The organism is Flavobacterium cerinum, assembly GCF_024496085.1.
GTDB classification, from domain to species: Bacteria; Bacteroidota; Bacteroidia; order Flavobacteriales; family Flavobacteriaceae; genus Flavobacterium; species Flavobacterium cerinum_A.
Genome location: NZ_CP101751.1, coordinates 173,014 through 288,356 on the forward strand (window position 1 = coordinate 173,014; position 115,343 = coordinate 288,356).

At 37.4% G+C, this 115,343-nt stretch carries 102 protein-coding genes and 4 tRNA genes (1 of these 106 running past the window's edge); 54 read left to right on the forward strand and 52 right to left on the reverse strand.

The window, feature by feature from the left end; translation table 11 throughout:
* Positions 1–13: 13 nt before the first annotated feature.
* From NOX80_RS00695 to rpe, 10 genes are all read left to right on the forward strand, one after another.
* Complete coding sequence (locus NOX80_RS00695) at positions 14–658, forward strand: hypothetical protein (RefSeq protein WP_256551431.1); 645 nt, start codon at positions 14–16, stop codon at positions 656–658.
* Positions 658–3,438: a TonB-dependent receptor gene (locus tag NOX80_RS00700; protein WP_256551432.1), complete on the forward strand. Its 2,781-nt coding sequence runs from the start codon at positions 658–660 to the stop codon at positions 3,436–3,438. Before NOX80_RS00695 ends, NOX80_RS00700 begins: the two co-directional genes overlap by 1 nt.
* 14 nt (positions 3,439–3,452) lie before the next feature.
* Positions 3,453–4,643, forward strand: coding sequence for a DUF4249 domain-containing protein (locus tag NOX80_RS00705; RefSeq protein WP_256551433.1), 1,191 nt, complete (start codon positions 3,453–3,455; stop codon positions 4,641–4,643).
* Complete coding sequence (locus tag NOX80_RS00710) at positions 4,640–6,358, forward strand: hypothetical protein (protein ID WP_256551434.1); 1,719 nt, start codon at positions 4,640–4,642, stop codon at positions 6,356–6,358. Before NOX80_RS00705 ends, NOX80_RS00710 begins: the two co-directional genes overlap by 4 nt.
* 245 nt (positions 6,359–6,603) lie before the next feature.
* On the forward strand, positions 6,604–7,794 hold the full coding sequence (locus NOX80_RS00715) for a DUF4249 domain-containing protein (RefSeq protein WP_256551435.1): 1,191 nt from the start codon (positions 6,604–6,606) through the stop codon (positions 7,792–7,794).
* 12 nt (positions 7,795–7,806) lie between these two features.
* Positions 7,807–9,006, forward strand: coding sequence for a DUF4249 domain-containing protein (locus NOX80_RS00720; protein ID WP_256551436.1), 1,200 nt, complete (start codon positions 7,807–7,809; stop codon positions 9,004–9,006).
* 12 nt (positions 9,007–9,018) lie between these two features.
* Positions 9,019–10,218: a DUF4249 domain-containing protein gene (locus NOX80_RS00725; RefSeq protein WP_256551437.1), complete on the forward strand. Its 1,200-nt coding sequence runs from the start codon at positions 9,019–9,021 to the stop codon at positions 10,216–10,218.
* Between the two features lie 12 nt (positions 10,219–10,230).
* Positions 10,231–11,415, forward strand: coding sequence for a DUF4249 domain-containing protein (locus NOX80_RS00730; RefSeq protein ID WP_256551438.1), 1,185 nt, complete (start codon positions 10,231–10,233; stop codon positions 11,413–11,415).
* 304 nt (positions 11,416–11,719) lie between these two features.
* Positions 11,720–12,583, forward strand: coding sequence for a sigma-70 family RNA polymerase sigma factor (locus NOX80_RS00735; protein WP_020212501.1), 864 nt, complete (start codon positions 11,720–11,722; stop codon positions 12,581–12,583).
* Positions 12,584–12,814: 231 nt separating this feature from the next.
* A complete protein-coding gene (rpe, locus tag NOX80_RS00740; RefSeq protein WP_256551439.1) occupies positions 12,815–13,477 on the forward strand; it encodes a ribulose-phosphate 3-epimerase in 663 nt (220 codons plus the stop codon).
* A 51-nt stretch (positions 13,478–13,528) separates the two neighbouring features.
* Here the strand turns inward: rpe and NOX80_RS00745 are convergent, their stop codons facing one another.
* The 6 genes from NOX80_RS00745 to NOX80_RS00770 all read right to left on the reverse strand — a co-directional run bounded on the left by NOX80_RS00745 (position 13,529) and on the right by NOX80_RS00770 (position 21,620).
* Positions 13,529–14,548 (reverse strand): T9SS type A sorting domain-containing protein, encoded by a 1,020-nt coding sequence (locus NOX80_RS00745; RefSeq protein WP_256551440.1) that lies wholly within the window; start codon positions 14,546–14,548, stop codon positions 13,529–13,531.
* Between the two features lie 71 nt (positions 14,549–14,619).
* On the reverse strand, positions 14,620–15,039 hold the full coding sequence (locus NOX80_RS00750; protein ID WP_256551441.1) for a CBS domain-containing protein: 420 nt from the start codon (positions 15,037–15,039) through the stop codon (positions 14,620–14,622).
* A 90-nt stretch (positions 15,040–15,129) separates the two neighbouring features.
* Complete coding sequence (locus tag NOX80_RS00755) at positions 15,130–16,431, reverse strand: TolC family protein (protein WP_256551442.1); 1,302 nt, start codon at positions 16,429–16,431, stop codon at positions 15,130–15,132.
* 2 nt (positions 16,432–16,433) lie between these two features.
* Complete coding sequence (locus NOX80_RS00760; protein WP_256551443.1) at positions 16,434–19,511, reverse strand: efflux RND transporter permease subunit; 3,078 nt, start codon at positions 19,509–19,511, stop codon at positions 16,434–16,436.
* Positions 19,512–19,543: 32 nt separating this feature from the next.
* Positions 19,544–20,602, reverse strand: a complete 1,059-nt coding sequence (locus NOX80_RS00765; protein ID WP_256551444.1) for an efflux RND transporter periplasmic adaptor subunit — start codon at positions 20,600–20,602, stop codon at positions 19,544–19,546.
* Positions 20,603–20,777: 175 nt separating this feature from the next.
* Positions 20,778–21,620, reverse strand: a complete 843-nt coding sequence (locus NOX80_RS00770) for a zinc-dependent peptidase (protein WP_256551445.1) — start codon at positions 21,618–21,620, stop codon at positions 20,778–20,780.
* Positions 21,621–21,807: 187 nt separating this feature from the next.
* Between NOX80_RS00770 and NOX80_RS00775 the strand changes: the two genes are divergently transcribed.
* The gene (locus NOX80_RS00775; protein WP_256551446.1) at positions 21,808–22,596 is read left to right on the forward strand and encodes a hypothetical protein; all 789 of its coding nucleotides are present in this window, start codon (positions 21,808–21,810) and stop codon (positions 22,594–22,596) included.
* Between the two features lie 113 nt (positions 22,597–22,709).
* Here the strand turns inward: NOX80_RS00775 and NOX80_RS00780 are convergent, their stop codons facing one another.
* Positions 22,710–23,300 carry a hypothetical protein gene (locus tag NOX80_RS00780; protein WP_256551447.1) on the reverse strand — a complete coding sequence of 197 codons (591 nt, stop codon included), beginning with the start codon at positions 23,298–23,300 and terminating at the stop codon, positions 22,710–22,712.
* 649 nt (positions 23,301–23,949) lie between these two features.
* Here NOX80_RS00780 and NOX80_RS00785 point away from each other — a divergent pair.
* Genes NOX80_RS00785 through NOX80_RS00800 form a run of 4 tightly spaced genes read left to right on the forward strand, consistent with a single transcriptional unit; the run spans position 23,950 to position 29,372 of the window.
* A complete protein-coding gene (locus tag NOX80_RS00785) occupies positions 23,950–25,047 on the forward strand; it encodes a hypothetical protein (protein WP_256551448.1) in 1,098 nt (365 codons plus the stop codon).
* Positions 25,048–25,052: 5 nt separating this feature from the next.
* Positions 25,053–26,591: a hypothetical protein gene (locus tag NOX80_RS00790; RefSeq protein ID WP_256551449.1), complete on the forward strand. Its 1,539-nt coding sequence runs from the start codon at positions 25,053–25,055 to the stop codon at positions 26,589–26,591.
* Position 26,592: 1 nt separating this feature from the next.
* The gene (locus NOX80_RS00795; RefSeq protein ID WP_256551450.1) at positions 26,593–28,323 is read left to right on the forward strand and encodes a hypothetical protein; all 1,731 of its coding nucleotides are present in this window, start codon (positions 26,593–26,595) and stop codon (positions 28,321–28,323) included.
* Positions 28,311–29,372, forward strand: a complete 1,062-nt coding sequence (locus tag NOX80_RS00800; protein ID WP_256551451.1) for a DNA adenine methylase — start codon at positions 28,311–28,313, stop codon at positions 29,370–29,372. The genes NOX80_RS00795 and NOX80_RS00800 overlap by 13 nt, the downstream gene beginning before the upstream one ends.
* A 668-nt stretch (positions 29,373–30,040) precedes the next feature.
* On the opposite strand, the gene NOX80_RS00805 is transcribed toward NOX80_RS00800, so the two are convergent.
* Positions 30,041–30,649, reverse strand: coding sequence for a DUF6705 family protein (locus NOX80_RS00805; protein WP_248755403.1), 609 nt, complete (start codon positions 30,647–30,649; stop codon positions 30,041–30,043).
* Between the two features lie 7 nt (positions 30,650–30,656).
* Positions 30,657–32,108 (reverse strand): hypothetical protein, encoded by a 1,452-nt coding sequence (locus tag NOX80_RS00810; RefSeq protein ID WP_256551452.1) that lies wholly within the window; start codon positions 32,106–32,108, stop codon positions 30,657–30,659.
* Between the two features lie 1,102 nt (positions 32,109–33,210).
* Between NOX80_RS00810 and NOX80_RS00815 the strand changes: the two genes are divergently transcribed.
* Positions 33,211–33,390: a hypothetical protein gene (locus tag NOX80_RS00815; protein ID WP_256551453.1), complete on the forward strand. Its 180-nt coding sequence runs from the start codon at positions 33,211–33,213 to the stop codon at positions 33,388–33,390.
* A gap of 55 nt (positions 33,391–33,445) precedes the next feature.
* Positions 33,446–35,008 (forward strand): recombinase family protein, encoded by a 1,563-nt coding sequence (locus NOX80_RS00820; RefSeq protein WP_256553046.1) that lies wholly within the window; start codon positions 33,446–33,448, stop codon positions 35,006–35,008.
* Here NOX80_RS00820 and NOX80_RS00825 read toward each other — a convergent pair.
* The 15 genes from NOX80_RS00825 to mraZ all read right to left on the reverse strand — a co-directional run bounded on the left by NOX80_RS00825 (position 34,962) and on the right by mraZ (position 51,325).
* Positions 34,962–35,035: transfer RNA gene (locus NOX80_RS00825), tRNA-Arg, on the reverse strand. The genes NOX80_RS00820 and NOX80_RS00825 overlap by 47 nt on opposite strands.
* Before the next feature lie 48 nt (positions 35,036–35,083).
* Positions 35,084–35,530, reverse strand: coding sequence for a GatB/YqeY domain-containing protein (locus tag NOX80_RS00830; RefSeq protein ID WP_256551454.1), 447 nt, complete (start codon positions 35,528–35,530; stop codon positions 35,084–35,086).
* Positions 35,531–35,683: 153 nt separating this feature from the next.
* Positions 35,684–37,642: a cell division protein FtsZ gene (gene ftsZ, locus NOX80_RS00835; RefSeq protein WP_256551455.1), complete on the reverse strand. Its 1,959-nt coding sequence runs from the start codon at positions 37,640–37,642 to the stop codon at positions 35,684–35,686.
* Positions 37,643–37,654: 12 nt separating this feature from the next.
* Complete coding sequence (gene ftsA, locus NOX80_RS00840; protein ID WP_256551456.1) at positions 37,655–39,055, reverse strand: cell division protein FtsA; 1,401 nt, start codon at positions 39,053–39,055, stop codon at positions 37,655–37,657.
* Between the two features lie 6 nt (positions 39,056–39,061).
* Complete coding sequence (locus NOX80_RS00845; RefSeq protein ID WP_256553047.1) at positions 39,062–39,784, reverse strand: cell division protein FtsQ/DivIB; 723 nt, start codon at positions 39,782–39,784, stop codon at positions 39,062–39,064.
* A gap of 15 nt (positions 39,785–39,799) precedes the next feature.
* Positions 39,800–41,146, reverse strand: a complete 1,347-nt coding sequence (murC, locus tag NOX80_RS00850; protein WP_256551457.1) for a UDP-N-acetylmuramate--L-alanine ligase — start codon at positions 41,144–41,146, stop codon at positions 39,800–39,802.
* 24 nt (positions 41,147–41,170) lie between these two features.
* Positions 41,171–42,265, reverse strand: a complete 1,095-nt coding sequence (gene murG / locus NOX80_RS00855) for an undecaprenyldiphospho-muramoylpentapeptide beta-N-acetylglucosaminyltransferase (RefSeq protein ID WP_256551458.1) — start codon at positions 42,263–42,265, stop codon at positions 41,171–41,173.
* Positions 42,266–42,273: 8 nt separating this feature from the next.
* The gene (locus tag NOX80_RS00860) at positions 42,274–43,560 is read right to left on the reverse strand and encodes an FtsW/RodA/SpoVE family cell cycle protein (protein ID WP_256551459.1); all 1,287 of its coding nucleotides are present in this window, start codon (positions 43,558–43,560) and stop codon (positions 42,274–42,276) included.
* Positions 43,561–43,577: 17 nt separating this feature from the next.
* Complete coding sequence (gene murD, locus NOX80_RS00865) at positions 43,578–44,909, reverse strand: UDP-N-acetylmuramoyl-L-alanine--D-glutamate ligase (RefSeq protein WP_256551460.1); 1,332 nt, start codon at positions 44,907–44,909, stop codon at positions 43,578–43,580.
* Position 44,910: 1 nt separating this feature from the next.
* A complete protein-coding gene (gene mraY / locus NOX80_RS00870) occupies positions 44,911–46,143 on the reverse strand; it encodes a phospho-N-acetylmuramoyl-pentapeptide-transferase (protein WP_256551461.1) in 1,233 nt (410 codons plus the stop codon).
* A 6-nt stretch (positions 46,144–46,149) separates the two neighbouring features.
* Positions 46,150–47,613: a UDP-N-acetylmuramoyl-L-alanyl-D-glutamate--2,6-diaminopimelate ligase gene (locus NOX80_RS00875; protein WP_256551462.1), complete on the reverse strand. Its 1,464-nt coding sequence runs from the start codon at positions 47,611–47,613 to the stop codon at positions 46,150–46,152.
* Entirely contained in the window at positions 47,610–49,610 is a 2,001-nt protein-coding gene (locus NOX80_RS00880; protein WP_256551463.1) for a penicillin-binding protein, read from the reverse strand. Before NOX80_RS00880 ends, NOX80_RS00875 begins: the two co-directional genes overlap by 4 nt.
* Entirely contained in the window at positions 49,601–49,945 is a 345-nt protein-coding gene (locus NOX80_RS00885; protein ID WP_256553048.1) for an FtsL-like putative cell division protein, read from the reverse strand. Before NOX80_RS00885 ends, NOX80_RS00880 begins: the two co-directional genes overlap by 10 nt.
* Before the next feature lie 26 nt (positions 49,946–49,971).
* Positions 49,972–50,868, reverse strand: a complete 897-nt coding sequence (gene rsmH / locus NOX80_RS00890; RefSeq protein WP_371926067.1) for a 16S rRNA (cytosine(1402)-N(4))-methyltransferase RsmH — start codon at positions 50,866–50,868, stop codon at positions 49,972–49,974.
* Positions 50,855–51,325: a division/cell wall cluster transcriptional repressor MraZ gene (mraZ, locus tag NOX80_RS00895; protein WP_256551465.1), complete on the reverse strand. Its 471-nt coding sequence runs from the start codon at positions 51,323–51,325 to the stop codon at positions 50,855–50,857. Before mraZ ends, rsmH begins: the two co-directional genes overlap by 14 nt.
* 415 nt (positions 51,326–51,740) lie before the next feature.
* On the opposite strand from mraZ, the gene NOX80_RS00900 reads away from it, so the two are divergent.
* Both NOX80_RS00900 and yihA read left to right on the forward strand, forming a co-directional pair.
* Positions 51,741–52,505: an alpha/beta fold hydrolase gene (locus NOX80_RS00900; RefSeq protein WP_256551466.1), complete on the forward strand. Its 765-nt coding sequence runs from the start codon at positions 51,741–51,743 to the stop codon at positions 52,503–52,505.
* 73 nt (positions 52,506–52,578) lie between these two features.
* Complete coding sequence (gene yihA / locus NOX80_RS00905) at positions 52,579–53,196, forward strand: ribosome biogenesis GTP-binding protein YihA/YsxC (RefSeq protein WP_256551467.1); 618 nt, start codon at positions 52,579–52,581, stop codon at positions 53,194–53,196.
* Between the two features lie 26 nt (positions 53,197–53,222).
* Here the strand turns inward: yihA and gldC are convergent, their stop codons facing one another.
* A complete protein-coding gene (gene gldC / locus NOX80_RS00910; RefSeq protein WP_256551468.1) occupies positions 53,223–53,558 on the reverse strand; it encodes a gliding motility protein GldC in 336 nt (111 codons plus the stop codon).
* A complete protein-coding gene (gene gldB, locus NOX80_RS00915; RefSeq protein ID WP_256551469.1) occupies positions 53,558–54,517 on the reverse strand; it encodes a gliding motility lipoprotein GldB in 960 nt (319 codons plus the stop codon). The genes gldC and gldB overlap by 1 nt, the downstream gene beginning before the upstream one ends.
* A gap of 149 nt (positions 54,518–54,666) precedes the next feature.
* Between gldB and nadE the strand changes: the two genes are divergently transcribed.
* A complete protein-coding gene (gene nadE, locus NOX80_RS00920; protein WP_256551470.1) occupies positions 54,667–55,473 on the forward strand; it encodes an NAD(+) synthase in 807 nt (268 codons plus the stop codon).
* 77 nt (positions 55,474–55,550) lie between these two features.
* Positions 55,551–56,180, forward strand: coding sequence for a LuxR C-terminal-related transcriptional regulator (locus NOX80_RS00925; RefSeq protein ID WP_136402182.1), 630 nt, complete (start codon positions 55,551–55,553; stop codon positions 56,178–56,180).
* On the opposite strand, the gene dnaG is transcribed toward NOX80_RS00925, so the two are convergent.
* The 6 genes from dnaG to rlmN all read right to left on the reverse strand — a co-directional run bounded on the left by dnaG (position 56,177) and on the right by rlmN (position 63,044).
* Entirely contained in the window at positions 56,177–58,156 is a 1,980-nt protein-coding gene (gene dnaG / locus NOX80_RS00930) for a DNA primase (RefSeq protein WP_256551471.1), read from the reverse strand. The two genes, NOX80_RS00925 and dnaG, sit on opposite strands and share 4 nt — an antisense overlap.
* A 116-nt stretch (positions 58,157–58,272) precedes the next feature.
* Complete coding sequence (locus NOX80_RS00935) at positions 58,273–59,316, reverse strand: hypothetical protein (protein ID WP_256551472.1); 1,044 nt, start codon at positions 59,314–59,316, stop codon at positions 58,273–58,275.
* Between the two features lie 35 nt (positions 59,317–59,351).
* Positions 59,352–60,059: a hypothetical protein gene (locus tag NOX80_RS00940; RefSeq protein ID WP_256551473.1), complete on the reverse strand. Its 708-nt coding sequence runs from the start codon at positions 60,057–60,059 to the stop codon at positions 59,352–59,354.
* Positions 60,046–60,606 carry an RNA polymerase sigma factor gene (locus tag NOX80_RS00945; protein ID WP_256551474.1) on the reverse strand — a complete coding sequence of 187 codons (561 nt, stop codon included), beginning with the start codon at positions 60,604–60,606 and terminating at the stop codon, positions 60,046–60,048. The genes NOX80_RS00940 and NOX80_RS00945 overlap by 14 nt, the downstream gene beginning before the upstream one ends.
* A 136-nt stretch (positions 60,607–60,742) precedes the next feature.
* Positions 60,743–61,723 (reverse strand): polyprenyl synthetase family protein, encoded by a 981-nt coding sequence (locus tag NOX80_RS00950; protein WP_256551475.1) that lies wholly within the window; start codon positions 61,721–61,723, stop codon positions 60,743–60,745.
* Between the two features lie 271 nt (positions 61,724–61,994).
* Positions 61,995–63,044 carry a 23S rRNA (adenine(2503)-C(2))-methyltransferase RlmN gene (gene rlmN / locus NOX80_RS00955; RefSeq protein ID WP_256551476.1) on the reverse strand — a complete coding sequence of 350 codons (1,050 nt, stop codon included), beginning with the start codon at positions 63,042–63,044 and terminating at the stop codon, positions 61,995–61,997.
* A 78-nt stretch (positions 63,045–63,122) separates the two neighbouring features.
* Here rlmN and NOX80_RS00960 point away from each other — a divergent pair, with 78 nt between their 5' ends.
* Positions 63,123–63,764, forward strand: coding sequence for an O-methyltransferase (locus NOX80_RS00960; protein WP_256551477.1), 642 nt, complete (start codon positions 63,123–63,125; stop codon positions 63,762–63,764).
* A gap of 89 nt (positions 63,765–63,853) precedes the next feature.
* Here NOX80_RS00960 and NOX80_RS00965 read toward each other — a convergent pair whose 3' ends face one another.
* The 7 genes from NOX80_RS00965 to NOX80_RS00995 form a co-directional block, all read right to left on the reverse strand.
* Complete coding sequence (locus NOX80_RS00965; RefSeq protein ID WP_256553049.1) at positions 63,854–64,423, reverse strand: phosphatase PAP2 family protein; 570 nt, start codon at positions 64,421–64,423, stop codon at positions 63,854–63,856.
* Positions 64,423–64,722, reverse strand: a complete 300-nt coding sequence (locus NOX80_RS00970; RefSeq protein WP_256551478.1) for a Sec-independent protein translocase subunit TatA/TatB — start codon at positions 64,720–64,722, stop codon at positions 64,423–64,425. Before NOX80_RS00970 ends, NOX80_RS00965 begins: the two co-directional genes overlap by 1 nt.
* A 106-nt stretch (positions 64,723–64,828) precedes the next feature.
* On the reverse strand, positions 64,829–67,099 hold the full coding sequence (locus tag NOX80_RS00975) for a M1 family metallopeptidase (protein ID WP_371926068.1): 2,271 nt from the start codon (positions 67,097–67,099) through the stop codon (positions 64,829–64,831).
* 12 nt (positions 67,100–67,111) lie between these two features.
* The gene (locus NOX80_RS00980; protein WP_256551479.1) at positions 67,112–67,615 is read right to left on the reverse strand and encodes a DUF6702 family protein; all 504 of its coding nucleotides are present in this window, start codon (positions 67,613–67,615) and stop codon (positions 67,112–67,114) included.
* A gap of 15 nt (positions 67,616–67,630) precedes the next feature.
* Positions 67,631–68,422 carry a carboxypeptidase-like regulatory domain-containing protein gene (locus tag NOX80_RS00985; protein ID WP_256551480.1) on the reverse strand — a complete coding sequence of 264 codons (792 nt, stop codon included), beginning with the start codon at positions 68,420–68,422 and terminating at the stop codon, positions 67,631–67,633.
* Positions 68,412–69,155 (reverse strand): carboxypeptidase-like regulatory domain-containing protein, encoded by a 744-nt coding sequence (locus NOX80_RS00990; RefSeq protein WP_256551481.1) that lies wholly within the window; start codon positions 69,153–69,155, stop codon positions 68,412–68,414. Before NOX80_RS00990 ends, NOX80_RS00985 begins: the two co-directional genes overlap by 11 nt.
* Before the next feature lie 41 nt (positions 69,156–69,196).
* Complete coding sequence (locus tag NOX80_RS00995; RefSeq protein ID WP_256551482.1) at positions 69,197–69,943, reverse strand: hypothetical protein; 747 nt, start codon at positions 69,941–69,943, stop codon at positions 69,197–69,199.
* A gap of 167 nt (positions 69,944–70,110) precedes the next feature.
* Between NOX80_RS00995 and pepE the strand changes: the two genes are divergently transcribed.
* Positions 70,111–70,818: a dipeptidase PepE gene (pepE, locus tag NOX80_RS01000; RefSeq protein ID WP_256551483.1), complete on the forward strand. Its 708-nt coding sequence runs from the start codon at positions 70,111–70,113 to the stop codon at positions 70,816–70,818.
* A 55-nt stretch (positions 70,819–70,873) separates the two neighbouring features.
* Here pepE and NOX80_RS01005 read toward each other — a convergent pair.
* From NOX80_RS01005 to NOX80_RS01015, 3 genes are all read right to left on the reverse strand, one after another.
* Positions 70,874–70,946: transfer RNA gene (locus tag NOX80_RS01005), tRNA-Gly, on the reverse strand.
* A 35-nt stretch (positions 70,947–70,981) separates the two neighbouring features.
* Positions 70,982–71,054: transfer RNA gene (locus NOX80_RS01010), tRNA-Gly, on the reverse strand.
* A gap of 38 nt (positions 71,055–71,092) precedes the next feature.
* A tRNA-Gly gene (locus NOX80_RS01015) sits at positions 71,093–71,165 on the reverse strand.
* 349 nt (positions 71,166–71,514) lie between these two features.
* On the opposite strand from NOX80_RS01015, the gene NOX80_RS01020 reads away from it, so the two are divergent.
* The 5 genes from NOX80_RS01020 to NOX80_RS01040 all read left to right on the forward strand — a co-directional run bounded on the left by NOX80_RS01020 (position 71,515) and on the right by NOX80_RS01040 (position 76,181).
* Positions 71,515–72,090, forward strand: a complete 576-nt coding sequence (locus tag NOX80_RS01020; protein ID WP_256551484.1) for a Crp/Fnr family transcriptional regulator — start codon at positions 71,515–71,517, stop codon at positions 72,088–72,090.
* A gap of 73 nt (positions 72,091–72,163) precedes the next feature.
* Positions 72,164–73,045, forward strand: a complete 882-nt coding sequence (locus NOX80_RS01025) for a DMT family transporter (RefSeq protein ID WP_256551485.1) — start codon at positions 72,164–72,166, stop codon at positions 73,043–73,045.
* A gap of 6 nt (positions 73,046–73,051) precedes the next feature.
* The gene (locus NOX80_RS01030; protein WP_256551486.1) at positions 73,052–73,900 is read left to right on the forward strand and encodes an alpha/beta hydrolase; all 849 of its coding nucleotides are present in this window, start codon (positions 73,052–73,054) and stop codon (positions 73,898–73,900) included.
* 187 nt (positions 73,901–74,087) lie between these two features.
* Complete coding sequence (locus tag NOX80_RS01035; protein ID WP_256551487.1) at positions 74,088–74,525, forward strand: GNAT family N-acetyltransferase; 438 nt, start codon at positions 74,088–74,090, stop codon at positions 74,523–74,525.
* Positions 74,526–74,618: 93 nt separating this feature from the next.
* Positions 74,619–76,181, forward strand: coding sequence for a L,D-transpeptidase family protein (locus NOX80_RS01040; protein WP_256551488.1), 1,563 nt, complete (start codon positions 74,619–74,621; stop codon positions 76,179–76,181).
* On the opposite strand, the gene NOX80_RS01045 is transcribed toward NOX80_RS01040, so the two are convergent.
* Positions 76,170–76,880, reverse strand: coding sequence for a murein L,D-transpeptidase catalytic domain family protein (locus tag NOX80_RS01045; RefSeq protein WP_256551489.1), 711 nt, complete (start codon positions 76,878–76,880; stop codon positions 76,170–76,172). The genes NOX80_RS01040 and NOX80_RS01045 overlap by 12 nt on opposite strands.
* 200 nt (positions 76,881–77,080) lie before the next feature.
* On the opposite strand from NOX80_RS01045, the gene NOX80_RS01050 reads away from it, so the two are divergent.
* Positions 77,081–79,498, forward strand: a complete 2,418-nt coding sequence (locus NOX80_RS01050; protein ID WP_256551490.1) for a DUF5916 domain-containing protein — start codon at positions 77,081–77,083, stop codon at positions 79,496–79,498.
* Entirely contained in the window at positions 79,495–81,024 is a 1,530-nt protein-coding gene (gene gpmI / locus NOX80_RS01055) for a 2,3-bisphosphoglycerate-independent phosphoglycerate mutase (RefSeq protein ID WP_256551491.1), read from the forward strand. Before NOX80_RS01050 ends, gpmI begins: the two co-directional genes overlap by 4 nt.
* A gap of 27 nt (positions 81,025–81,051) precedes the next feature.
* Here the strand turns inward: gpmI and NOX80_RS01060 are convergent, their stop codons facing one another.
* Entirely contained in the window at positions 81,052–82,326 is a 1,275-nt protein-coding gene (locus tag NOX80_RS01060) for an acetyl-CoA hydrolase/transferase family protein (RefSeq protein ID WP_256551492.1), read from the reverse strand.
* Positions 82,327–82,452: 126 nt separating this feature from the next.
* Here NOX80_RS01060 and map point away from each other — a divergent pair, with 126 nt between their 5' ends.
* The 5 genes from map (at position 82,453) to pruA (ending at position 87,626) form a co-directional block, all read left to right on the forward strand.
* A complete protein-coding gene (map, locus tag NOX80_RS01065; protein WP_256551493.1) occupies positions 82,453–83,271 on the forward strand; it encodes a type I methionyl aminopeptidase in 819 nt (272 codons plus the stop codon).
* Between the two features lie 51 nt (positions 83,272–83,322).
* A complete protein-coding gene (locus NOX80_RS01070) occupies positions 83,323–84,087 on the forward strand; it encodes a class I SAM-dependent methyltransferase (RefSeq protein WP_256551494.1) in 765 nt (254 codons plus the stop codon).
* A 79-nt stretch (positions 84,088–84,166) separates the two neighbouring features.
* Complete coding sequence (locus NOX80_RS01075) at positions 84,167–85,432, forward strand: type IX secretion system plug protein (protein WP_256551495.1); 1,266 nt, start codon at positions 84,167–84,169, stop codon at positions 85,430–85,432.
* Positions 85,433–85,510: 78 nt separating this feature from the next.
* The gene (gene apaG / locus NOX80_RS01080; protein WP_256551496.1) at positions 85,511–85,897 is read left to right on the forward strand and encodes a Co2+/Mg2+ efflux protein ApaG; all 387 of its coding nucleotides are present in this window, start codon (positions 85,511–85,513) and stop codon (positions 85,895–85,897) included.
* 103 nt (positions 85,898–86,000) lie between these two features.
* Positions 86,001–87,626 (forward strand): L-glutamate gamma-semialdehyde dehydrogenase, encoded by a 1,626-nt coding sequence (pruA, locus tag NOX80_RS01085; RefSeq protein ID WP_256551497.1) that lies wholly within the window; start codon positions 86,001–86,003, stop codon positions 87,624–87,626.
* Between the two features lie 95 nt (positions 87,627–87,721).
* Here pruA and rsmG read toward each other — a convergent pair whose 3' ends face one another.
* The gene (rsmG, locus tag NOX80_RS01090) at positions 87,722–88,351 is read right to left on the reverse strand and encodes a 16S rRNA (guanine(527)-N(7))-methyltransferase RsmG (protein WP_256553051.1); all 630 of its coding nucleotides are present in this window, start codon (positions 88,349–88,351) and stop codon (positions 87,722–87,724) included.
* 116 nt (positions 88,352–88,467) lie between these two features.
* On the opposite strand from rsmG, the gene NOX80_RS01095 reads away from it, so the two are divergent.
* From NOX80_RS01095 to fabD, 7 genes are all read left to right on the forward strand, one after another.
* Positions 88,468–89,562, forward strand: coding sequence for a fatty acid desaturase family protein (locus tag NOX80_RS01095; protein WP_256551498.1), 1,095 nt, complete (start codon positions 88,468–88,470; stop codon positions 89,560–89,562).
* 49 nt (positions 89,563–89,611) lie between these two features.
* Positions 89,612–90,814, forward strand: coding sequence for a pyridoxal phosphate-dependent aminotransferase (locus tag NOX80_RS01100; protein ID WP_256551499.1), 1,203 nt, complete (start codon positions 89,612–89,614; stop codon positions 90,812–90,814).
* A gap of 91 nt (positions 90,815–90,905) precedes the next feature.
* Entirely contained in the window at positions 90,906–92,072 is a 1,167-nt protein-coding gene (gene purT / locus NOX80_RS01105; protein WP_256551500.1) for a formate-dependent phosphoribosylglycinamide formyltransferase, read from the forward strand.
* Between the two features lie 3 nt (positions 92,073–92,075).
* A complete protein-coding gene (locus NOX80_RS01110) occupies positions 92,076–92,651 on the forward strand; it encodes a Crp/Fnr family transcriptional regulator (RefSeq protein WP_256551501.1) in 576 nt (191 codons plus the stop codon).
* 254 nt (positions 92,652–92,905) lie between these two features.
* Complete coding sequence (locus tag NOX80_RS01115; RefSeq protein ID WP_256553052.1) at positions 92,906–93,625, forward strand: pirin family protein; 720 nt, start codon at positions 92,906–92,908, stop codon at positions 93,623–93,625.
* Positions 93,626–93,671: 46 nt separating this feature from the next.
* On the forward strand, positions 93,672–94,202 hold the full coding sequence (locus tag NOX80_RS01120) for a YceI family protein (RefSeq protein ID WP_256551502.1): 531 nt from the start codon (positions 93,672–93,674) through the stop codon (positions 94,200–94,202).
* A 158-nt stretch (positions 94,203–94,360) separates the two neighbouring features.
* Positions 94,361–95,236: an ACP S-malonyltransferase gene (fabD, locus tag NOX80_RS01125; RefSeq protein ID WP_256551503.1), complete on the forward strand. Its 876-nt coding sequence runs from the start codon at positions 94,361–94,363 to the stop codon at positions 95,234–95,236.
* A 71-nt stretch (positions 95,237–95,307) separates the two neighbouring features.
* Here fabD and NOX80_RS01130 read toward each other — a convergent pair whose 3' ends face one another.
* Entirely contained in the window at positions 95,308–96,558 is a 1,251-nt protein-coding gene (locus tag NOX80_RS01130) for an ABC transporter permease (RefSeq protein ID WP_256551504.1), read from the reverse strand.
* A 301-nt stretch (positions 96,559–96,859) separates the two neighbouring features.
* Between NOX80_RS01130 and purH the strand changes: the two genes are divergently transcribed.
* The 6 genes from purH to rodA are packed head-to-tail and all read left to right on the forward strand — an operon-like array spanning position 96,860 to position 103,922.
* Positions 96,860–98,386: a bifunctional phosphoribosylaminoimidazolecarboxamide formyltransferase/IMP cyclohydrolase gene (gene purH, locus NOX80_RS01135; RefSeq protein ID WP_256551505.1), complete on the forward strand. Its 1,527-nt coding sequence runs from the start codon at positions 96,860–96,862 to the stop codon at positions 98,384–98,386.
* A 53-nt stretch (positions 98,387–98,439) separates the two neighbouring features.
* Positions 98,440–99,468 carry a rod shape-determining protein gene (locus NOX80_RS01140; protein ID WP_136402146.1) on the forward strand — a complete coding sequence of 343 codons (1,029 nt, stop codon included), beginning with the start codon at positions 98,440–98,442 and terminating at the stop codon, positions 99,466–99,468.
* Positions 99,469–99,480: 12 nt separating this feature from the next.
* Positions 99,481–100,308: a rod shape-determining protein MreC gene (gene mreC, locus NOX80_RS01145; RefSeq protein WP_256551506.1), complete on the forward strand. Its 828-nt coding sequence runs from the start codon at positions 99,481–99,483 to the stop codon at positions 100,306–100,308.
* Positions 100,301–100,807 (forward strand): rod shape-determining protein MreD, encoded by a 507-nt coding sequence (locus NOX80_RS01150; protein WP_256551507.1) that lies wholly within the window; start codon positions 100,301–100,303, stop codon positions 100,805–100,807. Before mreC ends, NOX80_RS01150 begins: the two co-directional genes overlap by 8 nt.
* The gene (gene mrdA, locus NOX80_RS01155) at positions 100,804–102,666 is read left to right on the forward strand and encodes a penicillin-binding protein 2 (RefSeq protein ID WP_256551508.1); all 1,863 of its coding nucleotides are present in this window, start codon (positions 100,804–100,806) and stop codon (positions 102,664–102,666) included. Before NOX80_RS01150 ends, mrdA begins: the two co-directional genes overlap by 4 nt.
* Positions 102,666–103,922, forward strand: a complete 1,257-nt coding sequence (gene rodA, locus NOX80_RS01160) for a rod shape-determining protein RodA (RefSeq protein WP_256551509.1) — start codon at positions 102,666–102,668, stop codon at positions 103,920–103,922. Before mrdA ends, rodA begins: the two co-directional genes overlap by 1 nt.
* A gap of 1 nt (position 103,923) precedes the next feature.
* On the opposite strand, the gene NOX80_RS01165 is transcribed toward rodA, so the two are convergent.
* Complete coding sequence (locus NOX80_RS01165; RefSeq protein ID WP_256551510.1) at positions 103,924–104,781, reverse strand: DNA/RNA non-specific endonuclease; 858 nt, start codon at positions 104,779–104,781, stop codon at positions 103,924–103,926.
* A gap of 73 nt (positions 104,782–104,854) precedes the next feature.
* Here NOX80_RS01165 and NOX80_RS01170 point away from each other — a divergent pair, with 73 nt between their 5' ends.
* A complete protein-coding gene (locus NOX80_RS01170) occupies positions 104,855–105,361 on the forward strand; it encodes a hypothetical protein (protein ID WP_256551511.1) in 507 nt (168 codons plus the stop codon).
* Between the two features lie 38 nt (positions 105,362–105,399).
* Here NOX80_RS01170 and NOX80_RS01175 read toward each other — a convergent pair whose 3' ends face one another.
* Both NOX80_RS01175 and NOX80_RS01180 read right to left on the reverse strand, forming a co-directional pair.
* Positions 105,400–106,509, reverse strand: a complete 1,110-nt coding sequence (locus NOX80_RS01175) for an ABC transporter permease (protein ID WP_256551512.1) — start codon at positions 106,507–106,509, stop codon at positions 105,400–105,402.
* A complete protein-coding gene (locus NOX80_RS01180) occupies positions 106,509–108,722 on the reverse strand; it encodes a carboxy terminal-processing peptidase (protein ID WP_256551513.1) in 2,214 nt (737 codons plus the stop codon). The genes NOX80_RS01175 and NOX80_RS01180 overlap by 1 nt, the downstream gene beginning before the upstream one ends.
* 186 nt (positions 108,723–108,908) lie before the next feature.
* On the opposite strand from NOX80_RS01180, the gene surE reads away from it, so the two are divergent.
* From surE to NOX80_RS01205, 5 genes are read left to right on the forward strand one after another with little or no spacing between them, the layout of a single operon-like run.
* Positions 108,909–109,685: a 5'/3'-nucleotidase SurE gene (gene surE, locus NOX80_RS01185; RefSeq protein WP_256551514.1), complete on the forward strand. Its 777-nt coding sequence runs from the start codon at positions 108,909–108,911 to the stop codon at positions 109,683–109,685.
* 5 nt (positions 109,686–109,690) lie between these two features.
* Positions 109,691–109,963, forward strand: coding sequence for a hypothetical protein (locus tag NOX80_RS01190; protein ID WP_256551515.1), 273 nt, complete (start codon positions 109,691–109,693; stop codon positions 109,961–109,963).
* Positions 109,964–109,973: 10 nt separating this feature from the next.
* Positions 109,974–111,086, forward strand: a complete 1,113-nt coding sequence (gene lpxB, locus NOX80_RS01195) for a lipid-A-disaccharide synthase (protein ID WP_256551516.1) — start codon at positions 109,974–109,976, stop codon at positions 111,084–111,086.
* Between the two features lie 46 nt (positions 111,087–111,132).
* Positions 111,133–111,780, forward strand: coding sequence for a C40 family peptidase (locus tag NOX80_RS01200; protein ID WP_256551517.1), 648 nt, complete (start codon positions 111,133–111,135; stop codon positions 111,778–111,780).
* Between the two features lie 44 nt (positions 111,781–111,824).
* Positions 111,825–113,855, forward strand: coding sequence for a ComEC/Rec2 family competence protein (locus NOX80_RS01205; RefSeq protein ID WP_256551518.1), 2,031 nt, complete (start codon positions 111,825–111,827; stop codon positions 113,853–113,855).
* On the opposite strand, the gene NOX80_RS01210 is transcribed toward NOX80_RS01205, so the two are convergent.
* The 3 genes in view from NOX80_RS01210 to NOX80_RS01220 are tightly spaced (at most 12 nt apart) and all read right to left on the reverse strand, a layout consistent with a single transcriptional unit that may run on beyond the window.
* Positions 113,852–114,310 carry a thioredoxin family protein gene (locus NOX80_RS01210; RefSeq protein WP_256551519.1) on the reverse strand — a complete coding sequence of 153 codons (459 nt, stop codon included), beginning with the start codon at positions 114,308–114,310 and terminating at the stop codon, positions 113,852–113,854. The genes NOX80_RS01205 and NOX80_RS01210 overlap by 4 nt on opposite strands.
* A 6-nt stretch (positions 114,311–114,316) precedes the next feature.
* The gene (locus NOX80_RS01215; protein WP_256551520.1) at positions 114,317–114,787 is read right to left on the reverse strand and encodes a thioredoxin family protein; all 471 of its coding nucleotides are present in this window, start codon (positions 114,785–114,787) and stop codon (positions 114,317–114,319) included.
* A gap of 12 nt (positions 114,788–114,799) precedes the next feature.
* On the reverse strand, positions 114,800–115,343 hold the final stretch of the coding sequence (locus NOX80_RS01220; RefSeq protein WP_256551521.1) for a peptide MFS transporter. 1,226 nt of this gene lie beyond the right edge of the window; only the last 544 of its 1,770 coding nucleotides appear in the window; the start codon falls outside the window, past its right edge; the stop codon is at positions 114,800–114,802.

A 115,343-nucleotide genomic window follows, 5' to 3' on the forward strand; every position in this document is an offset into this window, starting at 1 on the left:
GTATATTACTAAAATGCATGACAGTATCGTTGGCAAACAAAGTCTGGCGATAAACAACGGTTATTTTCACTCAAACCCCTACCCGATTATCAATGGAAAATATCGCTATTATACTTCATCCGATAAATACCTGAAGGGAACTGTCGTATACGAGAACCAAACCTATTACGACTTCGATGTTAAGTATGATTTATTTCAAGACATTCTAGTCTATCAACCTTCGGCAGAATCCGGAAATATAGGGATTGAGCTTGCACAACAGAATGTGGACAACTTCATCATCAACAACAAAAAGTTTGTTAACCTAAGCAAAACCGTATCACCAATGATCACCTTTATCAAAGGGTATTACGAAGAGAACCTGGTTGGAAAAAACTTTATCTTTTACGTCAAACATCATAAAGACAAAAGAGAAATTACAAACGGAACCCGTACTTATTACGAATTTAATGACAACAATGAATATTACATTTTTCAAAACGGCAACTATCACAAAATCGCTTCTAAAAGTGATGTTGTCGCATTATTCCCCGACCACAAAAAGAAAATTAACGATTTGTACAGCATGAACAAATCAACCGAAAAAGAAAATAAATATCTTTTTTATGAAGACCTAATCCACAAAATAAATTCCCTACTTGAAACTAACCATCCGTAATGAAGAAAATTTTACTTGCTCTGTTCATTTTAGCATTCAGCCAGTCTGCATTTTCACAAGAAAAACAGAAATTATCACTGGAACTGAATAACGCTGATGTCCCGACAGCTCTAAGCAAAATAGAAGCCGCTTCCGGTTATAAATTCTATTTTGACAATACCTGGCTGGAAGGCTATAAGACCATTCGTATTAACAAAAACTACAACCAGGCCACGCTTGACGAAATCCTGACTGATGTTTTTAATAATACTGATTTAAATTTTTATGTTAATCAAAATAGTGTGATCCTGACCAACAACAGTATCATCTATTCCAAACTTGCCGACAATTATTTCGGTGAAACCACAACCCGTAAATCAGATGAAATCGTATTTGAAGGCGATCCCGTTTTCTATCAGCAATACGACGACAATACAACTTCCGGCGACAACAGAAGTAGTTCGGTTTCCTTAATCGGAAAAGAATCACAGAAAGTCGGAAAAAGCACTTTTGAGCTTTCAGGATATATTAAGAACACCAAAAACGGTGAACCGATTTCTAACATTATTATTAAAACCCCGGACAATAAAGCAACGGCAATGACCGATGAAAAAGGGTATTACAGTATTCAGCTTCCTTCCGGTTTAAACATCGTGGAAGTAGAGTCGTTTACTCATAAAAAAATTACCCGCAAAATAATGATGTACAACAACGGAAAACTGAACCTTAATGTTACTGAAAACGTAACTTTACTGGAAGAAGTAAACGTTCGCGGTAAAAAAAGGGATGGTGTTAAAGGCGCTATTGCCGGAGTAACTTCTATTAGCATGAAGGATCTAAAAAGTGTTCCGACAGTTTTAGGAGAAAGAGATATCCTTAAAATTGCAACAACTATCCCGGGAATTAAATCGGCCGGTGAAGGTTCTGCCGGTGTAAACGTTCGTGGCGGTAAAGAAGATCAGAATTTATTCTTACTGGACGATGCTACTTTATACAACCCGGCTCACTTTTTCGGATTGTTTTCCGCGATTAACCCTTATACTATCGATAAAGCAGATATCTACAAAGGTAGTATCCCGGCTGAATTCGGTGGTCGATTATCATCTGTTTTTGATATTTCCACTAAAAGCGGAAACGTAACTAAATTATCCGGAGAAGGTGGTCTCGGACCGGTAACCAGTAATTTAATGATCACTACTCCAATTGTAAAAGAGAAATCAAGTTTACTAGTGGGTGCTCGTGCTACTTATTCCGATTGGATTTTAAAATCATTGAAGGAGCCGTCTTTAAAAAACAGTCAGGCGAATTTTTATGATGTTATTGCAAAATACAACCATAAGATTAATGACAACAATAATATAGAAGCTACTTTCTATTATAGCCGTGATGCTTTTAGTATCACATCGGATTCCTTGTACAAATACAGCAACAGACTGGCTACTTTGAAGTGGAATCACAAATTCAGTGAAAAACACAAAGGGGCTTTGGTTCTGACTAATTCAGAATACAAATTCAATATCGATTTTGACAAGGTAAATAACCGAAAAACATTTGAATACGGTTATAAAATCGACGAAACCCAATTACAGTTGAAGTTCAACTATGATTACGACAAAAAACACAATTTTAGCTATGGACTTTCCAGTAAGCTTTATGGTGTAAATCCGGGTTATCTGACACCAACCGGTCCAAATCCTTTGCTTTCTCCGGTAGAACTGGACAAACAAAAAGGACTTGAATCGGCTATTTATGTGGCTGACAATTACAAAATCAGTGACAAACTATCCTTTAATATCGGATTCCGTTATTCTTTATTTGCTGCTTTAGGTGCTTCTAACCAACGCATTTATGCGGATGATCTACCGAAAAGCGATGATACCGTTACCGAAATTCGTACGTTCGGAAACAATGAAGTTGTAAAAACCTACAGTGGATTTGAACCGAGAATTGCCGTTAAATATGCGTTTACCGAAGATTTTTCGATCAAAGCCGGTTACGACAAAACCTATCAGTATATGCACCTTTTGTCGAGCAATACAACACAATCGCCAACAGACGTATGGAAGTTATCGGATATTAATGTAAGACCACAGGATGCACAGCAATTCTCTTTAGGTGCTTATAAAACATTTAAAGATGAAATGTATGAAGTAAGTCTTGAAGGATATTACAAACGCATGAACAATATCCTTGATTACAAAGTAGGTGCCGAAATCATGTTAAACAACAACATGGAAACCGAATTATTACAAGGTGAAGGAAAAGCTTACGGAGTAGAATTATTACTAAAGAAAACCACCGGAAAGCTAAACGGATGGATCGGATATACCTATTCCAGAACGTTGATAAAATTAGACAGTCCGTTTGATCAGGAGAAAGTAAACAACGGTGATTATTTTGCCGCTAATTTTGACAAACCACATGATTTCAGTGCTGTTTTAAATTATAAGTTTACAAAGCGTTACAGCTTGTCCATGAACTTTATTTACCAAACCGGCAGACCGGTTACTTATCCGGTAGGTACCTATCAGTTTGGAAATGCGGAATACACTTTATATAGTGATCGAAATGCGTTCCGGATCCCGGATTATTACCGTCTGGACATCGGACTAAATATAGAAGGAAACCACAAAATCAAAAAACTGGCACATAGCTTCTGGAATATCTCTGTTTACAACGTATTGGGTCGTAACAACCCGTACTCTGTCTACTTCGTAACAGAAAACGGAGAAATTAAAGGTTATAAAACGTCTATTTTCTCAATCCCGGTTCCTACTATTACTTATAACTTTAAGTTTTAACGATACCCAACGTTATGAAAATAAAATTTTTAACCCGACTAACGTTATTATTACTGATCGGTGTCAGCCTGACCAACTGTACCGATCCGTATAAAATGCAAACCGACACCTTTGAAGATGCTTTGGTAGTGGAGGCAACCATAACGGATGTACTTCAGAAACAAACCGTAAAGCTTTCCCGCACTTATCGCTTTGAAGATTTCGGCCCCGTTACGGAAGAAAACGCCGATGTTAGCATCATTGATAGTGACGGAAACCAATACGATTTTATAGAACAGAATAATGTATACACATCCGTTAACGAATTTAAAGCCGTTCCGGGAAAACAGTACCAACTAACGATTATAACCAGTGACGGTAAAAAATATACCTCAACTCAGGAGATTTTACCAACCGCCAGTCCCATACAAGACGTTGTAGCCAATGTAGAAACGGTTAACAATGTAAGAGGTGTTGAAATCCGCGCTAAGAGCTATGATCCAAGCGGAAACTCGCAATATTATCGTTTTGAATATGAAGAAACCTATAAAGTTATTGCCCCGAAATGGGTATCGGTTGAAGCTAAACTTTCCGGTCCGAATCCAATGCAACCGATAATAACAATGCAACCGCGAACAACTGAAGCCAGAGTATGTTACAGTACTGATAAATCAACAGAAATTCTTTTGGTCAATACAAACGAAGGTCCGGAAGATCGTGTCGATTTCCCTGTTCGTTTTTTGAGCAGACAAAATTACAGTATCAGTCATCGCTATAGCATTTTGGTTCGTCAATATGTACAAAATGCTCATGCCTATAATTATTATAAAGCTTTAAAAAGAATGTCCGGTTCCGGAAATATCCTGTCGCCTAATCAGCCCGGATTCCTTAACGGAAATATAAAATCGGTCAACAATCCGACTGAAAAAGTGATTGGTTATTTTGATGTTTCAACCGTTTCAACAAAGCGTATTTTCTTTAATTATACTGATCTTTTCCCCGGTGAACCATTACCGGCTTATAAAGTGAGCTGTAATGAACAAGTGCTCAATTACTGCTTTTCCAGTGATCCGGCTTGCAAAGGAACTTCTATTTTAAGTTATTTAAATACCAACACCATGGCGATGTATCTATTTGATGAAGCACCGATTTACACCATGGTTCCTGAAGCCTGTGCCGACTGCACTTCTTTTTCGTCTAACGTAATACCACCATTCTGGGAATGAGAAAAAATATTATACCCCTGATCCTATTAGGAACCTTTAGTTTCTTTAGTCAAAGTACTATTGCACAAGGTAGTTCTAAAAAAAGTACGCTATCGATTACCGCTAAAGAGCGTGTATACGTACATCCCAACACGAATACGCTATTAACAGGTGAATCCTGCTACTATACTCTTTATTGCCTAAATTCGGGTAATAACGCAGCAAGCAGTATCAGTAAAATTGCTTATATCGAAGTAATCGATACGGATAGAAAAAGCGTACTAAAACAAAAAGTATATTTGGAAAATGGCGTTGCTCAAGGTGATGTTTTTATCCCTACAACACTAAAAACGGGCAACTATAAACTGATTGCCTATACGAATTGGATGCTTAATAATAATGCGACTTCCTTTTTCCAACAGGATCTCGTTATTATTAACCCGTTCCAAGTCACAAAAAATCCCGTTTCTAAAGAAAGCCTTGTCGTAAAAAACACATCCGATAAAGTTGCCAGTAATTATATCACGATCAACAGTGATAAGAAAAGCTACGGAAACCGGGAAAAAATCAACCTAAACATTAATCCTGTTGCCAATGGTTCCAAAGGTGTTTATTCCCTTTCGGTAAGAAAAGTAGATGCTCTTACAAACCCATCCGCATCAACACCTCAGACTTTTATTTCGAATACAGCGAATGATACACCTTTAGCCGGCGGTACCTTACACATACCGGAATTAAGAGGCGAATTGCTTTCCGGAAAAATCGTTTCTAAAAGCAACAAGGAAGTTAATCACAAAAACGTTGCATTATCATTACCGGGTAAATCATTTGAGCTAAAGATGGCGGTAACGGATAATGAAGGTAATTTCTTTTTCACTTTAGATCGTTATCCGAACAGTAACAATGCCGTTATTCAGGTTGTTGATTCCGAGAGTAACGATTATAGCATTGTTTTACAGGAAGCGCAGCAAATCGATTTATCACAATTGCGTTTTCCGGAAGCTTTTAATCTAAATCCGGCTTATCGTACAGCAATCGAAGAACGCTCTACGGCCAATCAGATTGAAAATGCATATTACACCAAAAAAAGAGATAGTCTCGAAGTGGCTCCGCGTACACAACCGTTTTACCATTCGCTTCAAAAAGATTACTTCCTGGATGATTATACGCGTTTCTCTACCTTTAGAGAAACTGTAACCGAAATCATTCCGGAACTTTTCTTCCGTGAAAAAAGCGGTAAGTTTTCAATTCATTTGCGAAATACATCCACAAACGATGGTTCGATAGATATTCCATTGGTTATGGTTGACGGACTTCTGATTCAGAATACTGACGAATTGTTCCAATACAATACGTATAACATCCATAAAATATCGCTAGTTAATAAAGCCTATATCTATGGTCCTATTGTGTATAGCGGTATTGTTAGTATTATCACCAAAAATTTTGACTATCAAACCAAAGCATCCGGTGATTTTATTAAAAAGACGGAAATCATCAGACCTGCGAAGAAGAAAACCTATTATAGTCCGAAATATGACGGAACACAAAATCTGGAACGTATCCCGGATTATCGTTACCAACTGACCTGGTTACCTAATTTACAAATCGATCAGGAAGCTAAAACGGTTTCTTTTTACAGTTCAGATATAAAAGGAACTTTCGAAATTATTCTGGAAGGATTTACAGAAAAAGGAGAACCGGTATACTCGAAAGATTATATCGAAGTACAATAAATAGTTATGTTTTCAATTTTAAGTTTTCAGGTAATCCGCAAAAGGGAACTCGGGATTACCTGATACTTAAAAGAATTATGAAAGGATCGCTATTTTATAATATAGCTATACATACACTCAGCAACCAACTCTACTCTATTTTTTTCTAACAGAAAAGAGTCAGACTAAAATCACACCCGCTGCTCTTCCCGATTTCCGGAACCATTAGGGTTTGCCATTTTAGTATTTAAAAATAAGAACGTGTTATGAAAACAAAATTTTTAACCCAACTCATAGGATTAGTACTGATCTGTTTCGGTCTGACCAACTGTACCGATCCCTATAAGATGAAAACCGATACTTTTGAGGATGCTCTGGTTGTGGAAGCGACTATTACGAACCTGCTTCAAAAACAAACGGTAAAAATTTCCCGTACCTTTCGCTTTGAAGACTTAATACCTTCTTTTGAAGAAAATGCAGTCGTAACCGTAACCGACAGTGACGGAAATGTATATCCTTTCGAACAAGGTAACAACGTTTATACATCTGTAAATGAATTTCAGGCTTTACCGGGCAAACAGTATCACCTGACCATCTTTACCAGCGACGGAAAAAAATATACCTCTACTAAAGAAATTTTACCGACAGACACTCCGTTACAAGAGCTTACTGCCAGCGTACAAACGGTTGATAATATCAGAGGGGTAGAAATCAGAGCGAAAAGTTATGATCCGAGTAGTACCTCCCATTATTATCGCTTTGAATATGATGAAACCTATAAAGTGATCGCTCCGAAATGGCAAACTTTTAAACCTAAAATTATCCAAGCCAATCCTTATAAGATAATAACATTTGTACCGCATACAGAAGAAACAAAAACGTGCTATAGCACGGATAAGTCTACCGATATCCTGTTAGTCAACTCGAATGAAGCCACAGAAGATCGCGTGGATTTTCCGGTGCGGTTTATCAGTACGCAAAATTACATCATCAGCCACCGGTATAGTATACTGGTTCGCCAATATGTACAAAACTTATACGCCTATAATTACTATAAAACATTAAAAAAACTATCCGGTTCCGGGAGCATATTGTCACCGAACCAACCGGGCTATCTTGTCGGAAATATCAAATCGGTTAATAACCCTTCTGAAAAAGTAATCGGTTTCTTCGATGTTTCAACCGTTTCATCCAAGCGTATTTTCTTTAATTATGCTGATCTCTTCCCGGGCGAAGCATTACCGCCTTATAAAGTAATCTGTAATGAACTGGAACTCGATTATTGTTTTACAGATAATCCGGGTTGTAAAGGAGGAGATGTGATCAATTATTTAGAACAAAAAACGATGACTATAATCCGATATGATTTTGTAATACCTACTTACATAATGACACCACTTCCTTGTGCTGAGTGTACCTCTTTTTCTTCTAATATAGTTCCTCCTTTTTGGGAATAAAATAAAAGGTCTATGAAAACAAAATTTTTAACTCAACTCCTAGGATTAGTACTAATCTGTTTCGGCCTGACCAACTGTACCGATCCGTATAAGTTAAAAACCGACACTTTTGAAGATGCGCTGGTTGTCGAAGCAACGATAACCAACCAAATGCAAAAACAAACGGTAAAACTTTCCCGTACCTTCCGCTTTGAAGACTTAATACCGACTTTTGAAGAAAATGCTGATGTAACGGTAACCGACAGTGACGGTAATGTATATCCTTTCGAACAAGGTAACAACGTTTATACATCTGTAAATGAATTTCAGGCCGTACCGGGTAAACTGTATCACCTGACCATCATTACCAGCGACGGTAAAAAATACACCTCTACTAAAGAAGTCTTACCCACAGACACTCCGTTACAAGAACTTACTGCCAGTGTACAAACGATTGATAATATCAGAGGAGTCGAAATCAAAGCGAAAAGTTACGATCCGACCAATACTTCGCATTACTACCGTTTTGAATACGAAGAAACCTATAAAATTATCGCACCGAAATGGCGGACTTTTAAACCGAAAGTTATCCGTGATGCAATGGATAATCCGGTAATCGTATATATACCCCATACTGAAGAGACCAGAACGTGTTATAGCACGGATAAGTCTACGGATATCCTATTGCTCAACACAAATGAAACCCCGGAAGACCGTGTCGACTTTCCGGTGCGCTTTATCAGTACGCAAAATTATATTATGAGTCATCGGTATACCATATTAGTACATCAATATGTACAAAACCTCCATGCCTATAATTACTATAAAGCATTAAAAAAACTATCCGGTTCCGGCAGTGTATTATCCCCGAATCAACCGGGCTATCTTGTCGGAAATATTAAATCGGTTGATAACCCGTCTGAAAAAGTGATCGGTTTCTTCGATGTTTCAAGTGCTTCATCAAAACGACTTTTCTTTAATTATGCCGATCTGTTTCCGGGTGAAGCTTTACCACCTTATAAAATAACCTGCGGTGAAAAGGCTTACAAGTTCTGTTTCAATGTGCTTGATTCGGTTTGTAAAGGCGATCAAGTACTCGACTATATAAAGTACAGAACCAAGACTATAATCGGAACTAATGATGATCCGACACCGATCTACACTATGACGCAGATCGCTTGTGCTGAATGTACCTCTTTTTCTTCTAATATAGTTCCTCCTTTTTGGGAATAAAATAAAAAGTATATGAAAACAAAATTTTTAACCCAACTCCTAGGATTAGTACTAATCTGTTTCGGCCTGACCAACTGTACCGATCCGTATAAATTGAAAACCGATACTTTTGAAGATGCGTTGGTTGTCGAAGCAACGATAACCAACCAAATGCAAAAACAAACAGTAAAACTTTCCCGTACCTTTCGCTTTGAAGACTTAATACCGGCTTTTGAAGAAAATGCAGACGTAACGGTAACCGACAGTGACGGTAATGTATATCCTTTCGAACAAAGTAACAACGTTTATACATCTGTAAATGAATTTCAGGCCGTACCGGGGAAACTGTATCACCTGACAATCATTACAAGCGACGGTAAAAAATATACCTCTTCTAAAGAAGTCTTACCCACAGACACTCCCTTACAAGAGCTTACCGCCAGTGTACAAACGATTGATAATATCAGAGGGGTAGAAATCAAAGCGAAAAGTTACGATCCGAGTAGTACCTCCCATTACTACCGTTTTGAATACGAAGAAACCTATAAAATTATCGCACCGAAATGGCGGACTTTTAAACCGAAAGTTACCCGTGATGCGATGGATAATCCGGTAATCGTATATATACCGCATACTGAAGAAACAAGAACGTGTTATAGTACCGATAAATCTACGGATATCCTATTACTCAACACAAATGAAACCCCGGAAGACCGTGTGGACTTTCCGGTGCGGTTTATCAGTACGCAAAATTATATTATGAGTCATCGGTATACCATATTAGTACATCAATATGTACAAAACCTCCATGCCTATAATTACTATAAAGCATTAAAAAAACTATCCGGTTCCGGCAGTGTATTATCTCCAAATCAACCGGGCTATCTTGTCGGAAACATTAAATCGGTTAATAACCCGTCTGAAAAAGTGATCGGTTTCTTCGATGTTTCAAGTGTTTCATCAAAACGACTTTTCTTTAATTATGCCGATCTGTTTCCGGGTGAAGCATTACCTCCTTATAAAGTAACCTGCGATGAACAGGCTTACAAGTTCTGTTTCAATTTGCTTGATCGGTTTTGTAAAGGCGATCAAGTACTTGACCATATAAAGTACAGAACCAAGACTATAATCGGAACTAATGATGATCCGATACCAATCTACATTATGACGCCGATGGCTTGTGCTGAGTGTACTTCTTTTTCGTCTAATATAGTCCCTCCTTTTTGGGAGTAAAATAAAAGGTCTGTGAAAATAAAATTAGTCCTCAAGCTAACAGCAATAGTACTGATCGGTTTCGGTCTGACCAACTGTACCGATCCGTATAAGTTAAAAACCGATACTTTTGAAGAGGCAATCGTTATAGAAGCAACTATTACCAATGTACTTCAAAAACAAACGGTAAAAGTTTCCCGTACCTTTCGCTTTGAAGATTTGATTCCGACTTTTGAAGAAAATGCAGATGTAACGGTAACCGACAGTGACGGTAATGAATACCCTTTTGTACAGACCAATAATAGTTACACATCGGTAAATGAATTTCAGGCGCTACCGGGGAAAAAATACCAACTAACGGTGATCACCAGCGACGGAAAAAGATATGTCTCTACTAAAGAAGTTTTACCAACCTCCACTCCGTTACAAGAAGTAACCGCCAGTGTACAAACGGTTGATAATATCAGAGGGGTAGAAATCAGAGCGAAAAGTTATGATCCGACCAACACCTCTCATTATTACCGATTCGAATACGAGGAAACCTATAAAGTTGTAGCACCGAAAGCGATTCCGTTTAAAGCGCATCTTTCCGGTCCGAGTTATTATGAACAGGAATTGACGATGGTTCCTCGAACCGAAGAAGCAAAAACGTGTTACAGCACCGATAAATCTACGGATGTTCTATTACTCAACACAAATGAAACCCCGGAAGACCGTGTTGATTTTCCGGTACGTTTTATCAGTACGCAAAATTACATTATCACTCACAGATACAGCATATTGGTACGGCAATACGTTCAAAATATGCATGCTTACAATTATTACAAAACATTAAAAAAACTATCCGGTTCGGAAAGTATATTATCCCCTAACCAACCCGGATATCTTGTCGGAAATATTAAATCGGCAGACAATCCGAAAGAAAAGGTGATCGGTTTTTTTGATGTTTCAAGTGTTTCATCAAAAAGAATTTTCTTTAATTATGACGATTTGTTTCCGGGTGAAGAGAAACCGCCTTATAAAGTAAACTGCCATCTACTGAAACAGATTTTCTGTTTTGGTTTGAATTGCGACGGAGCTGCTATAGTTGACTTTCTAAACAACGATATCATGGTTATTTATGAGTTTATGGCTGCTCCCACATACTTTCTGACACCTGCAGCATGTGGTGATTGCACTACTTTTTCATCGAATGTAGTACCTCCTTTCTGGGAATAACAAAAAAAAGATATCGAAACCCAATAATTGCAATACTTTATCATACTCTAAAACGGCCTGTATTTTTAACAGGCCGTTTTTTTATACTTCAATTTCTTATTTTAGCTATAATTTTCTAGCGCTTTTTATTTTCCCTTACAACCGCTAAAATTTATAAAAAACTAAAAATCAATACATTAAAAAACATCTATTTAAAAAAACAAACTTCCTGAAAAATAAATTAAAAAAAAAATCACAACTCCTGTAACTTTTTGCAACAACGTTACGTATAATTACTGAATACTTAAAAAGAGGAGATTCTTAAATGAGACAACTTAAAATTACCAAGCAGGTTACTAACCGTGAAACTGCTTCCTTAGACAAGTACCTACAAGAAATTGGAAAAGTTGACTTGATTACCGCTGATGAAGAGGTAGAATTAGCACAAAGAATTAAAGCCGGAGACCAAAGAGCCTTAGAGAAACTAACAAAGGCTAACTTACGTTTCGTGGTTTCGGTAGCTAAACAATACCAGAATCAAGGTTTAACTTTACCCGATTTGATTAATGAAGGGAACTTGGGGTTAATTAAAGCGGCACAACGTTTTGATGAAACACGTGGTTTCAAATTCATTTCCTATGCCGTTTGGTGGATTCGTCAGTCTATCTTACAAGCTTTAGCGGAACAATCTCGTATTGTAAGGTTGCCTTTGAACAAAATTGGTTCAATCAATAAAATTAATAAAATGTACGCTTTGTTGGAACAATCCAACGAACGTGCTCCTTCGGCTGAAGAAATCGCCAAAGAATTGGATATGACCGTTAACGACGTTAAGGAAAGTATGAAAAACTCCGGACGTCACCTGTCAATGGATGCACCGTTGGTAGAAGGGGAAGATTCCAACCTTTACGATGTATTGCGCTCCGGTGAATCTCCAAATCCGGATCGTGAATTAATTCACGAATCATTGCGTACAGAAATTGAACGCGCTTTGGAAACTTTAACACCACGTGAAGCAGATGTTGTCCGTTTGTACTTCGGTTTAGGCGACCAACATCCGATGACATTGGAAGAAATCGGTGAAACTTTTGACTTAACGCGCGAACGTGTTCGTCAGATTAAAGAAAAAGCAATCCGAAGATTAAAACACACTTCCAGAAGTAAAATCCTGAAAACATATTTAGGATAAAAATTAGGAAAAGATCAAATGTTTATTATATCTTTATAAAATTGAACATTTGTACTAAAAATATTAAACGCAACAACAGTTTCAATAACTGTTCGTTTTTTGATTGATGATTGAAACTCCGGCTGATTACCGGAGTTTTGTTTTTTCCCCCCTACCCTTTAACAATTCTTATCTTTTTCCGACCACCATAATCATAAGATTATAATTATCTTTGCAAACAAACACAACACAATGAAAAATAGTATAATTGCTCCTTCTGTCCTTGCAGCTGATTTTGCCAATCTGCAACGCGACATTGAAATGATTAACAACAGTGAAGCCGACTGGTTTCATATTGATATTATGGATGGTGTATTCGTACCCAACATTTCTTTTGGAATGCCGGTTTTGGAAGCGATCACCAAACATGCTAAAAAAACAATTGATGTACACCTGATGATTGTTGATCCGGATCGATACATCAAAACATTTAAAAGTCTGGGTGCCGATATTCTTACCGTTCATTATGAAGCCTGCACTCATTTACATCGTTCCCTTCAAGCAATAAAAGCGGAAGGCATGAAAGCCGGTGTTGCTTTAAATCCGCATACTAATGTAGCCTTATTAGAAGATGTTATCAACGATATCGACATGGTTTGCCTGATGAGCGTTAATCCCGGATTCGGCGGACAATCATTTATTGAAAATACTTATAAAAAAATAAAGCAGTTAAAGGAAATGATCAACCGCAACAATGCTGCAACGCTTATCGAAATTGACGGTGGTGTAACCAATCAGAATGCGCTTCAGTTAATCGAAGCCGGAGCCGATGTATTAGTTGCCGGAAGCTATGTTTTTAAAGCCAGCGACCCTATTGCAACTATAGCCGACTTAAAGAAGATCACCACAATATAATAAAACAAAAAAGCAGCCTTTCGGCTGCTTTTTTTATCATCTTAAAAGAGGTTATTCTTTAACCAATTTCGTTTTTACGATTTCGTTATTATCCACATCAAATGTTTGAACCATATAAACACCTTTGTTCAATGTTTCAATATTTACCGGATAATTATCTCCATCAGCTAAAACCAATTTCTGATCCAATACTTTAGATCCTTTTAGGTCATAAATTGCAACACGTCCCGGTATAGCCTGAGTCGCATTATAATTTACTTTCAGATTCAACACATTCGTAGCCGGGTTTGGATACAACAACATTTTGTTATTTGTAACAAAACTCTCAGTACCCAAGAAAGCTTGGTAATTTAAAATAAACGGCATGTCCATTGGCTGAGTAGAACCAGCGTCTACAATACCTGCCCAAGCTGTACCACTATACTGTTTTGCATTCCAACCTGCTAAACTAACCGATCCCGGTACTGTAACAGCAGGGAAAAAGATGGATCCGTCGTTTGTTGCGTGTACCTGAAAATCGACCCAATACGTTCCCGGAGCCAATGTTGCGGTCAGGTTTCCGCTAATACGCCATATTTTACGAGTTGTACCCGGTGTATTGTTTCCGATACGATACATGTTAGCCTCTCCACTCGCCGAAGCATTGTAGATATTAGCTGTCATATTTCCCGCCACTACCGTAGATGTTACAACAGACGGATCACCGTTCCAGATTTGAACACGCATTTGATCAATTGGTGGTGTAGTACCGGTAGAACCTGTCTGATAACAGAACAAATCAACTGTTGTCAGGTTCATTGTGGAAGTAACTGTAAAGTTATCCGCAATACGTAAATTTGTTGTTGCAGCCGTATTAAAAATAGCCCCGAATCCTAGATTGGTATTCGTTGCGCCACCTACAGATTGCAATTCACTCCATGTATATCCTGCCGGTGACGGAGTAGATCCATTAGAAGTGTTCGTACCAGTCGAAAGACCTCCGTTGGTATAGAATGACTGCGCAGATGCAGTAATCCCCATTAAAGCCATTGTTAACAAGGCCAATAAATTCTTTTGTGTAGTTTTTTTCATAATATCCAAATAAATGTTTTGCAAAATAAAATTAACAATTATTTTGGATATTATTTTGTTTTTTAAAAAAATTAATATTGGTTAATCAGATATTTAATTAAATCTGTCGTTGTTACAATACCAACCAGCAAATCACCCTCTACTACCGGCAAGGCATGAAACTCTTTCGTCGCCAGAATTTCTGCGGCTTCTTTAATTGTTGTATCGGGAGAAACGGTCACCAGTTTTTTTGCCATTACCTGTTCGATAGTAAACATGTTGTAGACGGTAGTATCAACGATTTCGTCGTCGTCGTCAACTGCATCGGCAAATGAAATCCGTAGTAGATCGGTATAACTCAGCATTCCGATAATGGCATTACCATTGACAACCGGTATGTGTCTGATGTTATTCTTTTTAAAAAGCATTTCTGCTTTGGTTAAATCATCTGTAAGATTGAGTTTAACCACATTCTTAGTCATAATAGACGATACAGGAACACGATGTTTCATAACTATATGTTTTTGATTATGAACTAAATTAGTCCAATAAAATTACAAAAACATTGACAAAAATCATATTCTGTCCTATTTATAGGCGTACTAAAATGTCACCGTTCCGGCTAATTCTTTTAAAGCAACTTCCGAAATTTTAGCCTGGAATCGGGCAGCATTGTGTCGGGTTCTGGCCGTTATGTAGTTTAATTGTGCATTTCGGAATTCGATTGTGGTTATCGTTCCGATACGAAACTTTTCTAATGTTATATCCAGGTTTTGGCGGGCAATATCTTCGTTTTTAGCTTCCAGCTCTTTCAACTCCAAATTAGTTTGATAGGATTGATAAACAGTTGCTAATTGCGTATTCAGACTCTGCTTTTGTTTGTCCAGTAGAAACTGTGTATTTTCAACCTGAAGATTTGCCACTTTCTCATTTCGGTGCTGTAGAAATCCGTTAAAAATATTCAATGTTGCTGTTAATCCGTAATTAAATCCTTTGGATGAAGATTGTGTTACGAAACCAAGACTGGATTCTGTTTCGGAAAAATTATAACCCGAATTCAACCGAACAACCGGATATCTATTGGCTTTTACCTGCTTTAAATCCAATTCCGCTACTCTTTTGTTTATAATAGCCAATTGCACATCCGGATTCTGTTTTTCAGCCAGTGTCATCAAATCTTTAAGTATTAATTTATGATCAACTGACACTGTTTCTTCAACCCGGCAAGGCGTAGTTACATCACGAACCAATAATTCGTTTAAAGCCGTAACCGCATTGGCATACAATTCTTTTTGTTTGATTAAGTTAGTCGTATCTGTATTTAGGTCGACTTGAGCATTTAACACTTCCAATTTGGACGCTTTCCCTATTTTAAACCGGTTATCAGCCGTTTGTAAGCGTTGTTTTGAAATCACCACTGCCGTATCAAGTGTCGTCAACATTTGTTGCTGCTGTACCAGATTATAATAAGCAGAAAGCACATCAGCTACTTTTGTCACTATAGCAGACTTTAATTGCGTTTGCCCTTGCTTTTCCAGTTCTTTCAGTTGATCATAACGTGCAAACATCCCTAATCCGTCAAATATCGTCCATCCCAGTGCTACACCATAGTTTAGACTGTTATTTTTTGCATTATTCAATTCCCTTTGCGATCCGTCTGCCTGCGTTTGCGTTGAGTTTTGCGTATTATTATTTTTTGTCAGCGTTGCTCCCAATGTTGGCAACATCCCGGCATTGGCAACGCCGGCATTCTTTTCACTGATTTTTGCCTGATTGGCAGCAATCAGAATATCATAATTATTTTTTAATGCAATTTCAACCGCCTCTTTAGCCGTAAGCACTTCCTGTGCGTTTGCCAGATTTGAAGTTACTATTGCCAGTATGATTAACAGATAATGTTTCATAATTAGTCCTTAATATTATCAAATTCCGGGCGATGTTTACGTTCTCTTGACCACATCAGATAAATTGCCGGAATCACAAATAATGTCAATATAAGCGAGAATATTGTTCCGCCCACAATAACGATCCCCATCCCCATTCTACTTTGCGATGCTGCACCTAACGACAGCGCAATCGGTAACGCTCCAAGAGCAATTGCCAAACTGGTCATTAAAATCGGACGTAAACGGGATTCAGCCGCTTCAACAATGGCTTCGTATTTATCTTTGCCCTGTTCCCGCAATTGATTGGCAAACTCCACAATTAAAATACCGTTCTTCGTCACCAGACCAATCAACATAATAGTTCCGATCTGACTAAAGATATTCCACGTCTGACCGAATAGCCATAACGACAATAACGCTCCGGCTACCGCCATCGGCACTGTTAAAATGATAATAAACGGATCGATAAAACTTTCAAATTGTGCCGCCAGAATCAGGAATATCAGTAATAAAGCCAATCCGAAAGCAAAAGAGGTATTAGAACTACTTTCGACAAAGTCTCTCGATTCCCCACCCAAATCCGTTGTAAAACTATCATCCAGTACTTTTGCTTTAACTCGTTCCATCGCTTCGATTCCGTCACCAAGACTTTTCCCGGGCGCCAATCCTGCTGATACCGTAGCCGACATATAGCGGTTGTTATGATACAATTGCGGCGGACTACTCTGTTCTTCAATCGTCACGACATTATCCAACTGGATCAGCTGACCGTCTTTATTGCGAACAAACATCGAAGTAAGGTCCATCGGTGCACTTCGGTCTTTCTTATCAAACTGTCCCATTACCTGGTATTGCTTTCCGTTCATCATAAAATATCCGAAACGCTGACCACTTAACGAAAGCTGTAATGTTTGTGCGACATCAATCACCGAAACTCCAAGACTCTGTGCTTTTACACGGTCAATACTAACGTAAATTTCAGGTTTATTAAATTTCAGGTTAACATCCGTCATTGAGAAAGTCGGATCTTTCGCTACTTCATCCATAAATTCCGGAATCTTTTCTTCCAGTTTTTTAAAGTTCGGTGCCTGAATAATATATTGAATCGGTAATCCTCCTCTTCGATTTACAGCAATCGTAGGCGACTCGGAAACCGCTACTTTCGCTTCAGAATATTGTTTTGTCCATTTCGACAAATCATCTGTAATTTGTTTTTGCGTTCTTTTTCTTTCTTCCGGCTGAACCAATGATAAACGGGCGACACCACTATTTACAGATGCCGAACCAAATCCCGGTGATGTAATTATCAAACTTACTTTTTTCTCCGGAACCGAATCATTGATCAATTCGGTAAGCTCGCTCATAAAACGATCCATATAATCGTAGGTTGCGCCTTCCGGAGCCGTAACTCTTAAACTGATAAAACTTCGATCGTCATATGGTGCCGTTTCTTTTTGCAAGGTTTTAAAGAAAAACACGATCAGCCCGATACAACCGATCAATATCGGGAAACTCAACCATTTTCGTTTTAAGAAGCTCACCAATGACTCAGCGTATCCCTTATTTAATTTTTCAAAATACGGTTCGGTCAGGTTATAGAATTTTGATTTTTTCTGTTCGCCACCTTTCATCAGGTACGCATTTAACATCGGCGTCAGCGTTAACGACACAAATGCCGATATCAGTACCGCAGCTCCGATTACCACTCCGAATTCCCGGAATAACCGACCGACGAATCCTTCAAGGAAGATTACCGGTAAAAACACCGCAGCCAACGTAATTGAAATCGAAATTACGGCAAAGAAAATTTCGTTCGATCCTTTAACCGCCGCTTCAATAGGCGACATCCCTTCTTCTACTTTTTTAAATATGTTTTCGGTTACTACAATACCATCATCCACAACTAATCCCGTTGCCAGTACAATAGCCAGTAAGGTCAATACGTTAACCGAAAAACCGAAAATATACATGATAAAGAAAGTCGCAATCAAAGACACCGGAATATCAATTAACGGTCGGAATGCAATCGCCCAGTCTCTAAAGAACAGATAAATGATCAATACTACAAGTATCACTGATATCAAAAGGGTTTCGGCTACTTCTAATACCGCTTTTTTAACGAAAACCGTATTATCGATTGCAATATTCAGTTTAAAATCTTTAGGTAAGTCTTTTTTAAGTTGATCGTATTGTTCGTAGAATTTTTCAGCGATATCCAGATAATTAGTTCCCGGTTGCGGAATAATAGCCAAACCGACCATCGGTTGTCCGGAATCACTCAGTTTCGTTTCCAGATTTTCGGCTTCAAGAGACGCTTTCCCGACATCACTTAGTCGGACGATATTATCTCCGTTAGCCCGAACAATAATATTATTGAACTCCTCTTCCGTTGAAAGGTTTCCTATTGTTTTCACCGTTAATTCGGTGTTATCTCCGGTTAATTTACCCGACGGTAATTCTACGTTTTGTTTATTCAGCGCATCTCTTACATCTGAAACCGTACAACCATAGGAGGCTAATTTTACCGGATCGATCCATAAACGCATTGCATATTTACGTTGTCCCCATATTTGTACGCTACTCACGCCCGGAATGGTTTGCAAACGCTGTGCGATCACGTTATCAGCATAATCGCTCAGTTCCAATACATTTTTATTATCACTCTGAACCGTCATCGTAATAATCGGTTCCGAATCCGCATCCGCTTTCGATACTACGGGCGGTGCATCAATATCCTGCGGCAAGCTTCTTACCGCCTGAGACACTTTATCCCTTACGTCATTAGCGGCTTCTTCCAGGTTTTTATCCAGATTAAACTCAATCGTGATATTACTACTTCCCTGATTACTTGACGATGTAATATTTCGGATTCCATCGATAGCATTAATCGCTTTTTCAAGCGGCTCTGTAATCTGTGATTCAATAATATCCGCATTTGCACCGGCATAACTGGTACGAACGGAAATCTGTGCCGGATCAATTGAAGGGAATTCCCGGATCCCAAGATAGGTATACCCGATAATCCCGAACAGGATCAGCATCAGGTTGATTACGATCGTTAAAACCGGTCTTTTTATACTTATGGTAGATAGACTCATTTTGGCTGTACTTTAATGGTGAGGCTGCCGTATTATTTTTGTATTGCCACTTTTACCGGCATATCGTTTTTAAGGGTCATCACCCCGCTGGTCAATACGGTATCACCCGCTTTTAATCCGGATGTTATCAGAATATTTTTAGCGGTACGCGGTCCGGTTTCTACAACAATTTCTTTTGCTTTTCCTTTTTCAGCAACAAATATTTTTTTACCGTTTTGTATCGGAATCAATGCTTCAGTAGGTACTAATAAGGCATCGTTAACATTTTCCAGCGGTAATGCAACATTAGCATAGGTTCCCGGTAATAGCTTCCCTTCCGGATTCTGCGCCAGAGCACGCATCTGTAAGGTTCGTGTTGTCACATCTACACCCGGTTCGATGGCATAAATCTTTGCTTTATAATTGTCTTTAGATCCGGCAATGGTGAATGAAATTTCGGCATTCTTTTTCATTTGTCCGGCATATTTTTCCGGTATCGAGAAGGTGATTTTTACCTGATTCAGATTGACCAGATTAGCGACCACAGTTGTTGGTGTTACATAAGCTCCTTTTGAAATGGCGCGCAATCCGATTTTTCCGGAGAACGGTGCTTTTACACTCGTTTTCGCTAATTGGGCCTGGATTAACTGTGTTTGTGCCTGAGTAGAACGCAATGTGGCATTAGCTGTATCATATTCTTCCTGACTAATTGCTTCTTTCTGTAACAACAATCGGGCTCTTCTTTCATTTTCAGCGGCAAGTGCCTGTTGGGTTTTAGCCTGAGCCAATTGTGCCCGCAACTCGCTATCATTAATTTTAAACAACACTTGTCCCTGAGTTACCTGTGTGCCTTCGTTAAAATTGATGCTTTCTACTATTCCGGAAACTTCACTTCTGATTTCAACTTGTTCGTTGGCTTCGATAGAACCCGACAACGATAAATTATCTGAAAAGACCTGTGGTTGTAATACGATACCGGATACTTTGGCTGCATTTTTTCCGTCTCCTTTTTTACCACCGTCATTTTTCTCTTTATTGGCTGAAATTCGATAAAATATCATGCCGCCCAATACGATAATCAGAACGAGATATACTATATGTTTACCTTTCATAGTATTATAATGTAGTTTTTTGTATTGCTTTATTTGTATAAACAACAAAGCTAATTTTTAAATGTCGTACTCGTTTCATCATTAAATTTAATTTAACATTATTTTTAGAATTTTAAATTCTTTTCAATGCCGACTCAACATTTACACGTATTTTTGTTGTTTTTTCACCTTGCTCTTAATATTGCTTAAAATTAATCATCTTTTTAAGATGATCATAAAGTAGTGGGAAATGGGACCGGAAGACTTCCGGTGTTTCAAAAAAATGTTCGAGCAGTACCGCCAGAAATTCGTATCGGTTTTCAAAAGCATATTCTCTGAAATAACCGCTGCTTCGGATTTTTTCACTCGTAACCGGATCTTCCAGTTCTTTCATGATCTTCCGAAACATTTTTTCGAAAAGGATTGCACTCACATGTTCACTTTTTTCACTTTGAAAATGTAAGGCATGCGTAAATTCATGTAGCCCCAGATTCCGATTGTCGTGTTCGTTACGATACCCGGCTACAAAATCTTCCCAGGAAAACGCGATTGTTTTTAACGCCGGATTAAACTCACCGATATGATACGCCTGACCGGAAACAGAAAAAAACTTGGTAGGAAATACAACAATTTTATTAAAAACGGTAAACAGATAATTCCGCATTCCGAAGGTAAGCATAACTGAAGTCGCCGCGATCAGTACTTTCACTTCATCGGTAATGGGTTGCCCCTGTTGGCCTATATATTGGTATTTAGCAATAAAACGACTTACCCGATGTTCGAAATAACCTTTTTGCCTAAGCGGTAATCTTCGATAAAATGAAAATTGGGTTTCTAATATATACAATTGCGCATCGGTTAATTGTTTAGGAAACGGGTAAAAATGCACATAAAACGGCTTTTTAAAAAAATAGGTATAGATCGGTTCCAAAAAGCGAAATAAACTAAAAATCAGGACTATCAAAACAAACCCAATAGCGATACCAATACCCGCTGATTCATCATTTGCAGCAGAATTCAACTGTAAAAAGCAAGCCATTTTCATCTGTTTGTTACCTGAAATTTAAAAAGTAAAGATTATGCTACAAAATAAGTCTTTTTATGACACGAATCAAAATTACCGATGCCGTATAATCCACTTAAAATGAATATCTAAATCGGCAGACCCTATTCCTTTTTATTCCCTCTTTTCGATATATTTGCAGTCAACCCTAATTCATTTACTCATGAAAATATACCAGGAATATTTTGATACGCTTAAAAAATATTTACTGCTTTTAGAAATTGATAAAAAAAAGGGGATTGTCGGGTGCAATGATCAAGATATTGAAAAACTAAAGAATGAAAAAGGCGCAATTCCTCCGGCTTATGAAGCGTATCTGAGAAGCATCGGAAAAAAATTCTTATTCGAATTTATGGATGCTGAAGATATGTCTTTTGAAAGCCTGGACTATATCAATTCTTTTGCGAATGAAGTATTTCAAGAAAATGCCTTACAAATAGAAAAGGATTTTTTTGTTATTTCTGAAAGGCGAAATGACTATATTTCTTTACTCTATTCGGATGAAGAAAATCCTGAAGTATGGATTATGAGTGAATATTGGGATGAAAAAGACGGCGAAAATCTTTCCGTTCGAACTAATAGTTTTACAGCATTGATGCTTATTTTTTTCCAACAAACGCTGCGTAATCATACGGCGAGTTTTCATTTTATTCCCAGTACGATTAAAAATAAAGAAGCTTACTTCCGGGAAAAATATCAAAACTGGCTAAACGGTTTGAAGGCAATAAAAAGTATCATCGATCAGTATCCAAATGATAATAATTTGATCAATGAATTAAATAAATCCTTTTTAGATTATTATCTGGCAAATGAGGAGATCATAACCGGATCTTTAAACAAATCTGAATCCGTTGAAAAAAAGGAGGCTGACATAATTACTGATCCGTCATATTCACCCGAAACAGCGAAGAAGAAAGGTCTATTTGAAAAACTAAAAGATTTTTTCGGATAACAACAAAGTTATATGTAGTTTATGCTCCGAAGTTATAAACTTCGGAGAGCCGATTTGTTTGTATATTTTATGCTCCGAAGTTACAAACTTCGGAGAGACGGCTATTTACCTTCTTATTTTCGTTTGGCATCTATTTCTTTCTTTTTTTTGTAGTACTCTTCTGCTGATCTTTTCGAATATCCTTCAAATATCTCTTCATTAAAATCTTCCAGGTTAATTGTTTTATAGTGCATTTTCGTTTTTACAGTCGGCATTTTTATATTTTCATATTGAATCCAGTTCCCGATAAAATCACCTGTAAGCAAATTCACACTCGATTCGCCGGCTCCTTCGTTTGCTGCATTCCCTTGCTCATAATTACTCATTCCGATTAACTGTATTTTTTTTGTTTTAGCATTGTATCGAAACTGATTTTTGTTGCCGGCACGATTATAGCTGAAATAAAAAGCAAAACCATTTCGGGTTGCCGTTATTCCGGCCGAAAACCCCATTGTTTCTATCTGCTTACTGTAAATCGGCTTAAAATTATTTGTTGATAATTTACAAACGATTACAATTTTCTTTTCATCAAAGTAAACGGTATCATTTATCCCGTCATTGTCAATATCTTTTACTAGTTTTTCCTGTCCGAAAACAAGTATTTGGGTTAGCAGAACCAATACGGTCACTACTGTTTTCTTTATCTGTTTGTAATTCCGACTCATTATTTAAGTTTGTTTTTGTTAATCCCCATTTCTCTCTAAAATCCGGTCTTCTAATTACAGGCAATACTATGAAAAAGTAGGCAATCTCACGACAAAAGGATAAGAAATATTTTACAGGAAATATATAAAAACAAAAAAGACAAACTATATAGTTTGTCTTTTTTGTGAACCCGTTGGTACAAAATTCGAACCAATTGTTGGAAGATTTAAAGCTTCTCTCTGAAATAGCGATAGCCTAATTATTAATTAGGTAATTATTCTAAAGTGTGCCTTAAAATGAAATTTATTTTAAGGCACTAACATATTGGTGTTTTTTTATTGTAATTCTTCAAGTAATGTTTAACGATTTTAGACCAGCATGAATAATGTACTAAAATTTTAGAGAATATTAAATTACAAAGCAATTTAATATTAAAAAATAAATACTTGACAAACAAATGTTTAAATCAGTAGCTAACAAGAATAGATTATTTTTAGATTCTATTTTATTATCGATATAATTCTGATATCGGTTTATTAAAAGCTGTTTTTTACTGCACGAGTCATAAATACCTATATTTCAAAAGATTATCATTTCTATTAATATTTTACTGCTTTTAATTTTTATATCTTAAATTCGCTACTTTTATACTATCAAAATTACATTTAATTGGAATCGATAATTTATATAAAAAGTTTACATAGACCTTACAATCAGAATCTAAATTCTGTAAAATGGGTTTGTAAATTCATAGAGCAAAAGAATAGTAATAATGAAATTTCTAAATCAGATTTTTACGTTGAATTTTACATATATCTCATTAAGAAATTGTACAATTTATATAAAAAGAATCCCACAGAAACTTTGACACATGGTATTCCATCGTTTGATTCTGTAAAGAAATCATACAATAGCATAATTAGAGTTGATAAGGAAAGAAAAAAGAAAATTATCAATGAATCTCTTTTAAAAAGAAGGAATGATAGTGAACGGGCTATTTTTAGCACTTATAAAGCTACTTCATATTTTATAAATTTATCAAAAGACAAATTAGATTTTGTTGATAACAATAATCAGCTAAAGTTTACAGGGAAAGTCTTAGTAGGTTTACGGAGTAATTCTTTCAAACTTAGCAAAAAAGAAAAAGAAGCTCTCTTTAGCTCAATTATTAAAAGAGATTTTCATTTCTTTATTTCACTATGCCTTTTGCAAAAAATCCAGAAAAAAATAAAAAATCTGAGCATTGAAGAAATTCATTTTGATTTTCTTGTTGATAAATTTGATATTAAGCATTTTAGATATACAGAAGCTAGTAATGAGAAAAACTTTAGTAAAGTAAGAGAGCATTGGATAAAAGATTTAGATTTTCTTGATAAAAATTTTAATATAAAAAAGTCATTTTTAGATATTATTATTCAAAATGGATTTGGAGATTCTTATTTGAAAGTCAAAAACCAAGTAAATGATTATTACAAAGACAAAATTATTTCGAAAAGTAAATTTCAGCTGAAAGTGGATCTTTTTCTAGAAGTTTATGAAACTACACCTAAAAATGAACTTGGTTTTTTATCATTACAAGAGATAGCTAATAAAATGAGTATGGGAAAAAAGTCTTTCCAAAGTTTTATTTCGCAATTTTATGAATTTGAAAAAAATAAATATAATATATTCTTTAATAATGTTGTTCAGGCAATTTCTGGTAAAAATCAATATTTTATAAGAAATAGACCAGTTGTAAATATTAAAATTAAGGAACTTAATAAATAAAGATTATGCAAGGACATTCATTATGGGATAAAATTCCCCAAAGTAAGTCAGATAGTTTTAAAGCGGATATAAAAGAAGGAAAAGTTCCTGAACTTCCATATTTTATCGTAGATCAAAATGAGGCGAAAACTAAAATTAAAACAAAGATTGACGATATAAAAAAAGGAAGATTTCAAACGTCAATAATCACCGCAAATTATGGTAATGGCAAAACTAATATTTTAAAATATTTATCCCTTTATTATCGCAGTAATGATGATATTCAGGTTTTGTATTACAGAGCCGATGCCGACAATTACGACATTATCCTTAATTTGTTAAGAATAATAGAAGACAACTACACCAACTATATTGTCGAGAGTGTCCAAGCTTTAGTTGGTGAACAGTTTGAACATGCATCTCTTGCAAATAATTACAAAGATAATTTTGGGGCAATTGAACAATATACAAATAAACTGTTTTCTTCTTCAAATTCTCTTTCTGAGATTAAAAATCTATTCTATTTAGGGACTGGAAGATTAAATAGTAAGAGATATTTTGATAAACATGATTTACGTCAATTAAAAGATTATGAGCGTAGAGAAATACTGGTTCTATTTTTAAATATATTATCACAAACTGGTAGATTTATTATTTTTTGCATTGACGAAGTAGAGAAAATCAGAGAAAAATCAAAAATAAGATTTTCACATTTTTTAACATCTCTTAGAGAGTTAATAGATCTTTCAAATAAGGTTAAAGGTCATTATTTAATCCTTGCAATGACTGATAGTACTGATAGCAATATAATTCAAATAACAAATGAGGCTTTATATACTCGTATATATCAACACATTATACCAATAAATCCAATTTCAGAGAAAAAAGATAAAATTGAATTAATCGAGTACTTAAAAGAAATCTTTGATTCTAATGAAAGTACGGATGATGTATTAAAGAAATTATCAAAAGAGACAGATGCAATTAGTAATAGATTATTAATCCAAAGAATTTCTGATATTCTTTTTGGTAAAACAGAGAAAAAAACCTTGGAAACCGAATTAAGAGAGAATTCACTATTAGAAATATTCTCTAATACAAAAAAAGATTTGGATATAAATGTTGAAGCCTTTAAAAATTTACATCGTAAGTTTTTTGATCCTTTAGAGTATTATTTAGAAAGTTTTAATATTAAAATTGAAGAGTTTACAAGCCAATTAAGATATTATTATAATTATGAAACTGATACTCTTTGTTATTTTATATTTAATAATGATTTAACTGTAATTGATAGTGAAATACAAAAAATAATGAGCTGTACAGAATATCTAAATCTTGACAAGAAAATTGACTTTAAAAATATATCCTTATTTGTTCCCGCATCAATGGAATTAAATTATTCATATCTAGAAAAATATTCTTTCTTTGATAGCTTTAAACTTAGTATTATTGATGTTGAAAATTTTGAGGATCTTTTTACCTTATTAGAGTTATATAGACAACATTTTGAACACCAGATAAAACTTAAGCCAATAATCGAAAATTATACTAATTCTAGTCTATAGTATGTTTGATAATAATAATAAAGTGTTTGCTTATAAAATAGCATTAAAACTTGATAAGTATTTAGTAGCACTATTTAATTTGTGCTATGATGTATATATTAAATTAGAAGATATAACTATTAATGAAAATGATATAGAATATGCAATTTTATTATTCACTGATGAATTTTATGACCATTTAGAAGTAAACAAAGATGAGTATTTGGAAAAAGATGAAAACGATCAATATAGATTTACAAAAGATCAGTTTTTTAATACACTAGCTGTTCATTTGAATGCATATTATTTAAGAAGTCAAATCTTTGTATCAAAACTTAATACTCCAGATTTTCTTTACTATTTGAAGGATAATTTTCATATTTATTCAACATTGGCAAAAAAAAAGGAAGTCGAAAATAGTTTAAATGATAAATTTAAAACTATCAATGTCATTAGTAACATTATTGAAAATCTTAATAATAATAGATTAAAGGAATCGATAAATAGTATTTCAACAATCTATGACTTTAATAAGGCAGGCCAATATATAAAAGTAACCACACCTGAAAATTTTAAACCTCAAACAATTTTCATAAAGGACGATTTACTAAATTTCGATTTATTAGAATCTGATGTTTTTGATTTTGATGATATATGGGTCAACTACGAACATGATCTGAATAATGAACTCAGCTTTGATCTAGATAATGATGAATATTACATAATAAGAGATAACAATTCTAATGATAAAACTACTCTTGGAATTAAAGTGAATGACCACATATTGTTAAAGTCTAATATCGATATTAAGAAATATGTAAAAAAAGAAAATGTAAATAAGTATTTGTGGCAATTATTAAAAGATAATTATCTTAAAAAACGACAACAAAAACTGCTATGTAATTCTGAACTAATAAAGAATTTTAAAGAAAAAAGTAAGGAAGGAGATTTTAATAAACTATTGTGCAATCTCAAAAATAATCTATACTTGGATAGAAGTGTAGATATAAAAGAAGATTATCAATGTTTTTTCGAAAAATTTATTGTAGTTAAAAAGTTAAGTGATTTGTCAAATTTTAATTTCTTTCTACCAGATGAAGATGTTGAAAAGGAACTATTAGGTATATCTTCGGAGCAAAAAATAGGCGATAAATATCATTTATTGCACTACCTAAAGCATAAAGATGATAGGTTTACTGAAGGTTTCGTAAATTCTGAACCTAAGAAAAAAGAAAAATCAAAGATCTATATACTAAAAGCAGAATTGTCCTTTTATTTAGTTGAAAAATACTATGAAGATCTTATTGAAGAACTACTACAAGGATTAGGTGTTGATTTTATTAGTAATGTAGAATTACGCGTAAATGGTGAGTCAAAAGCTGAATTTGATTTTGTAATATTTAAAGATGATAAGTTTTACTTTTTGGAGGCAAAGACTACTCTTACTAAAGATAATGTTTATGATACTTCTAAAAAGTATCATAATAATATTGAATATTTAAAACGAATAATTGATTCAGATTTGGAGAGTGTTAAGTTTATTTTACTTGGTTTTTTAAGTAACCCTAATCTGGATAATTACAAGCATTTTTTTACGGATTCAAGTTATAATACTAGAAGAGATGGATTTGCTGTTACTCCGTATAAATTCAAGATACCTTTTTTTGGGCATCCAAATTTAGAGTTGGAGTGTATTGCCGAACCAGAACTTTCGAAATTAAAAGAATTTATTAAAGATATATGCCAGATATAGTACTACCTCAAACTAGATATTATGGATCAAAAAGAAAAATAGTAGATAAAATATGGAACATTTTAACCAATGAAGCAAATTTACAGTTTGATTCTATTTTAGATGTTTTTGGAGGTTCTGCTTCATTTTCATATTATTCTAAATTACATAATAAACAAGTTTTTTATAATGACATCTTCCAATTTAATTTCATAATTGGAAAAAAATTAATAGAACAAAATACAAATGAATTAACGTATGAAAATGCAATCAGTTTGTTTGAACGAATTCAAGGAGTAGAATACCTAAATTATATTTCAGAATTTTATAATGACATCTATTTTACGAATGAAGAGAATGACCAAATAGATGTTTATATTCAAAACGTTTTAGCATTAGATAATGAGAATATACAATGTAGCGCTCTATACATACTTTTTCAGAGTTGCTTAATGAAAAGGCCTTATAATTTATTTCATAGAAAGAACTTAAATATGAGATTGAATTATACAACGGGTAAGTTTGGAAATAAACAAACTTGGGAAAGAAGTTTTGAAGAACTTTTTATGCGATTTATAAATGAATTAGATAAAGTTTGTATTGATAACGGACGAATAAATACTGCTCATAATTTTAGTGCTCTAAATTGTCCATTGAACGCAGATCTAGTGTATATAGATCCTCCATATTTCAAAAAAGAAAGTACCACTTCTTATCATAGTAAGTATCATTTTCTTGAAGGGTTGGTAAATTATTACAATATTCCCGACAATATAAACTTTAATAAAAACAATCGTGAAATTACTATAAATGCATCTAGGGAATTTGAAGATAAAACTAACTTTTTAAATGATCTAAGAACTCTTATTAACAATCATCTTAATTCTCATATTGTCATATCATATAGAAATAATGGTATTCCTTCAATACAAGCAATTTACGAATTACTTCGAAGCTTTGAAGTTTTCGAAGTTTTGGAGTATAATCTAGGCCAATACAATTATGCACTAAATAGAAATAATAATGTAAATGAGGAAGTGCTTTTTGTTTGTAAAAATATTAATCGATAAAAATAAAGCAACTAGACATATTAAGAAAGTTACAGTTATTCAATTTGATAATAATTGTAGATTAAGTATAAACTAATTCGTCTTAACAAGAAGTTTTTTTAATTTTCAAAAAAAACTATAACATGCTACACCACTTGTTTAACATGATGTCTTTATTGGAAATGAGATATTCTATCTATTAAACATAATATCCAATAATGACTTGATAAAATCCTCCGTGTGTAGCAAGAAATGAAATTTATGAAGTCATATAAAAAAACTGCTAACTTTTTCAAAAGTTAGCAGGTATAAATATTTAACTCAGCTATGCCTACGAGATTCGAGTGAGGCTAGAAAAATCGGTTTGTGATACAACCGTTCATCTGGCCGTTTGCAGGAACGTGGCAAACTGGTAAGATGTATTAATCCACTTCATCATAATCAATCTACCATAATTCTACTATTTAGCTATTTTGGAAGGTAATTTTTCGGTGTTTCAATATTTAATGGTAAGGGGGCTATTTATGGAATAGTATAAAAATACCTGCTAACTTTTAGAATGGTTAGCAGGTATAAATTTTTGTTTTAGCAAAGCCCACGAGATTCGAGTAAAGGGCTAGAAAAATCGGTTTGTGAAACAACCGGACATCTTGCCGTTTGCAGGAACGTGGCAAACTTCCTAAGATATTCTAAGGTTGCTTCGTCAAAATGTACTCTCCATAAGGAAGGCGCATTTCATCCGGAGACCCATCCGGTTGCATAATGGAGTTATCGCTTTTATATATTTTAACAATTATTTTTTCGGTACCGTTGTCATTTTTATATCGTAAAATAATAGAGCTGCTTAAATATCTTCTATCTGGATCATAAAACGAAAGCTTAATTCTGCGTTCATTCTGCGTACAATCATTACATACCGGGTAAGTATTTTTTTTCCAAATTAAATTTCCGGAAATATTATGATCGTCACCACTTAGTGAATTATCAGCAAGTAATGATAATGTATTTATAATTTCAGTCCCGTTACTGATGTATTTGTATTCACCAATTAACAAATCCTGATAGTAATTTTTATATTCGAAGTACTCGAATGTTTTCTTCGCAAAAGAAATTGTAAGTGATGTATTTCCGTTTTGGTATTTCCATGTACCAATATATTTAGCAAAATCATTATCAACATCTTTATTATAAGTATTGTTTCCGTATGCTGCATCACTATCACTGGCAATTGGTACTATGACTTGCGCCTTACACGATAAGCAAGCTACTAACAGGAAAAATTTAAGAATTATTTTCATATCAATATTAGTTACAGTTTATTTCATTAATAGGTTTGTTTGTATTAGCCTCAGGATTATCGTTGAGAGCTAATTTAGTCCATTTTGTTAGATTATCGTCAGCTTTATACAATGAAAGTTGTAAACCATTGTCTTTTAGGAACTCTAAAAATATTTTTTGATAATTTGCTAATGCAAAACTACTGTTATCAATTTTTTGATATTTTTTTTCTAACGCTCTCACAAAGCTTTCACGTTTTTTATTACTTGAATAAATTTCTCTTAGTTTTTCCATCGCTTGAACATTGTCGGCAGATATCGCATATACGCCCATATTAGAAACAAGTAAATGAACCGGTATTAAAGGGTTGGAAATCCCACCGTTTGAAGCGTAATTATGCCTTTGATAAAATTTGTCCAATAAAAACAGATCAGCTCCTGAAAACAATGAGAAATGACCGTTTAGGTGACAATGTACACCGCCAAAAACTAATGGGAAAGTGGAATAATTTACGTTATTCTCACCTGTATTTGCTTCGGGAACTTCTGATACGACAAGATTTCCTTTACCATTATAGGATAAATTATACCCTTGCTCTTTAACGCCGGTTAAAGCCTGTTCTGTTTTTAATTTTTTTATTGCTTCTTTAAAATTAAAGCTTTTAAGGAGTTCATTTAACTTTTCGCAATGTAAAGGTGGTTCTACCCATTCCTCTACAGGTGCAGTAATAATAACCGGGCATCGATGACAATTATTAGGAGGTGTGCCTTCTGCCGGAGGGTCACCGCCCCCGCCGCCAATTGGAGCAATAACAACAGGGTCATCACCAAAATCGCCACCGCCAATATCTCCATTAACAGTATAACAGGTTGTAACAGGAGAATAAAATAAGTGATTTTGATCCTGACAGTCATTGGTAGCAACGTGTACACCGGTGTTTGTTGAACTCCATGCCTGATCGCACATCAAAATTTGCGCCGTAACACAGATTGTTGTTTTACCCGTTTCCGTAGTATTGTACACAATCGGTGTTATTTTTACTTGCCCTTTAAAATTAAAAGAATTATGCGCGGCAGGCGCTAACGGTTCACTTGGTGTATATTTTAGAATATAAGCACTTGGTTGTCCCAAACTATCTACGTTAATGACAAGGTTTTCAAAAAAATCGGGGTTACTGATTTCCCTCGTAATCTTAAAGGTATAGGAAGTTTTAGTACCATCTTCTATAACCTTGGCGCCATGTGGTACGATGGTGAAATTGTACTGGGCTTCCATTGCTGTACGGGATTTATCCCTATTGGCATAAACTTTATTATAGGCGGTTAGAAATTTACCTTCGCCCAATAATTTGTCAAGAGAAGATTCTCTTATTTTAATTTTTTCCGCATACTTTTCATTGCGGATAACTTCCTCGTTAAGCTCACAACCAGCAAGCATCACCAGGATCATAAAAATCCATACTTTAAAAATTGTTTTCATAATTGATCTTAAAATGCGTTTGCAAATATTGCCCTGTTAAACTCAATAGCATTACGGAAAAACCGTAATTAAGGCAGTTTGTACCAAAAAGCAGTGTAAATACGCACATGAACTATATTACTTTTCTTACAGTAAGTATCCTTGATGACTAAAACGTTACAAGCCAATAGGGTTAGCGACTTCGGAGCCAAACCGTACCACGATAGTGGCAAGGTTTTTTGTCGGACAAAAAGGTTTTTGTCCGACAAAAACACACCTTGCTATTGACAGGCGGCAATCTATTTTAGGTGTCGGACACCGCCGTTTTTTAGGAAGCTGAGTTCGGACAACGTGACCTTGCTATGGACAGATAGCAATCTGTTTATTTTGCGAATTAACACCAAACTTTTTAAGAAGATGAGAGCGAAAAAAATGACCTCGCCTAAATCCCGGCTTTGTAGGCGGATCGTTTACACACTAATGTAGCTTTTAAACCCGTTGATCAGGTATGTAGTACTGCGCAGTTACGCGCGCGTGCTTTAGCGTTTGTATGTACGAACGCTAGAATGCACAAACGCATAAGCACAAAAACTGTTTTCCAAAAGAAAACGGAAAAAGAAAGTCCCGTCAACCACTTGGACAGGGGCAGGCCGGCAAAAGGAAACGCAATAAGTCCCCTCCGGGGTGGGTTGTGAGTTTACGAGCAACCCATTATGGCGTAGTCTTTTGTCCGGTTTACCTGCACCGTCCAAGTAAATTTACTTTCCTTTTTGCGTATTCTTTTCTGGTAAGCACTAAACCAATCCCTTTGGATCATTACGGAAATCCTTTTGCACATTTTATCAGTTTTTGGAGTAAAGCTTTTTTGTGCCGCATGGATAGGGATGTTCTTGTGCTGATCCCGGACCGACGCCAAGGGGTACCAATGGGGTACCAACTTGATCTTGTACTTGACAGGTTATCTTATGATCAGTTACTTTGTCACTTGGATTATTATACCCGAAAAACGGCTTTTACCGTCAATAGGTTTTGAGGTAGGCTTTTAGGGTTGATATTCCAGTTTTTTACCGGGTTGGGATAAGGGTCTGACGACCTTTATCCCTTAATTGATAAAGTGTGCGTGATGAAAGAGGAAATGAGGAAGGAGATAACGCCACAAAGAGCAATTGAATTGCTCAGGCAGGATGGTATAGAAGTAGATGAGCAAAACGCTGCCCTGATACTTGAATTTTTATTTGAAATTGCTGAAATTGCTGTTGATCAATACTTTGAATCTGCTAAAAAATCAGTAAATTTACCCTAACAACCTGTTATACATAGGTTTACTTTCAGGCTTAATAATCAAATTATTTATCGTTATGAAGATTGCAGATTTATACATTCGTGTAAGTACGGATGAACAGGCAGATAAGGGCTATTCACAACGTGATCAGGAAGAAAGGTTGCGTAATTATTGCAATATAAATGGAATAAAGGTACGTAAGGTTCTGTATGAGGATCATTCGGCCAAGACATTTATTCGCCCGGCTTGGACAAGTTTATTAAATGACTTAAAAAAGCATAGAGGGCAATCTGATCTGGTACTTTTCACAAAATGGGACAGGTTCAGCCGTAATACCTCGGATGCTTACATGATGATCAGTCGGCTCCGTACTCTAGGGGTAGATCCGCAAGCAGTAGAGCAGCCCTTGGATATGTCCATACCGGAAAGCAAAATGATGTTAGCTTTTTATCTTGCTGCCCCAGAGGTTGAAAATGACCGAAGGGCTTTAAATGTATTTTATGGTATGCGTAGGGCAAAGAAAGAAGGGCGGGTAATGGGTATAGCCCCAATAGGCTATTGTAACAAAGTAAGTGAAACGGGCAAGAAATACATAGCGGTTCGGGAAGATGAAGCCGAAATTATACGGTGGATATTTAAAGAAATTAGCCTTGGTAGGCTAAATTCAGAACAGATATGGAAAATGTCTAAGGAAAAAGGTCTGAAGTGCAGTAAAAATTCATTTTGGGTATCAATTCGTAATCCTGTCTATTGCGGAAAAGTTTTTGTCCCAAAATACAAAGATGAAGAAGCCCAACTTGTTCAGGGGCAGCATGAGCCACTGATTACCGAATCATTATTTTATGATGTTCAGGATATTTTGGACGGACGTAAGAAAGTATTTAGAACAACTGCTAATGTTAATAATTCGGAATTACCACTTCGTGGTCATTTAATATGTCCATTATGCGGAAAACTCCTTACGGGTAGTGCGTCCAAAGGACGTAGTAACTATTATTACTATTACCATTGCCGATTAGGGTGCAAGTTCCGTGAAAAAGCTACTGAAATAAATGACAAGTTTATCGAGGAGCTAAAAAGATATGTCAAACCACTGCCTGTATTAAAACTTTATAAAGAAACTATAGTACTGGCTTATCAAAATAGAACCAAAAATAATCGTTCTGATATTCATCTGATCAAAACACAATTAAAGGAATCAGAAAACCGAATTTCAAAAGCTAGGGATATGCTGTTGGAAGGCCATCTGGAACCGGACGATTACAAAAAGATCAAAACCGAGGGAGAGGAAAAAATAAGAAGACTTGAAGCGAGTTTGACAAGTGCTAATGAGTCAGTTCCGAATATCAAACCTTTGTTGGAATCAGCAATATCCAATATTTCAGGATTAGATGTACTCTATGAAAAAGCCAGTATTGAACGTAAAAGAAAGATTATAGGTTCGATCTTCCCGGAAAATCTGACTTTTGTGGGTTCGGAAGTTCGAACCGTAAGAGTTAATGAAGCTTTGAGACTTATGTTATTGCTTTCCAGTGAATTAGGTGGTAAAAAAAATGGAGCAAATCTGTCTGTTTTAGATTTGCCCCAAGATGTGACCACGGAGGGGTTCGAACCCCCAACCCTCAGAGCCGAAATCTGATATTCTATCCAGTTGAACTACGCGGTCATTTTTAATCGGACTGCAAATTACGCAATCTAATTTGATTTTTGCAAATTATGCCAAAAGCTTTTTTACAATTGTTGAAATTGTTTTTCCGTCGGCTTTTCCTGCCAATTCTTTAGAAACAACTCCCATTACCTGTCCCATGCTTCCCATTCCGGAGAATCCGCCTTCACTGATAATTTTTGATACAATTGCTTCTACTTCAGCTTCAGATAATTGTGCCGGTAAAAACTTTTCGATTACGGCTACCTGAGCTAATTCCGGTTCCGCTAAATCGGCACGTCCCTGCTCGCTAAAAATAGCCGCACTGTCTTTACGTTGCTTTACCAGTTTTTGTAATATTTTTATTTCGTCTTCTTCTTTTAATTCCTGACCCGCTCCGGAAGTCTGTGCTAGTAAAATTTCTGATTTTATCGCACGTAAAGCTTCAAGTGCTACGGTATCTTTGGCTTTCATGGCTGTTTTCATTTCGTCCATGATTTTCGTCTGTAAGCTCATATTCTTTTTATTTTAATTATCTGTACTACCCGAAATCACGTTATATCGTATTCTGACTACGATTTTTCTTTTCGGAATTGCATTGCGAATATATAAAAAATAACCCGGAATCAAGCCTGATTCCGGGTTAAAGGTTTCTCAAATGTAGGTTAGTTAGTCTACGTTATCATGTAAGAAAGAGTTATTAGAACGCAACTGTAAGTCGTCGTTACTATCTATTCCTAATGACATACGCGATTTGCTGTTGTCCACAGGAGCCGAATGTAAATCTACTCCCATTCTTTTATATGCCGGTTCTTTTTCCAATTCATTAACACGTGAAGCACTGTTATTGAATTTATAATTGAACTCTTTCATTTTTCTTTTACGCTCTTCGGCTCTCATTCGAAGCGTTTCTTCGATTGTCATTTCAACCGGAGAGATTTCGTCGAAGCTATTTGGCGCTTGAGTTGGCTCAACTTTACGCATTGTAAAGTTTAACTCTTCTGCAATCGGTTCTTCTTTTACCGTTTCAACGGGTTTAGAAGCCAATAATTCATTTTCTTTCTCCATATAATCATCCAAAGAGTATTTTACCACTCCGGACTGGTTTACTTCCGTTACCGGAACCACCTGTACCGGCTGATTCACTTGAATATCTTTGGTTTCATTACTTAAGTCGAAAACAACACGTTCGCGGCTTGGTGTACTTACCGGCATGTCGAATGAAAAGGTAATTTGTTCTTCCACTTTCGGCATTACAAATTGCGGTTCGATTACCTCAATTTCACGTACATCTCTCATTACCGGAGCCGGTGCTTCTTCTTTAACCGGGGAAACGATTTCAAAAAACACATCCAGGTTATTGATAAAATCCGATGTCGGTAATTCTTCTTCAATTACTGCTGCCGGTTGTTTTTTTTCGTAAACTTCCACTTCCTCTTCTTCAAGGGCGAAAACGATTTTCTCTTCCGGTTGTTCCGGCGTAATATCGTTAACGATAGCCTGAGGTGTCGATTTTTCTGTCGGTGTTGAAAAATCAAATGACGGCACAAACGGCTGATTTGATAAATCCTGAACCAATTTTTGCTCACCCTCTAATGTGTGGATAATTTTTTTTGGCTCAGTATTTACGATTTCGGCTTGTTGCTCTACGTTAAATCCCGTTGCAATAATTGTTACAGCAATAGCATCACCTAAAGATTCGTCTTCACCAACCCCCATGATGATATTCGCATTATAACCTGCTTCTTCCTGAATATGGTCGTTGATTTCTCCGATTTCGTCAATTGTGATCTCGTTTGTACCTGATACGATCAATAACAATACGTTTTTCGCACCTGTAATTTTATTATCGTTCAATAACGGTGAATCCAATGCATCTACGATAGCATCTTTAGCTCTGTTTTCTCCGTTTGCCACTGCCGATCCCATTATTGCCGTTCCACTGTTGGACAATACGGTTTTGGCATCTTTTAAATCGATATTTTGTGTATAGTGGTGTGTAATTACTTCGGCAATACCTCTTGATGCGGTTGCTAATACTTCATCCGCTTTAGAGAATCCTGCTTTAAATCCTAAGTTACCGTATACTTCTCTTAATTTATTATTATTGATAACGATTAAAGAGTCAACTTGCTTTCTTAGTCGTTCAACTCCTAATAACGCCTGTTCCTGACGTACTTTCCCTTCAAATTGAAACGGGATCGTTACGATTCCTACTGTCAGGATATCTCTTTCTTTGGACAACTGCGCGATTACCGGTGCAGCACCTGTTCCGGTTCCACCACCCATACCGGCTGTAATAAATACCATTTTGGTATTAACGTCCAGCATTTTCTCAATTTCCTCGATACTTTCCAAAGCAGACTGTTGTCCTACTTCCGGATTAGCTCCTGCCCCAAGACCTTCTGTCAAATTAACGCCAAGTTGAATTTTATTAGGCACTGAACTACTTTGTAATGCTTGTGAATCGGTATTACAAACTACGAAGTCTACTCCTTTAATTCCTTGTTTAAACATGTGGTTAATGGCATTACTACCACCGCCACCTACACCAATAACTTTGATCACATTTGATTGGTTTTTTGGCAAATCAAATGCAATGCTTCCAAATTCTGAGTTGCTGTTCATATCGTATCGGTTTTATTCTGCGTTATCTAAAAATTCTTTAATCTTATCTATGTACTTATCGAAAAAGCCTCTTTTTATCTTTTCTTTTGTAGACTCAGGATCTACATCATTTTTTACATTAATCGGCTTAATCGGCTCTCGTTCTGCTATTATTTCTTCTTCCGGTTCCGGTTCGATTATAACCGGTTGTGGTTTCATCTCAACTTTTTGCGGTTCCGTTTTGATTTCGGCCAGTGGTGTTGCACTTTTTGTATTGTTTCGAATACTGTTCATCACCAATCCAACCGCCGTGGCATATAACGGGCTGGAAATTTCTTCATCGGAATTCCCGGCTAAATGCTCATTCGGGTAACCGATCCGGGTATCCATCCCGGTAATATATTCTACTAATTGTTTAATATGCTTTAATTGTGCTCCGCCTCCTGTCAGTACGATTCCGGCGATAAGCTTTTTTCTCGGATCTTCATGTCCGTAAGCTTTAATCTCGGCAAAAACCTGCTCTACAATCTCCACTACTCTGGCGTGAATTATTTTAGACAGATTTTTCAAAGAGATCTCTTTTGGTTCACGTCCTCTTAATCCCGGAATAGAAACAATTTCGTTGTCTTTATTTTCTCCCGGCCAGGCCGATCCGAATTTCACTTTTAAAAGTTCAGCCTGTTTTTCTATAATCGAACAACCTTCTTTAATATCGTCGGTAATCACATTTCCTCCGAATGGAATTACAGCTGTATGTCGGATAATACCATCTTTAAAAATGGCAAGATCCGTTGTTCCGCCTCCGATATCGATCAAAGCAACACCGGCTTCTTTCTCTTCCTGACTTAACACGGCATCGGCAGAAGCCAAAGGTTCCAATGTTAATCCGGATAAATCAAGACCGGAACTTTTAATACATCTTCCTACATTTCGGATAGAAGATGCCTGTCCAACTACCACGTGGAAACTCGCTTCTAGTCGGCCGCCATACATTCCGATCGGTTCTTTAATCTCCGATTGTCCGTCGATTTTAAATTCCTGCGGCAATACATGAATGATCTCTTCACCCGGCAACATTGCCAGTTTGTGAACCTGATTGATTAACAAGTCAATATCAGCATCTCCGATCACTTCTTCCGGATTATGACGACTGATATAATCACTATGTTGAATACTACGAATGTGCTGACCGGCAATACCAACCACCACATCGTTGATTTTATATCCAGAGTCGGCTTCAGCTTCGATAACAGCTTGCTGAATGGACTGAATTGTTTGTGTTATATTGTTTACAACACCACGTGCCACACCAAGGCTTTTGGATTTTCCAACCCCTAAAATTTCTAATTTTCCGTACTCATTTTTCTTGCCGATCATGGCGACAATCTTTGTTGTCCCAATATCTAAACCTACTGCAATACTCTCTTTTTCCATATTCTACTATTTGGTGCACACTACTTGTTGTGTAAACTTCAGATTAATTGTTTTATAATTTCCGATAAGGGTATCTTTTATCGCATGTTGAAAAAAGGCCTTATAGTTGTCAAACTTCTTATCTACATTGATCGTTCTTCCGAAAAGGATTTGATAATTGTAGTTTCGGTTTGTCATTATCAAGCTTCCCGTTGGCAAAATTTGTATCCCGGTGATGTTCTTTTTCAGAAAATCGTCATCGTAAATTTTTTTGATCAACTCGGTTACTTTTTCTTTGTTTTCGGAGTTTATTTCACCGGAAACCAAAGGAACCCGCGCTGCAAAATTATCCGACAAAGGCATCTGATTACCCTCATAGTCAATATAATAAGAACGCTCTCCATCGTTTATTCTCGCAATGGGTGTTTTTTGTGTTACGACAGCCTTTAAAGTCCCGTCAATAGTAGCAAAGACCTCCGCTTTTGCTATCATTTCATTACTGTCGAGAATATGCTCCAATCTATTCAAATCTAGCTTATCTTTCCTTATGCCCGTAACTTTGTTAAAATTTTGTATTAACAAGTTATCAACCGTTTCAGGTGTAATAAAAAGGTTATTGTCGCCTTGAAACCGCACTTCTGTTTTTTGCATATAGCGGGTTTCATTTCGCTTTGATGAAAAAGAGTACAGGAAAATCACTACTCCAATCATGAGTACCAATCTTACATCTGTCCATTTAATTTTTTTCATCATTTTATTATTTTTTTATTCTTCCAATGCTTTTTTAATATCCGGAACCATCTCTCCTACATCTCCTGCTCCAATCGTAACAATCACAGGTGCATCACTACCTTTTAACGCCGGAATTAAATCTTCTTTTGTGATTATTCTTTTATTATCATTCTCTATTTTGCCCAACAACCATTCTGATGTTACTCCTTCCATCGGTAATTCCCGTGCCGGGTAAATATCCATTAGCAAAATCTGATCGAACTGCGACAGGCTTTTGGCAAAATCATCTATAAAATCGCGTGTCCGACTATATAAATGAGGTTGAAATACCGCCAGTACTTTTTTCCCCGGATACAATTCCCGTACGGCCTGATGTACTGCATTAATTTCGGTCGGGTGATGTGCATAATCATCAATATAGACCAATTCCGGTTTTCGAATCTGGAATGAAAATCTTCTTCGTACTCCTTTAAAACTTAAAAGTGCTTTTGCAATATCATCATCCGAAATACCATAGGTTTTAGCCATAGCCAATGCCAATAAAGCATTTGTCAGATTATGTCTTCCCGGCAATCCGAACTTCAAGTCTTTTATTTCTCCGCTTGGTGTATTTACATCAAATACATACCATCCGTCGACGATTCTAATATTTTTAGCTGCAAACTGTGCGTTGTCATCGATACCAACTGTCACGGCATCAATCGGCAATCCGTTAGTTACAAACAGCTTATTTTTATCGGTTACCTTACCGGCAAATTCCAAAAACGAAGCCTCAATAGCCGCTTTATCACCGTAGATATCCAAATGATCCGCATCCATTGACGTCACACAGGCAATATCCGGATGTAAATGCAGGAACGATCGATCAAACTCATCCGCTTCTACTACCGTTACCGTTTTCCCGTCACCAATCAGGTTTGAATTGTAATTTTCTACAATTCCACCTAAAAACGCCGTCATATCCACTCCGCTCTCATACAACAAATGTCCCAGAATACTGGATGTTGTTGTTTTACCATGCGTTCCGGCCACTGCAAAACAGAAAGTATCTTTTGTAATAATCCCAAGCACTTCCGCTCTTTTTTTCACCACAAATCCGTTATCCAGAAAATAATTCCACTCCGTATGCTGCTTCGGAACCGCCGGTGTAATTACAACCAACGTGTTTTCTTTATTTCGAAACGCTTCGTCAATCAAATCAACAGTATCTTCAAAATGAATTTTGATTCCGCTTTCGATTAATTCGGCTGTAAGGTGTGTCGGCGTTTTATCATATCCGGCTACATTTTTTCCGATGTTTTTAAAATAACGGGCCAGAGCACTCATTCCGATGCCACCTATTCCGATAAAGTATACGTTATGTATTTGAGCTAAATTCATTATTCTGTAATAAACGCTTCTTTGTTATCGTATCCATTTCACAATCTCATCCACAATTTGTTTTGTTGCATTCGGCAACGCCAATTGTCTGATATTGTCACTTAATTGTTTTCTTTTTTCTTCACTTTTCAATAATTCCCGGAAAGTCTTTTCAAATTGTCCGTCTAATTCGGATTCTTTGATTAAAATCGCACCGTTTTTATCGGCAATCGCTTTGGCATTTTTCGTCTGATGATCTTCCGCCACATTAGGCGAAGGAATAAAAATAACCGGTTTACCTACTATACAAAGCTCTGAAACCGATGAAGCTCCCGAACGGGAAATTACGATATCAGCGGCTGCATAAACCAGATCCATACGATCGATAAAGGCCATTACCTGTACATTTTCCTTTTCTGAAAAATGTTTATATTCTTCAAAATACAGTTTTCCACATTGCCAGATAACCTGAACACCTTGCGCCAACATTCCGTCAATTTCTTTTGCGATCAACTGATTGATTCTTCTGGCGCCCAGACTTCCGCCTAAAACCAATATCGTTTTTTTAGTCGGATCCAGTTTAAAATGCGCAATAGCTTCTTCTTTCTTTTCTCCCGCCTCAATCAAATCCTGACGTACCGGATTACCTGTTAAATGCATTTTATCTTTCGGAAAAAATTGCTCCAGATTTTCATAAGCTACGCATATTGCTTTTGCTTTTTTACCCAACAATTTATTGGTAATCCCCGGAAAAGAGTTTTGTTCCTGAATAATGGTCGGAATATTCATTCCTGCTGCGACTTTTAAAACCGCTCCACTTGCAAAACCACCGGTTCCGATTACCACATCCGGCTTAAACTGTTTTAAAATCCCGTATGATTTGGTCAGACTGGAAATCAATTTTAGCGGAAACATCAGGTTCTGAACTGTCAATTTTCGCTGAATTCCCGCAATCCACAACCCTTTAATCGGGTAGCCGGCCTGCGGTACTTTTTGCATTTCCATTTTATCTTTTGCTCCTACAAACAGAATTTCGGCTTTTGGAAAGCGAACTTTTAATTCGTTGGCAATAGCAATAGCCGGATAAATATGCCCTCCGGTACCGCCTCCGCTAATGATGAATTTCGGGTTCTCTTTCATGGTATTCTTTATTTTTTATTTAAAACAGCATTCATCGGATTTTCTCCTACATCCTCAATCGAATAATCTTCTACTTCTTCCGTTTGCCCTTCTATTTCTTTATCGATCAATCGCTGCAATATTTCCTCTCGTTGTCGTTTTTCTTCTTCTTCCTGCGCGATTTCTTCTTCTTTTTTCGTTACACTAAGAATAATTCCCAGTGCGATACACGTCATCCAAATGGAACTACCTCCACTACTGATCAAAGGTAAAGTCTGTCCGGTGGTCGGTAATAATTCTACCGCTACACCCATGTTAACCAATGCCTGAAAGACAATCGGAAAACCGAGTCCGACGATCAGTAATTTTCCAAACATCGTTGGCGCTTTATGCGATGTAATCAGAAAGCGAAAGAACAGCATCAAGTACAAAAACAAGATTGACAATCCACCTAAAAGTCCGTATTCTTCTACAATGATCGCGAAGATAAAATCGGAAGACGATTGTGGTAAAAAGTTTTTCTGAATACTTTTTCCCGGTCCTACTCCGTATATCTTACCGGACGCTATTGCAATTTTTGCTTTTTCAATCTGATAATCGTCTTCATTCGGTTCATCGGAACTAAATCGTTCAATACGACTCATCCAGGTATCAACCCGGTTCGGCATTGCATCCGGGAAGGCTTTTGCCACCAGAACAAACATGATGAGTCCGGCTAATCCCGCTCCGACAATCACACCGAGATATTTCATCGGATATTTTCCCACAAATACCAACATACACACCATTGAAAATATCAACGCTGCTGTGGAAAAATTGGCCGGCAAAATTAATATTATTACTGAGAAAACCGGCAACCAAAGCTCGAAAAGTGAGGATTGAAATGTATATTCTTTTCCTTCTATTTTTGAGAGGTAACGTGCTACGTATACCATCAGTACAATCAGCGCCAGAGCGGATGTCTGAAAACTGACTCCGATAAACGGCACCTGAATCCAACGACTGGCATTGGCTCCTCCGATTGTTGTTCCCTGAACCATGGTATAAGCCAGTAACAGCACCACTATCGGCAAGGCTACTTTTGAGATCGCCTTAAAATAATGATACGGTGTTTTATGTACGAAATAGATCAGACAAAATCCGATAAAAATATGCACCAGGTGCTTCATCAGATACCCTACCGTTGACCCTTTTCCGACTACATAAACCAGGTTCGTACTGGCACTAAAAACCGGCATAAAAGAAAACAGGGCTAACAGGGACACAAATGCCCAGATCCCTTTATCTCCTTTTAAATGGGTTAATAATGCTTTCATTGTATTCTTTTTATTTTTTAAAGACTTTGTACCGCGTTTTTAAATTGCTTTCCACGGTCTTCGTAGCTTTCGAATAAATCGAAGCTGGCACAAGCCGGAGATAACAAAACCGTATCGCCTTTTTCTGCCATTTTCTGAGCGATTTTCACCGCTTCTGTCATGCTCGTTGTTTCCACCATTACATCTACTACATTACTAAAAGCGTCGATGATTTTGGAATTATCTACTCCTAAACAAACGATTGCTTTTACTTTTTCACGAACCAAAGGCATCAATTCAGCATAATCATTTCCTTTATCGACACCACCAACAATCCACACTGTTGGCGTAGTCATACTATCCAATGCAAAGAACGTAGCGTTTACATTCGTAGCCTTCGAATCGTTGATGTACTGTACATTTTGAATTTTCAGCACTTTTTCCAAACGATGTTCTACTCCCTGGAAGTCTGACAGGCTTTCTCTTATTGTTGCTTTTCGGATACGCATTAATTGCGCTACGGTTGTTGCTGCCATTGCATTTTTTACGTTATGTTTTCCTTCTAGTGCTAGTTCGTTTATAGGCATGATAAATGTTTCGTTATTGATGTTGGTATAAATCGTGTTGTCTTTTATATAGGCTCCTTCTTCGAGTGTTTTTGTCAGTGAAAAAGGAATTTTTTTTGCTCTTATTTTATTTTTCTCCAGCCATCCGGTTATTGCTTCATCATCGGCATCATAAATCAGATAATCGTCTTCCGTTTGATTTTTCGTGATTCGGAATTTAGCTTCGATGTACAGATTATAATCGTAATTATAGCGGTCCAGGTGATCCGGACTAATGTTTGTGATTACAGCTATATGCGGTTTGTAATCGATAACTCCGTCTAATTGAAAACTGCTTAATTCCAGAACATAGGCTTCAAACTTATTTTCTGCGATCTGCCAGGCGTAACTTTTTCCGATATTTCCGGCCAGTCCCACGTTTAACCCACCTTGCTTTAACAGATGATGTGTTAGCATTGTGGTGGTGGTTTTTCCGTTACTTCCGGTAATCCCGACCGTAACCACATTCGTAAATTTATTAGCGAATTCGATTTCCGAAATGATCGGTATATTTTTCTCCTTCAGTTTTTTTACTATCGGTGATTTATCCGGAATACCGGGGCTTTTCATCACCACATCCGCATTCAGTATTAAATCTTCAGTATGCATTTCTTCTTCCCAGGGAATCTGGTTCAGAATCAGAACTTCTTTGTAATTATTTTTAATTTTTCCGAAATCAGACAGAAATACTTCGTATCCTTTTTTCTTACCTAAGATTGCAGTACCGACACCGCTTTCTCCTCCTCCTAATACTACCAGCCTCATACTATCTTAATTTTAATGAAACCAATGAGAAAATCGCTAACAAAATGGCCACAATCCAGAATCGGGTTACGATTTTACTTTCGTGATATCCTTTTTTCTGATAATGGTGATGCAGAGGCGACATCAGGAAAATCCGTCTTCCTTCTCCAAATTTTTTCTTTGTATATTTAAAATACGCAACCTGAACTACTACTGATAAATTTTCAGCCAGGAATATCCCGCACAATACCGGAATTAATAATTCTTTACGAACCGCAATCGCCAGAACGGCAATAATCCCTCCGATTGTTAAACTTCCCGTATCGCCCATAAATACCGAAGCCGGATATGTATTGTACCAGAGGAATCCGATGAGCGCGCCTACAAATGCGGATATATAGACCGTCATTTCCCCGGAATTCGGGATATACATAATATTCAGATAATTCGAAAAGATGATATTTCCGGAAACAAACGCAAAGATTCCGAGCGTAAGTACCGATATGGCCGATGTTCCCGCTGCAAGTCCGTCAATACCATCGGTAAGGTTTGCACCGTTTGAAACCGCAGTAATAATAAAAATTACAACAGGGATAAAAATCAACCATGCATAATTTTTATAATTATCTCCAGTCCACGCTAATAATTCGGCATAGTCAAATTCATTATTTTTAAAGAACGGGATTGTTGTAGCCGTTGATTTTTCTTCAGTTGGTGCCGGTGCAATTGTTGCGGTTGTTGTCGTTCCCTGAAAAATATTGCGGGTAGCCGTGTCTGTTCTCACTGTAACACCCGGGTGGAAATACAATACCGAACCGACAATGATTCCCAGTCCTACCTGACCTACTACTTTAAATTTCCCTTTTAATCCTTCTTTATCTTTTTTAAATATTTTAATGTAATCATCAATAAATCCGATTGTTCCCATCCAAAGCGTTGTTACAATCAACAACATCACATAAACGTTGTCCAATTTTGCCAATAAGAATACCGGGATCAATGTTGAAAAAATAATGATTAACCCTCCCATTGTAGGTGTTCCGGCTTTTTCTTTCTGTCCTTCCAGTCCTAATTCCCGAACCGTTTCTCCGATTTGTTGTTTTCTTAAAAAGTTAATGATTCTTTTTCCGAAAATGGTAGAGATCATTAACGACAGAATAATAGCTAAACCCGATCGGAACGTGATATACTGGAAAACCCCTGTCCCTGGAATATCTAAGCTTTTATCTAAATATTGAAAGAAATAATACAGCATATCTGGTTATTTATTGAGTTGTTCTAATAGTTCTTTTACAATTTTCATATCGTCAAAATCATGACGTACTCCCTGGATTTCCTGGTAGGTTTCGTGGCCTTTTCCGGCAATCAGAATAATATCATTAGGCTGCGCCAACTGACATGCGGTTTTAATCGCCTGCTTACGGTCGACTATGGATACTGTTTTTTTATAATTCTGCGGTTCTACTCCTTTTTCCATATCATCGATAATCGCTTCCGGTTTTTCACTTCTCGGATTATCGGATGTAAAAATGGCTTTATCACTCATCGTTGAAGCAATATTGGCCATTATCGGTCTTTTGGTTGTATCCCGATCACCTCCGCATCCTACAACGGTAATCAGTTGTTCGTTTTTGGTACGGATATCTTCTATCGTCTTTAATACATTTTCCAATGCATCAGGCGTATGTGCATAATCAACAATTGCTGTGATATTACCGGATGACACGATAAACTGGAAACGTCCGGAAACACTTTCCAACTCGCTTAACAAGCGTAAAGCTTCCTGACTTTCGATTCCCAACTCAATTGCCACTCCGTAAATCGCCAGTAAATTATAGGCATTAAACGAACCGATTAAGCGCACCCATACTTCTTGTTCATTGATTTTCATCAACAAACCGGAAAGTTGGTTTTCAAGAATCTGTCCTCTGTAATCCGCATAGGTTTTTAGGGCATAGGTTCTTTTTTTAGCTTTGGTGTTCTGCAACATCACCGGACCGTTTTTATCGTCGCTATTGGTCAGTGCAAAAGCGGTTTTCGGCAGATTGTCAAAAAACGATTTTTTCACATCGCGATATTCCGCAAATGTCGGGTGATAATCCAAGTGGTCGTGTGACAAATTAGTGAATACGCCACCTGTAAAATGCAACCCTTCGGTACGTTTTTGATGAATTCCGTGTGAGCTTACTTCCATAAAGCAATAATCACAACCTTCATTCACCATTTCATTCATATAATAATTAATCGTCAGCGAATCCGGCGTTGTATGTGTCGCCTTATATTCTTTATTGTCGACTAAAATTTTTACAGTCGATAATAATCCGACTTTGTAACCTGCTTTTTTAAACATTTGGTACAACAAAGACGCGATGGTTGTTTTACCGTTGGTTCCGGTTACGCCCACCAGTTTTAATTTGGCAGACGGATCACCGTAGAAATTCGCGCTCATATGTGCCAGAGCCAGGCTTGTATCTTTTACCTGAACATAGGTAATTCCTTCGTGAACAACCGCCGGCATAACTTCGCAGATTACCGCAATAGCGCCCAGGCTTATCGCTTTATCAATAAAGTCATGTCCGTTAGAAACGGTTCCGTTAATTGCTACGAATACATCATCGGATTCGATTTTTCGGGAATCGAATTCAATTTTGCCAACCGGTAAATCTGTTGTTCCTTTTACCGATTCGATCGCTACTTTATACAATATGTCTTTTAAAGCCGTCACGATAATTCTAATGTTATTATTTGGTTTCTGGTAAACGCCTGTCCGGGAAGAATGGACTGTTGTTTTACCTTTCCTATTCCTTTTACTTTCACTTTAAGTCCGAAATTTTCCAATAATGCCACAGCATCCATTCCTGTCATCCCTTTTACATTGGGCACGATATTGTCTTTTTTCTGAACTTTATCATAATATGCTGCATAACTCTGTTCCTGATTCAGAATTTTGCGGTTTAATTTTTTCACTTCATTAGTAGACGGTACATCGGTAAATATTTTTTGAGCGATGCGTTTAAAAACCGGCCCGGCCACATCGGCCCCATAATACAATCCTTTTGATGTATTCGGTTTATGCACTACGACGATACAGGAATATTTCGGTTTATCAGCAGGGAAATATCCGGCAAAAGAAGAAGCATAATACATTTGTCCGTCACCTTTATGATAATCGACCTGAGCCGTTCCTGTTTTACCGGCCATTGAAAAATCTTTAGAATAGAGTTTCGATCCGGTTCCTCTTTTCACTACATTTTCTAAAATGGCATGTACTTTTTTCAGTGTTTCGTCAGAACATATTTTCGGATTTAAAACCTGTTTATCAAACTTCTTAATGGTTTTATTCCATTCTTTAATTTCTTTTACAAATTGCGGTTTTACCATTTCTCCGTTATTCGCCACTGCATTATATAAGGTCAGCGTTTGTAACGGCGTAATTGAAACACCATATCCAAAAGCCATCCACGGCAATGCCACACCCGACCATCCTTTTTCACCCGGTTGCGGGATAAACGGTTTTCCTTCTCCTTTAAAAGGCAAACCTAACGGTCGGTCTAATCCCAGATTATTGATACGATTTACAAACTGACGCGGATTATCTTTATAATTATCGTAAACCGCCTGAACCATTACCGTATTCGATGATACTTCAAATCCTTTTGCAAGGGTTACTTTACCGTAGCCTCCTCTTTTGGAATCGCGAACATGACGATTATAATAAGTGATATCACCACCTTTGGAATCATATACTTTGCTCGTATCTATTTTACGGTCGTCCAATAATGCGATTAAATCCACCAGTTTAAAGGTAGAACCCGGTTCGTGTGATTCAGCTACCGCATAGTTGATCGTTTCATAATAACTACCGTCAGTGGTTCGTCCTAAATTCGAAATCGCTTTAATTTCACCGGTATTGGTTTCCATTACCACTACACAACCGTGATCGGCTTCATACAATTCTAATTGTTTTAATAGCGCATGGTGTGCAATATCCTGGATATACACATCAATCGTTGAGATGATATCATATCCGTCACGCGGTTCTATTTCATTATTATCACTGATCGGTTTCCATTGGTTTTTTGCAATTTTCTGCATTAACCGTTGTCCGTCTTTTCCGTTCAGATACGCGCCGAACGCTCCTTCGATTCCCACGCGTGTTTCCACTCCTCTTTCATCCTGACGTTCATACCCGATGGTTCTTTCGGCAATTTTTCCGATCGGATGTTCCCGAACGGTTTTCTGTTCGGTTATCATTCCGCCTTTATAAGCGCCCAGATTGAAAAGCGGAAAACTTTTCATTTTCATATACTGCGTATAACTCAGTTTACGAGCCAACAGATAATACCGGTTTTTATTCGCTCTTGCTCTTCGAAGTTCGGTTTGAAAATAACTCGATGGCTTACCTAACAAATCCGAAAGTGAATCTGCCAACGGTTTTACATTTTTTTCGAAATCTTCTTTTTTAGGAGCAACTGCATCAAAACGAATTGTATAATTTGGGATTGATGTGGCCAACAAACTTCCGTCAGCCGAATAAACATTTCCTTTATTCGCCGGAATGACAAAGTTTTTAACCGTACGTTCTTTCGCCAGTTTTCGATAATATTCTCCTTCCACCCACTGAATATTCGTTAGCTTTATAGCAATGAAAATAGCCATCACGAAAATCGCGAAGGCTACCAGATAGATTCGGTAAGAGATATTTTTATCTTCTACTGCCATATTTTTTTAAGAATATTCTTTTCTTCTTCTTTAACTTTTATTTTTTTTGGAGGAACGGATGACGGATGAATTCCTTTTTCTTCCATCTCTGCTGAAATCGTCGATTCCATTTTAAGTTCCATCAATTCCGATCTACGATCTACAAATTCCGATCGCAATTCTTTCACCTGACCGGTCAGCTCCGTAATCCGGAACGTTTTCTGTTCATACCGATGCGAATTCGCAATCATGATCATAGCCAATAAAATCAGAAAAACGATAAAGCGCCAATTTTTCAACGCATCATCGCTAATCAGGAACTTTGCTTTTAACAAACTATAAACACCTTCTTTCATCATAACTTTTCATGTTTCGGTTTGTTTCAACGCTTTTCTGCGATCCTTAGTTTAGCACTTCTAGCCCTGTTATTTATCGCTATTTCTTCATCCGAAGGCACAACCAGCTTACCTATTAATTTAAACGGAACTTCAAATCTTCCGAAGAAATCCCGTTCCGGTTCTCCTTCAAACATTCCGTTACGCATAAAACGTTTTACCAGTCGGTCTTCCAATGAATGATAGGAAATCACACTTAAACGTCCTTCCCGAGTTAATAGTTCCAGCGATTGTTCCAGAAATTCTTTTAGCACATCCATTTCCTGGTTCACCTCAATTCGTATCGCCTGATAGATTTGCGCTAATATCTTATTACTCTTATGAGCCGGTAAAAAACGACTCAATACTTTTTTTAATTGTTCCGTATTTCGAATTACCGTTTCTTTACGTGCCGTAACGATAGCATTTGCAAGTGCTCCGGCATTTTTAAGTTCTCCGTAATCAAAAAACATTCGTTTTAAATCCGCTTCCTCATATTCATTCACCACCTGAAAAGCACTAAGTTCTCCTTTTTGATTCATTCGCATATCCAGTTCCGCATCAAAACGTGTAGAAAAACCTCTTTCCGGAACATCAAACTGATGAGAAGAAACACCTAAATCACCCAGAATTCCGTCAACTTGTTTTACGCCGTGAAAGCGAAGAAACCTTTTAATATATCGGAAGTTCTCATTAATTAAAGTAAAGCGTTCATCTGCTATAACATTAGCCAAAGCATCTTCATCCTGATCAAACGCAAATAATTTTCCGTTTGGCCCCAGTCGACTCATGATTTCCCGGGAATGCCCTCCTCCACCGAAGGTTACATCCACATAAATACCATCCGGTTTTATATTTAACCCATCAACCGTTTCTTTTAATAATACCGGATTATGATATTCCATTGTCATCGTCGTTTAAATTACCCATTACTTCTTCTGCCAAATCTGCGAAATCCATATCATCACCGGAAATGGATTTTTCATATAAATCCTTGTCCCAAATTTCAATGATATTTACCTTTGAGGTCAAAACCAAATCTTTTGAAATACCTGCATATTCGATCAGATCTTTCGTTATCAATAACCTTCCTGCATCGTCAATTTCCACCATTTTTACACCAGCCATAAACTTTCGGATGAAGTCATTATTCTTTTTTACAAAACGGTTTAATTTATTGATTTTAACCATCATAATATCCCATTCTGCTTTAGGCCACAACTCCACACACTGATCAAAAATGGAGCGTTTTAACACAAAACCATCGGTCGGAGCAGGCAATTGTTTCTTCAAAGGAGCCGGCACCATTAGCCTTCCTTTCGAATCAATTTTACACTCATATGTCCCGATAATATTGGTCAAGATCCGGTCTTTTTGATTTGTTTTATAGCAAAAGTACAGATTTTTTTACCACTTTTTACCACAATTCCCCACTTTGTTGATAAGTTTTTACACTCAAAACCCAAAACGTAGGAATTATCACTAAAGTTCTCATTTTTAATCATTAAGAATATTTCATTGTTTTTCTACAATCACATCATAATCCTTAAAAAAAGACCAATTTTATTAGCTATTTTTAATAATTACCCAAAACACAAAACTTCTTGTTTTTCATCAAGAATAACATCAAAAAAAAGCCTGATAATTAACACATTACACCAATAAAAGGGTTTTACAATTTCTTAAAGCCAAAGTATTTTCGATTTTACCGTTCAAAGCTTCTTATTTCTGGAGAAAGTCATATATTTGTGAGAATTTGAAACCGTATTATAAATACATGGAGCATACGTTAAAAAAAGAAGGCAAATACCGTTATTTTGAAGCAGGAGAAGGCACGCCTATCATTATTTTACACGGACTTATGGGAGGATTGAGCAATTTTGACGGAGTTGCAGATTTTTTTCCAAAACAAGGCTACAAGGTAGTTATTCCCGAGTTACCACTTTACACGAACAGCATTTTAAAAACTAATGTGAAGGCTTTTTCAAAGTTTGTAAAGGACTTCATCGCTTATAAAGAATTTGACAAAGTAATTCTTTTAGGAAATTCACTTGGCGGCCATATCGCCTTATATCATACTAAAATGTACCCGGAAAAAATGGCCGGTCTTATTATTACCGGGAGTTCCGGTTTATATGAAAGCGCCATGGGTGAAAGTTATCCGAAACGAGGCGATTATGAATACATCCGAAAAAAAGCGGAAGATGTATTTTACGATCCGAAAGTAGCGACCAAAGAAATTGTTGATGATGTATATGCTACTGTCAACGACCGGATGAAATTATTAAAAACGTTAGCCATTGCTAAAAGCGCCATTCGCCACAACATGGCTAAGGATCTTCCGAAAATGAACACTCCGACTTGTATTATTTGGGGGAGAAACGACAAAGTAACACCACCGGATGTAGCCGAAGAATTCAAAAAACTTTTACCGAATTCCGATTTGTACTGGATCGACAAATGTGGTCACGCGGCCATGATGGAACATCCGGATGAATTCAACCAGCTTATGCTGGAATGGCTCAAAAAATCCAACTTATAAAACATACGCAATTCGGTACTTTTGTTAAAACGGTACCGAATGCTTTTTTAAAACAATCTGAAATCCGGAAACCATGAAAATCAATACTGCCGAATTTGTGATCAGTAATTCTGAAGTAAGCAAATGCCCGAAGGAACCTTTACCGGAATATGCCTTTATTGGTCGGTCAAATGTAGGAAAGTCATCCTTGATCAACATGTTGACCAATCATAAAAATCTAGCCAAAACTTCCGGAAAACCGGGAAAAACCCAGCTGATTAATCATTTTAAAATAAACAGCAACTGGTTCCTGGTCGATTTACCCGGATACGGATACGCTCGTGTTTCAAAAAAGACCAAAGAAACATTCCAGAAATTTATCACGGATTATTTCGAACAAAGAGAACAACTGGTTTGCGCCTTTGTCCTAATCGACATCCGACTGGAAGCGCAGAAGATTGACCTGGAATTCATTAATTATCTGGGCGAGATTGAAGTGCCGTTTTGCATTATATTTACAAAATCTGACAAAATCAGTAAGGGGAAAATTGAGCAAAATATTGCTGCTTATCGCAAACAGTTACTTGCCAACAATTGGGAAGAGATGCCGCAACATTTTGTTACTTCATCACTAGACGCGATCGGAAGAGATCCGCTCCTTGATTTTATCGACAATGTAAATGACGATTTATTCAAAAACAATAGTTTATAAAAAAAGCGGTTTAAAAACCGCTTTTTTTATTTTGTCAACTCTAGCTTTTCTGCAAAATAATCACAGAAATCTTTCATTGTTGCCGTCATTTTTTCATCATCTGTAGCTCTGTAAAAAGTATCCGCCATCGCCACTAACGTCTGGTGAAAAAACACCTTCATTTCATCAACCGGCATATCTTTTGTCCACAAATCAATACGTAAAGTTTCCTGTGCTTTACTATCCCACATCGATAACAGCATTGCTTTCGCTTCAGCTGCCTCAAGTCCGCCATCCTGTGCCGTCCATTTTAATTTTTCCGGTACGCGATTTTCATCTAACTCTACCTGAATTTTTATCTCAGATTTAATATTCTTTGCCATTATTTTTTGGGTTTGTATTTTGAATTATCAAATATTTCTTTTGCATTAGTAGCCAACAATTGTTGCAGGTTTACATTCGGATTGTTTTTCATATACGATCGCACAATCTGCCATCCGATCCAGGTTCCCACTCTTCCCGGTGATTCCGCATCGATTTCCAGATAGAATTTAGAAAACGGCGCTGTCGAAATAAACCGTTGTGTTAACTTCGGATTCGTATCATATAACAATTTTTCATTGACAAAATATTTCCACATTTCCGATTCGTTTTCCTCACACCATTTTAACTGCTCTTCCGTATAAGCAATTTTATCCGCATCACTCCTATCCGGCAACATCAGATCTTTCATATAAAGTTCTTTTCCGAAATAAATCATCTGCGCCAGCAAACTACGATCATCCGATACTGCTATTTTTTGAGCCGCCAGACTCGCTACGATGTCCGGCATCATCTGCGACGGTTCAAAGTTTTGTTTATAATATTCCGGAAATTCATACAAGCGATTATCTTTCCCCAAATACATATCCAGTGAGATGACAACGAGACTATCGGTAAAGATTGCTTTGTTTTCATAATCCATTTCCGAAACCAATGTCACCACTTTTGGCGTATTATATTCCGGGAAATAATATTGAATATGTTTAAACAGATCCACCAAATCTCCTTCGAACGCCTTATTATCCGGATATTTCTTTTTTACTTCCCCGTATAATTCGCGATACAACGGATTTTGAATCTTATTTGTCCACACCGTATCCGGTCTTCCGGCCGGAAAAAAGTAATGGAATTGTTTTTTAATTTTAGGAAAATCAGAAACCGGTGATTCATAGAAAATCTTATCGAATCGTTCAATCTCAAGCTTCACCGGAACCTTCTCCACTTCCTTTGCCACTTTATCGTCCTTTTTACAGGAGATCAGCACCAAAACCATAAAAAGCCCTGTCAAATATTTTTTCATGCCTCTGTGAATTTATAAATGCGTTTTAGCCGTATATAATAATATGATGCTATCGCTACAACAATACTGGCCAATTTTTTGTTATTTTTATCGAAATTATTTTTTTGCAAATATACATTACCGTTTTATAAAATCTTCATAATATTTATATGGCTCATTCAAACTCCTTCCAAGTTGAAAAAATAAATACACATATTGTAAACTGGCTTAAAGATTATGCGGCTCAGGCACATGTTAAAGGTTTTGTAGTTGGCATATCCGGCGGAATTGATTCGGCGGTCACTTCTACTTTATGTGCGCAGACCGGTTTACCCACTTTATGCGTAGAAATGCCGATTCACCAGGCCGCGAGTCAGGTTTCAAGAGGACAGGAGCATATTACACAACTCAAACAACGTTTTGCCAATGTATCCAGTGTCGTTTCCGATCTTACTCCCGTTTTCGAAACTTTCAAACAACAAGTTCCTTCATCCGACAATGAAGCCATTTTAAACCTTACGTTAGCCAATACGCGCGCCCGTTTACGAATGACAACCTTATATTACTTTGCCGGACTCAACAGTGCATTGGTTGCCGGAACCGGAAACAAGATAGAAGATTTCGGAGTTGGCTTTTACACCAAATACGGAGATGGCGGAGTGGATTTAAGTCCGATTGCCGACCTGATGAAATCAGAAGTTCGTATGCTCGCTCAATACCTCAACGTACCGGAAAGTATTATCGTCGCCAAGCCAACAGACGGGCTATTCGGAGACGATCGAAGTGACGAAGATCAGCTGGGTGCAAGCTATGATGAACTGGAATTTGCTATGCTAGCATACAAAAAAGGAGAGACCGAAGACGATTTTGTAGGAAGAACGCGTGAGGTCATGGGAATTTACCGTAAGTTAAATCGAGCTAACCAACACAAAATGAACCCAATACCCGTTTGCAACATCCCTGAAGATTTGAAATAATTTTCTTTCACTGATTATCAATCGTTTATATTTTTTTTAGTAACTTTACAGATAATTACTATTAAAACCTATTGAAGATGATAAAAGTTTGTTTAGCAGATAATCATCCCGTCGTTCAGTATGGGGTGAAATCCTTTTTCAAGGATAATTCGGAGATCAATTTTGTCGGAGTTGTTAGTAATTTATATGGCCTGGAGGAATTACTACGGAAAAAAAACGTAGATGTTGTTGTTTTAGATTTGGAATTGGACGGTTTGACCAGCATTAGCACCGTTAAAACGTTAACCAAAGAATATCCGAATACTAAAATTGTTATTTTCACAAATTTAGCAGAACAGATTTACGCTCCCAATGCATTGAAAGCCGGCGTTTCGGCTTATATGCATAAAAACTCAAAACTGGAAGAGTTGGAGTTCGCTATAAAAAGTGTATTTGTAGGAAATATCATCTTTAGTGAAGCGGTTCGTAAAAACCTTGCCTTACTCAACAAAGGACGAAAAACAGACAGGCTCTACCGCAAATTATCTTCTCGTGAGATTGAAGTTTTACGCTATTTAAGCGATGGAAAGAAAAACAAAGAGATTGCCAAACTGTTGAATTTAAACGAAAAAACGATCAGTACTTACAAGCTACGTCTATTGACTAAACTGCATGTAACGAATCTGGTAGACTTGGTTAACAAGGCCAAAACATTAGAAATTGTCTAGCTGTAACGTGACATTACACGTCCCAGCTTTTTTGAGAATGTATTAATCAATTTTTGGTAGTCCACTGCCATCATCAGGATTTCTGAATTATCGGCCGTCGGTTCCGCACTAAGGGAATTTTTAAGGTCATTGATAATTCTGTCGACTAAAAACCAACGTAAAGTCAGTATGGTTTCTGAAACGTATTGACTTATCGTTTGGTTTTTCTGCTTTACAATGATTTGCTGTACTTCCCAATTGTGAAGCGCTTCCCGCTCTTCTTCCATTAATATATTTGTTACCTCTCTTGCCAGTTCCGGCTCCAGACGCATCAAATATTGCTCGATTTCAAATTTTTCATTCTGGTGGTAATATCCAATCAGATTATTATAGATCGCCCGAAAAGAATCGTTCGCTAATTCAACCTCATCTTCCTGTAAACTCAGGTAAATGCGATGGTACACTTTATAATTATTCATTTCGCTTACTTCCACCATTTCCCCTTCTTCATTCGCTTTAAGCAATACATCCTCAAATTCTTCCACTTCATTTCCGTAAAGCAACAAAATCTCGATCAGTTTTCGCTCTAATTCATATAAAACATCAATTTTAGAAGCTGTTTCGCCTTGATTTTTCACCACTTCGAAAACTTTCTCCTTTTGCTCCTGTTTTAATTTTTTTCCGGCATCAGTCACATCTTTCTGCACCAGTTGTGCCAATGTATCGACCAATACCTGTTCGGAAATATCCATAATACGGGAACATTCCTGAATATAAATTTCCCTTTTGATACGGTCCGGTATTTTAGAAATACTCGTCACCATATCCCGGATTAATTCCGCTTTTTTAATCGGATCGTTATTGGCTTCCCGCATTAAAAGAGACGCTTTAAACTGAATAAAATCCTTAGCATTCGCATCCAGATACTGAATCAGTTCCTCATAAGGTGTTTTTTTTGCAAAACTATCCGGATCCTCACCATCCGGAAACGAACAAACTTTTACATTCATTCCCGCTTCCAATATCAAGTCAACACCACGAACCGATGCTCTTAAACCGGCAGCATCACCGTCAAAAAGTACGGTAATATTTTTTGTTAGTCGGTTTACCAAACGAATCTGATCCGGAGTCAAAGCGGTACCGGATGAAGCCACTACATTTTCAATTCCGGCCTGATTGAATTGGATTACATCCGTATAACCTTCCACCAGATAACAATTATCCAATTTTGCAATTGCTTGCTTTGCCTGATAAATTCCGTATAAGACCTTACTTTTATGATAGATATCACTTTCCGGCGAATTCAGATACTTGGCGGCTTTTTTGTCATTTGTCAGAATACGCCCGCCAAATCCCAATACGCGGCCGGACATACTGTGAATCGGAAACATCACCCGTCCTTTAAAACGGTCAAACTGCTTATCTTCCTTAACAATCGTCAGTCCAGTTTTATCCAGATATTCCAATCGATATCCTTTTCCCAATGCTTCTTTTGTAAAAGCATCCCAGCTTTCAGGCGAATAACCCAATCCGAATTTCCGGATCGTTTCTCCTGTAAATCCTCTTTCTTTAAAATAGGAATACCCGATAGCCTTTCCTTCATCAGAATTGATCAGTGTATTGTGGAAATATTTTTGAGCGAACTCAGAAACCAGATACATACTTTCTTTTTCATTGGCTTCCTCACGCTCTTCATTTGATTGCTCCGTTTCTTCAATCTCGATATTGTATTTTTTAGCCAGGTATCGGATCGCTTCAGGATAGGAAAAATGTTCGTGTTCCATCAGGAAAGTCACGACATTACCTCCTTTTCCGGAACTAAAATCTTTCCAGATTTGTTTAACCGGCGACACCATAAAAGACGGTGATTTTTCATCCACAAACGGACTTAACCCTTTCAGGTTACTTCCTGCTCGTTTTAACTGGACAAAATCGCCAATTACTTCTTCCACCCGGGCCGTTTCGAAAACGGTTTCAATAGTATTCTGTGCAATCATAGTCCGACAAAGATACAATACAGAAATTAAAATTGTACATATACATCTTTAGCAATCGACAAACAAAAGGTGCCCCAAAAAGGCACCTGATAAAAAAGTATGTAACTAACCTGAATTTAATTAAAATCGAAACGCAATCCTAATGAGATATTGTGCTGATTTGTAGCATTATCTTTAAATAACGGATTCAAATCGTATTTTAAATATAATGTTGTAGAACGATATCCCGCGTAAAAACTTAATCCGTATATAAATCTATTCGTATTAAAACCGCTGATTTGTGTTTCTTCAATATCGTAGCCATCGCGGTCGTATTCCAAAAACTGACGTGTATTCAGATTGGCACCGATATAACCTCCGATACCGATACGGGCACTTTGATGCGTTCTAAAAACTTTTTCTCCTTTATCATTTGTTTTTACAGGCGTAAAATCGAACTCTAAATGTGCCGGAAAAATCAACTGTACGTTTCGGAATCGGGAGTCTTTAAGCCATACTGAAGAAGATGTAAGCTCCGTTTGATCGTAATTTTTTACAAAGTACTGATTATCCATCGGTCTAAGATTGTTATATACTACAGAGAATCCGTATTTCGCATGTAATAGATTATTCGTTTTCGATAAACGGGTATTTAATGTTAATCCGACTTCATAAAAGTGGGATCCCCAATATCTGAATTTCGAATTAGCCAACGCACCATCAGTCACAACATTATTAACGCCTCCGGCCAGCACTAATTGCGTCGTGGTTCTTCTTTCTCCGGGCTTAAATTTCTTTTTACCTTTTTTATATTTTAACACAAAATAACCCTCTTCACCCGCTTTCGTTGTATCACGCTCACTTATTTTTCCGTCCACCTGCTCTTTGATCAAAAGATTAAGATTGGCTTCTTCAAGCGCTACACGCTCTTCAATTCGCTTTGCATGATAGCTAGCTGCATCCAGTTTTTGCTTATCCGCTTCTTCACGGGTAATCTTATTCTGTTCCAACTGAACATTAATACTATCCACCTTTGTTTTCAGTATTGCTTTTTCTTCTCTGGTGATCTTTTCAATATTGGCTGCAATAAATTTAGCCCGACTTTCAAAGCTGCCCTGAGCCTGAATTTTGGTCACTACAAGGCATAAGAATACCACTACATAAAAAATAATTTTCTGCATAATTCTAAATTTAAACGGTTCGATTGTTGATTGACTTATTCTTGATTACGGTTAGCTACCGCTGATTTTACGGTTTTAAAATTTCTGTTAATTGTTTGAAATACGCCTTCACGGTAATCTGTTGTAATTTCACCTTCGACGGTGTTTAACAATGAATTGGCGTCGACTTTTACATTTTGTCTTCCTACTTTAACCACACTTTTTGTATCCCCTTTTTCCACCGATGCCAGTAAAGCATTTGCATCTACCGTAGAAGTTCCTTTTTTGACTTCTTTTGGTTGTGGTGTCACTTCAGCTATGTAGGTCTCCGGTTCCTGTACTTCCCGCACTTGTTCCGGTGCTGTAAAGCCTTTTTCGTTTAGTTCATTTTTTTTCAGTTTTTCGGATACAATCCGGTTAGTCGCGGCTCCGGTTTTACCGGCTTCCGAAAGAAGTTCTTTTGGCTCCGGAATGATTCCGTTTTCTCCCGATTCTGTTTCTGTTTCCGGTTGCTTTTCTACCATCTTAACCGTATTCTCCTGAATCTTGATCACTTCTTTTTCCCGGTTCATCAGAAAGACCCCTACAAATAGCAAGCCTATAAAAGTCGCAGCGATATACAACCAACTGTAATTTCGTTTCGGTTTTTTGTTTTCGGCAACCGAAAGCATCACATCCAATCTGTCCCATGCCATTTCAGAAGGCTGAATTGCTCTTTTGCTCAGCTTATCTCTGAAATCGTCTTCTAGTTTATTCGGTTCCATTTTGATAATTTTTTAATTTATTGATTTGTTCCTGCAACATTCTCCGGGCGTGTGAAAGTTGTGATTTTGACGTTCCCTCACTTATTCCCAACATTTTTCCAATCTCATTATGTTTATAACCTTCGATCGCATACAAGTTAAAAACCATTCGGTAACCATCGGGTAAATTGTCGATCAGAAACTGAATATCGTCAACTGACAACTGGCTTTCAATATTATTATAGCGCTCTTCGAAAAAACACTCATCTTCTGTGAATTTCACCGGTTTTTGTACCCGGATATATGAAATGCATTCATTCACCATAATTCTTCGGATCCACCCTTCAAAACTCCCTTTATGCTCGAATGTTTTCAAACTAGTAAACACTTTCATAAAAGCAGTGATCATTATATCTTCAGCCTGATGCACATCTTTTAAATACTGACGGCAAACACTTAACATTTTAGGAGCAAAAAGCGAATATATCTTATGCTGAGCCTGTCGATTATTGTCGACCGCCAATGCGATAAGTTCTTTTTCTTGCTGATGTAAGTTGATTACTTTCAAAATAGATATCAGGTGTTTCTATAAGTATAGACGGGAAAACTTCCGGAATGGTTGTACCGGTTACCAAAAATAATTCTCTTTTCTTTTAAACACACTAAAAATCAATCAATTACAACTGATTTTTTATATAAAAAAATTATTTTTTTCTTTCGATCACGTAATTCACCATTAAAATCAAAGCTTCTTTATAAGGTGAATCCGGGAAATTTTGTAGTAATGAAAGGGCTTCTTGCTGGAACTGCACCATTTTTTGTTCGGCGTAAACCAATCCGTTTCGTTCTTTTACAAAAGAAATAACTTCACGAACGCGCTTTTTATCTTTATTGTGGTTTTTAATCGAGTTGATACACCAGCTTTTTTCTTTAGAAGTACAATTATTTAAAGCGTATATCAACGGAAGTGTCATTTTTTGTTCCTTAATATCAATTCCTGTCGGTTTTCCGATAGCATCATCCGTATAATCGAATAAATCATCTTTAATTTGAAAAGCCATTCCGATCAATTCTCCGAATTTTCGCATTCTTTCGACCACTTCTGTATCTTCCGGTTTAACGGCACAAGCGCCCAAAGAACAACAAGCTGCGATAAGCGTTGCCGTTTTTTGGCGGATAATCTCATAATAAATATCTTCTGTAATATCCAGTCGTCTTGCTTTTTCGATCTGAAGTAATTCCCCTTCACTCATTTCGCGAACGGCAACCGAAATAATCTTTAACAGATCAAAGTCATTATTGTCAATCGAAAGCAACAATCCTTTAGACAACAGATAATCGCCGACCAGAACTGCAATTTTATTTTTCCATAAGGCATTAATTGAGAAAAAACCACGGCGTCGATTACTATCATCCACCACGTCATCATGAACCAATGTCGCCGTATGGATCAGCTCGATCACTGAAGCTCCGCGGTAAGTACGCTCGTTTACCGTTCCGTCTGAAACCATTTTTGCTGTTAAGAAAACAAACATCGGTCGCATTTGTTTTCCCTTACGATTGACTATGTAGTAAGTAATTCTGTTGAGTAGCGCAACTTTTGATGACATCGATTCATGAAACTTTTTTTCAAAAAGTTCCATCTCCGTCCCTATAGGTTGTTTTATTTGCTCTACAATTTTCATTGGTTTCAAATATACCAATTTGAGAGGAAAGTAAAAAATGATAATTTTTATACTAAACCGATATTTTTTACGTTATACTTATTTAATATCTGATCAAATAATATTCTATTTTTTCAAACATGCTGATTTACAAGGCTGTTTTTATCATTTTATATTGATCAACATTCAAGGCAGTGAAAAAAAATCAGCCTTATTCCGGAAAGAAACTTCGATTATCACTTTAGATTACATGGTTATTACCATTTAAAAAGCCCCATTGAGGGGCTTTTTTTTATTCTTCTGCTTCTTTATTGGCCAACTGACCGCAAGCAGCATCAATATCTTTTCCGCGACTTCGCCGCACTTTCACCACTATGTCGTTACGTTCCAAAGCTGTTATATAATCCTTTATAGCTTGTTCTGATGCCTGCTGAAACTCTCCGTCGTCAATAGGATTATATTCAATCAGGTTTACTTTACAAGGCACGTATTTACAGAATTTAACTAATGCTTCAATTGATTTTTTATCATCGTTAATTCCTTTCCATACCACATATTCATACGTCACACGGCTTTTGGTTTTAGCATACCAATATTCCAGGCTTTCTCTTAAATCTTTTAACGGGAAATTTTCCGAGAACGGCATAATCTGAGAACGAATAGCATCAATAGCCGAATGTAATGACACCGCTAATTTGAATCGTACCTCATCATCTGCCAGCTTTTTGATCATTTTAGGAATTCCCGATGTCGAAACTGTAATTCGTTTCGGCGACATACCTAAACCTTCCGGCGATGTAATTTTATCGATCGCCTTCATTACATTATTGTAATTCATTAACGGTTCGCCCATTCCCATAAATACAATATTCGACAGCGGACGGTCAAAATATAATTTACTTTCGTTGTCGATTGCTACGACCTGATCATAAATCTCATCCGGATTCAGGTTACGCATTCGTTTTAAACGAGCCGTGGCACAAAAATTACAGTCCAGACTACATCCTACCTGACTGGATACGCAGGCCGTTGTCCGGGTTTCTGTCGGAATCAATACACTTTCCACGATCAATCCGTCATGCAGGCGAACTGCATTTTTCACCGTTCCGTCTTCACTACGTTGCATCTGATCCACTTTGATATGATTAATCACAAAGTTATCCTCCAACATTTGTCGGGTAGCTTTTGCAACATTGGTCATATCTTCAAATTGATGCGCTCCTTTACTCCACAGCCATTCGTATACCTGATTGCCGCGAAATGCTTTGTCACCCTGAGTCACAAAAAAATCGCGCAATTGTTCTTTGCTTAACGCTCTAATATCTTTCTTTTCCGTTTGCATGGGACAAAGTTAGTAACTATTTGTATAATTGATCGTTTCTGCTTTTGGTAATTTGTAATTTTGTAAAAAATTTAAGTTATGCATTTTATCTCTGAAGCTCTAGAAGATTATGTAGCGGCACATTCTGAGAATGAACCGGCTTTACTTGCTGCATTAAACAAAGAAACACATCAAAAAATCCTGCAACCCCGAATGTTGAGTGGTCATTTTCAGGGGCGCGTTTTGAGTATACTCTCCAAGCTAATCCGCCCGAATGCGATATTGGAAATCGGAACCTACACCGGATATGCAGCTCTTTGTTTAGCAGAAGGTCTGACCGAAAACGGCACTCTCGATACTATTGACATCAACGAAGAATTATTTGACTTTCAACGCAAATATTTTGATCAGTCAGAATGGAAAGATCAGATTCACCAACATTTAGGGAATGCTTTGGAAATTATTCCAACGTTGAACAAAAAATTTGATTTGGTATTTATTGATGCCGATAAAGAAAATTACATCAACTACTTTCATTTAATTGTTCCTTTAATGAATAAAGGTGGCGTTATTTTATCGGATAATGTATTGTGGTCCGGTAAAATACTGGAAACAGTAAAAGCGAATGACAAAAGCACCAAGATATTATTAGAGTACAATCAACTGCTAAAAGACGATCCAAGAGTCGAAACGGTTTTATTACCGATACGCGACGGACTTACGGTTAGCCGGGTATTATAAACAAACAGGGATTACGCAATGTAATCCCTGTTTGTTTTACAGACCGACAGGTTTTCCGTAAACTGCTGAGAAACCTGTCAGGTAGTAACTTATATACTCTCCGGAAAATATTTTTTCCGATATACTTCATATCCTTTTGAAAACAAATAACCGGTACAAATTCCGAAAATATAACCGGATAATATGTCTCCCGGAAAATGCAAACCGAGATAAATACGACTGTAGGCAAAAATCAACGGGAACAGGAAAAACAAAAAGGCATATTTATAATACTTTCGTAAAATCATCACTATAAATGTGGTCGATGCTAATGAATTGGCTGCATGCCCCGAAAAATAACTAAAAGAGGAACTTTGTTTTACCAATCGGATAATATCTTTCGTTTCCGGATCATTACACGGTCGTAAACGCTGTACACTATTTTTAACCAGATTGGTCATCTGATCGGTAAATCCGATCAATAAAGCCAGAAATACAATCACTAACAGCATATGTTTCCATCCCAGTTTTTTATACAACAAATAAAAAACATACAGGAAAACGGGTGTCCAGTAAATTTGTTTGGTAATGATCAGCCATAGTCCGTCAAAACGTTCGGAACCTAAGCTATTTAAAAAAACCAGTAGTTGTTTGTCTAATTGAATTAAATGCTCCAAAATTACATTTGTCGTTTTATCGGTCCGGAAATATCTTCAATATCTTCTTTAGCCTTGTCAATCTCTTTTCGGATTCCGCCGGTAAGATCCATATCCAGGTCTTTTGTAAAGTCAAGATCTTTAGTTAAACCGTTCTCTTCGGCACTTTTCTGAATTTCGTTTTTAATATCGTTTGTTGCATTCTTGATCTGTGCCATTCCTTTTCCAAGTGTTCTTGCAATTTCCGGCACTTTATCTGAACCAAACAACATTAAAACGACTAATATGATGAGAAATATTTCTCCGCCTCCGATACCAAACATTTTCTACAGGTTTGAAAGTTATAAAGTAGCAAATTTACAAAGTTCCGGTTTTATTTTCCGGTTTTTGATTTTTATTAACACAAAAGCACTCTTTCGAGTGCCCTGTTTATTTTTTTTCGAATTGATCAAACTTAGATTTCACCGCTTCTTTCGGCCAAACGTTATTGGTCACATCAATATCGGCTGTTTGTAGTTTCGGATCTACCTGTATTTTTTTAACCGGTTTTTCCGTTGCAAAAACTCGTTTTACCACCTCGTTTCCTTTTCGCCAGATTTGTACCGGGAAATGATAATTTTCAGTTGTACCGTCTTCAAATTCAAGGTCAACGATAACCGGCATCATCATCCCTCCCGGTTTTTCGAATTCCACTTCATAAAAATATTTCGGTGCTTTTAATCCTTTTTTCTCTTCCGGTGACAAGGTTTCCACATAATCACTTAAAAGTTTTACATCCTGAATCACAAACGGTTTTTTCATTTCCGGTTTAAAATCTTCACTACTATCCGACACCATGTACACAAACGGTCCGTTATCCTGAAGGAAACGTCCTCTTTTCGCAGCAAAATCTTTCATTTCCTTTGTCGGTTCTTCCGATACATAAAACTGTTTTACATTTTTGATTCCGATGTCTACGTAATCCGTTGAGTAAAACCATCCGCGCCAGAACCAATCCAAATCAACAGCAGAAGCATCTTCCATCGTACGGAAAAAATCTTCCGGTGTCGGATGCTTGAATTTCCAACGGTTAGCATAGGTTCTGAATGCATGATCGAACAAATCATGTCCCATAATGATTTCTCTTAGTATATTCAATCCGGTTGCCGGTTTTGCATAGGCATTAGCACCAAACTGATGGATAGTCTCCGAATTGGACATAATAGGCTCTAAAAATCGTTGATCACCACTCATATACGGTACAATTTTAGCTGCCGGTCCTCTGCTTGACGGGAAGTTTTTGTCCCAACTTTGTTCCGTAAGGTACTCTAAAAACGTATTTAAACCTTCGTCCATCCAGGTCCATTGTCTTTCATCGGAATTCACGATCATCGGGAAGAAATTATGCCCCACTTCATGAATAATAACGCCCATCATCCCGTATTTAAGTCGGTCGCTCACATATCCCTTTTCATCCGGACGTCCGTAATTCCAGCAAATCATCGGATATTCCATTCCCTGATCTTCTGCCGAAATAGAAACAGCTTTCGGATACGGATAATCGAATGTATAGCTTGAGTAACTTTTTAGCGTATGGGCTACAACCCGTGTTGAATATTGCTCCCATAGCGGATTGGCTTCCGGCGGATATAAAGAAACGGCCATCACATTTTTTCCTCCGATTTTCACCGCCATCGCATCATAAATAAACTTTCTTGAGGTTGAAAAAGCAAAATCCCGAACATTGGTTGCTTTAAATTTCCATGTCTTCTTCTGATCTGAGAATGTTTTAGAACGTTGTTCGGCCTCAGCCTGAGTAACTACAATTACCGGATTATCATAGGCTTTTTCAGCTTGTTGATACCGTTTTAGCTGATCAGCGGTAAAGACCTCTTTTCGGTTCATTAACTCTCCGGTTGCTTCCATTATGTGATCAGCCGGAACAGTTATACTCACCTCAAAATTCCCGAACGGTAAGGCAAATTCACCTTCTCCCCAAAACTGCATATTTTGCCAGCCTTCTACATCATTATACACGGCCATTCGCGGGTAAAACTGGGCAATTACATACAAATTATTCCCATCTTTACTAAAGTGTTCATATCCGGAACGTCCGCCGTCAACGCGGTAATTATTGATATTGTACCACCATTTTATCGAAAAAGAGATTTTCTCTCCTTTTTTAAGGGTTTTATCCAAATCGATTCGCATCATTGTCTGATTGACCGTGTGTTTCATCGGATTGCCTTTAGCATCTTTTACATACTCGATGTTAAAGCCTCCTTGAAAAGGCTGTTCCATGAATTTTTTAGTAAAGCCATCCGGTGTCATCGCACCATCCATACGCTGATTTTCGATTAACGGTGACTTCGAATCGGATTTTTTTTCATTCTGATCCAATTGTACCCATAAGTAATCCAACGGATCAGGCGAATTGTTGTAGTAGGTTATCGTTTCCTCTCCGCTTAACCGTGTATTTTTATCATCCAGCTCGACTTTTATTTTATAGTCGGCCTGCTGTTGATAATAAGCCGGTCCGGGCGCACCGGAAGCTGTACGAAACATATTGGGTGTTGCCATCTGAGTATACATCTGGCTGAACTTATTCGTGTCGTAATGTCCGGGTTCTCTTTTTTTGTCTGTATTTTTTGTTTCCTGGGCTATGGTCATTAAGGGAATAGCCAATGCCAGTATTGAAAAAATGGATGCCGATTTTTTCATGGTTATAACAATCTAATATTCAATTATTTCTTTTGGTTTACTATTGGTCAGCAAAAGACTTTTTTTGTTACTGTTTATACTCGTATGAATAATATTTTGCTGATCGGGGTATACTTCTGTCAGTAGGGTATTATATATTTCCAAAGATGTTATTTTTTCGGTTACCGGAACTGTGAGGTAACAAATTACTACATCATCTTCGGTTTCCCGACCTAAAAATTTCAGTTGTTTTTCGCTATTATTAATTTTAATATGCAGCTTTTCTGTCAGGTAACTTTTTAAAAGCTCTTCCGTTCCCTGTACTTCTTTTGTAGTAGCGAAGTAGATTTTTTTTCGGGCTTTACGTTCCAGCGCTTTTTCCAGATCGTCTGTAAAAATTCTGGCTGTTATCTGAACTGCTTTTTTTTCCGGAACGTAATTCATCTGAAAAATGGAAACATAGAATTTATGCAAGCCGGCAGCACTCAGGCTCAACAAAAGGAGCAATAAAAAACCGTGTCGCAAAAACTTTGTCATCCACCAAAGATAGTATTATTTCTTTTGTTGCTGACGGTACGTTTTACTTTTACTGATCAAATAATCAATCAATTCAAATTCGTGTTGCGGTTCTAGTAATTCCCGCGTAATAGTACCTTGGTCGCAATAGGTTAGAAACGGACCAATTTCCTCTTTTTTGAATTTTAATACATCCGCAAAAAACTTATTCGATAGTTTTTCCCGAACAGCATCGGCAAAAATCTTGTCGGTTACAAAAGTGGCTGTACCGGTATCTTTCTTACGTGTCGATTTAAACAAACGTCCTACCATCTCACCGACTTTAATAAAGTCTACTCCCATTAACGGACTCATATTGGGTATTATCGGCGGAGTTGTTGGCCGGGTAAGGTAATCTGTTTTAAAATCGGTATCAAACAGTATTTTTTCTGAAACAGCTATCCGTTGGCTTCGGTCTTTTAATTTCCGGGTATCTCTTTCCAGATCACCGGAAAGACGTTTTACAATTACTTCATTTAACTGATTTACCTCAACTGTAAGGCGAATGCGCAGGATTTGCATATCGAAATCGCGTTTTTCCAACACAATCATTAACGGACTAAAAGACAGACTTGAAAAGACCAACGTATCTTTTACCCGTGCATAAATCTCAAATTCACCCATTTTACCGGTGTTTGTTTTGACATGGGTAGCGGTATTGAGGATTGTGATATTTTCAACATCCATACTATCGATCTGCACCTGACCTTTTAATAATTCCCTTGTATTGATTTGCGAAAAGACTTGTAAAGTCCCAAACAACAAGATAAGTAACAGTTTATTTTTCATCTGTAATTATTTTTCGGTATTGTACTGCCAATTCATTCAGATAAAATGTGGCCAGTGTTTTGTTTTTCGCTTTTATGGCTGCTGTAAACCTTTCGTTTTCTACAGCATAAAAGATAAAGCCCTGCACATATTCTTCCGGTATTTTTAAAGTCTTGACAAAATAGTCTTCCTCGTACATTCCTTCCAGTTTTTGTCTGAAAAGTTCTTTTTTCTCAATTTCAACTTCTTTTTTCAGCATTGCAGTCCGTCCTGAAAGCCAATTTAACATCGGGTCAAGACCTACAGAGGTATTGGTACCGATTTGCGCATCTGTTCCGGTAGCTGTTTTTAATTTTCTTTCGGCCGGTGTATATTTTTTCTGACCCCGTGGAACCAACCCTAAACTCTCCGAATTAATATTCCCATAAGAATTGATCACAACTTCTTTCAACTGTCGCACCATCACTTCCAGTTTTACATAGAACAACTCTTCCTTAAAGTCTTTTTCTTCCAGTTGTATTTGTTTTCCTTTAAACTGAATTGCCGAAAAAATCAACGTATCATTCGGTTGCGCATGAATGGTGAAAAAACCGCCGTTTTCTGTCACAACTGCTTTTTCCGTTCTTTTATTGATTACATGAACGCCATCCAGTTCTGAAGTGCCTGCCATGATTTTACCTTTAAGAACTTTTGTATTCTGTGCGTATGAAGTTACAGAAATTACCAATAAAATCAAAGGAAATATCTTATTCATTTGTGAAGTTTTTCTCCTCCTGTCTATTTTTCTAACCGGCATTATTCAGAAATTATTTTTTTATACTTTACAGCCAGTTCTGTCAGTAAAAACGTAGCTAATGTTTTGTTTTTCGCTTTCACCGCATTTGTAAAACCGGCATCATCCATTGTATACATCCAGAAACCATCGCTGTTTTCCGCAGGAATTTTAAGATCATTCACTAAATACGATTCTTCAAACCATCCTTTCAGGCGGTCCATCATTAATTCGCGCCCTTCTATGTCCAGTTCCTTTTTTAATCTTTTGGTTTTTCCGGATATCTTATTTATAATCGGATCAAACGGCAAAGCACCGCCCAATATATTCAGTAAATGGATCGGCTTAAAATCGCCGGCCGTTTTCAGTTTTCTTTCGGCCGGCGTGTATTTCTTTTGCCCCGGCGACACTAATCCCAAACTTTCCGATGTGATAGTTCCTTTCCCAATATACACTTCACTTAACTGATTCACTTTTGCCACCATTTTCACTACCAGTTCTTCCTCTCCGAAATCAATCTCTTTTAGCGTCATCTTTTTTTCACCGTATTGAATAGATGAAAACTGCAATACATCGCCAACAGCCGCCACAATCTTAAATGTTCCGTCTTTCCCGGAAAGCGCTTGTTTTTCAGTTGTTAGATTAGCTATCGAAATACTTTCCACATCACCATTATTGTCCGCTATCAACCTCCCTTTCAACTCTTTGTCATTTTGAGCCAAAAGCAGGGCATTACACATTAATAAAAAAAAGAGTAACAGGTGTTTCATGCAAAAGTATATTCTTTAATAAAATTCAATATTTCGGGTAAAAATATTCGCTTATTCTCCCAATTAATTGCCAACAACATTGTAAAAATATGTTAAAAGCCTAAATGTCACATTTCCGTTTCTTTTTGTAATTAAGTGTATCTTTGACCTATACAGAACCTAACACTATGAAAAAGCTAATAATTGCCAGTACATCAACACTTCATAACGGAAGTTATCTCGATTATCTTCTACCTACACTGGCATCTCATTTTAACGATGTAAAAACACTTTTATTCATTCCCTATGCACGCCCCGGTGGGATTTCTCACGACGCTTATACCGAAAAGGTTCGCGAAGCCTTTTCAAAAATCAATATCGCTGTAAAAGGAATTCACGAATATGAAAACCCTACAGAAGCACTTTCTACTGCCGAAGGTATTTTTACCGGCGGAGGAAATACTTTTCTTTTAGTCAGCCAACTGTATCAGACAAAAGTTATCGATGCGCTGGAAACCGCAGTAAAAAACGGAACTCCTTATTTAGGAACTTCAGCCGGTAGTAATATTTGCGGCCTGACAATGGGAACCACTAATGATATGCCGATTGTTTATCCGCCGAGCTTTAAAACTTTAGGATTCGTTCCTTTTAATATTAATCCGCATTATCTTGATCCGGACAGCAATTCAACTCATATGGGCGAAACCCGCGAAACCCGAATTAATGAGTTTCACCATTTTAATTCGCAACCGGTATTAGGATTACGCGAAGGAAGCTGGCTGGAAGTAAGCGGAAATACAATTACACTTAAAGGTCATTTAAATGCCCGTTTGTTCCGTCAGAATCAAGAGCCGGAAGAAATGGCACCGGAAAGTGATTTTAGTAATTTAAAATAGAAATGCTATAAAATAAAAAAACCGAAACAGATGTTTCGGTTTTTTTGTTTTGCAGAGCGGAAGACGAGGCTCGAACTCGCGACAACCAGCTTGGAAGGCTGGAGCTCTACCAACTGAGCTACTTCCGCAGGTGATGAATTTTAAAACCCCATCAGGTTTTCAGAGCGGAAGACGAGGCTCGAACTCGCGACAACCAGCTTGGAAGGCTGGAGCTCTACCAACTGAGCTACTTCCGCAGATGATGAATTTTAAAACCCCATCAGGTTTTTAGCAGAGCGGAAGACGAGGCTCGAACTCGCGACAACCAGCTTGGAAGGCTGGAGCTCTACCAACTGAGCTACTTCCGCTTTTGTGAGTGCAAATATAATTAATAATTTTACTCCCCTGCAATTTTTTTTAGAAAAAAATAAAAAACTGTAAAACCGGCTCTGAACAGCCATTTTCATCGCTTCCACCCTATCTTTTTACTATTCTTATTTTCAATATTTTACCCGTCATCTCAACTTATTCGAAGCAGAATTCCGTCAAAATGTTTTTTACGAACAGTCGGAGTTTCTGATTTAACATAAACCGTCAATTCCATTCGTTTAGATGCTTTTTCCGGTTTAAAGTCCTATTTTCAACCTGACACTAAATACTGTTTCCATTTTTATTAAATTAGTATCCCCTAAAAATAAAGGAATCTCCCGATATAATATGGCTACAAATACATTTCGATCCAATCTTGAAAGTTATCAGCTATTAGCTCCTGACAGTATTCTTTCGTTATGTGAACTTTGTCAGGAAAAAGTCGTTCCCAAAAACATTCATCTTTTAAAAAGCGGTAGCATTCCAAACTACTATTATTATGTCGAAAAAGGACTTTTTGCCTACTATTATATAACCGATAACGGCGAAAAAATTATCAAGAAATTCTTTCCCGAAAACACATTTATCGCTTCCAGTTCGGCATTATTAACAAAAACTCCAAGCAATTTTGCTATTCAGGCATTAGAAGACAGTGTTGTTTTTACTATTTCTGCCGATCAGTTTGCGCAATTGGTAAAAGAACGACACGATATTGCTTTGTTCTATATCAAGTATTTAGAAAAAAATTGGGTCATTGAAAAAGAAATGATGGAGGTTTCTACAAAATCGGACGATGCTAAAATCCGGTATACTGATTTTTTGACTTCTCATGCTTCTATAATTAATCGGTTAAAGCAACATCATATCGCTTCTTATCTCGGTATTACACCTACTCAGCTAAGTCGGATTAAGCTAAAACATTAAAACAAACCTCAACAAATGTAAACAGTTCTTTTTTTTGTTTCGGATAATTTTACGCCTTAAAAACAGTATCCAAATGAATACAAAAAAACTAAATGGTCTATTATATGTGCTCGCCGGAGGAATCAGTTATGGCATTTTGGCATCAATTGTAAAATATGCTAACCTACAAGGAATACACACCAGTGTTCTTACTTTTCTCCAGTTTTTTATCGGTTTCCTTTTTCTGGGAATAGTAAATTCAATTCTTAAAAAAAAACATCCGGTTACAACAACGACTACTTCTAAAGTTAGATTAATTATTTGGGGTTCTTCTCTTGGTCTGACCACAACATTATACTATTTGTCCATCCAATTTATTCCGGTATCTGTTGGCATTATCTTACTTATGCAATCGATCTGGATTAGCATTGTAGTAGAATCTTTTCTCCAAAAAAAACGACCAACGCTTGTTAAAATTGTCGGTGCTTTAGTTTGTATTATAGGCACTTTATTAGTCACCGAAGTTTTCAATCAACATATAGCACTCGATTGGAAAGGCCTTTTATTAGGATTCGGAGCCGGCATATCGTATACAATATCAATTTACTCCTCCAGCACTATCGAAAAACAACTTCCCAATTATACCCGAAGTCTGTATCTCGTTATGGGCGGATTGATTCTGATTTCGGTTTTTTGGAATTACACTATCCCGGGAAATATTTCCGTCAACGCTATCTACTGGGGCGCCTTATTGGCTATCTTTGGAACAATTTTACCGCCGTTGTTTTTTACCGCGGGAATTCCTAAAACCGGAATCGGAATCGGTAGTATTATTTCCAGTATCGAAATTCCTGTATCCGTTTTTGCTGCGCATCTTGTTTTACAGGAAAACATATCCGGAATACAATGGATCGGCATTCTAATCATTCTGATTTCGGTCATACTGGTAAATATTAATTTTAAAAAATCAATTTAGTCTATTATGCTACACGCTTTAAAAAATCTGTTCCTGATAAACTTGCTGTTACTTTCAACTGCTTTATTTGCTCAATCCCAAAATCAGCCGATAGCTTTCGGAACATCGGCCGTTTTATCCTCTTCGATTTTAAACGAAAACCGAACAATAAACATTTATATTCCGGAAGAATACAATGAAAATAGCGACACAAAATATCCTGTAATTTATATATTAGACGGTGGTGTGGAAGAAGATTTTTTCCATCTTGCCGGAATCGTACGATTTAACACACAGTCCTGGATCAATCGTTTTCCGAAGTCCATTGTAGTAGGTATTGAAAACACCAACCGAAGACGCGATTTTACTTTTGCCGTTTCGAATACTGATTTTATCGAAAAAGAAGGATTTAAAAAAAGTAGTTTCCCGCAATATGGTGAATCTCAAAAATACATCGATTTCTTAGAGAAGGAATTACAGCCTTATCTTGAGAAAAACTATCGCGTAAACGAACAAAAAACCATTATCGGTGAATCATTAGCCGGTTTATTAGCTACGGAAATTCTATTAAAACGTCCACACTTGTTTCAAAACTATATTATTATCAGCCCGAGTTTATGGTGGGGCGAACAAGCACTATTAAAAAATGCTAAAACGCTACTGAATCAAAATCTAAAAAAACCGGTTAGGGTATATATCGGCGCTCCAAGCAAAGAAGAAGATCTGAAAATGTATCAGGAAGTAGAAACGCTATACAAAACCGTTAAAACCGATAAAAACGCAGCTGTTATTTTTGACTATATGCCGGATGAAACACATGCTACTGTTATTCACCAGGCTGTATATAATGCCTTTAAAAAATGGGCTAAAAAATAATGCTATACATATCTGCTTCATCTGAGACATACTATTAACACAGAAAAACAGATGCTGATTACGACACTACTGTTGTGATTTTATTCTTTTTTGAAAAAAAAGTGATTTTTTTAAAGCAACTCTTTTCTTTTTTCTGCATCTATCAAATAGATTATATTACTGTGTCAAAATATTATAATTCACTCTGATGGTTTTCGTAAAAAAAATCAACAGCAAAATGACTTTCCAGGTTCGCCAGCCTGTTTTAAGGCCGGGCAAACCTGTTGAAAGTTGTATTTTTGAAGGGGACGATCTGGAAACGACAACCCATTTGGGGCTGTATAACAACAGTACGCTAGCCGGGATTGTCTCCATTTTTGCTTCCCGCCACAATTTGTTTCCTCAAAATGAGCAATTTCAGCTCAGAGGAATGGCTGTTTTAGATGAATTCCGTAAAAAAGGTTACGGAGAAAGGCTGGTTAATGAGGCCGAAGCATGCATAAAAGAACGCAATGGTTCTCTGATTTGGTTTAACGCAAGGGAAGTTGCCGTTGCATTCTACACAAAGCTGGGATATGAAATTATTGGCGATGCCTTTGACATTCCAACAATCGGCACGCATTTTGTTATGAGGAAAATGATATAAAAACCTACAAGTTTGAACTTGTCATCTTTTTTTCATAACTTATTAATAAATTTTAAAATTATGCTGCATCGCTACTGCTTATTACTAGTTCCTATGCTTCTTTTTGGATGTAACAAAAAGGAAAAAGTTACTATTGCCGAGCAAATTATACCGAAAGATACCATAAAGGTAGTACCGCTTTCTTTTCCGGAAGCTGTTGCGATTGACAGCTCTTATTTTGCAAACAGTTCGGATGCCGTAAAACAGTTTTATAAAAACAACCTGTATAAAACAGTATGGACAATTGAAAAAGATCGAAAAGCACTGACAGAATCCATTAAAAATAGTGAACTGGACGGACTTAATCCGGACGATTATAACATTAAGCTCTTTACCGATCAGGAAAACAACCATAAGAACCTTCCCGAAAAAGATTTAATTGCCAATGATATTCTGCATACAGAAATATTTTACAAATTGGCCGGTCACTTATACAACGGTAAACTGGAACCGACCAAATTATATTCGGATTGGGATATGTATTCTAAAGAAATCGATCTTAATCACAAACTGCAAAATGCCTTAAAAAATCATACCATACAGGAAAGCCTTGATTCCTTAAAACCGAATCATATCGTGTATTCCCGATTAAAAGATGCACTCCGTAAGATCGAGAGTATGCCTAACGATAATCTAAAAAATATTTCAATTGCAGATAAACTGGTTCCTAATGATACCAATGCAGCTGTTATTGACATCAAAAAACGACTGGCTTATTGGGGCGATTATAAAAAACCGGATTCCCTTACTAAAATATACGATGACAAAACACAATCGGCCGTAAAAAAATTCCAGAAGCGCCATGGATTAACACCGGATGGCGTAATCGGAAAAGGGACTGTAGCTGCTATGAATTTTTCGAAAGCACAGCGAAAAAAACAAATCATTGCCAATCTTGAACGTTGGCGCTGGTTCCCAAGAGATATGGGTGAGAGCTATGTTATCATTAATATTCCCGATTTTAATTTATATCTGATCAATAATAATGATACCATTCAAAATCATCGTGTAGTTGTAGGTCGTGCCAAAAGACGTACTCCGGTATTATCATCAAAATTCAGCAATCTGGTGATCAATCCGACCTGGACTGTTCCGCCTACGATCTTAAAAGAAGATTTAACGCCGTCTGCCAGTCGAAATCTGAATTATTTTGCAGCAACCGGAATTACAATTTACGACATGAAAGGCAATGTGGTTAGCCCAAGCAACTGGAATGCCGGCAAATCCAATAATTATCGTTACGTTCAAAAGCCCGGAGCGAATAATTCTCTAGGGTTGATCAAATTTAATTTCAGCAATAAGCATTTGGTTTATTTACATGACACCAACCACAGGGACTATTTCAAGCTTAATAACAGAGCGCTAAGTTCCGGGTGTATCAGGGTAGAGGATCCCTTTAAATTGTCCGGTTTTATTCTTGAAAAAGAAGAAAACAACTGGTCAAAAGAAAGAGTTGATAAGATGATTGCGTCCAATAAAACGCAGAGTATTGTATTGAAAAAACCCACCTTTGTACATCAGCTGTATTGGACAGCATGGATGGACAAAGACGGGCTTGAATTCAGAAACGATATTTATGATCTTGATTTCGAACTTTATCAGAAATTACGAGATTAGCTTTGATTTAGCTTCGTAGTTTCTTGACGGATGGTAGATAAAAAGACATGATTTATCTTTTATCAAATTGATGATTTCTTTGTGTAAGGCAATCGGAACGGCAGGACATCCCTGACTTCTCCCCAATCGGCCTTGTCTGGCAATAATACTTTCATTGGCATAATCAGCACCGTGCATTACAACAGCACGATCACGAGCATTGTCATTGATCCCGTATTCCAATCCGTCCAAACGCAAAGACATACCGTGTTTACCCTGGTAAACTTCACCGGTAGCATAGAATCCTAAACTACTCTTAAATGAGTTGGTTTCATTCGAAAACTGCGTAGCAAATTCGTCTCCGCTGTTTCTACCGTGGGATACTACTGATTGTAATAAAATAGTATTGGTTGCCATGTCGATTACCCAAAGTCGCTTTTGTGTAGATGACAGACTAAAGTCAATTAAAGTCAAAATGTCTTTCTTTATAAGGCCCTGTTCTTTCAACTGGTAGAAACCTTCCAATGCTTTTGCAAAACTTTCCAGTCTTGGCATTGCGTAAGTCTGTGGATTCAGCGCTGTATATAAATTTCTAACTTTTAATTCAAACGAAGCTTTCGCGTTAGCAGCTACTAACTTTGGCGGGTCAGTTTCCTTTGTGCTTACTGGCTTAAAAGACAGTAAAAAAAGGAACATAACCGGTAAAACTCTATAAATCATTGATAATCTATTAATTATATTACTGTGTGTCGAGCCCAAAAATATAGATAAATTTTAAACGACCAAATGTTTTTTATGATTTATCCTCAAACTTTAACATTTTAATTTCGTTTTATCACATTTTAACAATCAAAACGTTTTTTATTCTTACAAAACAGAATTAAAAAAAGTATATTTGTTAATTTTAACGCAAAAATTAAATGAAAAACGTATTTTTCCTCGTTTTTATTGTCACAAATGCAACATTTATTTTTGGACAGGAGTTAATCCAGGATCCGAAAAACAAAAAAATGCTACGGGCTTTTCCTCTTAAAAGCACCATCAACATTGACGGAAAACTAAGCGAAGACGAATGGAAAAATGCTGAAATCGCCTCGGATTTTATCACCTATCAACCGGACAACGGCACACCGGTTTCCTTTGAAAAACGAACGGAAGTAAAAGTATTATACGATGACGACGGTATCTATATCGGCGCTTTACTTTATGATGATCCCTCTAAAATTGTAAAAGAAATTACCGAAAGAGACAAATTCGGCACATCTGATTTTTTCGGTATTTTTATCAACGGTTATAATGACGGACAACAGGATTTCCGCTTTTTTGTAAGTACAGCCGGGACTCAAATGGATTGTATGGCCACTGAAAACGGAGAAGATTATACCTGGGACGGTATTTGGCACAGCAATGTTTCACTTACTGATTTCGGCTGGATCGTGGAAATGAAAATTCCATATGCTGCACTTCGTTTTTCTGAAAAAAAAGAACAGATCTGGGGTGTCAATTTTTTTAGAGAAATTCGCAGGGATCGTCAAAAATACACCTGGAACCGAATCGACAACAACATCGGTGCGATTATTCCGCAAGCGGGTATTCTGGAAGGCATTCAGGACATCAAACCACCAACACGACTGTTTCTGATTCCCTACTCTTCCTATTATGTTAATCACAACGACAACGGTACAAATACCGAGTTTAAAGCCGGAATGGACATTAAATACGGTATCAACGATTCGTTTACGCTTGACGCAATTCTGGTTCCGGATTTCGGACAAACCGCTTTCGATAATGTCGTTTTAAACTTAGGTCCGTTCGAACAACAATTCAACGAAAACCGTCCTTTTTTTACCGAAGGAACGGATATGTTCAGCAAAGGAGACTTACTGTATTCCCGAAGAATCGGCGGATCACCTTCCACCTATCCCGAAACTACCGATAATGAAGAAGTGTCACAATATCCGTCCCGAATCAATCTGTTAAATGCACTCAAAATATCCGGGCGTACGGCCAAAGGTCTTGGTATCGGAGTAATGAATGCAATTACTGAAAAAACCGAAGCGACTATCCGAAACACCCAAACCGGTGAAGTTCGTTCTGAAGTAGTTGAACCTTTAGCGAACTATAATATTCTGGTATTGGACCAGCGTTTTCGAAAAAATTCTTCTGTTTCTCTGGTGAATACAAGTGTTATCCGCGACGGAAGTTTTAGAGATGCGAATGTAACGGCTCTTCTTTTCGATCTTAATACCAAAGCCAATACTTTTAACCTTTCCGGAAACTTTAAATTTAGCCATGTTAATGATCTTGATGGCAATAAAAACGGGTATACCGCTTACCTTAACTTCGGAAAAACCAGCGGCAAATATCGATTAAGTGCTAATACTACTTATATTTCGGATAAATATGATATTAATGATCTCGGGATTATCTTCGTTACCAATTATCATAGCTTTTCTCTCACAAATAGTTATCGGATTTTAAAACCGAACAAAACATTTAACACTTTTAAAGTCAGCACAATTGCTTATTCTGAAATAGAAAACAGCACCGGAAAACCACAAGAAGCTTCTTTTGAATTTAATCTCGAAAGCACGGATAAAAAGAATCATTATTTCGGGTTGGGCTTTTTATTGTCTCCGCTTGAAACTTTCGATTTTTATCAACCCCGAAAAACAGGGCGCTATGTATACAATCCGCGTTATTCCTTTTCCTGGATTGATATTTCAACCAATTACAACTATCCTTTTGCTTTGGATGCTAACTTCTTTCTTGATTTTTACGATCAGGATAAACGGCATAATTACGGCATTCGAATTAGTCCGAGATATCGTTTCAGCGATCAGTTCACTTTGGTTTACGCGATCGACTGGAACCGACAAAACGACGAAAAAGGTTGGGTCGATTTTGACAATGACAATATCATTTTTGCAAATCGAAACCGGAATACGATCGAAAATACGCTAACGGGAAAATTCTCCATCAACAGTAAGATGACAATTAACCTGAAAGCCCGTTATTATTGGTCATATGCCGAAAATCTTAACTTTCTTACGCTAACAGATGACGGCTATTTCCTGCCGAATCCTAACTATAATGAAGATCAAAATTCGAATTTTAAAATCTGGAATTTCGATTTATCCTATTCCTGGTGGTTTGCTCCGGGCAGTCAGGTGTCAATTTTGTACCGCAATAACGCAATTCACAACGAAAAGCGTTTAAATAAAAATATTATTGATAATTTAGACCACACTTTAAGCAACAACCTTAACAACACACTATCAATTAGTTTTCGCTACTATATTGATTACAACAATGCCAAAAAATGGTTTAAAACATGAAAAAGAAAGTTATTTTAATGATTTTAGACGGTTGGGGAAAATCACCTGACCCTAAAGTTTCTGCAATTGACAATGCCAATACCCCTTTTATAGATAGTCTTTACACCCGATATCCAAATGCTTCTTTACGTACCGATGGTCTAAACGTGGGACTTCCGGAAGGACAAATGGGAAATTCGGAAGTGGGTCACATGAACCTTGGCGCCGGAAGAATCATCTATCAGGATCTGGCCAAAATTAATCTGGCAGTACAGAACAAGACGCTTAATCATGAAAAAGTACTTTTAGATGCTTTTGCTTACGCTAAAAACAACAATAAAAATGTTCATTTCCTGGGACTCGTTTCCGATGGCGGTGTTCATTCCCATACTTCCCATTTAAAAGGATTATTGGATTCGGCACAAGACTACGGATTAGAAAAAGTATTTGTACATGCATTTACCGATGGTAGAGATGTTGATCCGAAATCCGGAGCACGCTATATCGAAGATCTCCAAAATTATTTACACCAATCATCTGCCCGACTTGCCTCTATTGTGGGTCGCTATTATGCTATGGATCGGGATAAAAGATGGGAACGTATTAAAAAGGCTTATGATTTAATCGTAAACGGAAAAGGAACACCGTCGCAAAATCCCGTATTAAGTGTTTTAGCCAGCTATCACAATAATATAACCGATGAGTTTATCGAACCGATCGTTGTGGTTGATGACAATCAGCATCCGATAGCTACCATTCAGGAAGATGATGTTGTTATCTTTTTCAACTTCAGAACCGATCGCGGACGTCAGCTTACAGAAGCTTTATCTCAGAAAGATTTTCACGAGCAGAATATGCACAAACTGAATCTGTATTATGTGACGATGACCAATTATGACGATACCTATCACAACGTACACGTTATTTACGATAAAGAGAATATCACAGAAACGTTAGGTGAAATCCTCGAAAAAAACCATAAAAAACAAATCCGGATTGCTGAAACGGAAAAGTATCCGCACGTTACCTTTTTCTTTTCCGGCGGTCGCGAAGAACCGTTTACAGGAGAAAGCCGAATTCTTTGTCCGTCACCTAAAGTGGCGACTTATGATTTAAAACCGGAGATGAGCGCTTTTGATCTTAAAGATGCGCTGCTTCCGGAATTACAAAAGAAAGAAGTTGATTTTGTATGCTTAAACTTTGCTAACGGAGACATGGTAGGTCATACCGGAGTCATGGAAGCTGCAATTAAAGCTTGTGAAGCTGTCGATAGCTGTGTCAAAGAAGTAATCGAAACAGCACTGGAAAACGATTATACCACAATCGTAATCGCCGACCACGGTAATTGTGAAACCATGATCAATCCGGACGGAACTCCGAATACGGCACATACAACCAATCCGGTTCCGATTATTCTTGTTGATAAAGACCTACAGTTTATCGATAATGGAATTTTAGGGGATATTGCACCGACGATACTGGAATTAATGGGTATTGAAAAACCCGCAGTAATGACACAACGTTCGTTACTTCATCCGGTTAAATAATAAAAAAAGCTCCTTACGGAGCTTTTTTTATTTAAAATGACTTAATTCATAATACGCTTTATCAATCCACTCCCGATGATCCGGATGTGCAATTTTAACCAATTCATTCGCTCGCTGTTTCAGGGTCTTTCCGTATAAGTCGGCTATCCCGTATTCGGTTACAACATATTGGACGTGAGAACGCGTTGTTACAACACCTGCTCCTTGCTTCAGATACGGCACAATACGGCTCTCTCCTCTTTTTGTTACCGATGGCAAGGCGATTATCGCTTTTCCGCCTTTACTTAACGAAGCGCCGCGTACAAAATCCATCTGACCTCCAACTCCGGAATACATTCTGGCTCCGATAGAATCAGCACAAACCTGACCGGTTATATCAACTTCAATAGCCGAATTAATCGCAATCATTTTCGGATTCATCCGAATTACCGATGTATCGTTTACATATGATGATTCCCGCATTTCGATAAACGGATTATCATTTACAAAATCATATAATCGTTGTGAACCGATTAAAAAAGTAGCCAAAGCACGACCTCTGTTCACGCCTTTAAAATTACAATTGATAACATCATTTTCGATTAAATCAATCACGCCATCTGAAAACATTTCGGTATGCAATCCCAGATTTTTATGATTTACCAGTTTTGCTAATACCGCATTTGGAATTGAACCGATTCCCATTTGCAACGTACTTTCATCTTCAATCAAACCGGCCACCAATTCTCCGATTTTTGCTTCTACCGGACTAATTTCTTTTGATCCGTGTCCGTGTATCACTTCGTTCACTTCAACCAAATAATCAATTTCCGAAACATGGAGAATTCCGTCCCCAAAAGTCCGCGGCATATTCGGGTTCACCTGCGCAATCACTATTTTAGAATTTTCAACCGCAGCGATCGAAGCTTCAACAGACACTCCCAATGAACAATAGCCGTGACTATCCGGCGGTGATACATGAATAAACGCGACATCTAAAGGGATAACACCTTTTCTGAACAAATGAGGCAATTCACTTAAAAACACCGGTGTATACGATCCGTTACCGGCCTCAATTGTATGCCTGACATTTTGCCCGATAAAGAATGAATTTACGTGAAAGCTTTCGGCCAGCTCCGGATTGGCGTAAGCCGCTTCTCCTTCCGTATGCAGATGACATAGTTCCACATTTTTCAATTCAGAGGCCCTTTCGGCTAATGCTTTGGTCAAAACAGTCGGTGTAGCCGCAGCCGCCTGAACATAAACACGGTTATTTGATTTTATAATTTTAACAGCTTCCGCTGCAGAAACATATTTACTCATACCTTTTACTTTTTATGTAAAATTAAACCCACATAAGGTACGAAAATATGACAAAACTCATGTGATAATTTCGATTAAAGAATAATCAACAGAATATTGTACTTTTGCAGTCTGAAATACAACATTATGATTATTCCTAAAACAAGAGAAGAAATAGAATTAATGCGTGAGAGTGCCCTATTGGTTTCCAAAACCTTAGGGATGATTGCCAGCGAAATCAAACCCGGTGTTACCACGCTACAACTGGATAAATTAGCCGAAACCTTTATCAGGGATCACAATGCCGTTCCCGGATTTTTAGGATTATACGGATGTCCTTCCACATTATTGACCAGTGTAAACGACCAGGTTGTTCACGGTTTACCGACAGACCGACCAATTCAGGAAGGTGATATCGTATCGGTAGATTGCGGAGCGATTAAAAACGAGTTTTACGGAGATCATGCTTATACCTTTGAAATCGGTGAAGTAGCTCCCGAAACTAAAAAGTTGTTACAGATCACAAAAGAATCTTTATATATCGGTATTCGTGAGTTTAAAATCGGAAATCGCGTGGAAGATGTAGGAAATGCTATTCAGAAATATGCTGAGGCTCATGGATATGGTGTTGTACGTGAATTAGTAGGACACGGTTTGGGACGTAAAATGCACGAGGAGCCGGAAATGCCGAATTACGGAAAAAGAGGCCGCGGAAAATTATTTATCGAAGGAATGGTAGTGGCTATCGAGCCTATGATCAACATGGGAACCCGTAACATTAAGCATTTAAAAGACGGTTGGACGATTTCAACACGCGACGGAAAACCAAGTGCTCATTTCGAACATGATGTGGCTATTGTAGACGGGAAACCGGAATTATTATCGACTTTCCAATATATTTATCAGGCATTAGGCATTCAGTCTGACGAAGAAAACGAATTCAGACAACACGCTTTAGCACTTTAAAAACAGGACAAATGCAGGTATTTCACGTACCTGCATTATAAACTATTATAAATGAAATCCGCTTTCAAATTTATCCTGAATACCATTCCGAGACCTTTATTGATCCGGCTTAGTTATATCATTCGTCCCGTTTTGGCTTTAGCTCTGAGAGGGAACACTTATACTGACCCGATCGACGGCAAAAGTTTTCGTACTTTCCTGCCTTACGGATACGGAACGCAACGTAACAATGTATTATCACCCAGTACGCTATCACTGGAACGGCATCGTTTGCTTTGGTTATATCTGAAAAATGAAACCGATTTCTTTAGTGCACCCAAAAAAGTACTGCATTTTGCTCCGGAACAGGCGTTTTACAAACGATTCCGCAATCAGAAAAACCTGGATTATACAACAACTGATCTATTATCCCCTCTTGCTGATGTAAAAGCAGATATCTGTAATTTGCCGTTTGCTGATAATTCTTACGATTTGATTCTTTGCAATCACGTATTAGAACATATTCCGGACGACACGAAAGCCATGCAGGAATTATATCGTGTTTTAAAACCCGGAGGAATGGGAATTTTCCAGATTCCGCAGGATTTAAACCGGGCGACTACTTTTGAAGATGATTCCATTACCGATCCAAAAGAGCGCGCTGCGATTTTCGGACAATATGACCATGTTCGCGTTTACGGACGAGATTATTTTGACAAATTAAGAAGTATCGGATTCACGGTAACCGAAGAAGATTACACCCAAAAAATAACGCCGGAATTGGTTGAGCGTTATTGTTTAGCCAAAGGAGAAATCATCCCGATTTGCCATAAGTAAAAAAATTCAGGGGCTTTTTTAACGAATTGTTTTAGCAGAAATTGTTTATCTTTACCTCACTGACAATTTCAAAAGCCCTATGCTATTTTATAAAAAACTACGATTCTTACTGATCCTTTCTTGTGTATTATCCGGTTCTGCTTCCGTTTTTTCCCAGGTTGAAAAAGAAGTGAATCCGCCGTTTAATATTAAAACCGTTTCATTTGTACAAAGCGGAGCCAATACAATCCCGATGTTCCGATTGGGAGATCCTTTCGAATTACAGTTTGATGATTTATTCGGTAATGAAGCTGATTATTATTATACTATAACACAATGTAATTACGACTGGACACCTACAATGCTGGCAAAGTCAGAATACCTACAGGGAATGGACAATCAAAGGATTATGACCTACCTGAACTCCTTTAATACACTTCAAATCTATTCACATTATAAGCAGGCATTCCCGAATCGATTTAACCGCATATTATTATCCGGAAATTATATTATCAAAATCTTCAATGATAGTCAGGAACTAGTTTTTTCCAGACGCTTTATCATTTATGAAGAGACCCTTTCTGTTCCCCTACAAATCAAGCGTTCCCGTAACCTGACTGACATCGAGAAAAAACAAAACATGGATTTCACGATCAAAATGGGGGAAAACAACTTACAAAATCCTATTCAGAATATTAAAGTTGCCTTATTACAAAACGGAAGATGGGACAATGCTATTTTAAATATCAAACCGCAATATACATTAGGTTCCGATCTTATTTACCGTTACAATCAGGAGACTCAATTCTGGGGCGGAAACGAATTTTTATATTTCGACAATAAAGACATTCGTAATCCGGGTAACAATGTAGGAAAAGTGACTTCGGGAGAGATTTACAATTCACTTTTATTCGCCAATTCACCAAGAGGTAACCAACCCTACACCTATTATCCGGATATAAACGGTAGTTTTTATATTCGCAATATCAGTTCTGACAATCCGGAGACAGAAGCCGATTATGCCTGGGTTTATTTTACATTGATCCCTCCTACTACAATTGACAAAAAAGACATTTATGTAAACGGTATGTTTAACAATTATGCGCTTTCCCCTGAAAATAAGATGGATTTCAACAAAGAAAAAGGGGTTTACGAAAAGGCTATTTTACTCAAGCAAGGTTTTGTAAACTATCAATATGTGATGTTAGACGCCAAAGGAAAAGTAGACAATCAGAACGCTATTGACGGCAATTTCTACCAAACCGAAAACAATTATTTTGTAATTGTCTATTATCGCGGAAACAATGATCGTTATGACAAAATAATAGGCCGTGGTTTTGCTACATCCGAAAACATCACGAATTAAAAAAGTTTTAAATTTAACAGAATAGATACAAATATTTGTTATTTTTGGAATTGTTTCTCAAAAAACCAATCAAATATTATGGTTTCACAAATAACCAGAGGTATAAAAATTTCAGTCCTGACTAGTTTTGAAGGCACTTACTTCAAGAACTACAAGATTCATTTTGCCTTTAGTTATGAGATTACGATTGAAAACCAGAGTAAAGACTCCGTACAATTAAATTCCAGACATTGGGAAATCTACGATTCGCTTAACGATTTAGAAATTGTTGACGGAGAAGGTGTGATCGGCAAAAAACCCGTTATCAAACCCGGCGAAAAGCATACCTACAGTTCCGGATGCCTTCTTTCCTCACCTTTCGGAGCCATGCGAGGGTATTTCAACATGATCAATTTTACCTCAACGCGTTCGTTCCGTGTAATAATTCCTACATTCCGTTTAAGCGCTCCTTTTGCCTTGAACTAAATCATATTTTACCAAAGCATTAACACCACAAAAAAGACCTTTTTCGTTAATAATTTGTATCTTCGCTACGCGAAAATTTGATAATTAATAAATACAAATTGTTATGCCAAAAGGAATTTATAATGTACCTGTAGCGGTTAACGAGCCTGTTAAATCGTATGCACCGGGTACACCGGAAAGAGATGCTGTTTTAGCGACTTTCAAAGAATTGTACAACGCTAAAGTTGATGTGCCTTTATATATTGGCGGTGAGGAAATCCGTACCGGAAAAACAAAAAACCTAACACCTCCGTTTGATCACAAACACATCGTGGGACAGTACCACGAAGCCGAAAAAGAACATATTGAAAAAGCAATCAGTACCGCTTTGGAAGCAAAGAAAAAATGGGCTGCTCTTTCATGGGAACACCGCGCTTCAATCTTCTTAAAAGCCGCTGACTTATTAGCAGGACCATACCGTGCTAAAATCAATGCTGCCACTATGATCGCTCAGGCGAAAACAGTACACCAGGCAGAAATTGACTCAGCTTGTGAATTAATTGACTTTTTACGTTTTAACGTTCAGTTCATGACTCAGGTGTATGCTGAGCAACCGATTTCATCCGAAGGCGTTTGGAATCGTGTAGAACACCGTCCGTTAGAAGGATTTGTATATGCTATTACGCCGTTTAACTTTACAGCCATTGCAGGAAACTTACCGGCATCACCGGCTTTAATGGGGAACGTTGTAGTATGGAAACCAAGTGCTACTCAAATTTACTCAGCTAATGTAATTGTTGAGGTTTTCAAATTAGCCGGTTTACCTGACGGTGTTATCAACGTAGTGTATGGTAACTCTGCTATGATTTCTGAGACTTTATTGGCAAGCCCTGATTTTGCGGGGATCCACTTTACCGGTTCTACAGGCGTTTTCAATGATATGTGGGCTAAAATCGGACAAAACATCAGCCGATACAAAACGTATCCGAGAATCGTAGGAGAAACAGGTGGTAAAGATTTCGTATTAGCACACCCTTCTTCTATTCCTGCGCAGGTTGCTACTGCTTTATCGCGTGGTGCATTCGAATATCAGGGACAGAAATGTTCCGCTGCTTCAAGAGCTTATTTACCAAAATCAACATGGCCGGCAGTTAAAGAACAATTGGTTGCCGATATCGCATCTATGAAAATGGGATCTCCTGAAGATCCGTCAAATTTCGTATCTGCCGTGATTTCTGAAAGCTCTTTCGATAAATTGGCAAGTTATATCGATCAGGCAAAAAAAGACAGCGATGCTGAAATCATCGCCGGTGGTAACTACGATAAATCGGTAGGTTATTTTATTGAGCCAACCGTGATTGTAACTACAAATCCGAAATACACAACTATGGAAACCGAATTATTCGGACCAGTGTTAACCATCTACGTATACGAAGATGCGAAATGGGAAGAAACCCTTGCTCTAGTGGACAGTACTTCTGAATATGCTTTAACAGGCGCTATTTTCAGTCAGGATCGTTATGCTATCGAGCAAGCTACAAAAGCACTTGAAAATGCAGCCGGTAACTTCTACATTAATGATAAACCGACAGGAGCTGTTGTAGGACAACAACCTTTCGGAGGAGCAAGAGCATCCGGAACTAACGATAAAGCCGGTTCCGTATTAAACTTAATGCGTTGGGTTTCCCCAAGAACCATTAAGGAAACTTTCGTTCCGCCAACAAATTACAGATATCCGTTCTTAGGGTAATATCTATACGCCTGACAGGTTTTTAAACCTGTCAGGTAATAAACAAAAAAGCGTGTTAAAACACGCTTTTTTTATTCTATTAAATTCGACCGGTTTTACACCTTATATTTTAGCGGTAAGTGCACCACTTTTTTAGTTTCAAAAAACTCCGCTTCAAAATAATCCGACAGGTTGTACTGCGTCGCTTTAGGAAAGTTCTGTAATTCTTCCGTCAGATCACCGCCTTTTAAATATAGAATACCGTTTTTCAGTTCGTGATTTTGCTTTTTACGCACTTTATCTTTTACCCATTGCACAAAATCCGGCATATTCGTTACCGCACGGCTAACAACAAAATCAAATTCTGCTTTTACATTCTCAGCACGCATCTGCTCTGCTTTTACATTTTGAAGTCCCAAAGCTGTCGCTACTTCATTTACCACACGGATTTTCTTAGCAATCACATCAATCAGATAAAAATCCACTTCAGGATACAGAATTGCCAACGGAATACCGGGAAAACCACCACCGGTTCCGACATCCATAATTTTTGATCCGGATTTAAACGCTAAAACTTTAGCAATTCCAAGTGAATGTAATACGTGTTTCTCGTATAATTCGTCAATATCTTTTCTCGAAATCACATTAATTTTTGCGTTCCAATCCTGATATAAACCTTCCAATTGGCTAAACTTAAAAATCTGATCTTCTGTGAGATTAGGAAAATACTTTACAATATCCTGCATTGTTCTAAATTTTATGCAAAAGTAATCATTTTGTCCTTCATTTTTTTTCATTTTTAACCTATTACATTTCTATTAATAATTACCTTTGAACGGAAATTTTGCATTTTAATAAACTTATGATAAAACAGACTCCACTTTTTTCAAAAACCGATAGTTTAAAATTTTTCAGGACGCTAAACAAACGAGTTAACGATTATTTTAAGGAAAATAATATCAAGAAAACCGGAAACTGGAAATTACACATGAAGACCATTATCATGTTTAGTATTTTTTTAGTTCCGTATTTTTTAATCCTAACTATTAGTATGCCGCTTTGGATTCATTTACTAATGACAATTCTGATTGGTATTGGAATGGCCGGTGTTGGAATGAACGTTATGCACGACGGGAACCATGGTGCTTACTCATCAAAACCCTGGTTAAATAAAATTATGGGCGGTAGTATGTATATTCTTGCCGGAAATGTTTACAACTGGCAAGTACAACACAATGTATTACACCACACTTACACCAATATCCACGGCCATGATGAAGATCTAGACGCAGGGCGAATTATCCGTTTTACCGAACACGCGAAATGGTCACCTGTACACCGTTTTCAACAATACTATTCCATTTTCCTATACGGTTTATTAACTTTTAACTGGGCGATTACGACCGATTTCCGTCAGATGCGACGTTATATCAAACGAAAATTATCGTATGGTGAATTCCCAAGTCCGTTCAAATTATGGACAACATTGGTCATTACTAAAATCATTTATTTTGCTTTATGGTTAATCCTTCCGATGCTTTTAGGAATCGTTTGGTGGGAAGTATTATTAGGATTCTTTATCATGCACTATACCGCCGGATTGATTCTGAGCGTAGTATTCCAATTGGCACACGTTGTAGAAGACATTCATCATCCGCAACCGGACGAAAACGGAGAATTGGAAAACACATGGGCAGTTCACCAATTGTACACCACAGCTAATTTTGCTCCTAAAAACAAAATTGTAAACTGGTATACCGGAGGTTTGAATCACCAGATTGAACATCATATTTTCCCGAATATCAGTCATATTCACTATAGTAAGATCGGGGAAATTGTAAAACAAACCGCTATGGAATGTAATCTTCCGTATTATGAATTTAAAACGATGCGTTCAGCTGTTTATTCTCATTTTAAACATTTAAAAGAAATGGGACAAAAACCCGCAATCGCTTAAAAATACTACTTGCATACACACACTTAAACATCAAAACAAAATTATTTTTATGAATCCGCTTTCTGATAGAATTAATAATTTATCGACATCGCAAACCCTGGCCATGGCAGCCAAAGCCAGAGAATTAAAAGCTGCCGGAATAGATATTATCAGCTTAAGTTTGGGTGAACCCGACTTTAATACACCTGATTTTATTAAAGAAGCAGCCATCCAGGCTATTCACGACAATTACAGTTCCTATCCTCCTGTTGAAGGTTATCCGGAACTAAAAGAAGCTATTTGTAAAAAATTCAAACGAGATAACGGGCTTGACTACAAACCATCCCAAATTGTAGTATCGACCGGTGCAAAACAATCGTTATACAATATTGCTCAGGTTATGATCAATCCCGGGGATGAAGTAATCCTTCCGGCACCGTACTGGGTAAGCTATTACGAAATCATTAAAATGGCCGGCGGTATTCCGGTAGAAGTTCCGACCTCTATCGAAAACGATTTCAAAATCACACCGGAACAATTAGAAGCTGCTATTACACCGGCAACCAAAATGATGTGGTATAGCTCTCCTTGTAATCCAAGCGGATCTGTATACAGCAAAGAAGAATTAACAGAACTGGTTAAAGTTTTAGAAAAGCATCCTTCTGTTTATGTGGTATCGGATGAAATTTACGAACACATTAACTTCACCGGATCGTATTGCAGCATCGCATCTATTCCAGGTATGTTAGACAGAACCATCACGGTAAACGGTGTTGCCAAAGCTTTTGCTATGACCGGATGGAGAATCGGTTATATCGGTGCTCCGGAATTTATCGCCAAAGCCTGTACAAAAATGCAGGGGCAAGTAACCAGCGGTGCTAATACTATTGCACAACGCGCTACAATTGCCGCAGTTGAAGCAGATCCATCTGTATTAAAACATATGGTTCAGGCTTTCCAACAAAGAAGAGATTTAGTAGTTAGTTTGATCAAAGAAATTCCAGGTATGAAAATTAACGTTCCGGATGGCGCATTTTACGTTTTCCCGGACGTATCGGCTTTCTTCGGAAAAACACTACGCGGTACACAGATCAACAATGCAGATGATTTTGCTATGTATCTTCTGGCTGAAGCCAATGTGGCTACCGTTACCGGAGACGCCTTCGGAAATCCGAACTGTATCCGTTTTTCATATGCAACCAGCGACGACCTACTGAAAGAAGCACTGCACCGTATCAAAGAAGCGGTAGCAACTTCGGAAGTTTTAGCATAAATTTACGCCCTGGGTTTCCCGGGGCTTTTTTATTTCAAACAGCATCCGATATTCTCCTTTAAATCACACTATTAAACCATAACACACAACAATGACTAAAAAAATATTACTATTAGGTTCCGGCGAACTCGGAAAAGAATTTGTGATCGCAGCACAACGTATCGGTCAAACCGTTATTGCAGTTGACAGTTATGCAAATGCTCCGGCCATGCAGGTTGCCCATCAGTTTGAAGTAATCAATATGCTGGACGGCGATGCACTGGATACGATTGTAGCCAAACATCAACCTGATTTTATTGTTCCGGAGATTGAGGCCATCCGTACTGAACGTTTTTATGATTACGAAAAGCAAGGTATCACCGTAGTCCCGTCGGCTAAAGCAGCCAACTTTACCATGAACCGAAAAGCGATTCGTGATCTGGCAGCTAAAGAACTCGGTCTTCGTACCGCAAATTACCGTTATGCTACATCGGCTTCAGAATTGGAAAAAGCCGTTTCGGAAGTAGGCATCCCTTGTGTTGTAAAACCATTAATGTCGTCATCCGGAAAAGGACAATCCACAATTAAATCGGAAAGCGATATCGAAAAAGCCTGGCAATATGCCGTAGAAGGTTCCCGCGGAGATGTTGTCGAAGTTATTGTAGAAGCTTTTGTTAATTTTAACTCCGAGATTACTTTACTAACGATAACACAAAACAACAATCCTACTTTATTCTGCGCTCCTATCGGTCACCGTCAGGAACGAGGTGATTATCAGGAAAGCTGGCAACCGGCTCGTGTCTCTAATGCAGCTATTGCCGAAGCACAGGATATGGCACGAAAAGTTACCGAAGCTCTAGGTGGTGCCGGGTTATTTGGTGTTGAATTTTTCCTGACCGATGAAGGCGTTTATTTTTCTGAATTGTCACCACGACCTCACGACACCGGAATGGTTACATTGGCCGGAACACAGAATTTTAACGAATTTGAATTACACCTTCGTGCTATCTTAAGCCTACCAATCGCAGCTATCACTTTAGAGAAAAACGGAGCCAGTGCTGTAATATTAGCTTCCGAAAATTCAGATAACCCTACATTTAGCGGAGTTGAAAAAGTAGCTGCATTACCGAAAACCGATTTCAGACTATTCGGGAAACCTACTTCGAGACCGTATCGCAGAATGGGTGTTGTATTAACCAATGACACATTGGAAACCCCAATTGAATCTATTACAGAAAGAGCCAAAGAAACAGCTGCATTAGTAACCGTAAACGCCTAAAACATGAATCTCCTCCTTGACACAATTGCCAAACATGTTACTTTAACTGCCGAAGAGCAGGAAAAGGTAGTATCGGTCATTGAATATAAGACATACAAAGCCAAAAGCATTTTATTAAAGGAGGGTGAAATCTGTCTTTACTCTTATTTTGTTACCAAAGGGATTTTACGCAGTTATACGGTAGATGAAAACGGTGTAGAACATGTTATGAGTTTTGCTTCTCCCGGTTGGTGGATTGCCGATATGTATAGTTATCTTTCGCAACGTCCGGGTCAATTGTATATTGAAACCAATGAAGAATCGGAAGTGATATTGCTATCTAAAGAAAATCAGGAACGTTTGTATAATGAAGTTCCTAAAATAGAGCGTTTTTTCAGGATATTGATCGAAAACTCGCTTGTAGCCAATCAACAACGGCTTATTGACAATCTCAGCTTTACCGCCGAAGCACGCTATGACAAGTTCACCAAAAAGCATCCGGATCTGATACATTGTCTGCCGCAAAAACAAATCGCTTCTTATATAGGTGTAACTCCGGAGTTTTTCAGTAAAATGAAAGCCCGTTTACTCAAAAAATAATACCTCTCAATCCCCGTCCGGTTTTTCTACGACGGGGATTTTTCATTTCTTAATCTAGGTTAAGTGTATTCGATTTCAATTGGTTGTATCTTTGAATCATCAAAATAACCGTTATGAATAGAAAAGATTTTATCAAAAAAAGTTTGCTTGGAACCGGAGCTGTCATCACCGGAACGGCATTGGCTAACAAAGCCGCTTCAACCCCGGACGAACCTGTAGGATTTAATCACATTCAAAACACAAACTCTAAGATTATGGAAAATATCGTATTGCATAAAGCCGACACAAGAGGTAACGCCAATCATGGATGGTTACAAAGCTTTCACACTTTTAGCTTCGCCAATTATTTTAACCCGGAGCGCGTACACTTCGGAGCCTTACGTGTATTAAATGATGATACCGTAGCAGCCGGAATGGGCTTTGGAACACACCCTCATGACAATATGGAGATCATCAGTATTCCGTTAGAAGGTGATTTGGAACATCAGGACAGCATGGGTAACAAAACCGTAATTAAAAAAGGGGATATCCAGATAATGAGTGCCGGAACCGGTGTACGCCACAGCGAATACAACAAAAACAAAGACAAAGAGGTTAAATTTCTTCAGATATGGGTTTTCCCGAACAAACGAAATGTAGCGCCGCGTTATGATCAGATTGCGTTAAACGAATCTGAAAGACACAATACCTTACAACAAATACTTTCTCCCAATCCGGATGATGCCGGAGTATGGATTCATCAGGACGCCTGGTTCCATATGGGAAAATTTGATTCCGGTGTACAACAGGACTATACTTTCAAAAAAGAAGGCAACGGATTATACATTTTTGTTTTAAAAGGAGCGATCACCGTTAACGATCAGGCATTAAATACCCGCGACGGGCTTGGTATCTGGGATATCGACAAAGTAACCATAACCGCTACTTCGGATGCCGAATTTCTTTTAATGGAAGTTCCGATGGAAATCGAATAAATAAATAATTAAAAAATAATATAATAACATTTAAAATATCGCAATTATGGCAACAACTAAATGGGCAATAGACCCGACACACTCTGAAATAGGTTTTAAAGTAAAACACATGATGTTTACCAACGTTTCCGGTAAATTCGAAAACTACGATGCTTCCATCACAACGGATGGTGACAACTTTGAAAATGCTGACATTAGTTTTTCAGCTGACATCAATTCTATAGACACCCGAAATACAGATCGTGACAACCACCTTAAAAGCGCTGACTTTTTTGATGGTGAGAACCACCCTAAATTAACATTCAAAGCTTCTTCTTTTACAAAAGTAGATGATGATAACTATGAATTATCCGGCGATCTTAGTATGCGCGGCGTTACAAAATTCGTAACACTACCGGTTGAATTCAGCGGATTAATGAAAGACCCTTGGGGAAACACGAAAGCCGGATTAAATATTTCCGGGAAAATCAGTCGTAAAGACTGGGGATTAAACTGGAACTCAGCTTTAGAAACCGGAGGTGTATTAGTGAGTGATGACGTACGTTTAAACATCGAATTACAACTTGTGAAGCAATAATTATTTCATAATCTGGTTTTAAGTAGAACCGTTGTAGTATCCTTTTTCGGGGTATTGCAACGGTTTCTTATATTGTACTCCGCAAACAATCTGTTTCCAATATACTAAAAAACACTATTTTTGTCGGTCAATAACAAACAAAACCAACAGAGAAGAATATGAAAGCATATGTATTTCCAGGTCAGGGAGCTCAATTCACCGGAATGGGTAAAGAATTATATGAAAATTCGGCACTGGCTAAAGAACTATTTGAACAGGCAAACGCGATATTAGGCTTCCGCATTACCGACATTATGTTTGAAGGAACTGCTGAGCAATTAAAAGAAACTAAAGTAACACAACCGGCTGTTTTTTTACATTCCGTTATCCTTGCCAAAACATTAGGCGACGATTTTAAACCGGAAATGGTAGCAGGACACTCTTTAGGTGAGTTTTCAGCTTTGGTTGCCAACGGAACATTATCGTTTGAAGACGGTTTAAAACTGGTTTCTCAACGCGCCATGGCGATGCAAAAAGCCTGTGAAATCACACCTTCTACAATGGCTGCCGTTTTAGGACTTGAAGATAAAATCGTTGAAGATGTATGCGCTTCTATTGACGGTGTAGTAGTTGCTGCCAACTATAACTGTCCGGGGCAATTAGTAATTTCCGGAGAATTAAACGCGGTTGAAAAAGCTTGTGAAGCAATGAAAGAAGCAGGTGCTAAACGGGCCTTAATTTTACCGGTGGGCGGTGCTTTCCACTCTCCTATGATGGAACCGGCAAGAGAAGAATTGGCTGCGGCAATCGAAGCGACTACATTCAGTACTCCGATATGCCCGGTATATCAGAACGTTCCGGCAAAAGCTGTTTCTGATCCTGCTGAAATCAAAAAGAATTTGATCACACAATTAACTGCTCCTGTAAAATGGACACAGTCCGTTCAACAAATGATTGCTGACGGCGCTACTTTATTTACGGAAGTAGGTCCCGGAAAAGTATTAATCGGATTGGTTAATAAAATCGACAAAAACGCAGCAACTGCATCTGCATAATTTCATACCTGACAGGTTCTAAAAACCTGTCAGGTATACTTTCCGTTTTCGAAACCTGTCAGGTATATTTTTTACATTCCACTTCGAATTGCTTCCACCGGATCCAGTTTAGATGCTGAAATCGCCGGAATAATCCCGGAAACTAATCCGATAAAGGCAGCTAATGAGGTTCCGATCAGAATATTCCAGAAGCCTAATACGAATTCAAAATCCAATGCTTTCGATAATACCAGTGCGATTATCCATACCAGAAACATTCCGACCAAACCGCCGATAACCGACAGAATTACCGCTTCAAACAGGAACTGAAACAATATAAAACGATTCTTTGCTCCTAATGCTTTCTGAATTCCAATCAGGTTGGTTCTTTCTTTTACGGATACGAACATAATATTAGCAATTCCGAAACCACCAACCAAAAGTGAAAATCCACTGATAATCCAACCTACCACATTCATCTGCCCAACTATATTATCAATCAAATCGGTAAATCCGGATAATACATTGATAAAAAAGTTATTGATATCACTGGTTTTTAATCCTCTAAAGGTTCTTAATTTCTGAGTAAGTTCTCCTTTAAACGCTTCAATATCGACACCTTTTACCGGTTTTATCAGAATAGCCGGCGTTAGCATATCACTGTTATCGCCATATAATCGTCTGAGGAAATTCACCGGCAGGAAAACCGAAATATCCTTACTCGGACCGAAAGTACTGGATCCTTCTTTATCTAATACCCCAATCACCGTAAAACGCTGACCATACAATCGTATTTTCTTTCCGATCGGATATTGACCTCCGAATAACCCCGAAGCGACTTCACTTCCGATAATGATAACCGGCGATCCGGAATTGGATTCTGCCTCATTAAAAAATCGTCCCTGTGCAAATTTCATCTTCTCGATATCCATAAACTCATTCGTACACGGCGTCACATTAATACTGCTTACAGTATTCGATTCGTATTTTATATTTTCTTTACGAGTAAAAAGGTTGAATGACATTTTATCCAAATCGTTCAGCGATCGTCTTAAATATTCGAACTCTTCGTAAGTAACATCCGGAAACTGCTCTCGTTTCCATTGCGGTATATCAGAAGGTCCGAATGAAAAACGCATCAGATAGATTGTATTTTTATCCAGTCCGCTAAGGTCATTTTTGATTTTACGGTCCATTGAATCGACCGCAGCCAATACTGCAATAATTGAAAAAATACCGATCGTAACACCTAACAGCGATAAAAGGGTTCGCAATTTATTATTCCGCAAAGCATTGAGCGCAAAACTCAGACTTTCCTTCAGTAGTCTCAGGTATAACAACATAATGACGGTTTTAACTTTTGTAAAATTCTATATTTTTTGAGCAATATCCTAGCTAATTAGTAAACAAAAAACCGGAATTGTTACAGAAAAATTACACAAATACAGGGTAACGTTAACAGAACCGGAATCGGCCGTTTTACAGGCAGAACAATCCACTTAAAGTTATCCCTCCGATAAAGCTGTTAATCAGATCGAAAGCAATCGAAAAAAAATCAAAAAAACACAAAAATCTAATGCGGTTTCTTTTGAATCTTATTATAACAATAATTACTTTTGCACCTTTAAAAAACACAACAACACAATGAACACAACAAAAACCATTCAATCGGCTTTAATTTCAGTATTTGATAAAGACGGATTAGAACCAATCGTTAGAAAATTACACGATCATAACGTGACTATTTATTCTACCGGCGGAACCGAAGATTTTATTAAAAACCTGGGTATTCCGGTAGTTCCCGTAGAAGATGTCACTTCTTATCCTTCGATTTTAGGCGGACGTGTAAAAACACTTCATCCAAAAATTTTCGGTGGTATCTTAAACCGTCAGGATCACGAAGGCGATGTTCAGCAAATGAAAGAATACGAAATTCCGCAAATTGATCTGGTTATTGTTGACTTATATCCGTTTGAAAAAACGGTTGCTTCCGGAGCGGGCGAAGCAGATATCATTGAAAAAATCGATATCGGCGGTATTTCTCTAATCCGTGCAGCAGCTAAAAACTTTAAAGATACGGTTATTGTAGCATCTGTTAACGAATATGCTTTATTCCTTGACATGATCACTAATGGCAACGGAGCAACAACGTTAGAGGAAAGAAGACTTTTAGCAACAAAAGCATTCCACGTTTCATCTCACTATGACGGAGCCATCTTTAACTATTTCAATACTGATGAAACGATCTACAAAGCAAGTGTAGCAGACGGTCAGATATTACGTTACGGCGAAAATCCACACCAAAAAGGATATTTCTTCGGTGATTTCGACGCTATGTTTACCAAAGTACACGGAAAAGAGCTTTCTTACAACAACTTGTTAGATGTTGATGCTGCCGTAAACCTGATGAACGAATTCAAAAACGACGATCCGACATTTGCTATTTTAAAACACAACAACGCCTGCGGACTGGCAACTCGTAAAACCATGAAAGAAGCGTATCTTGATGCTTTGGCCGGTGATCCGACTTCCGCTTTCGGTGGTGTTCTGATTGCTAACGGTAAAATTGACGAAGCAGCCGCAGAAGAGATCAACAAATTATTTTGTGAAGTAGTTATCGCACCGTCTTATGACGAAAAAGCAATTGCTATTTTAGAAGAAAAGAAAAACAGAATCATCCTGATCCAGAATGATGTGGAATTACCTACAAAACAGGTACGCACATGTCTTAACGGAATGTTAATTCAGGATAAAGACAATATTACAGACAATAAAGAGCTTTTAAAAACCGTTACCATAACAGCACCTACAGAACAGGAGATTGAAGATTTACTGTTTGCCTCAAAAATCTGTAAACACACCAAATCGAACACTATCGTTTTTGCCAAAAACAAACAGTTGTGCGCTTCCGGAACCGGACAAACGTCACGGGTAGACGCATTACGTCAGGCTGTTGAAAAAGCAAATTCATTCCATTTCGATTTGAACGGAGCAGTGATGGCAAGCGATGCATTCTTTCCTTTCCCGGATTGTGTTGAGTTGGCAAAAAATGCCGGTATTACCGCTGTTATTCAACCGGGTGGCTCTATAAAAGACGAATTAAGTATCAACTACTGTAACGAAAATAAAGTTGCAATGGTATTTACCGGAGTTCGTCATTTTAAACATTAATTTTATTATTTTTGTAGGCTAATTATTTATAAATGTATTAAACCCTTTTTTGTATGGGATTTTTTGATTTCATGACTGAGGATATTGCGATCGACCTTGGTACCGCTAATACCCTTATTATCCACAATGACAAGGTTGTCGTTGATAGTCCATCTATAGTTGCTCGTGATCGTGTTTCTGGGAAAATTATTGCTGTTGGTAAAGAAGCAAACCAGATGCAGGGTAAAACTCATGAAAACATTAAGACCATACGTCCCTTAAAGGATGGTGTAATTGCTGATTTTGACGCTTCGGAAAAGATGATTAGTTTATTCATCAAAAGTATTCCGGCATTAAAGAAGAAAATGTTTACACCGGCTTTGCGAATGGTAGTTTGTATCCCTTCCGGAATTACAGAAGTGGAAATGCGTGCGGTAAAAGAATCCTGTGAGCGGGTAAACGGAAAAGAAGTATATCTAATCCACGAACCGATGGCAGCAGCTATTGGTATCGGTGTGGATATTATGCAGCCGAAAGGTAATATGATTGTCGATATCGGTGGTGGTACAACCGAAATTGCCGTGATCGCATTAGGCGGTATCGTTTGTGACAAATCGGTTAAAATTGCCGGTGACGTTTTTACCAATGATATCGTATATTATATGAGAACCCAGCACAACCTTTTCGTAGGAGAAAGTACTGCTGAAAAAATTAAAATCGCTATCGGTGCTGCAACAGAGGATCTGGATACACCACCGGATGAAATGTCGGTTCAGGGACGTGACTTGTTAACCGGAAAACCAAAACAAGTTGATGTTTCTTATCGCGAGATTGCTAAAGCATTAGACAAATCCATCCAGCGTATTGAGGATGCCGTAATGGAAACCTTATCGCAAACACCGCCGGAATTAGCAGCCGATATTTACAATACCGGTATTTATCTTGCCGGTGGAGGATCGATGTTAAGAGGCCTTGACAAACGAATCTCTCAAAAAACAGATTTACCGGTTTACATTGCCGAAGATCCGTTAAGAGCGGTTGTAAGAGGAACCGGAATGGCATTAAAGAATATTCAGAAATTTAAAGGGATTCTTATCAAATAAAGAAAATAATTCATGCAGCAAATCTTTAACTTTATATTAAAAAACAGTAACCGGTTACTGTTTTTGCTGCTTTTGGGCATTTCCTTATCATTGACCATACAGTCTCATTCGTATCACAGAAGCCGCTATATCAGTTCGGCTAATGTGTTTACGGGATTTGTCTATGAGAAGATCAACAATGTCAAAGAATACCTAAACCTTCGGGAACAGAATAATCAGTTGGCGAACGAAAATGCGCAGTTAAAAAAACTGCTCTTTAACAATACCGATTCTTTAGCAGTTGCCGGCACTATGCCGAGACCATCCGGCATGGAAAATGTAAAAGTGTACAATGCCAAGGTGATCAACAATACCTTTAACAGTAAAGAAAATTACCTGACATTATTAGGCGGTCAAAAGGACGGAATCAAACCGGATATGGGTGTTGTTAACAGTTTAGGAGTTGTCGGGATTATCGAAAAAACATCCAACAGTTATTCGACGGTACAAAGTGTTCTGAATGTCAAATCACAAATCAATGCCAAGATTAAAAAATCCAACCATTTCGGTTCGTTGATCTGGAACGGAAAAAATGTTGGCTTTGCCCAATTGATCGACGTTCCGAGACTGGCATCTGTTCGTAAAGGCGATACCATAGTAACCGGCGGACGCTCCGAAATTTTCCCGGAAAACATTCCTATCGGTACAATTGACAAAGTATATATCGATAAGTCGACTAATTACTATACGCTTAACGTTCGTTTATTTAACGATATGACTAATCTTGGTCATGTTTATATAATCGAAAACGTAAAAAAACAGGAAATCCAGAAATTAGAAGAAGAAACAAAAAATGAATAGTACGTTTATTACAAATAGCTTACGGTTTGTCGTGCTGCTCGCCATACAGGTTGTTATTTTTAACAACATTGACTTTCTGGGTTTTATTAATCCCTACCCGTACATTCTATTTATCATTTTGTACCCGGTAAACGGTAGTAAAGCCGGCTTGCTTGTAGCCAGTTTCTTATTAGGACTTATCATGGATATGTTTTGTAATTCCGGTGGCGTACATGCTGCTGCCTGTGTTACACTAGCCTATTTAAGACCTACTTTCTTTAAATTTTCATTCGGGGTAAGTTACGAGTATCAAACCGTTAAAATCACGGACAAACTCACACCCGAACGTTTTTCATTTATCTTAATTGCTGTAGTAACCCATCATCTCGTATTATATTTATTAGAAATATTCCGTTTTAATTTTATTTGGGATATTTTATTACGAACTTTACTAAGCACTATATTTACCCTACTGCTTTGCATCATAATTATTTATTTAATTAAGCCTAGCAAACGATGAGAAAAATTTTATTACCCGGTTTGATTGTTATTGCAGCATTGCTGATAATGGCAAGACTTTTCTATTTGCAGATTTTTGATGATTCTTATATCAAAAAATCGGATAATAATGCTATTAAAATCAAATACGAATATCCGGAACGCGGTTATATCTACGATCGTAGCGGTCAGCTATTAGTAGCCAATCAACCTTCATACGATATTATGGTTACGCCTAAGGATGTTAAGAATATCGACACCTTAGAATTCTGTAACCTGCTTAATATTTCCAAAGAAGAGTTTATCAAAAAAATCGAAAAGGCTCGTGTTTATAGTCCGATGCTTCCTTCTGTGTTTATCGCCCAGTTAAACAAAATGGAATTTGCTGCTTTTCAGGAAAAAATCCGAAAGTTTTCCGGTTTTGAAATCTTAAAACGTTCTTTACGGGATTATCAGGTGAATGTGGGAGCCAATATATTCGGATACATCACTCAGGTAAATGACAATATCATCAAAAAGAAACCGTATTACAAAAGTGGTGATTTGATCGGTATGCAAGGTGTAGAGCAGATGTATGAAGAAGTATTACGCGGAACAAAAGGTGTAAAATACATTCAACGAGATCGTTTTAATCGTGAAATCGGCCCTTATAAAGACGGCATTTATGACACTATTGCTGTTCAGGGAGAAGACATCACGTTGACGATTGATATGGAGCTTCAGAAATACGGAGAAGCACTTATGGCGAATAAACGAGGCGGTATTGTTGCTATCGAACCGAAAACAGGTGAAATTTTAGCATTGGTAACCGCTCCGTCATATGATCCGGCTATTCTGGTTGGACGGGAACGTTCAAAAAACTATACCATGCTTTATAACGATTCCATTGCAAAACCGTTATATGACCGCGGACTTTTAGCGGAGTATCCTCCGGGATCTCCTTTTAAAATCCTAACCGGTTTGGCTGGGTTGCAGGAAGAAGTGATTGACGAAAACACAACTTTTGTTTGTCATCACGGTTTTTCGTACGGTAGAGGTGCATTTATGAAATGTCACTGTCCGGGCGGTAATATTCAGTTACACAATGGAATTTACAAATCCTGTAATGCCTATTTTGCTAATGTATTTAAACGTACGATCGAAAAATACAACAAACCGCGTTTCGGAGTAGATGCCTGGAGTGCACATATGAAGAGTTTCGGATTGGGTAATTTTATGGGGTATGACCTACCACCGGGACGAAAAGGCCACATCCCTACTTCCCGTTATTACGATCGTTGGTATCCGAACGGAGGTTGGAAAAGTACCACTATTATTTCCAATTCAATCGGACAGGGAGAGGTGACGATGACACCGATTCAATTGGCAAATATGATGGCCACAATTGCTAATGAAGGCTATTATTATACGCCTCACGTAATCAAAAAAATTGAAAAACATAAGATCGACAAGAAGTTTACGACTAAACACGTAACCACTATCGACAAACAATATTTCCGCCCGGTTATTGACGGTTTATTTGACGTATATAACATGGGTACAGCTGCTAGTTTACGTGTTGAAGGCATTGAAATTTGCGGTAAAACCGGTACTGCTGAAAACTTTACCAAAATTAACGGAAAACGGGTACAGCTAACTGACCACTCGGTTTTTGTGGCTTTTGCCCCGCGAAATGATCCTAAAATTGCCATCGCCGTTTTAGTAGAAAACGGATATTGGGGTGCACGTTGGGCCGGACCGATTTCCAGTTTAATGATTGAAAAATACTTAAAAAAGACAATCACACGTACCGACCTGGAAAAACGAATGCTGGAAGGAAGTTTACAACATGAATATGACAAGGTGACCAGTGGTTTACCTTTTACAATCAATAACAGATAATGAAGAATCAAAGCGTAGCGAGTAATATCGATTGGGTCACTATACTTATTTATATAGTATTGGTAATCATGGGGTGGATGAACATCTACTCTGCCTCGTTACCGCTTGAGGAAACTTCTATTTTTGACTTAAGTCAGACGTATGGAAAACAGATGCTGTTTATCATGTTAACCGTTCCTTTGATTTTTACCATTCTCTCGGTCGACGCCAAGATATTTGAAAAATACGCTATTGTCTTTTATGGTGTCGGAATTGTACTGCTACTCGGTTTATTTGCTTTTGGTAAAACCATTAAAGGGCAAACCAACTGGTATCAGTTTGGCGGTTTCGGTTTTCAGCCTTCTGAGTTCGTTAAAACCGCAACAGCATTACTACTCGCTAAATTAGTGAGTGATACACAGATTAACATTAAGCTTTTTAAACATCAAATAATTGCATTAGCCGTTTTTGGATTCCCTGTGGTTTTAATTCTCCTACAGCCCGATGCCGGTAGTGCCATGATTTTTATATCGTTAGTATTTGTTCTCTATCGCGAAGGCTTACCCAGTTGGTACCTTTGGACCGGATTTATTGCCATTATTCTATTTATCCTCGCTTTAATTATCAAACCGGTTTTTATCGTTGCTCTGGCTCTTATCATAATGATCACTCATTATGTCCTGAATCGTCGTATCAATCGGAATCCGCTTATTTACGGAATTATTTTCGTACTGATTACCGGTTTTGTATTTTCAGTGGATTATGTTTATGAAAACGTTCTGGAAGCGCACCAGAAAGATCGTATTAACGTACTTCTCGGAAAAGACGTTAATATGCAACGGGAAGGTTATAACCTGAACCAATCAATGATTGCCATCGGTTCGGGAAGCTGGTTTGGAAAAGGTTATCTGGAAGGGACTCAAACCAAAGGTGGTTTCGTTCCCGAACAGCATACCGATTATATTTTTACTACCGTTGGAGAAGAATGGGGCTTTGTTGGAGCAGCAGTTGTTATTGTCCTGTTTGTAACCCTCTTTTTACGGATTATTTATCTGGCCGAACACCAAAAAACAAAATTCAGTCGGGTATACGGTTATTGTGTCGCCACATTCCTCTTTACCCATTTCTTTGTAAACATCTCGATGTTGATTAAGATGTTCCCTACAATCGGTGTTCCATTACCGTTTTTCTCGTATGGCGGTTCCAGTTTGTGGGCTTTTACGATTTTACTTTTTGTATTCCTGAAAATGGACGCCAATAAAGTAAACGAATGGTAATTTAATTAAAGCTCCACGCTTTATAATCGTTATTTTTTTCAAGCTTATTTTCCATAGCATCCGGTAATTGCGGGAAGAAGTCAATTCCGGTCATTTTTTCTATAGTATCCACATCAACCGCAAATTCGTATAAGGGACGGTCACTTTCAGCATGTGGCACCAGAAAACCGATCATTTTATCACCTTTCTTCGTCATCAGTACCTTATAGAAAAAATTAGGAACCGCTACTTTTTCTTTTCCGATCGTTTTTAAATTTTCCGATAATACTCCTCCTGTTATCACATAAAGCCCATCGTATTTTGTAGACCAGTAACGTACTTTTTGCTCCAGTCGATTCCATACTCCGTTATTAAAATCATGTAATTGCGGTGCAATATTCGAAGTTAAAAATGTTTCTTCATACTGCTGATAATTCTTTTTCCGATCGCCCGCCGGACATAAATGTCCTTTATCATAACCCGACTGTTTATAGTTGCGCCAACTGGCAGATCCGGTTTTAACCGCTTTATCTTCCATAAACAACGGTCGTTTATAATCCTGTTTAGATAAATCCTCTTTGGTTAAGATATAGGCCACCCATTCCGCCTGTTCATAGGGTTCGGCATAAGAAAACGAGTAAGCATCATGATTGATTATAACACCGGTAGTAGAAGTCGGAAAAAAATCAAAATTCGCATTCGATAAAGAGGTTACATCATCATTTTCATTTACTACTTCCCTTTCAACCCTGCCTTTTGCTGTGTCGGATGAGAAAGTCACAGGCTTTTCTGTCTTTTTATCACAAGCAATTAAAAAAACAAACATCAATAGTAGTTTTATCTGAAATACAAGACGTTTCATCGCTATTCTTATAGTCATGGTCTAATTTTTGTTACATTTGTAAAGATAGCAAATAGTTATAACCCTTTTAAAATTAATAAAAGTAGTATCTATGAGAATAACATTGATGGTAGCCTTAACTGCACTTACAACACAGTTAAGTTTTGGACAGGAAATTTCGAAAGAAACTGTTAGTAACAATGCCGAAACACACATTACACAAAATCACGAAGAGTTAACAAGGATTAAAGAAGAAAAAGAAAGGCTTAAAAAAGAACACGAACTGGCGTTAAAAGAAGCTGAAAAACAACGTAAAGCAGCCGAAAAAGAACAAAAGCGCTTGGCTAAAGAATTACAAAAAGCCGAAAAAGCAAAAAAAGAAATTGAAAAGGCGCAGAACAACGTTCACAAAGCCACCGACCGCTTAACCAGCAGTCAAAAAGATCTGGATAAGCAAGCCGCTAAATATAAAAATCTCCAGGATCGCAATAAGCTTACCGATGAAGATGATATCAAATGGAAGAAAAAGCTGTTAAAGCTTACCAATAAAAATAAAGAACGTAAAATCGAGTTACAGGAAGCACAGTTAAATCTGAAAAACCTGAATCCGAATGCATAAGAAAAATGGCCATCAATTGATGGCCATTTTTATTCTATTTATGTTGCTTTCACATCGAGTGCATCTCTAAGCGCATTTCCGATCATCATGAAGGCTAAAACCATTAATAGCATTGCTACTCCCGGGATAACAGCCAAATAAGGTTTCCCCAGAATGATATAATTGTAATTATCTTTTATCATCGCACCCCAACTCGGTACCGGTAACTGTGCTCCCAATCCTAAAAAGCTCAAACCACTTTCAACTAAAATCGCCGAAGCAAAATTCGCAGCCGAAATTACAATAACCGGAGCCATACTATTAGGCAAAATATGATGAAAAATGATTCGGCTGTTCGTATAACCCAACGCCCTTGCCGCGGTGACATATTGCATTTCTTTAATTCCCATAACCTGACCGCGAACCACACGAGCCACTTCAACCCACATTGTTAAGCCAACAGCTACGAATACTTGCCAAAATCCTTTTCCTAAAGCTAATGTGATGGCTATAACCAACAATAACGTAGGAATTGACCAAATCACATTAATCAGCCACATCACTAAAGCATCCACTTTACCGCCATAATAGCCGGCTAAAGCGCCAAAGAAAACACCAACAATAAGTGAAATCAAAACGGCGACAAAACCAATTGCTATTGAAACCCGAGAGCCAATGATCAACCGACTCAATAAATCTCTTCCCTGATTATCAGTTCCCAAAAGGAATTTCTTCTCTGTGATAAACTGACTTTCAATCTTTTTTTGATCAATATTTCTTCCGAATGCCATCAACGGAATCTTATCTGAAATGACAATACTTTTATCTTCCGAATATTCCGTAAAATAGAGGGAATCATTTGCAATCCGGTAATCGTTAATCGGTTTTTGAATGGCCGTTTCCGGATGACCGGTAAAATAATCATACCAATGTCTTTCCGGTTGATTCTCCAACGGAATACGCAGCATCGTAACTTTAAATCCCGGTTCTTTGGAACGGATGGCCAGATCACCCCAATTGGCATACTTGGAATTGTCCGGTGTTATAAAATAACCGAAGATTGCAATGAAAACGAGAACAGCTATAAATACAAAACTGAAAACGCCCCAAAAGTTCTTGCGGAACTTTCGGAGCGCTAAAGCAGTAAGCGATTGATTTGATAAACTCATTAATTTACTTTATCAACAATTTTATTTTTTTTATCTTTTAATGTGATTGTCCCTTTTACCTCTTTCCCACTACTCTTCATATCATTCAGGATATTTAAAGCTTCATCTACATAGACATCATTTCCAAGACTTTCATGCCATCTTTCTCTTTTCTGAGCCAATACCGTATCGTTTTTAAACAATTCTTTTTCGTATGGCAATGAGTTAAATGACAAATTATTTTTATAATCAGCCAGCGCTTTGAATTTTTTAGCGGTATTTTCTACTGCTGTTTCTTCTGCTCTGAACTTATTAAAATTCAAGCTATACGTATTCATATCTTTACGGGAACTGATCCATTTTGCGTTTTCATCGATCAGTTTAAACTGTTCGTTAGCCGCCATACGATCTTTACTTTTAGTAATTGCCGGTGAAAAATCCAATCCTTTTACCGGTTGGTAATTCGCCGGATCAATTTTATCCCACGGCATTGCATTATCAATATCACGCTCACCCATATCGATATACGAATAACGATCCGGCATCACAACATCACTCAATACTCCTTCACGCTGTGTAGAACCTCCGTTCACGCGATAGAATTTCTGCGTTGTCGTTTTTAACGCACCTAAGTCTCCGTAAGGATTGCTTCGGATAAACTGGTTCAGGTCAATTACATTCTGAACGGTTCCTTTTCCGTAAGTATGCTTACTTCCGATGATCACACCGCGTTTGTAATCCTGAATTGCCGCAGCAAAAATTTCAGATGCCGAAGCTGAGAAATTATTCACCATTACTACCAACGGACCATCCCAATGTACTTTTGACTGTTTATTATATAATACTTCTTTTTTACCGTTAGCCGATTTCACCTGTACAACCGGTCCCTGATCAATGAACAAACCAACCATATCCACAACCGTTTGTAACGATCCTCCTCCATTGTCTCTCAAGTCCATTATAATTCCCTGAACGTTTTGTTTTTTCAAACGTTCAATTTCCTGAGCCACATCTTTAAAGGCGTCTCTTTTATCTTTGTTTTCGAAATCGATATAGAATTTCGGAAGGTAAATAATTCCATAAGTAGCATCTCCTTTTTTCACGACAGACGATTTCGCATAGGTCTCTTCGATTTCAACTACTTCACGGATAATCGGGATTACTTTAATCGTTCCGTCTACTTTTTTAACTGTTAGACGAACTTCAGTTCCTTTTTTACCTTTGATTTTTTTCACCACATCATCCAATCGCATTCCCACAACATCAACCGGTTCGCCGTTACCCTGTGCTACTTTCATGATCACATCACCTTGTTCCAGTAATTTTCCTCTCCAAGCCGGTCCGCCCGGGATTAGTTCGGTAATTTCGGTATAATCGTTTTTCTTTTGTAAACGGGCTCCGATTCCTTCAAGGCTTCCGCTGATACTGATATCGAATTTTTCTTTATCATCCGGTGCGAAATAAAAGGTATGCGGATCAAATCGTTCTACAATAGCATTCAAATAAATAGAAAACCAGTCATCACGATCTAATTCCTGAATAAAACCAAAATATTCGTCTAATGATTTTAAAGTTGTTTCACGGGAACTTTTCTCCAATTCTTCCATTGTTTTCGGTTTAGAATCAGCTTCTTTTTTAGCAGTTGTCCCTTCTTTTTTAGTCGTTTTATCTTCTTTCTCTTTTTCCTGTAATTTCAATTTATCGGTAACAGAAGACAATACCGTTAGTTTCAATTGTTTTTCCCAACGGTTTTTTAATTCCGTTTTGTTTTTAGAAAAAGGTTGTTTGTCATAATCAACACTAATCTGATCGTCTCCGTTAAAATCAAAAGGTCGAGCTAAAACATCTTTATAGATATTTTTAGCTTCTCCCATTCGTTCCATCAAACGAGTATAAGTAAGATCAAAAAAAGTAAGATCCTTATTACGGATCATATCATCAATTTTCGTTTCGTATTTTGAAAATTCATCAATATCCGACTGCACAAAGAAACGTTTAGACGGATCTAAAGCCGAGATATATTCTTTATAAACACTTTTTGAAAACGTGTCATCCATCGCCACCGGATCATAATGCCCTTTTTCCAATACAAAAGTCAGTAATTCCAGAAGAAGCTTATCTTTTTCCGGATCACCTTTTTTGCTAGGCATAAAACTCCAAAGTACTGCTGACAAAGCGGTTATCAACAATACAATCTTATAATTTCTCTTCATAAACTGCCAAAAAGTATTCATTACTATTTTTCAACTAAATTACACAAAAAAGGACGCCACTTTCTTAATATACGGATAATTTTTTGTTAAAGGTTTCTTTTTATTAGAGAATCGTCATTCCTTATTCAGAATACCAAAAATCAAAAATTGTACCAAGACAAATTTAGAAAATGCTTACTTTAGCGAAACTAAAAAATTCAGCCTGAAATGAACAAAAAACCTTTGATCCTGGTTACTAATGATGATAGTATTTTAGCACCCGGAATACGCGCCTTAATTGCTGTTATGAAAGAGATTGGTGATGTTGTAGTTGTAGCTCCCGACAGTCCGCAATCGGCAATGGGACATGCGATTACGATTAACAACACCTTACATATTGAAAAGGTTAAAATTGATGCTGATCTGGACATGGAATACAGTTGTTCCGGTACGCCTGTAGACTGTGTAAAAATTGCCGTACACGAAATTTTAAAGCGCAAACCGGATTTATGTGTTTCGGGTATCAACCACGGTTCCAACTCCTCCATCAATATTATTTATTCGGGAACAATGAGTGCTGCCGTTGAAGCGGGTATTGAGGGAATTCCGGCCATCGGTTTTTCGTTATTGGATTTTAGCTGGAATGCCGATTTCGAACCGGCTAAGGCTTTTGTAAAAAAAATCACCCTTGAGGTATTGGAAAAAGGATTACCGGATAGTGTTATCTTAAATGTAAACCTTCCGAAGCTTCCGGCCGATCAGATAAAAGGAATTAAAATATGCCGACAGGCTAAAGCGATGTGGGAAGAGCGTTTTGACAAGCGAACCAATCCACAGGGTAAAGAATATTACTGGCTTACCGGCGAATTTATCAATCAGGATAAAGGAGAAGACACGGATGAATGGGCATTGGCTAACGGTTATATTTCGGTTGTTCCGGTTCAGTTTGACCTTACCGCTCACCATGCTATACAGCAACTGAATTCCTGGAATCTTAACAATTAATCCGCATGAAGAATAAAGATACTATTATCGGTTTTTTAATTGGAATCATTGCCGCTTTAATCGGCTCCGGAATTTTCCTTTTATTATTTACCGATATCCGCAGTATTGAAGGGTTGCAATTTATCCGTCAACAAAATTTATCCGGAAAAGTAATTACTTTAGGCGCTATTGCCAGTCTGATCAGTTTCTTTGTATTATTAAAAATGCATAAGGAAGAAATGGCACGCGGAGTTTTACTCGCTATGATTATCCTTGCACTGCTAACTGTTTTATTATAAGTACACGACCATGAAATACTATATTATAGCCGGAGAAGCTTCAGGTGACCTGCACGGCTCCAACTTGATGAAAGGCATCTACAAACACGACCCGAACGCCGAAATTCGTTTTTGGGGCGGCGACCTGATGCAACAGGCTGGCGGAACGCTGGTTAAACATTATCGGGATCTGGCTTTTATGGGATTTGCAGAAGTCGTTATGAACCTGAAAACAATCCTGAATAATATTAAAATTTGTAAAGCCGATATTCTGAATTTTAAACCGGATGTTTTAATTTTTATTGATTATCCGGGTTTTAATATGCGTATTGCAAAATGGGCTAAAGAACTTAGCATGAAAACGCATTATTATATTTCACCGCAAATATGGGCCTGGAAAGAAAACCGTATACAGGCAATCAAAAGAGATGTCGATAAAATGTATGTGATCCTTCCGTTTGAGAAAGACTTTTATGAGAAAAAACACAACTTTCCTGTCGATTTTGTAGGACATCCGCTAATTGATGCCATTCATAACCGACCGAAAACGGACACTGAAAAATTCAGACATGAAAATAATTTAGACGAAAAACCGATTATCGCGTTGCTGCCCGGAAGCCGAAAACAGGAAATTTCAAAAATGCTTTCCGAAATGCTTTCCGTTGTTGATAGTTTCCCCGATTACCAATTTGTTATTGCCGGTGCTCCAAGTCAGGATTTTGAATTTTACAAACAATTCCTAACCAATAAAAGCGTTCATTTTATTTCCAATAAAACATATGATCTGTTAAGCGTAGCGCATGCCGCATTGGTTACATCCGGAACTGCAACTCTGGAAACCGCATTGTTTAAAGTTCCGGAAGTGGTTCTTTATAAAGGGAACTGGATATCCTATCAGATTGCGAAACGAATCATCACCTTGAAGTACATTTCGCTTGTTAATCTTATAATGGATCAGGAAGTCGTAACCGAGCTTATACAGGGCGATTGCAATCCTAAAAAAATTAAAACGGAATTAGATAAAATATTAGAACCAAATCATCGTTCTAAATTACTGGCAACTTATGATTTACTGGAAGAGAAGCTGGGCGGCGAAGGAGCAAGCGACAAAACAGCCCGGTTAATTATAGATAATTTAACATAAGTCAAAAAGAATATTTGCCTAATTTTGTTGAAAAGCGTCTGAAAATATGAGAAAGGTTATACAAGTATTGGTTCTGTTATTTCTGGTGGTTTCCTGTAAAACCGCTACTCCTACAATTATTACTTCAAAAAAAGAAGCTGAAAAGAAGGGTGTATATACTTATACTGAAAAAACGAGATCCAAAACGGTTACCTCTTCTGATAAAAACGCTAAAACGGCAGAAGTTAAAAAATCCGATAAGAAAAAACGAAAGGTTATCGACAATGATGTACCCGAAAGCGACATTATCGTAAGCTCGGAAAACGAAAGCTATATGGCCGAGCAATTAACCAATTCTGCTCTGGATTATTTGGGCGTACGTTACCGTGGTGGCGGAACGACACGTGAAGGAATGGATTGCTCCGGATTGGTAACGGCTGTTTTCAACTCTTTTGATATGCAATTACCGCGCAGTTCCAACGACATGGCCAAAGTTGGCGAAAGATTAGACTTTAAAGATATCAAACGAGGTGATCTGGTTTTCTTTAAAACGAACGGAAAACGTATCATCAATCATGTCGGACTTGTTGTGGAAGTGGTTGAAGATGAAATAAAATTCATTCATTCGTCTACTTCAAGCGGTGTTATTATTTCATCGACCAAAGAGCCTTATTACGAACGTTCTTTTGTTCAGGCGAACCGGGTAGTAAACTAATCCTATTTTTATTTCCGACTTATTTTCAATATCTTACATTATAAATGAAGGTATTGCGGTATCCTATATTCGGAATTACGTGTTTTTTTGTATTCGGGATTTTATTCGATTTTTATTGTAACCCGAATTCAACCGTACTCCTTTTATCCCTGGCGATTTCATTTGTCCTTTTTTGTCTTAGCTATTTTGCTTCCAACCGGCATTTTCAACAAAAAAATTACTTCGGACTTACGCTTTATTTTCTTTCTTTTTGCTGCGGAAGCTTAACTCAGCACTTTCATTATGAACCTAATCATCGTCAGCATTACAGCCATTTTATAACCGATAAGCCCTGTTCTATAAAGGGAGCCTTCACCGAACGTTTAAAATCCGGCGCTACATCCGACAAATATCTTTTCGCTGTTTCAGAAATTAATAATCATCACGCAAGCGGAACGCTTTTACTATATATCCCAAAAACCGTTTCGTTACCAAAATCGCTTATAGGAACACGACTGGCACTATATACCACTTTATCCGAGCTACCTAAAAACCGGAATCCTTATCAGTTTGATTATGCTGCCTATATGGCGAAACGGAATGTTTTCCATCAGCTCTATCTTTCTAAAACCAATTTTATCATCACCGGACAGCAGCAAAACGGAGCGAGCCTTATTTCGAAATACCGGGATCAGTTACTTTTCGGTTTTGAAAAGCATCATTTTAAACCGGAAACACAAGCTATTATTACTGCTTTAATTTTAGGTCAGCGACAAGATCTTGACAGCAATACAACTTCAGCCTATACCGATGCCGGCGCTGCGCATATTCTCGCTATTTCCGGACTTCATATCGCTCTTTTATACGGATTGTTACTTTTTCTTGTCAAACCGCTAAAACGGCTTCAAAACGGCAGAATTCTCCAATTTATTATTCTGTTACTTTTACTTTGGCTCTACGCCATACTAACCGGATTATCTGCTTCCGTAGTTCGGGCAGTAACCTTGTTTAGTCTTATCAGTTTTAGTCGGTATTTAAATCGTGCCACCCATCTGTATAATTCCCTTATTATTTCTTTTTTTTTATTAGTAATTACCAAACCGGGTTTTATTTTCGACATTGGTTTTCAGTTAAGTTATCTGGCTGTTTTTGCGATTCTATCATTGCATACCGTTTATAAAAAAATCAGGTTGCCGAAAAACAGAATATCTCGTTATTTATGCGATATCCTATTTGTTTCTATCGCGGCACAAGTTGGCGTTCTCCCTTTATGCCTTTATTATTTCCATCAGCTTCCATTGCTCTTTATTTTCTCTAATTTAATTGTTCTTCCGCTTATCACCATTATTCTTCCACTAGGCATTCTGGTTACGGTTTTCAATTTTATTTCAGATCCTATTGCTCTCTTTTTGGGGCAATTATTATCCTTTCTGATCGAGATCATGACGAATATCATCACATGGATTGCTTCCTTTCGAACTTTAGTCCTTCAAAATATTGCTTTTAATTTTAGTATGATGATCGCTTTATACATCGTCTTAATAGCTTTATTTCTGTGGATTCAAAAAAGAATTGCCTACCGACTGATATTTTTACTTACAAGTATATTCTTGTTTCAAATAGTCTATTGGATTACTATTTATGACCATAAGCATCATGATGATTTTGTTGTCTTTCATGATCGGAAACATACACTTATCGCTTTAAAGCGACAGCATCATATTATCACTTATTCCAATGACAGTCTTATCGATCAGAATTACAATCTACGGATGTATTGTAATGGTTTGTTTCATCCTTCAATGGTTCATAATCCTTTACGAAATACTTTCTCTTTCCACAGGCAAAAGATTCTCGTTATCGATTCAGACGGCATTTATCAAAACGTTGAAAAACCGGATATCATCTTACTGATCAACAACCCGAAAATCAATCCGGATCGCTTACTACAATTGTTACAACCCAAACTTATTATAGCAGACGGAACCAATTCCATTTTATATACCGAGCGATGGGAAACCAGTTGTCGTAAAACAAAAATCCCTTTTTACGCTACCGGTAAAAAGGGATTCCTTTCAATTGCTAATATCAATTAACCTTTTAAATCTTTTAGCAATTCCTCAGGAGTTCTGTATCCCACTAACGGGGATTGCACTTCTCCTTTTTTATCAAAGATGAACATCGACGGATATCCCTGTACTTGCAGGAACATCGTGAATTCATGAACACCGTTTCTTCCTTTTCTGTTCGGATCGAAAGTCGGATTCGTATATTTTTTTCCTTTATAGTTTACTTCAGAATTTCCTTCGGCATTAAACTTTACAGCATAATAATTTTTCGAAATATGATCTGCAACGGCTTTATCGCTAAAGGTATTTTTATCTAACATTTTACAAGGTCCGCACCAATCGGTATATACATCCATAAAGATCGGTTTCGGGTTTTTCTTTTGTGCTTTAATAGCTTCGTCAAATGTCATCCATTTGATTTCCTGCGCCTGAGCAGTAATTGCTCCAACAGTAAGGAACAATAAGAACAGTATTTTTTTCATTGCTTTTTATTTTACGTTTTTTAATATTTGATTCGCACCTTTTAACCAGACTTCCGGTCCGCCGGCTACATATCCGGAACTTCCTAATTTTTCAAAATTTACTTTTCCTTCCTTTTCCGTAGCATTTACAAACCAGACTGTCGGATATCCTCTTACGCCAAACAACTGCATCAATTGGTTGTTGGTTTGTTGTATTTCCGGTGCTAAAGCTTTTCGTCTCGGGAAATCCAATTCCACCAATATAACGTTTTCTTTGGCCCATATACCAAATTCCGGTTGTTGAAATACTTCTTTTTGCAATCGGATACACCATCCGCACCAATCACTACCTGTAAAGAACAAAAAAAGAGGTTTCTTTTCCTGTTGAGAAAGCTGAATGGCCTTTTTTATATCTGTATGCCATTCCAATTTTGTATCCTGTGCTTTTGTCAGAATCGAAACCAATGCAAATATGCATACAAAAACTATTTTTTTCATGCTTTAAAACATTTATTTAACACCATGCATTAGTTTTTTAAGCACCGGGTTCAGTAGTATGATACAACTTCCCGCTATTAACGGCACTAATGTAAAGATCAGGAAAAAAGTTGTCATGTCATAATCACGTACTACATCGTCGATCATCCCTCCTACACTTGCAGCCAGTTTGTTACCGATTGCGATACCCAGATACCACATTCCGAACATAAAAGCAATCATACGCGGCGGCACTAATTTACTCACATAGGACAATCCTACCGGCGCCAGACATAATTCACCCAATGTATGAAATAAGTAAGCCAAAATCAGCCAGATCATACTCACTTTTACCGTTCCGGCAACAGCACCCTGCGGAATTGCAGTTGCACCATAAGCCAGTACAGCATAGCCCAATCCCATGATAATAAGTCCCAGTCCGTATTTAACTGCGGCACTCGGATTGTATTTACTATCCCACCAACGAGTATAGAAAGAAGCAAAAACAATAATAAAAAAGGAATTCAGAATACTAAACCACGATACGGTAACTTCTGAAGCTTCACTTGTAAATTCA

What these genes read in the sequence shown, in the direction of transcription:
- NOX80_RS00695 (WP_256551431.1), top strand. Translation starts at nt 14, where the DNA reads ATGCATGACAGTATCGTTGGCAAACAAAGTCTGGCGATAAACAACGGT.
- NOX80_RS00700 (WP_256551432.1), top strand. Translation starts at nt 658, where the DNA reads ATGAAGAAAATTTTACTTGCTCTGTTCATTTTAGCATTCAGCCAGTCT.
- NOX80_RS00705 (WP_256551433.1), top strand. Translation starts at nt 3,453, where the DNA reads ATGAAAATAAAATTTTTAACCCGACTAACGTTATTATTACTGATCGGT.
- NOX80_RS00710 (WP_256551434.1), top strand. Translation starts at nt 4,640, where the DNA reads ATGAGAAAAAATATTATACCCCTGATCCTATTAGGAACCTTTAGTTTC.
- NOX80_RS00715 (WP_256551435.1), top strand. Translation starts at nt 6,604, where the DNA reads ATGAAAACAAAATTTTTAACCCAACTCATAGGATTAGTACTGATCTGT.
- NOX80_RS00720 (WP_256551436.1), top strand. Translation starts at nt 7,807, where the DNA reads ATGAAAACAAAATTTTTAACTCAACTCCTAGGATTAGTACTAATCTGT.
- NOX80_RS00725 (WP_256551437.1), top strand. Translation starts at nt 9,019, where the DNA reads ATGAAAACAAAATTTTTAACCCAACTCCTAGGATTAGTACTAATCTGT.
- NOX80_RS00735 (WP_020212501.1), top strand. Translation starts at nt 11,720, where the DNA reads ATGAGACAACTTAAAATTACCAAGCAGGTTACTAACCGTGAAACTGCT.
- rpe (WP_256551439.1), top strand. Translation starts at nt 12,815, where the DNA reads ATGAAAAATAGTATAATTGCTCCTTCTGTCCTTGCAGCTGATTTTGCC.
- NOX80_RS00745 (WP_256551440.1), bottom strand. Translation starts at nt 14,548, where the DNA reads ATGAAAAAAACTACACAAAAGAATTTATTGGCCTTGTTAACAATGGCT.
- NOX80_RS00750 (WP_256551441.1), bottom strand. Translation starts at nt 15,039, where the DNA reads ATGAAACATCGTGTTCCTGTATCGTCTATTATGACTAAGAATGTGGTT.
- NOX80_RS00755 (WP_256551442.1), bottom strand. Translation starts at nt 16,431, where the DNA reads ATGAAACATTATCTGTTAATCATACTGGCAATAGTAACTTCAAATCTG.
- NOX80_RS00760 (WP_256551443.1), bottom strand. Translation starts at nt 19,511, where the DNA reads ATGAGTCTATCTACCATAAGTATAAAAAGACCGGTTTTAACGATCGTA.
- NOX80_RS00765 (WP_256551444.1), bottom strand. Translation starts at nt 20,602, where the DNA reads ATGAAAGGTAAACATATAGTATATCTCGTTCTGATTATCGTATTGGGC.
- NOX80_RS00770 (WP_256551445.1), bottom strand. Translation starts at nt 21,620, where the DNA reads ATGGCTTGCTTTTTACAGTTGAATTCTGCTGCAAATGATGAATCAGCG.
- NOX80_RS00775 (WP_256551446.1), top strand. Translation starts at nt 21,808, where the DNA reads ATGAAAATATACCAGGAATATTTTGATACGCTTAAAAAATATTTACTG.
- NOX80_RS00780 (WP_256551447.1), bottom strand. Translation starts at nt 23,300, where the DNA reads ATGAGTCGGAATTACAAACAGATAAAGAAAACAGTAGTGACCGTATTG.
- NOX80_RS00790 (WP_256551449.1), top strand. Translation starts at nt 25,053, where the DNA reads ATGCAAGGACATTCATTATGGGATAAAATTCCCCAAAGTAAGTCAGAT.
- NOX80_RS00795 (WP_256551450.1), top strand. Translation starts at nt 26,593, where the DNA reads ATGTTTGATAATAATAATAAAGTGTTTGCTTATAAAATAGCATTAAAA.
- NOX80_RS00800 (WP_256551451.1), top strand. Translation starts at nt 28,311, where the DNA reads ATGCCAGATATAGTACTACCTCAAACTAGATATTATGGATCAAAAAGA.
- NOX80_RS00805 (WP_248755403.1), bottom strand. Translation starts at nt 30,649, where the DNA reads ATGAAAATAATTCTTAAATTTTTCCTGTTAGTAGCTTGCTTATCGTGT.
- NOX80_RS00810 (WP_256551452.1), bottom strand. Translation starts at nt 32,108, where the DNA reads ATGAAAACAATTTTTAAAGTATGGATTTTTATGATCCTGGTGATGCTT.
- NOX80_RS00815 (WP_256551453.1), top strand. Translation starts at nt 33,211, where the DNA reads ATGAAAGAGGAAATGAGGAAGGAGATAACGCCACAAAGAGCAATTGAA.
- NOX80_RS00820 (WP_256553046.1), top strand. Translation starts at nt 33,446, where the DNA reads ATGAAGATTGCAGATTTATACATTCGTGTAAGTACGGATGAACAGGCA.
- NOX80_RS00830 (WP_256551454.1), bottom strand. Translation starts at nt 35,530, where the DNA reads ATGAGCTTACAGACGAAAATCATGGACGAAATGAAAACAGCCATGAAA.
- ftsZ (WP_256551455.1), bottom strand. Translation starts at nt 37,642, where the DNA reads ATGAACAGCAACTCAGAATTTGGAAGCATTGCATTTGATTTGCCAAAA.
- ftsA (WP_256551456.1), bottom strand. Translation starts at nt 39,055, where the DNA reads ATGGAAAAAGAGAGTATTGCAGTAGGTTTAGATATTGGGACAACAAAG.
- NOX80_RS00845 (WP_256553047.1), bottom strand. Translation starts at nt 39,784, where the DNA reads ATGAAAAAAATTAAATGGACAGATGTAAGATTGGTACTCATGATTGGA.
- murC (WP_256551457.1), bottom strand. Translation starts at nt 41,146, where the DNA reads ATGAATTTAGCTCAAATACATAACGTATACTTTATCGGAATAGGTGGC.
- murG (WP_256551458.1), bottom strand. Translation starts at nt 42,265, where the DNA reads ATGAAAGAGAACCCGAAATTCATCATTAGCGGAGGCGGTACCGGAGGG.
- NOX80_RS00860 (WP_256551459.1), bottom strand. Translation starts at nt 43,560, where the DNA reads ATGAAAGCATTATTAACCCATTTAAAAGGAGATAAAGGGATCTGGGCA.
- murD (WP_256551460.1), bottom strand. Translation starts at nt 44,909, where the DNA reads ATGAGGCTGGTAGTATTAGGAGGAGGAGAAAGCGGTGTCGGTACTGCA.
- mraY (WP_256551461.1), bottom strand. Translation starts at nt 46,143, where the DNA reads ATGCTGTATTATTTCTTTCAATATTTAGATAAAAGCTTAGATATTCCA.
- NOX80_RS00880 (WP_256551463.1), bottom strand. Translation starts at nt 49,610, where the DNA reads ATGGCAGTAGAAGATAAAAATATCTCTTACCGAATCTATCTGGTAGCC.
- NOX80_RS00885 (WP_256553048.1), bottom strand. Translation starts at nt 49,945, where the DNA reads ATGAAAGAAGGTGTTTATAGTTTGTTAAAAGCAAAGTTCCTGATTAGC.
- rsmH (WP_371926067.1), bottom strand. Translation starts at nt 50,868, where the DNA reads ATGGAATATCATAATCCGGTATTATTAAAAGAAACGGTTGATGGGTTA.
- NOX80_RS00900 (WP_256551466.1), top strand. Translation starts at nt 51,741, where the DNA reads ATGGAGCATACGTTAAAAAAAGAAGGCAAATACCGTTATTTTGAAGCA.
- yihA (WP_256551467.1), top strand. Translation starts at nt 52,579, where the DNA reads ATGAAAATCAATACTGCCGAATTTGTGATCAGTAATTCTGAAGTAAGC.
- gldC (WP_256551468.1), bottom strand. Translation starts at nt 53,558, where the DNA reads ATGGCAAAGAATATTAAATCTGAGATAAAAATTCAGGTAGAGTTAGAT.
- gldB (WP_256551469.1), bottom strand. Translation starts at nt 54,517, where the DNA reads ATGAAAAAATATTTGACAGGGCTTTTTATGGTTTTGGTGCTGATCTCC.
- nadE (WP_256551470.1), top strand. Translation starts at nt 54,667, where the DNA reads ATGGCTCATTCAAACTCCTTCCAAGTTGAAAAAATAAATACACATATT.
- NOX80_RS00925 (WP_136402182.1), top strand. Translation starts at nt 55,551, where the DNA reads ATGATAAAAGTTTGTTTAGCAGATAATCATCCCGTCGTTCAGTATGGG.
- dnaG (WP_256551471.1), bottom strand. Translation starts at nt 58,156, where the DNA reads ATGATTGCACAGAATACTATTGAAACCGTTTTCGAAACGGCCCGGGTG.
- NOX80_RS00935 (WP_256551472.1), bottom strand. Translation starts at nt 59,316, where the DNA reads ATGCAGAAAATTATTTTTTATGTAGTGGTATTCTTATGCCTTGTAGTG.
- NOX80_RS00940 (WP_256551473.1), bottom strand. Translation starts at nt 60,059, where the DNA reads ATGGAACCGAATAAACTAGAAGACGATTTCAGAGATAAGCTGAGCAAA.
- NOX80_RS00950 (WP_256551475.1), bottom strand. Translation starts at nt 61,723, where the DNA reads ATGAAAATTGTAGAGCAAATAAAACAACCTATAGGGACGGAGATGGAA.
- rlmN (WP_256551476.1), bottom strand. Translation starts at nt 63,044, where the DNA reads ATGCAAACGGAAAAGAAAGATATTAGAGCGTTAAGCAAAGAACAATTG.
- NOX80_RS00960 (WP_256551477.1), top strand. Translation starts at nt 63,123, where the DNA reads ATGCATTTTATCTCTGAAGCTCTAGAAGATTATGTAGCGGCACATTCT.
- NOX80_RS00970 (WP_256551478.1), bottom strand. Translation starts at nt 64,722, where the DNA reads ATGTTTGGTATCGGAGGCGGAGAAATATTTCTCATCATATTAGTCGTT.
- NOX80_RS00975 (WP_371926068.1), bottom strand. Translation starts at nt 67,099, where the DNA reads ATGAAAAAATCGGCATCCATTTTTTCAATACTGGCATTGGCTATTCCC.
- NOX80_RS00980 (WP_256551479.1), bottom strand. Translation starts at nt 67,615, where the DNA reads ATGACAAAGTTTTTGCGACACGGTTTTTTATTGCTCCTTTTGTTGAGC.
- NOX80_RS00985 (WP_256551480.1), bottom strand. Translation starts at nt 68,422, where the DNA reads ATGAAAAATAAACTGTTACTTATCTTGTTGTTTGGGACTTTACAAGTC.
- NOX80_RS00990 (WP_256551481.1), bottom strand. Translation starts at nt 69,155, where the DNA reads ATGAATAAGATATTTCCTTTGATTTTATTGGTAATTTCTGTAACTTCA.
- NOX80_RS00995 (WP_256551482.1), bottom strand. Translation starts at nt 69,943, where the DNA reads ATGAAACACCTGTTACTCTTTTTTTTATTAATGTGTAATGCCCTGCTT.
- pepE (WP_256551483.1), top strand. Translation starts at nt 70,111, where the DNA reads ATGAAAAAGCTAATAATTGCCAGTACATCAACACTTCATAACGGAAGT.
- NOX80_RS01020 (WP_256551484.1), top strand. Translation starts at nt 71,515, where the DNA reads ATGGCTACAAATACATTTCGATCCAATCTTGAAAGTTATCAGCTATTA.
- NOX80_RS01025 (WP_256551485.1), top strand. Translation starts at nt 72,164, where the DNA reads ATGAATACAAAAAAACTAAATGGTCTATTATATGTGCTCGCCGGAGGA.
- NOX80_RS01030 (WP_256551486.1), top strand. Translation starts at nt 73,052, where the DNA reads ATGCTACACGCTTTAAAAAATCTGTTCCTGATAAACTTGCTGTTACTT.
- NOX80_RS01035 (WP_256551487.1), top strand. Translation starts at nt 74,088, where the DNA reads ATGGTTTTCGTAAAAAAAATCAACAGCAAAATGACTTTCCAGGTTCGC.
- NOX80_RS01040 (WP_256551488.1), top strand. Translation starts at nt 74,619, where the DNA reads ATGCTTCTTTTTGGATGTAACAAAAAGGAAAAAGTTACTATTGCCGAG.
- NOX80_RS01045 (WP_256551489.1), bottom strand. Translation starts at nt 76,880, where the DNA reads ATGATTTATAGAGTTTTACCGGTTATGTTCCTTTTTTTACTGTCTTTT.
- NOX80_RS01050 (WP_256551490.1), top strand. Translation starts at nt 77,081, where the DNA reads ATGAAAAACGTATTTTTCCTCGTTTTTATTGTCACAAATGCAACATTT.
- gpmI (WP_256551491.1), top strand. Translation starts at nt 79,495, where the DNA reads ATGAAAAAGAAAGTTATTTTAATGATTTTAGACGGTTGGGGAAAATCA.
- NOX80_RS01060 (WP_256551492.1), bottom strand. Translation starts at nt 82,326, where the DNA reads ATGAGTAAATATGTTTCTGCAGCGGAAGCTGTTAAAATTATAAAATCA.
- map (WP_256551493.1), top strand. Translation starts at nt 82,453, where the DNA reads ATGATTATTCCTAAAACAAGAGAAGAAATAGAATTAATGCGTGAGAGT.
- NOX80_RS01070 (WP_256551494.1), top strand. Translation starts at nt 83,323, where the DNA reads ATGAAATCCGCTTTCAAATTTATCCTGAATACCATTCCGAGACCTTTA.
- NOX80_RS01075 (WP_256551495.1), top strand. Translation starts at nt 84,167, where the DNA reads ATGCTATTTTATAAAAAACTACGATTCTTACTGATCCTTTCTTGTGTA.
- apaG (WP_256551496.1), top strand. Translation starts at nt 85,511, where the DNA reads ATGGTTTCACAAATAACCAGAGGTATAAAAATTTCAGTCCTGACTAGT.
- pruA (WP_256551497.1), top strand. Translation starts at nt 86,001, where the DNA reads ATGCCAAAAGGAATTTATAATGTACCTGTAGCGGTTAACGAGCCTGTT.
- rsmG (WP_256553051.1), bottom strand. Translation starts at nt 88,351, where the DNA reads ATGCAGGATATTGTAAAGTATTTTCCTAATCTCACAGAAGATCAGATT.
- NOX80_RS01095 (WP_256551498.1), top strand. Translation starts at nt 88,468, where the DNA reads ATGATAAAACAGACTCCACTTTTTTCAAAAACCGATAGTTTAAAATTT.
- NOX80_RS01100 (WP_256551499.1), top strand. Translation starts at nt 89,612, where the DNA reads ATGAATCCGCTTTCTGATAGAATTAATAATTTATCGACATCGCAAACC.
- purT (WP_256551500.1), top strand. Translation starts at nt 90,906, where the DNA reads ATGACTAAAAAAATATTACTATTAGGTTCCGGCGAACTCGGAAAAGAA.
- NOX80_RS01110 (WP_256551501.1), top strand. Translation starts at nt 92,076, where the DNA reads ATGAATCTCCTCCTTGACACAATTGCCAAACATGTTACTTTAACTGCC.
- NOX80_RS01115 (WP_256553052.1), top strand. Translation starts at nt 92,906, where the DNA reads ATGGAAAATATCGTATTGCATAAAGCCGACACAAGAGGTAACGCCAAT.
- NOX80_RS01120 (WP_256551502.1), top strand. Translation starts at nt 93,672, where the DNA reads ATGGCAACAACTAAATGGGCAATAGACCCGACACACTCTGAAATAGGT.
- fabD (WP_256551503.1), top strand. Translation starts at nt 94,361, where the DNA reads ATGAAAGCATATGTATTTCCAGGTCAGGGAGCTCAATTCACCGGAATG.
- NOX80_RS01130 (WP_256551504.1), bottom strand. Translation starts at nt 96,558, where the DNA reads ATGTTGTTATACCTGAGACTACTGAAGGAAAGTCTGAGTTTTGCGCTC.
- purH (WP_256551505.1), top strand. Translation starts at nt 96,860, where the DNA reads ATGAACACAACAAAAACCATTCAATCGGCTTTAATTTCAGTATTTGAT.
- NOX80_RS01140 (WP_136402146.1), top strand. Translation starts at nt 98,440, where the DNA reads ATGGGATTTTTTGATTTCATGACTGAGGATATTGCGATCGACCTTGGT.
- mreC (WP_256551506.1), top strand. Translation starts at nt 99,481, where the DNA reads ATGCAGCAAATCTTTAACTTTATATTAAAAAACAGTAACCGGTTACTG.
- NOX80_RS01150 (WP_256551507.1), top strand. Translation starts at nt 100,301, where the DNA reads ATGAATAGTACGTTTATTACAAATAGCTTACGGTTTGTCGTGCTGCTC.
- mrdA (WP_256551508.1), top strand. Translation starts at nt 100,804, where the DNA reads ATGAGAAAAATTTTATTACCCGGTTTGATTGTTATTGCAGCATTGCTG.
- rodA (WP_256551509.1), top strand. Translation starts at nt 102,666, where the DNA reads ATGAAGAATCAAAGCGTAGCGAGTAATATCGATTGGGTCACTATACTT.
- NOX80_RS01165 (WP_256551510.1), bottom strand. Translation starts at nt 104,781, where the DNA reads ATGACTATAAGAATAGCGATGAAACGTCTTGTATTTCAGATAAAACTA.
- NOX80_RS01170 (WP_256551511.1), top strand. Translation starts at nt 104,855, where the DNA reads ATGAGAATAACATTGATGGTAGCCTTAACTGCACTTACAACACAGTTA.
- NOX80_RS01175 (WP_256551512.1), bottom strand. Translation starts at nt 106,509, where the DNA reads ATGAGTTTATCAAATCAATCGCTTACTGCTTTAGCGCTCCGAAAGTTC.
- NOX80_RS01180 (WP_256551513.1), bottom strand. Translation starts at nt 108,722, where the DNA reads ATGAATACTTTTTGGCAGTTTATGAAGAGAAATTATAAGATTGTATTG.
- surE (WP_256551514.1), top strand. Translation starts at nt 108,909, where the DNA reads ATGAACAAAAAACCTTTGATCCTGGTTACTAATGATGATAGTATTTTA.
- NOX80_RS01190 (WP_256551515.1), top strand. Translation starts at nt 109,691, where the DNA reads ATGAAGAATAAAGATACTATTATCGGTTTTTTAATTGGAATCATTGCC.
- lpxB (WP_256551516.1), top strand. Translation starts at nt 109,974, where the DNA reads ATGAAATACTATATTATAGCCGGAGAAGCTTCAGGTGACCTGCACGGC.
- NOX80_RS01200 (WP_256551517.1), top strand. Translation starts at nt 111,133, where the DNA reads ATGAGAAAGGTTATACAAGTATTGGTTCTGTTATTTCTGGTGGTTTCC.
- NOX80_RS01205 (WP_256551518.1), top strand. Translation starts at nt 111,825, where the DNA reads ATGAAGGTATTGCGGTATCCTATATTCGGAATTACGTGTTTTTTTGTA.
- NOX80_RS01210 (WP_256551519.1), bottom strand. Translation starts at nt 114,310, where the DNA reads ATGAAAAAAATACTGTTCTTATTGTTCCTTACTGTTGGAGCAATTACT.
- NOX80_RS01215 (WP_256551520.1), bottom strand. Translation starts at nt 114,787, where the DNA reads ATGAAAAAAATAGTTTTTGTATGCATATTTGCATTGGTTTCGATTCTG.